General features: G+C 68.8%; 122 protein-coding genes and 1 pseudogene (1 of these 123 only partly in view). 67 read left to right on the top strand and 56 right to left on the bottom strand.

Annotated features, from left to right (window positions below):
- From ON41_RS18940 to ON41_RS18930, 3 genes are all read left to right on the top strand, one after another.
- Positions 1 to 1,049, top strand: partial view of a glycosyltransferase family 4 protein gene (locus ON41_RS18940; protein ID WP_040748988.1) — the 3' portion only. Its footprint begins 76 nt before the window's first position; only the last 1,049 of its 1,125 coding nucleotides appear in the window; its start codon lies beyond the left edge, outside the window; the stop codon is at positions 1,047 to 1,049.
- A gap of 10 nt (positions 1,050 to 1,059) precedes the next feature.
- Positions 1,060 to 2,100: an NUDIX hydrolase gene (locus ON41_RS18935; protein ID WP_040749051.1), complete on the top strand. Its 1,041-nt coding sequence runs from the start codon at positions 1,060 to 1,062 to the stop codon at positions 2,098 to 2,100.
- A gap of 63 nt (positions 2,101 to 2,163) precedes the next feature.
- Positions 2,164 to 2,547: a DoxX family protein gene (locus ON41_RS18930; protein WP_040748987.1), complete on the top strand. Its 384-nt coding sequence runs from the start codon at positions 2,164 to 2,166 to the stop codon at positions 2,545 to 2,547.
- 29 nt (positions 2,548 to 2,576) lie between these two features.
- On the opposite strand, the gene ON41_RS18925 is transcribed toward ON41_RS18930, so the two are convergent.
- Entirely contained in the window at positions 2,577 to 2,954 is a 378-nt protein-coding gene (locus ON41_RS18925; protein WP_157185532.1) for a hypothetical protein, read from the bottom strand.
- A gap of 294 nt (positions 2,955 to 3,248) precedes the next feature.
- Here ON41_RS18925 and ON41_RS18920 point away from each other — a divergent pair, with 294 nt between their 5' ends.
- Together ON41_RS18920 and ON41_RS18915 are read left to right on the top strand one after the other, a co-directional pair.
- Positions 3,249 to 3,680 (top strand): pyridoxamine 5'-phosphate oxidase family protein, encoded by a 432-nt coding sequence (locus ON41_RS18920; protein ID WP_051161864.1) that lies wholly within the window; start codon positions 3,249 to 3,251, stop codon positions 3,678 to 3,680.
- A 55-nt stretch (positions 3,681 to 3,735) separates the two neighbouring features.
- Positions 3,736 to 4,386: a nitroreductase family protein gene (locus ON41_RS18915; protein ID WP_040749050.1), complete on the top strand. Its 651-nt coding sequence runs from the start codon at positions 3,736 to 3,738 to the stop codon at positions 4,384 to 4,386.
- Between the two features lie 188 nt (positions 4,387 to 4,574).
- On the opposite strand, the gene ON41_RS18910 is transcribed toward ON41_RS18915, so the two are convergent.
- Genes ON41_RS18910 through ON41_RS18895 form a run of 4 tightly spaced genes read right to left on the bottom strand, consistent with a single transcriptional unit; the run spans position 4,575 to position 7,378 of the window.
- Positions 4,575 to 5,795 (bottom strand): NAD(P)/FAD-dependent oxidoreductase, encoded by a 1,221-nt coding sequence (locus ON41_RS18910; protein ID WP_040748984.1) that lies wholly within the window; start codon positions 5,793 to 5,795, stop codon positions 4,575 to 4,577.
- Positions 5,792 to 5,977, bottom strand: a complete 186-nt coding sequence (locus ON41_RS18905; RefSeq protein WP_040748983.1) for a rubredoxin — start codon at positions 5,975 to 5,977, stop codon at positions 5,792 to 5,794. Before ON41_RS18905 ends, ON41_RS18910 begins: the two co-directional genes overlap by 4 nt.
- A gap of 1 nt (position 5,978) precedes the next feature.
- Positions 5,979 to 6,155 carry a rubredoxin gene (locus ON41_RS18900; RefSeq protein WP_040748982.1) on the bottom strand — a complete coding sequence of 59 codons (177 nt, stop codon included), beginning with the start codon at positions 6,153 to 6,155 and terminating at the stop codon, positions 5,979 to 5,981.
- The gene (locus tag ON41_RS18895) at positions 6,155 to 7,378 is read right to left on the bottom strand and encodes an alkane 1-monooxygenase (RefSeq protein WP_040748981.1); all 1,224 of its coding nucleotides are present in this window, start codon (positions 7,376 to 7,378) and stop codon (positions 6,155 to 6,157) included. The genes ON41_RS18900 and ON41_RS18895 overlap by 1 nt, the downstream gene beginning before the upstream one ends.
- Before the next feature lie 144 nt (positions 7,379 to 7,522).
- On the opposite strand from ON41_RS18895, the gene ON41_RS18890 reads away from it, so the two are divergent.
- From ON41_RS18890 to ON41_RS18880, 3 genes are all read left to right on the top strand, one after another.
- The gene (locus tag ON41_RS18890; protein ID WP_040748980.1) at positions 7,523 to 8,125 is read left to right on the top strand and encodes a TetR/AcrR family transcriptional regulator; all 603 of its coding nucleotides are present in this window, start codon (positions 7,523 to 7,525) and stop codon (positions 8,123 to 8,125) included.
- Between the two features lie 350 nt (positions 8,126 to 8,475).
- A complete protein-coding gene (gene pdxS / locus ON41_RS18885; protein WP_040748979.1) occupies positions 8,476 to 9,378 on the top strand; it encodes a pyridoxal 5'-phosphate synthase lyase subunit PdxS in 903 nt (300 codons plus the stop codon).
- Between the two features lie 136 nt (positions 9,379 to 9,514).
- Positions 9,515 to 10,402, top strand: a complete 888-nt coding sequence (locus ON41_RS18880; protein WP_040748978.1) for an IclR family transcriptional regulator — start codon at positions 9,515 to 9,517, stop codon at positions 10,400 to 10,402.
- 807 nt (positions 10,403 to 11,209) lie between these two features.
- Here the strand turns inward: ON41_RS18880 and ON41_RS18875 are convergent.
- Positions 11,210 to 11,407, bottom strand: a complete 198-nt coding sequence (locus ON41_RS18875; protein WP_040748977.1) for a hypothetical protein — start codon at positions 11,405 to 11,407, stop codon at positions 11,210 to 11,212.
- 11 nt (positions 11,408 to 11,418) lie between these two features.
- Here ON41_RS18875 and ON41_RS18870 point away from each other — a divergent pair, with 11 nt between their 5' ends.
- Positions 11,419 to 12,348, top strand: coding sequence for a hypothetical protein (locus tag ON41_RS18870; RefSeq protein ID WP_040748976.1), 930 nt, complete (start codon positions 11,419 to 11,421; stop codon positions 12,346 to 12,348).
- Between the two features lie 7 nt (positions 12,349 to 12,355).
- Here ON41_RS18870 and dnaE read toward each other — a convergent pair whose 3' ends face one another.
- Positions 12,356 to 15,847 carry a DNA polymerase III subunit alpha gene (dnaE, locus tag ON41_RS18865; RefSeq protein ID WP_051161886.1) on the bottom strand — a complete coding sequence of 1,164 codons (3,492 nt, stop codon included), beginning with the start codon at positions 15,845 to 15,847 and terminating at the stop codon, positions 12,356 to 12,358.
- A 142-nt stretch (positions 15,848 to 15,989) separates the two neighbouring features.
- Here dnaE and ON41_RS18860 point away from each other — a divergent pair, with 142 nt between their 5' ends.
- On the top strand, positions 15,990 to 16,973 hold the full coding sequence (locus ON41_RS18860) for a LysR family transcriptional regulator (protein ID WP_040748974.1): 984 nt from the start codon (positions 15,990 to 15,992) through the stop codon (positions 16,971 to 16,973).
- A 28-nt stretch (positions 16,974 to 17,001) separates the two neighbouring features.
- On the opposite strand, the gene ON41_RS18855 is transcribed toward ON41_RS18860, so the two are convergent.
- From ON41_RS18855 to ON41_RS18840, 4 genes are all read right to left on the bottom strand, one after another.
- A complete protein-coding gene (locus tag ON41_RS18855) occupies positions 17,002 to 17,184 on the bottom strand; it encodes a hypothetical protein (protein WP_040748973.1) in 183 nt (60 codons plus the stop codon).
- 109 nt (positions 17,185 to 17,293) lie between these two features.
- Complete coding sequence (locus tag ON41_RS18850; protein ID WP_276325740.1) at positions 17,294 to 18,937, bottom strand: flavin-containing monooxygenase; 1,644 nt, start codon at positions 18,935 to 18,937, stop codon at positions 17,294 to 17,296.
- Positions 18,938 to 18,985: 48 nt separating this feature from the next.
- Positions 18,986 to 20,230 (bottom strand): cytochrome P450 family protein, encoded by a 1,245-nt coding sequence (locus ON41_RS18845; RefSeq protein WP_040748972.1) that lies wholly within the window; start codon positions 20,228 to 20,230, stop codon positions 18,986 to 18,988.
- Between the two features lie 181 nt (positions 20,231 to 20,411).
- On the bottom strand, positions 20,412 to 20,978 hold the full coding sequence (locus ON41_RS18840) for a TetR/AcrR family transcriptional regulator (protein ID WP_040748971.1): 567 nt from the start codon (positions 20,976 to 20,978) through the stop codon (positions 20,412 to 20,414).
- 86 nt (positions 20,979 to 21,064) lie between these two features.
- Between ON41_RS18840 and ON41_RS18835 the strand changes: the two genes are divergently transcribed.
- On the top strand, positions 21,065 to 22,507 hold the full coding sequence (locus tag ON41_RS18835) for an MFS transporter (RefSeq protein WP_040748970.1): 1,443 nt from the start codon (positions 21,065 to 21,067) through the stop codon (positions 22,505 to 22,507).
- Between the two features lie 11 nt (positions 22,508 to 22,518).
- Complete coding sequence (locus ON41_RS18830; protein WP_051161860.1) at positions 22,519 to 23,745, top strand: FAD-dependent monooxygenase; 1,227 nt, start codon at positions 22,519 to 22,521, stop codon at positions 23,743 to 23,745.
- Here the strand turns inward: ON41_RS18830 and ON41_RS18825 are convergent.
- On the bottom strand, positions 23,708 to 24,298 hold the full coding sequence (locus tag ON41_RS18825) for a TetR/AcrR family transcriptional regulator (RefSeq protein ID WP_040748969.1): 591 nt from the start codon (positions 24,296 to 24,298) through the stop codon (positions 23,708 to 23,710). The genes ON41_RS18830 and ON41_RS18825 overlap by 38 nt on opposite strands.
- 131 nt (positions 24,299 to 24,429) lie before the next feature.
- Here ON41_RS18825 and ON41_RS18820 point away from each other — a divergent pair, with 131 nt between their 5' ends.
- The gene (locus ON41_RS18820; RefSeq protein WP_246461595.1) at positions 24,430 to 25,371 is read left to right on the top strand and encodes an alpha/beta hydrolase family protein; all 942 of its coding nucleotides are present in this window, start codon (positions 24,430 to 24,432) and stop codon (positions 25,369 to 25,371) included.
- Positions 25,372 to 25,397: 26 nt separating this feature from the next.
- Here the strand turns inward: ON41_RS18820 and infA are convergent, their stop codons facing one another.
- The 5 genes from infA to ON41_RS18795 form a co-directional block, all read right to left on the bottom strand.
- Positions 25,398 to 25,631 carry a translation initiation factor IF-1 gene (gene infA / locus ON41_RS18815; protein ID WP_040748967.1) on the bottom strand — a complete coding sequence of 78 codons (234 nt, stop codon included), beginning with the start codon at positions 25,629 to 25,631 and terminating at the stop codon, positions 25,398 to 25,400.
- A complete protein-coding gene (locus ON41_RS18810) occupies positions 25,628 to 26,425 on the bottom strand; it encodes a GNAT family N-acetyltransferase (RefSeq protein ID WP_051161857.1) in 798 nt (265 codons plus the stop codon). The genes infA and ON41_RS18810 overlap by 4 nt, the downstream gene beginning before the upstream one ends.
- Before the next feature lie 195 nt (positions 26,426 to 26,620).
- Positions 26,621 to 28,426, bottom strand: a complete 1,806-nt coding sequence (locus ON41_RS18805; RefSeq protein ID WP_040748966.1) for an alkyl/aryl-sulfatase — start codon at positions 28,424 to 28,426, stop codon at positions 26,621 to 26,623.
- 107 nt (positions 28,427 to 28,533) lie between these two features.
- Positions 28,534 to 29,085 (bottom strand): dihydrofolate reductase family protein, encoded by a 552-nt coding sequence (locus ON41_RS18800; RefSeq protein WP_040748965.1) that lies wholly within the window; start codon positions 29,083 to 29,085, stop codon positions 28,534 to 28,536.
- A gap of 29 nt (positions 29,086 to 29,114) precedes the next feature.
- Positions 29,115 to 29,597, bottom strand: coding sequence for a GbsR/MarR family transcriptional regulator (locus tag ON41_RS18795; protein ID WP_040748964.1), 483 nt, complete (start codon positions 29,595 to 29,597; stop codon positions 29,115 to 29,117).
- An 87-nt stretch (positions 29,598 to 29,684) separates the two neighbouring features.
- On the opposite strand from ON41_RS18795, the gene ON41_RS18790 reads away from it, so the two are divergent.
- Positions 29,685 to 30,500, top strand: a complete 816-nt coding sequence (locus tag ON41_RS18790) for a class I SAM-dependent methyltransferase (protein WP_051161856.1) — start codon at positions 29,685 to 29,687, stop codon at positions 30,498 to 30,500.
- Positions 30,501 to 30,615: 115 nt separating this feature from the next.
- Complete coding sequence (locus ON41_RS18785; protein ID WP_040749047.1) at positions 30,616 to 31,932, top strand: cytochrome P450; 1,317 nt, start codon at positions 30,616 to 30,618, stop codon at positions 31,930 to 31,932.
- Here the strand turns inward: ON41_RS18785 and ON41_RS18780 are convergent, their stop codons facing one another.
- Positions 31,933 to 32,115, bottom strand: a complete 183-nt coding sequence (locus ON41_RS18780; protein ID WP_040749046.1) for a tautomerase family protein — start codon at positions 32,113 to 32,115, stop codon at positions 31,933 to 31,935.
- Between the two features lie 117 nt (positions 32,116 to 32,232).
- Complete coding sequence (locus ON41_RS18775) at positions 32,233 to 32,610, bottom strand: MerR family transcriptional regulator (RefSeq protein ID WP_040748962.1); 378 nt, start codon at positions 32,608 to 32,610, stop codon at positions 32,233 to 32,235.
- A 48-nt stretch (positions 32,611 to 32,658) separates the two neighbouring features.
- On the opposite strand from ON41_RS18775, the gene ON41_RS18770 reads away from it, so the two are divergent.
- On the top strand, positions 32,659 to 33,540 hold the full coding sequence (locus ON41_RS18770; RefSeq protein WP_040748961.1) for an LLM class F420-dependent oxidoreductase: 882 nt from the start codon (positions 32,659 to 32,661) through the stop codon (positions 33,538 to 33,540).
- Between the two features lie 55 nt (positions 33,541 to 33,595).
- On the top strand, positions 33,596 to 33,991 hold the full coding sequence (locus ON41_RS18765) for an HIT family protein (protein ID WP_218003502.1): 396 nt from the start codon (positions 33,596 to 33,598) through the stop codon (positions 33,989 to 33,991).
- Between the two features lie 3 nt (positions 33,992 to 33,994).
- Here the strand turns inward: ON41_RS18765 and ON41_RS39160 are convergent, their stop codons facing one another.
- Genes ON41_RS39160 through ON41_RS18750 form a run of 3 tightly spaced genes read right to left on the bottom strand, consistent with a single transcriptional unit; the run spans position 33,995 to position 35,502 of the window.
- Positions 33,995 to 34,303: an HIT family protein gene (locus ON41_RS39160; protein ID WP_083905449.1), complete on the bottom strand. Its 309-nt coding sequence runs from the start codon at positions 34,301 to 34,303 to the stop codon at positions 33,995 to 33,997.
- Between the two features lie 50 nt (positions 34,304 to 34,353).
- Positions 34,354 to 34,965 carry a histidine phosphatase family protein gene (locus ON41_RS18755; RefSeq protein WP_246829556.1) on the bottom strand — a complete coding sequence of 204 codons (612 nt, stop codon included), beginning with the start codon at positions 34,963 to 34,965 and terminating at the stop codon, positions 34,354 to 34,356.
- Positions 34,966 to 35,004: 39 nt separating this feature from the next.
- Positions 35,005 to 35,502: a GNAT family N-acetyltransferase gene (locus tag ON41_RS18750; protein WP_083905457.1), complete on the bottom strand. Its 498-nt coding sequence runs from the start codon at positions 35,500 to 35,502 to the stop codon at positions 35,005 to 35,007.
- A 199-nt stretch (positions 35,503 to 35,701) separates the two neighbouring features.
- Between ON41_RS18750 and ON41_RS18745 the strand changes: the two genes are divergently transcribed.
- Complete coding sequence (locus ON41_RS18745; RefSeq protein WP_040748959.1) at positions 35,702 to 36,100, top strand: PPOX class F420-dependent oxidoreductase; 399 nt, start codon at positions 35,702 to 35,704, stop codon at positions 36,098 to 36,100.
- 14 nt (positions 36,101 to 36,114) lie between these two features.
- On the opposite strand, the gene ON41_RS18740 is transcribed toward ON41_RS18745, so the two are convergent.
- Positions 36,115 to 37,167 carry an LLM class flavin-dependent oxidoreductase gene (locus tag ON41_RS18740; RefSeq protein WP_040748958.1) on the bottom strand — a complete coding sequence of 351 codons (1,053 nt, stop codon included), beginning with the start codon at positions 37,165 to 37,167 and terminating at the stop codon, positions 36,115 to 36,117.
- A gap of 31 nt (positions 37,168 to 37,198) precedes the next feature.
- Positions 37,199 to 38,470, bottom strand: coding sequence for an MFS transporter (locus ON41_RS18735; protein WP_051161850.1), 1,272 nt, complete (start codon positions 38,468 to 38,470; stop codon positions 37,199 to 37,201).
- A gap of 177 nt (positions 38,471 to 38,647) precedes the next feature.
- Between ON41_RS18735 and ON41_RS39155 the strand changes: the two genes are divergently transcribed.
- Positions 38,648 to 39,412, top strand: a complete 765-nt coding sequence (locus ON41_RS39155) for a FadR/GntR family transcriptional regulator (RefSeq protein WP_051161849.1) — start codon at positions 38,648 to 38,650, stop codon at positions 39,410 to 39,412.
- A 3-nt stretch (positions 39,413 to 39,415) separates the two neighbouring features.
- On the opposite strand, the gene ON41_RS18725 is transcribed toward ON41_RS39155, so the two are convergent.
- Together ON41_RS18725 and ON41_RS18720 are read right to left on the bottom strand one after the other, a co-directional pair.
- Positions 39,416 to 40,210, bottom strand: a complete 795-nt coding sequence (locus tag ON41_RS18725) for an alpha/beta hydrolase (protein WP_040748957.1) — start codon at positions 40,208 to 40,210, stop codon at positions 39,416 to 39,418.
- Between the two features lie 149 nt (positions 40,211 to 40,359).
- A complete protein-coding gene (locus tag ON41_RS18720; protein ID WP_051161847.1) occupies positions 40,360 to 40,980 on the bottom strand; it encodes an NADPH-dependent FMN reductase in 621 nt (206 codons plus the stop codon).
- 130 nt (positions 40,981 to 41,110) lie between these two features.
- Here ON41_RS18720 and ON41_RS18715 point away from each other — a divergent pair, with 130 nt between their 5' ends.
- The 3 genes from ON41_RS18715 to ON41_RS18710 all read left to right on the top strand — a co-directional run bounded on the left by ON41_RS18715 (position 41,111) and on the right by ON41_RS18710 (position 43,169).
- Positions 41,111 to 42,013 carry a helix-turn-helix transcriptional regulator gene (locus ON41_RS18715; protein WP_063709904.1) on the top strand — a complete coding sequence of 301 codons (903 nt, stop codon included), beginning with the start codon at positions 41,111 to 41,113 and terminating at the stop codon, positions 42,011 to 42,013.
- A 73-nt stretch (positions 42,014 to 42,086) separates the two neighbouring features.
- A complete protein-coding gene (locus ON41_RS43955; RefSeq protein WP_444543677.1) occupies positions 42,087 to 42,194 on the top strand; it encodes a GFA family protein in 108 nt (35 codons plus the stop codon).
- Positions 42,195 to 42,284: 90 nt separating this feature from the next.
- Complete coding sequence (locus tag ON41_RS18710) at positions 42,285 to 43,169, top strand: class I SAM-dependent methyltransferase (RefSeq protein ID WP_040748956.1); 885 nt, start codon at positions 42,285 to 42,287, stop codon at positions 43,167 to 43,169.
- 50 nt (positions 43,170 to 43,219) lie between these two features.
- Here the strand turns inward: ON41_RS18710 and ON41_RS18705 are convergent, their stop codons facing one another.
- Genes ON41_RS18705 through ON41_RS18695 form a run of 3 tightly spaced genes read right to left on the bottom strand, consistent with a single transcriptional unit; the run spans position 43,220 to position 44,894 of the window.
- Positions 43,220 to 43,552 carry a winged helix-turn-helix transcriptional regulator gene (locus tag ON41_RS18705; RefSeq protein ID WP_040748955.1) on the bottom strand — a complete coding sequence of 111 codons (333 nt, stop codon included), beginning with the start codon at positions 43,550 to 43,552 and terminating at the stop codon, positions 43,220 to 43,222.
- Positions 43,549 to 43,932, bottom strand: coding sequence for a hypothetical protein (locus ON41_RS18700; protein WP_157185531.1), 384 nt, complete (start codon positions 43,930 to 43,932; stop codon positions 43,549 to 43,551). The genes ON41_RS18705 and ON41_RS18700 overlap by 4 nt, the downstream gene beginning before the upstream one ends.
- Positions 43,933 to 43,991: 59 nt before the next feature.
- The gene (locus ON41_RS18695) at positions 43,992 to 44,894 is read right to left on the bottom strand and encodes a LysR family transcriptional regulator (protein WP_040748953.1); all 903 of its coding nucleotides are present in this window, start codon (positions 44,892 to 44,894) and stop codon (positions 43,992 to 43,994) included.
- A 128-nt stretch (positions 44,895 to 45,022) separates the two neighbouring features.
- Here ON41_RS18695 and ON41_RS18690 point away from each other — a divergent pair, with 128 nt between their 5' ends.
- Entirely contained in the window at positions 45,023 to 45,334 is a 312-nt protein-coding gene (locus ON41_RS18690; protein WP_040748952.1) for an EthD family reductase, read from the top strand.
- Positions 45,335 to 45,361: 27 nt separating this feature from the next.
- Here ON41_RS18690 and ON41_RS43805 read toward each other — a convergent pair.
- From ON41_RS43805 to ON41_RS18685, 3 genes and pseudogenes are all read right to left on the bottom strand, one after another.
- Positions 45,362 to 45,589: pseudogene (locus ON41_RS43805) on the bottom strand (hypothetical protein); the annotation flags it as partial.
- A 168-nt stretch (positions 45,590 to 45,757) separates the two neighbouring features.
- A complete protein-coding gene (locus ON41_RS41650) occupies positions 45,758 to 46,153 on the bottom strand; it encodes a cell division protein CrgA (protein WP_157185530.1) in 396 nt (131 codons plus the stop codon).
- Entirely contained in the window at positions 46,150 to 46,587 is a 438-nt protein-coding gene (locus ON41_RS18685) for a hypothetical protein (protein ID WP_040748951.1), read from the bottom strand. The genes ON41_RS41650 and ON41_RS18685 overlap by 4 nt, the downstream gene beginning before the upstream one ends.
- A gap of 278 nt (positions 46,588 to 46,865) precedes the next feature.
- Between ON41_RS18685 and ON41_RS18680 the strand changes: the two genes are divergently transcribed.
- On the top strand, positions 46,866 to 47,210 hold the full coding sequence (locus ON41_RS18680) for a VOC family protein (RefSeq protein WP_040748950.1): 345 nt from the start codon (positions 46,866 to 46,868) through the stop codon (positions 47,208 to 47,210).
- Between the two features lie 143 nt (positions 47,211 to 47,353).
- The gene (locus ON41_RS18675) at positions 47,354 to 47,911 is read left to right on the top strand and encodes a TetR/AcrR family transcriptional regulator (protein ID WP_040748949.1); all 558 of its coding nucleotides are present in this window, start codon (positions 47,354 to 47,356) and stop codon (positions 47,909 to 47,911) included.
- Positions 47,912 to 47,948: 37 nt separating this feature from the next.
- On the opposite strand, the gene ON41_RS18670 is transcribed toward ON41_RS18675, so the two are convergent.
- On the bottom strand, positions 47,949 to 49,070 hold the full coding sequence (locus tag ON41_RS18670; RefSeq protein WP_051161846.1) for an alpha/beta hydrolase: 1,122 nt from the start codon (positions 49,068 to 49,070) through the stop codon (positions 47,949 to 47,951).
- 353 nt (positions 49,071 to 49,423) lie between these two features.
- On the opposite strand from ON41_RS18670, the gene ON41_RS18665 reads away from it, so the two are divergent.
- From ON41_RS18665 to ON41_RS18650, 4 genes are all read left to right on the top strand, one after another.
- The gene (locus ON41_RS18665; protein WP_040748948.1) at positions 49,424 to 50,659 is read left to right on the top strand and encodes a PucR family transcriptional regulator; all 1,236 of its coding nucleotides are present in this window, start codon (positions 49,424 to 49,426) and stop codon (positions 50,657 to 50,659) included.
- A gap of 180 nt (positions 50,660 to 50,839) precedes the next feature.
- Positions 50,840 to 52,567 carry a DUF3556 domain-containing protein gene (locus ON41_RS18660; RefSeq protein ID WP_040749037.1) on the top strand — a complete coding sequence of 576 codons (1,728 nt, stop codon included), beginning with the start codon at positions 50,840 to 50,842 and terminating at the stop codon, positions 52,565 to 52,567.
- Positions 52,564 to 54,021: a phytoene desaturase family protein gene (locus ON41_RS18655; protein WP_051161844.1), complete on the top strand. Its 1,458-nt coding sequence runs from the start codon at positions 52,564 to 52,566 to the stop codon at positions 54,019 to 54,021. The genes ON41_RS18660 and ON41_RS18655 overlap by 4 nt, the downstream gene beginning before the upstream one ends.
- Positions 54,014 to 55,807, top strand: a complete 1,794-nt coding sequence (locus tag ON41_RS18650; protein WP_040748947.1) for an AMP-dependent synthetase/ligase — start codon at positions 54,014 to 54,016, stop codon at positions 55,805 to 55,807. Before ON41_RS18655 ends, ON41_RS18650 begins: the two co-directional genes overlap by 8 nt.
- Positions 55,808 to 56,243: 436 nt before the next feature.
- On the opposite strand, the gene ON41_RS39150 is transcribed toward ON41_RS18650, so the two are convergent.
- The gene (locus ON41_RS39150) at positions 56,244 to 56,540 is read right to left on the bottom strand and encodes a putative quinol monooxygenase (RefSeq protein WP_157185529.1); all 297 of its coding nucleotides are present in this window, start codon (positions 56,538 to 56,540) and stop codon (positions 56,244 to 56,246) included.
- 278 nt (positions 56,541 to 56,818) lie between these two features.
- On the bottom strand, positions 56,819 to 57,370 hold the full coding sequence (locus tag ON41_RS18640; RefSeq protein WP_040748946.1) for a TetR/AcrR family transcriptional regulator: 552 nt from the start codon (positions 57,368 to 57,370) through the stop codon (positions 56,819 to 56,821).
- A 106-nt stretch (positions 57,371 to 57,476) separates the two neighbouring features.
- Between ON41_RS18640 and ON41_RS18635 the strand changes: the two genes are divergently transcribed.
- Together ON41_RS18635 and ON41_RS18630 are read left to right on the top strand one after the other, a co-directional pair.
- Positions 57,477 to 58,133 carry a lysophospholipid acyltransferase family protein gene (locus ON41_RS18635; RefSeq protein ID WP_040748945.1) on the top strand — a complete coding sequence of 219 codons (657 nt, stop codon included), beginning with the start codon at positions 57,477 to 57,479 and terminating at the stop codon, positions 58,131 to 58,133.
- Positions 58,134 to 58,168: 35 nt separating this feature from the next.
- Entirely contained in the window at positions 58,169 to 58,675 is a 507-nt protein-coding gene (locus ON41_RS18630; protein ID WP_051161842.1) for a pyridoxamine 5'-phosphate oxidase family protein, read from the top strand.
- Here ON41_RS18630 and ON41_RS18625 read toward each other — a convergent pair.
- Complete coding sequence (locus tag ON41_RS18625) at positions 58,635 to 59,240, bottom strand: nucleoside/nucleotide kinase family protein (protein WP_040748944.1); 606 nt, start codon at positions 59,238 to 59,240, stop codon at positions 58,635 to 58,637. The genes ON41_RS18630 and ON41_RS18625 overlap by 41 nt on opposite strands.
- A gap of 94 nt (positions 59,241 to 59,334) precedes the next feature.
- On the opposite strand from ON41_RS18625, the gene ON41_RS18620 reads away from it, so the two are divergent.
- Positions 59,335 to 60,156 (top strand): acyl-CoA thioesterase, encoded by an 822-nt coding sequence (locus tag ON41_RS18620; RefSeq protein WP_040748943.1) that lies wholly within the window; start codon positions 59,335 to 59,337, stop codon positions 60,154 to 60,156.
- Positions 60,157 to 60,228: 72 nt separating this feature from the next.
- The gene (locus tag ON41_RS18615) at positions 60,229 to 60,876 is read left to right on the top strand and encodes a response regulator (protein WP_040748942.1); all 648 of its coding nucleotides are present in this window, start codon (positions 60,229 to 60,231) and stop codon (positions 60,874 to 60,876) included.
- Here the strand turns inward: ON41_RS18615 and ON41_RS18610 are convergent, their stop codons facing one another.
- Both ON41_RS18610 and ON41_RS18605 read right to left on the bottom strand, forming a co-directional pair.
- On the bottom strand, positions 60,877 to 61,845 hold the full coding sequence (locus tag ON41_RS18610) for an Acg family FMN-binding oxidoreductase (RefSeq protein WP_040748941.1): 969 nt from the start codon (positions 61,843 to 61,845) through the stop codon (positions 60,877 to 60,879).
- Between the two features lie 108 nt (positions 61,846 to 61,953).
- Positions 61,954 to 62,649: a GAP family protein gene (locus ON41_RS18605; protein WP_040748940.1), complete on the bottom strand. Its 696-nt coding sequence runs from the start codon at positions 62,647 to 62,649 to the stop codon at positions 61,954 to 61,956.
- Between the two features lie 109 nt (positions 62,650 to 62,758).
- Here ON41_RS18605 and ON41_RS18600 point away from each other — a divergent pair, with 109 nt between their 5' ends.
- Together ON41_RS18600 and ON41_RS18595 are read left to right on the top strand one after the other, a co-directional pair.
- Positions 62,759 to 63,958, top strand: coding sequence for a sensor histidine kinase (locus ON41_RS18600; protein WP_051161839.1), 1,200 nt, complete (start codon positions 62,759 to 62,761; stop codon positions 63,956 to 63,958).
- On the top strand, positions 63,955 to 64,599 hold the full coding sequence (locus ON41_RS18595; protein WP_040748939.1) for a response regulator: 645 nt from the start codon (positions 63,955 to 63,957) through the stop codon (positions 64,597 to 64,599). The genes ON41_RS18600 and ON41_RS18595 overlap by 4 nt, the downstream gene beginning before the upstream one ends.
- A 13-nt stretch (positions 64,600 to 64,612) precedes the next feature.
- Here ON41_RS18595 and ON41_RS18590 read toward each other — a convergent pair whose 3' ends face one another.
- A complete protein-coding gene (locus ON41_RS18590) occupies positions 64,613 to 66,409 on the bottom strand; it encodes an APC family permease (protein WP_051161837.1) in 1,797 nt (598 codons plus the stop codon).
- A gap of 128 nt (positions 66,410 to 66,537) precedes the next feature.
- Between ON41_RS18590 and pdxT the strand changes: the two genes are divergently transcribed.
- Both pdxT and ON41_RS18580 read left to right on the top strand, forming a co-directional pair.
- Positions 66,538 to 67,155 carry a pyridoxal 5'-phosphate synthase glutaminase subunit PdxT gene (pdxT, locus tag ON41_RS18585; protein WP_051161835.1) on the top strand — a complete coding sequence of 206 codons (618 nt, stop codon included), beginning with the start codon at positions 66,538 to 66,540 and terminating at the stop codon, positions 67,153 to 67,155.
- Positions 67,156 to 67,270: 115 nt separating this feature from the next.
- Positions 67,271 to 68,023, top strand: coding sequence for a YebC/PmpR family DNA-binding transcriptional regulator (locus ON41_RS18580; protein ID WP_040748938.1), 753 nt, complete (start codon positions 67,271 to 67,273; stop codon positions 68,021 to 68,023).
- Between the two features lie 289 nt (positions 68,024 to 68,312).
- Here the strand turns inward: ON41_RS18580 and ON41_RS18575 are convergent, their stop codons facing one another.
- The 5 genes from ON41_RS18575 to ON41_RS18555 form a co-directional block, all read right to left on the bottom strand.
- Entirely contained in the window at positions 68,313 to 68,813 is a 501-nt protein-coding gene (locus ON41_RS18575) for an SRPBCC family protein (RefSeq protein ID WP_040748937.1), read from the bottom strand.
- Positions 68,810 to 69,184 carry a metalloregulator ArsR/SmtB family transcription factor gene (locus tag ON41_RS18570; RefSeq protein ID WP_040748936.1) on the bottom strand — a complete coding sequence of 125 codons (375 nt, stop codon included), beginning with the start codon at positions 69,182 to 69,184 and terminating at the stop codon, positions 68,810 to 68,812. Before ON41_RS18570 ends, ON41_RS18575 begins: the two co-directional genes overlap by 4 nt.
- A gap of 59 nt (positions 69,185 to 69,243) precedes the next feature.
- Complete coding sequence (locus ON41_RS18565; RefSeq protein WP_040748935.1) at positions 69,244 to 69,519, bottom strand: YggT family protein; 276 nt, start codon at positions 69,517 to 69,519, stop codon at positions 69,244 to 69,246.
- 369 nt (positions 69,520 to 69,888) lie between these two features.
- Positions 69,889 to 71,337, bottom strand: a complete 1,449-nt coding sequence (locus ON41_RS18560; protein ID WP_083905447.1) for an alpha/beta hydrolase — start codon at positions 71,335 to 71,337, stop codon at positions 69,889 to 69,891.
- A gap of 71 nt (positions 71,338 to 71,408) precedes the next feature.
- Positions 71,409 to 71,723 carry a DMT family transporter gene (locus tag ON41_RS18555; RefSeq protein WP_040748934.1) on the bottom strand — a complete coding sequence of 105 codons (315 nt, stop codon included), beginning with the start codon at positions 71,721 to 71,723 and terminating at the stop codon, positions 71,409 to 71,411.
- 86 nt (positions 71,724 to 71,809) lie between these two features.
- Here ON41_RS18555 and ON41_RS18550 point away from each other — a divergent pair, with 86 nt between their 5' ends.
- The 5 genes from ON41_RS18550 (at position 71,810) to ruvB (ending at position 75,175) form a co-directional block, all read left to right on the top strand.
- A complete protein-coding gene (locus ON41_RS18550; RefSeq protein WP_040748933.1) occupies positions 71,810 to 72,319 on the top strand; it encodes an O-acetyl-ADP-ribose deacetylase in 510 nt (169 codons plus the stop codon).
- Between the two features lie 30 nt (positions 72,320 to 72,349).
- On the top strand, positions 72,350 to 72,799 hold the full coding sequence (locus ON41_RS18545) for an acyl-CoA thioesterase (protein ID WP_040748932.1): 450 nt from the start codon (positions 72,350 to 72,352) through the stop codon (positions 72,797 to 72,799).
- Positions 72,800 to 72,903: 104 nt separating this feature from the next.
- Positions 72,904 to 73,473, top strand: a complete 570-nt coding sequence (ruvC, locus tag ON41_RS18540) for a crossover junction endodeoxyribonuclease RuvC (RefSeq protein WP_040748931.1) — start codon at positions 72,904 to 72,906, stop codon at positions 73,471 to 73,473.
- On the top strand, positions 73,470 to 74,075 hold the full coding sequence (ruvA, locus tag ON41_RS18535; protein ID WP_040748930.1) for a Holliday junction branch migration protein RuvA: 606 nt from the start codon (positions 73,470 to 73,472) through the stop codon (positions 74,073 to 74,075). Before ruvC ends, ruvA begins: the two co-directional genes overlap by 4 nt.
- A gap of 8 nt (positions 74,076 to 74,083) precedes the next feature.
- Positions 74,084 to 75,175: a Holliday junction branch migration DNA helicase RuvB gene (ruvB, locus tag ON41_RS18530; protein WP_040748929.1), complete on the top strand. Its 1,092-nt coding sequence runs from the start codon at positions 74,084 to 74,086 to the stop codon at positions 75,173 to 75,175.
- A gap of 216 nt (positions 75,176 to 75,391) precedes the next feature.
- Here ruvB and ON41_RS18525 read toward each other — a convergent pair whose 3' ends face one another.
- The 3 genes from ON41_RS18525 to ON41_RS18515 all read right to left on the bottom strand — a co-directional run bounded on the left by ON41_RS18525 (position 75,392) and on the right by ON41_RS18515 (position 77,817).
- Positions 75,392 to 76,429: a DUF8017 domain-containing protein gene (locus tag ON41_RS18525; RefSeq protein WP_040748928.1), complete on the bottom strand. Its 1,038-nt coding sequence runs from the start codon at positions 76,427 to 76,429 to the stop codon at positions 75,392 to 75,394.
- Positions 76,430 to 76,515: 86 nt separating this feature from the next.
- Entirely contained in the window at positions 76,516 to 77,076 is a 561-nt protein-coding gene (locus ON41_RS18520; protein ID WP_040749029.1) for a DivIVA domain-containing protein, read from the bottom strand.
- A 75-nt stretch (positions 77,077 to 77,151) separates the two neighbouring features.
- Complete coding sequence (locus ON41_RS18515) at positions 77,152 to 77,817, bottom strand: TetR/AcrR family transcriptional regulator (protein ID WP_083905446.1); 666 nt, start codon at positions 77,815 to 77,817, stop codon at positions 77,152 to 77,154.
- A 37-nt stretch (positions 77,818 to 77,854) separates the two neighbouring features.
- Here ON41_RS18515 and ON41_RS18510 point away from each other — a divergent pair, with 37 nt between their 5' ends.
- The 7 genes from ON41_RS18510 to ON41_RS18480 all read left to right on the top strand — a co-directional run bounded on the left by ON41_RS18510 (position 77,855) and on the right by ON41_RS18480 (position 85,915).
- The gene (locus tag ON41_RS18510) at positions 77,855 to 79,348 is read left to right on the top strand and encodes a flavin-containing monooxygenase (protein WP_040748927.1); all 1,494 of its coding nucleotides are present in this window, start codon (positions 77,855 to 77,857) and stop codon (positions 79,346 to 79,348) included.
- A gap of 94 nt (positions 79,349 to 79,442) precedes the next feature.
- Positions 79,443 to 79,853 carry a preprotein translocase subunit YajC gene (gene yajC / locus ON41_RS18505; RefSeq protein ID WP_040748926.1) on the top strand — a complete coding sequence of 137 codons (411 nt, stop codon included), beginning with the start codon at positions 79,443 to 79,445 and terminating at the stop codon, positions 79,851 to 79,853.
- A gap of 102 nt (positions 79,854 to 79,955) precedes the next feature.
- Positions 79,956 to 81,761, top strand: coding sequence for a protein translocase subunit SecD (secD, locus tag ON41_RS18500; protein WP_063709903.1), 1,806 nt, complete (start codon positions 79,956 to 79,958; stop codon positions 81,759 to 81,761).
- A 2-nt stretch (positions 81,762 to 81,763) separates the two neighbouring features.
- Positions 81,764 to 82,954, top strand: coding sequence for a protein translocase subunit SecF (gene secF / locus ON41_RS18495; protein ID WP_040748925.1), 1,191 nt, complete (start codon positions 81,764 to 81,766; stop codon positions 82,952 to 82,954).
- 137 nt (positions 82,955 to 83,091) lie between these two features.
- Positions 83,092 to 84,849: an ABC transporter substrate-binding protein gene (locus tag ON41_RS18490; protein ID WP_040748924.1), complete on the top strand. Its 1,758-nt coding sequence runs from the start codon at positions 83,092 to 83,094 to the stop codon at positions 84,847 to 84,849.
- A gap of 35 nt (positions 84,850 to 84,884) precedes the next feature.
- A complete protein-coding gene (locus tag ON41_RS18485; protein WP_051161877.1) occupies positions 84,885 to 85,457 on the top strand; it encodes an adenine phosphoribosyltransferase in 573 nt (190 codons plus the stop codon).
- A 50-nt stretch (positions 85,458 to 85,507) separates the two neighbouring features.
- Positions 85,508 to 85,915: a hypothetical protein gene (locus ON41_RS18480; RefSeq protein ID WP_157185528.1), complete on the top strand. Its 408-nt coding sequence runs from the start codon at positions 85,508 to 85,510 to the stop codon at positions 85,913 to 85,915.
- Here ON41_RS18480 and ON41_RS18475 read toward each other — a convergent pair.
- Positions 85,912 to 86,214, bottom strand: a complete 303-nt coding sequence (locus ON41_RS18475; RefSeq protein WP_051161830.1) for a hypothetical protein — start codon at positions 86,212 to 86,214, stop codon at positions 85,912 to 85,914. The two genes, ON41_RS18480 and ON41_RS18475, sit on opposite strands and share 4 nt — an antisense overlap.
- A gap of 228 nt (positions 86,215 to 86,442) precedes the next feature.
- Here ON41_RS18475 and ON41_RS18470 point away from each other — a divergent pair, with 228 nt between their 5' ends.
- The 5 genes from ON41_RS18470 to ON41_RS18450 all read left to right on the top strand — a co-directional run bounded on the left by ON41_RS18470 (position 86,443) and on the right by ON41_RS18450 (position 90,666).
- On the top strand, positions 86,443 to 86,886 hold the full coding sequence (locus ON41_RS18470) for a nitroreductase family deazaflavin-dependent oxidoreductase (protein WP_040748922.1): 444 nt from the start codon (positions 86,443 to 86,445) through the stop codon (positions 86,884 to 86,886).
- 198 nt (positions 86,887 to 87,084) lie between these two features.
- The gene (locus ON41_RS18465; RefSeq protein WP_040749024.1) at positions 87,085 to 88,695 is read left to right on the top strand and encodes an ABC-F family ATP-binding cassette domain-containing protein; all 1,611 of its coding nucleotides are present in this window, start codon (positions 87,085 to 87,087) and stop codon (positions 88,693 to 88,695) included.
- Between the two features lie 70 nt (positions 88,696 to 88,765).
- Positions 88,766 to 89,221, top strand: coding sequence for a peptide-methionine (R)-S-oxide reductase MsrB (msrB, locus tag ON41_RS18460; protein WP_040748921.1), 456 nt, complete (start codon positions 88,766 to 88,768; stop codon positions 89,219 to 89,221).
- Positions 89,218 to 89,733 (top strand): peptide-methionine (S)-S-oxide reductase MsrA, encoded by a 516-nt coding sequence (msrA, locus tag ON41_RS18455; RefSeq protein WP_040748920.1) that lies wholly within the window; start codon positions 89,218 to 89,220, stop codon positions 89,731 to 89,733. Before msrB ends, msrA begins: the two co-directional genes overlap by 4 nt.
- Positions 89,734 to 89,853: 120 nt before the next feature.
- The gene (locus tag ON41_RS18450; RefSeq protein WP_040748919.1) at positions 89,854 to 90,666 is read left to right on the top strand and encodes a DUF1460 domain-containing protein; all 813 of its coding nucleotides are present in this window, start codon (positions 89,854 to 89,856) and stop codon (positions 90,664 to 90,666) included.
- 25 nt (positions 90,667 to 90,691) lie between these two features.
- Here ON41_RS18450 and ON41_RS18445 read toward each other — a convergent pair whose 3' ends face one another.
- The 3 genes from ON41_RS18445 to ON41_RS18435 are packed head-to-tail and all read right to left on the bottom strand — an operon-like array spanning position 90,692 to position 91,435.
- The gene (locus tag ON41_RS18445) at positions 90,692 to 90,922 is read right to left on the bottom strand and encodes a hypothetical protein (protein WP_157185527.1); all 231 of its coding nucleotides are present in this window, start codon (positions 90,920 to 90,922) and stop codon (positions 90,692 to 90,694) included.
- Positions 90,903 to 91,148 carry a hypothetical protein gene (locus ON41_RS18440; protein ID WP_157185526.1) on the bottom strand — a complete coding sequence of 82 codons (246 nt, stop codon included), beginning with the start codon at positions 91,146 to 91,148 and terminating at the stop codon, positions 90,903 to 90,905. Before ON41_RS18440 ends, ON41_RS18445 begins: the two co-directional genes overlap by 20 nt.
- Before the next feature lie 56 nt (positions 91,149 to 91,204).
- Positions 91,205 to 91,435, bottom strand: a complete 231-nt coding sequence (locus ON41_RS18435) for a hypothetical protein (protein WP_040748916.1) — start codon at positions 91,433 to 91,435, stop codon at positions 91,205 to 91,207.
- Between the two features lie 711 nt (positions 91,436 to 92,146).
- On the opposite strand from ON41_RS18435, the gene ON41_RS18430 reads away from it, so the two are divergent.
- The gene (locus ON41_RS18430) at positions 92,147 to 92,476 is read left to right on the top strand and encodes a hypothetical protein (RefSeq protein WP_157185525.1); all 330 of its coding nucleotides are present in this window, start codon (positions 92,147 to 92,149) and stop codon (positions 92,474 to 92,476) included.
- A gap of 15 nt (positions 92,477 to 92,491) precedes the next feature.
- On the opposite strand, the gene ON41_RS18425 is transcribed toward ON41_RS18430, so the two are convergent.
- The 4 genes from ON41_RS18425 to ON41_RS18415 all read right to left on the bottom strand — a co-directional run bounded on the left by ON41_RS18425 (position 92,492) and on the right by ON41_RS18415 (position 95,929).
- Positions 92,492 to 93,382 carry a phosphotransferase enzyme family protein gene (locus tag ON41_RS18425; RefSeq protein ID WP_040748915.1) on the bottom strand — a complete coding sequence of 297 codons (891 nt, stop codon included), beginning with the start codon at positions 93,380 to 93,382 and terminating at the stop codon, positions 92,492 to 92,494.
- Positions 93,379 to 94,668 carry an NsdA family TPR-like regulatory protein gene (locus ON41_RS18420; RefSeq protein ID WP_506339398.1) on the bottom strand — a complete coding sequence of 430 codons (1,290 nt, stop codon included), beginning with the start codon at positions 94,666 to 94,668 and terminating at the stop codon, positions 93,379 to 93,381. Before ON41_RS18420 ends, ON41_RS18425 begins: the two co-directional genes overlap by 4 nt.
- 328 nt (positions 94,669 to 94,996) lie before the next feature.
- Positions 94,997 to 95,179 carry a hypothetical protein gene (locus ON41_RS41645; protein ID WP_157185523.1) on the bottom strand — a complete coding sequence of 61 codons (183 nt, stop codon included), beginning with the start codon at positions 95,177 to 95,179 and terminating at the stop codon, positions 94,997 to 94,999.
- 162 nt (positions 95,180 to 95,341) lie between these two features.
- Positions 95,342 to 95,929, bottom strand: coding sequence for a TetR/AcrR family transcriptional regulator (locus tag ON41_RS18415; RefSeq protein WP_040748914.1), 588 nt, complete (start codon positions 95,927 to 95,929; stop codon positions 95,342 to 95,344).
- 553 nt (positions 95,930 to 96,482) lie between these two features.
- On the opposite strand from ON41_RS18415, the gene ON41_RS18410 reads away from it, so the two are divergent.
- Both ON41_RS18410 and ON41_RS18405 read left to right on the top strand, forming a co-directional pair.
- Positions 96,483 to 98,774, top strand: a complete 2,292-nt coding sequence (locus tag ON41_RS18410; protein WP_276325741.1) for a RelA/SpoT family protein — start codon at positions 96,483 to 96,485, stop codon at positions 98,772 to 98,774.
- Positions 98,775 to 98,829: 55 nt separating this feature from the next.
- A complete protein-coding gene (locus ON41_RS18405; RefSeq protein ID WP_040748912.1) occupies positions 98,830 to 99,573 on the top strand; it encodes an SDR family NAD(P)-dependent oxidoreductase in 744 nt (247 codons plus the stop codon).
- Between the two features lie 51 nt (positions 99,574 to 99,624).
- Here the strand turns inward: ON41_RS18405 and ON41_RS18400 are convergent, their stop codons facing one another.
- Entirely contained in the window at positions 99,625 to 100,527 is a 903-nt protein-coding gene (locus ON41_RS18400; protein WP_051161873.1) for a DMT family transporter, read from the bottom strand.
- Between the two features lie 606 nt (positions 100,528 to 101,133).
- Here ON41_RS18400 and ON41_RS18395 point away from each other — a divergent pair.
- From ON41_RS18395 to ON41_RS18350, 10 genes are all read left to right on the top strand, one after another.
- A complete protein-coding gene (locus ON41_RS18395; protein WP_040749020.1) occupies positions 101,134 to 102,717 on the top strand; it encodes a cutinase family protein in 1,584 nt (527 codons plus the stop codon).
- Positions 102,718 to 102,770: 53 nt separating this feature from the next.
- On the top strand, positions 102,771 to 103,736 hold the full coding sequence (locus tag ON41_RS18390; RefSeq protein WP_040748911.1) for a DUF8176 domain-containing protein: 966 nt from the start codon (positions 102,771 to 102,773) through the stop codon (positions 103,734 to 103,736).
- A gap of 15 nt (positions 103,737 to 103,751) precedes the next feature.
- Positions 103,752 to 104,627, top strand: a complete 876-nt coding sequence (locus tag ON41_RS18385) for a MinD/ParA family ATP-binding protein (RefSeq protein ID WP_040748910.1) — start codon at positions 103,752 to 103,754, stop codon at positions 104,625 to 104,627.
- Complete coding sequence (locus ON41_RS18380) at positions 104,624 to 105,304, top strand: hypothetical protein (protein ID WP_246461598.1); 681 nt, start codon at positions 104,624 to 104,626, stop codon at positions 105,302 to 105,304. Before ON41_RS18385 ends, ON41_RS18380 begins: the two co-directional genes overlap by 4 nt.
- On the top strand, positions 105,301 to 105,597 hold the full coding sequence (locus ON41_RS18375) for a hypothetical protein (protein WP_040748909.1): 297 nt from the start codon (positions 105,301 to 105,303) through the stop codon (positions 105,595 to 105,597). The genes ON41_RS18380 and ON41_RS18375 overlap by 4 nt, the downstream gene beginning before the upstream one ends.
- A complete protein-coding gene (locus tag ON41_RS18370) occupies positions 105,597 to 105,857 on the top strand; it encodes a hypothetical protein (RefSeq protein WP_040748908.1) in 261 nt (86 codons plus the stop codon). The genes ON41_RS18375 and ON41_RS18370 overlap by 1 nt, the downstream gene beginning before the upstream one ends.
- A 13-nt stretch (positions 105,858 to 105,870) precedes the next feature.
- Entirely contained in the window at positions 105,871 to 106,518 is a 648-nt protein-coding gene (locus ON41_RS18365; RefSeq protein ID WP_051161824.1) for a DUF8175 domain-containg protein, read from the top strand.
- The gene (locus tag ON41_RS18360; RefSeq protein WP_040748907.1) at positions 106,515 to 107,357 is read left to right on the top strand and encodes a DUF8175 domain-containg protein; all 843 of its coding nucleotides are present in this window, start codon (positions 106,515 to 106,517) and stop codon (positions 107,355 to 107,357) included. The genes ON41_RS18365 and ON41_RS18360 overlap by 4 nt, the downstream gene beginning before the upstream one ends.
- Complete coding sequence (locus ON41_RS18355) at positions 107,351 to 108,199, top strand: DUF8175 domain-containg protein (RefSeq protein WP_157185522.1); 849 nt, start codon at positions 107,351 to 107,353, stop codon at positions 108,197 to 108,199. The genes ON41_RS18360 and ON41_RS18355 overlap by 7 nt, the downstream gene beginning before the upstream one ends.
- The coding region (locus tag ON41_RS18350) for a hypothetical protein (RefSeq protein WP_040749016.1) at positions 108,193 to 109,356 on the top strand (1,164 nt) is incomplete at its 3' end. The genes ON41_RS18355 and ON41_RS18350, both read left to right, overlap by 7 nt.

Below are 109,356 nucleotides of genomic sequence, written 5' to 3'. Positions count from 1 at the left end.
AGGTGCTGATCGAGCGCGGGCACCGGGTGAGCGTGCTGGCGCCCGCCGCGGAGGGAACCCCGCTGCCGGACTACGTCGTGTCCGCCGGGAAGGCCGTCGCCATCCCGTACAACGGCTCGGTGGCGCGGCTGTCGTTCGGCCCCACCGCCTACAACCGGCTCCGGCGCTGGATCGCCGAGAACGACTTCGACGTGCTGCACATCCACGAGCCGAACGCGCCCAGCCTGTCCATGCTGGCGTTGAAGGTCGCCGAGGGCCCGATCGTGGCGACCTTCCACACCTCGACCACGAAATCCTTGGTGCTCAGCACCTTTCAGGGCGTCCTGCGGCCCTATCACGAGAAGATCAGCGGCCGGATCGCCGTCTCCGAGCTGGCCCGCCGCTGGCAGGTCGAGGCGCTGGGCAGCGACGCGGTGGAGATCCCGAACGGCGTCGACGTCCCCGGGTTCGCGCGCGCGCCGCGTCTGGAGGGCTATCCGCGCCCGGGCGGGACGGTGCTGTTCCTGGGCCGCTACGACGAACCGCGCAAGGGTATGGCGGTACTGCTCGGCGCGTTGCCGGAACTGGTCCGCCGGCATCCCGACGTCGAGATCCTGATCGTCGGCCGCGGCGACGAGGCGCGCCTGCGCCGCGAGGCGGGCGATCTCGCCGGGCACCTGCGCTTCCTCGGCCAGGTGTCGGATGCGGAGAAGGCCTCGGCGATGCGCAGCGCGGACGTGTACTGCGCCCCCAATCTCGGCGGCGAGAGTTTCGGCATCGTGCTGGTGGAGGCGATGGCGGCCGGAACCCCCGTGGTGGCCGGCGAATTGGACGCCTTCCGCCGGGTGTTGCGCGACGGCGCGGCGGGAGTGCTCGTCCCCGTGGGCGATTCGGCGCGACTGGCGGTGGCGATCAACGAGCTGCTCGGTGACCCGGACCGCCGCGAGGCTCTCGTCCGGGCCGCGAATCAGGTGGTCGGCGAATACGATTGGCCCGTGGTGGCCGAGCAGATCCTGCGCGTGTACGAGACGGTGACCGTCGGCGACACCCGGGTGAGGACCGTGGGATGAGCGCCGCATGATCACCTTCTCCGCGACCACGATCCTCGTCCTCGCGCTGATCGCGGCCCTGATCGTCGCCGCGGGCGGCTGGGCCTACGCCACGGCGAACCGGCTGGACCGGCTGCACGTGCGCGGCGACCAGGCCCGGCACGCGCTGGAGGCGGCCCTGGCCCGGCGCGCCGTGGTGGCGCGCTCGGTCTCGCTGGCGCTGACCAATGCCGCCCCCGATGTGGCCGGGGAGCAGGCCCGCCGCCTGCACGGCCTCGCGGACCGGGCCGAACGAGCCGACTGGTCCGATCGCGAGACCGCCGAGAACCAGCTCGCCGCGGCGCTGTCCTCGATCGATATCTCCCTGCTGCCACCGCAACTCGTGGCCGAACTGGCCGATGCCGAGGCGCGGGTGCTGATCGCCCGCCGCTTCCACAACGACGCGGTGCGCGACACCCTGGCCCTGCGCACCCGCCGCCCGGTGCGGCTGCTGCACCTGGGCGGTACCGCGCCGCTGCCCACCTACTTCGAGATCTCCGAGCGCGTGACGCCCGCCGCCTCGACGGGTCTGGAGGTGGATACCGTCCGGACCTCGGCGCGCGTGGTGCTGCTCGACGACCGGGACCGGGTGCTGCTCATGCGCGGCCACGACCCCAGGACTCCCGACGTCCCGTTCTGGTTCACCGTCGGCGGCGGCATCGAACCCGGCGAAACCCTGCGCACCGCGGCGGTGCGCGAAGTGTGGGAGGAGACCGGGCGCGCGGTGGATTCCACGGCGCTGCGCGGCCCGATCTGGCGCCGGGTGGCGGTGTTCCCGTTCGACGGCGAACTGGTCCGCTCGGAGGAGCTGTTCTTCGTCGCCCGCATCGCGGCCTTCGAGCCGAAGGCCGCCAACCCGACCGTCTGGGAACGCCGCTGCGTCACCGCCAACAAGTGGTGCACGGCCGAGGACATCGCCGAACTGGACGGGCTGGGCGAGACTGTCTACCCCTATCACCTCGACCAGCTCCTCGCGGAGGCGGCGGCCGTCGCCGCCAGCGATACCGAGCCCGAGGTCCGCTCGATCCGCTGAACCGGCCCGGGTGATCCGGCTCACGACGCGTCACGGCGAGCGTGGGTGCGGCGTCTTGATGTCATGAATCTCGTACTGTGGATCGCCACCGGGCTGCTGGCCGCCGTCGCGCTGATCGGCGGTGTCAACAAGGCGTTCATTCCGAAGCAGAAGCTGGCCGCGGCCCCCGGCGGTGAGTGGACCGCTCGCGCGAGCGCCGGTTTCGTCAAATCCCTGGGGGCCGTGGAACTCCTGGCCGCGGCGGGCCTGATCCTGCCCGCCGTGCTCGATATCGCCCCGGTCCTGGTCCCGATCACCGCCGTCTGCTGGATCGCGCTCATGGTCGGCGCCATGATCACGCACGGCCGCCTCGGCGAGTACGCGTTCGTCGCGCTGAACGCGGTCTACCTGGCCCTCGCCGCGTACATCGCCGTCGGGCGCTTCGTTCTCGAGCCCTTCATGTCCTGAGGGACGCGGGGTCTCCGGCGATCACGGTCTCAGCGGTGCCCGTAGGGGCGGCGCCTGCGGCGACGGTGGTCGCCGTTGCTCGTGGCCGTCGTGCGGTTCTTGCTCATGGCGAGCATGGCCAGGCCCGCGTCGCGGATGAGCATGTCCAGATCGTCCAGGAGCGATCCGACGGTCTCGCCGGCCGCGCGGATGTCCGCGTTCGTCGCGTCCGGGCTGTCGAAAACCGCTCGGAGCGTGTGTAATTGCAGTCCGACGTCGAAGAGATGACGGACCAGGCGGTCGCTGGAATCGGCGAACGCGGCCGTATCGCCCGAGGGCCCCGGTAGGGGGTCAGAGAAGTGGTGAGACGGCAGCATCGCATCGACGCTCGAGCCGGTCGGCCGGACGGGCAGCAGAACATCGTCCATGTCCATCTCCTGAGTCGGGATCGAGCCGATTCCCCAGCCACTGGGTGAGTTCCGGGGCGCCGATGTGCAGAAGGATGTTCGACATAGCTTACGTTCCTGTTCGTCGACCGGTAGAGTCGTTGGTCCCTAACGACGGCATGTGGCGGCATACCCTCAGGTGAGACCATCAATCGCACCGCTGAGTACCCGTACTTCCCACCGAGACCCGGATTCTTCTCGCCACCGCCCGCCGGACGTGGAATTATCAGTGACACAACAGAGGTGGAAGATCGCCGGGGTCGTACCGTGGAGGAAATGGTCGGGTCGCGAGAACTGTCGGTGACGCAGTCGCTGGAGCTGCTGGGCAGCGTGCGGTTCGGCCGTGTCGTGTTCTCGCGCTATGCGTTGCCGACCATCCGGCCGGTCAATCACGCGGTGGTCGACGAGACCATCGTCATCTACGCCAACCCGGGCACCACCCTGAGCGCCGACCGCCAGGTCGTCGCCTACGAGGCCGACACCATCGACCACGCGACGCTGCGCGGCTGGTGCGTCATCGTCACCGGCGCCGCCGAGGAACTCACCGACCCGGACGATATCGCGCAGTGCCGGGAGCTGCTGCCCGCCGCCCTGCCCGGCCCGCGCGACCGGATGATCCGCATCTACCCCGATATCGTCACCGGCGTCGAATACCTCGTGTCCAGCGCGGTCGACGATTCCGACACCGTGCGGCAGCCGCCGGGCTGACCGATGTACGGTCGGGCGGAATCATCCGACACGGCGACGGGAGCGGAATATGCCGATCGAACTGGACCTCTCCACGGACGAACTGCTGTCGACGACGCGAGCCGTCCGGAAGCGGCTCGATCTGGAGCGTGAGGTTCCGCTCGGCGTCGTCCGCGAGTGCCTCGAACTGGCGGTGCAGGCGCCGACCGGCTCGAACCGGCAGGGGTGGCACTGGGTCGTGGTCACCGATCCCGAGAAACGGCGGGCGCTGGGGGAGTTGTACCGGCGGGGTTTCGAGGCGTACCGGTCCACGCCGGACTATCTCGGCAATCAGACCACGGGCGACGCCGAGACCGACGCGCTGCGCAAGCGCGTCTCGAGTTCGGCCGAATACCTCGCCGAGCGGATGGGTGACGTCCCCGTCCTGCTGGTCCCGTGCCTCGAGGGCCGCGCCGACAACGTGCCCGGCGTCCGCAGCGCCTCGCACTGGGGGTCGCTGTTCCCCGCGGTCTGGAGCTTCTGCCTCGCGGCCCGCTCGCGCGGCCTCGGAACCACCTGGACCACACTGCATCTCATGTACGAGCGCGAGGCCGCCGACCTCCTCGGCATCCCCTACGACAAGTACTCCCAGGGCGCCCTCCTCCCCGTCGCCTACACCAAGGGCACCGACTTCAAGCCCGGCCCCCGCCAGGCCCTGGACCCCATCGTCCACGTCGACAGCTGGTAGTTCCCGGCCAAAAGCATGCCGGGAAAGAGCGTTACGGCGTGCCGGGAAGGAGCATTACGGCGTGCCGGGAAGGAGCATTACGGCATGCCGGGAAAGAGCATTACGGCGTGCCGGGAAGGAGCGTCACCGCGTGGCTATCGGCCGCCTCTCTATTTTCCGGCACGCTTTTGGCCGGAAACTCCCCGCGCCTACTGCGTTGCCGGGGTGAAATTCTGGGCAGTCAGCTCTAGCGCCGCGTCCGCGCAGGCCGGGTCGAGCACTGCGCCTTGGGCTATCAGGGCGCGGGCGGCGCGGATGTCGGCGGGGCGGCCTACGGCGACCGCGCCTACCAGGCGGCCCTCGCTGCGGGCCAAAGCGGTGAATTGTGGTGTGCCGGAGGCGCGGCGGAGGAGGATGTCGTCGGCGGGGCTGAGGCGGCCGGCGAACTGGATGGTGTGGCCGTACTGGGTGGTCCAGCCCCACGGGACTTCCGGCGGCGGGGGTGTGGCGCCGAGGATCGACTTGGCGGCGGCGGCACCCTGGGATTGCGCGCCGTTCCAGTGTTCGCCGCGTTCGCGGATGCCGAGGCGGGGGTCGTAGCGGCTGGCGACGTCGCCGGCGGCGTAGATGCTCTCGGCCGAGGTGCGGTAGCGCTCGTCGACCAGGATGCCGTCGCCGGTCTCCAGCCCGGCCGCCGCGGCGAGTTCGATATCGGGGACGGAGCCGATGGCCACCAGCGCCACGGCCGCGGTGAACCGGCGGCCGTCCTCGGTCTCGGCTACCACACCGCCGCTGCCTCCCGCGAGACTCCGCAGCAGCGTGTCGTCGTGGACCGTAACGCCGTTGTCCGCGTGCAGGTTTCGGACGTGCGCGCCGACCACGGGCGGCGCGATCCGGTCCAGGGGGTGCGGCCCGGCGTGCACGACGGTCACCTCCGCGCCCAGGCCCCGGGCGGTCGCCGCGACCTCGCACCCGATCAGCCCGCCCCCGACGACCAGTAGCGAGCCGCCCTCCGTGAGCGCGGTCCGCAACCCCTCGGCGTCGGCCCGGCCGCGCAGGGTGTGGATCCCGCGCTGCGGTCCGGGCAGTTGCCGGGCGCGGGCGCCGGTCGCGAGCAGCAGGCTGTCGTAGCCGAGGACGGTCCCGTCGTGCAGCCGCACCCGTCCGCGCGCCGCATCGATCTCCTCGACGGTGGCGCCGACACGGACGTCGATCTCGTTGTCGCGCCAGCTTTCCGCCGATTCCAGCAGCGCCCGGCGCTCGACGGCCGTCCCCGCCAGGAACTCCTTGGACACCATCGGCCGCCGGTAGGGCAGCCGGTCCTCGCCGCCGACGAGCACGATGCGGCCGGTGTAGCCGTCGGCGCGCAGGGTGCGGGCGGCGGTGGCGCCGGCGATCCCGGCGCCCACGATGACGATCTGCCCGCTCACGCCCGGCTGACCTCGACCATCTCGAAATCCGCCTTGGCCGCACCGCAATCCGGGCACGACCAGTCCTCCGGGATGTCGTCCCACCGGGTGCCGGGTTCGATGCCGTCCTCCGGCCAGCCCAGCGCCTCGTCGTATTCGAAGCCGCACTGCACACAGCGGAACAGCCTGTAGTCCGTGGTCATCTCAAAGACCTTTCGTCGCAACGGTTTCGAAGTCGAGCTTCTCGCGCACCCCGCAGTCGGGACAGCACCAGTCGTCCGGCACCGCCGACCACGGGGTCCCCGCCGGGAAGCCCTCGCGCGGCGCGCCCGCGGCCTCGTCGTAGACGTAGTCGCAGACCGGGCAGCGATAGCGGGCCATCACCGCGCCCCGTACTTGGCCAGCACCCGATCCCGCTTGCCGGGCTGGATGTTCACGCGGGTGATGTCGCCGCCGTAGTGGGCGAGCACGCGGTGATCCATCACCCGCCGCCACACCGGCGGCAGATAGGCCAGGGTGATCATGCTGGCGTAGCCGCTGGGGAGATTCGGCGCGCCCGCCATACTGCGCAGCGTCTGGTAGCGCCGCGTCGGGTTGGCGTGGTGATCGCTGTGGCGTTGCAGGTGGTAGAGGAAGATGTTGGTGACGATGTGGTCGGAGTTCCAGCTGTGCTCCGGCGTGCAGCGCTCGTACCGGCCCGAGGCCGTGCGCTGCCGCAGCAGCCCGTAGTGCTCGAGATAGTTCACCGTCTCCAGCAGCGAGAATCCGTACACGGCCTGAATCACCAGGAACGGCAGCACCTGCCAGCCGAAGACCGCCGCCAGCGCGCCCCACAGCACCACCGACATCAGCCAGGCGTTCAGCACGTCGTTGTGAATCGACCACGGCCGCTTACCCATTCGCCCGAGCCGGGCCTGCTCCAGCCGCCAGGCCGACCGCAGACTGCCCCAGACGCTGCGCGGCAGGAAGGCCCAGAACGATTCCGCGAAACGGGCGCTGGCCGGATCCTCCGGAGTCGCGACCCGGACGTGGTGGCCGCGGTTGTGCTCGATGTAGAAGTGGCCGTAGAACGTCTGCGCCAGCGTGACTTTCGACAGCCACCGCTCCAGTTCGTCCTTCTTGTGGCCGAGTTCGTGCGCGGCGTTGATGCCGATGCCGCCCATCGCGCCGATGCTGACGGCGAGGCCGATCTTCGACACCAGCCCCAGACCACCCTCGACGCCGAGCCACGACAGATCGCCCGCGGTCCAGAAGTAGCAGGCCAGCACGAGGCTCACGAGCTGGAACGGGATGTAGGCGTAGACGCAGTAGCGGTAGTACGGGTCGTTCTCGAGCTGCTCCATCACCTCGTCCGGCGGATTCTGCCCGTCGGGGCCGAAGAAGCGGTCCAGGATCGGCAGCACCACGTAGACCAGCAGCGGCCCGATCCACCACCACACGGGGGATACGGCCTGCCAGCCGAGCAGATTGAACGCCCATACGAGGCCGACCGCCAGCACGATCGCCGTGGGCGGCACCAGGCCGAACAGCCACATGCGGCGCTTGCGGTCGTGCCACTGCGGCGGCGCGGCCTGCGCCGGATCACCGGTTCGGGATGTCGTCATCATCGATCTCCTTGCCGAACATGCGCGAGCTGGGCGGTCCGATCACGCCCGTTTACACTTTCGCTCGAAGTGTTCTCATTGAATACAACACACTATGAGTTGTCAATGATGGAACGTTTCTGGTGATCATGTACGATCGGGGGCGTGGCTGACGCGCCGAACTTCCAGACCGAGATGCGCCAAATCCTGCGCGAGCGGGTCATCGACACCGCCCGGCGGCTCGTGTGCACCGAGGGCTGGGGTGCGGTGAACATGTCGCGCGTGGCCAAGGAGGTGGGCGTCAGCCGCCCCGTCCTCTACAAGGAGATCGGCACCAAGCAGGAACTCGCCGAGGTCGTCATCCGCAACGAACTGGACGGATTCCTCGTGGGCATCGCCGGCAGCCTCGCGGCGCACCCCGGCGACGTCGTCGCGGGCACCACCGCCGCGGTCGAGTACGCGCTACGCGCCGCCGCGGACAACGCACTGCTGAAGGCGGTCCTCGCGGGCCGCTCGGCGACCGACACCACGCTGCTGCCCGTGCTGATGACCGAACCCGAACCGCTGCTCGGCCGGGCGATCGGCGCGGTCACGGTCGCGGCCCGCGCGCAGTACGGCCTCGCCGAACTCTCCGACGACGAGCTGGGCTCGCGGCTGGAAACCGTTGTGTGCCTTGCCCTGAGTCATATATTCCAGCCGATCGGCCCGATCGAGCGCGCCGTCGCCCAGGTCGGCGTCGTCGTGAGCGGATTGTTCGACGGGCTGTGAGGGACATCATGTTCGGTTATGGTCGAAGGCGGTTTGCCGCGGGCACGCAGCGGCGAACCGGTATGTGGAGGTGAAGTACCGAATGCCGATGTCCTATCTGCTCTACGACTTCCTGCTGCCCTACCTGGGCCACGAGGGTGCGACCTACTGGGCCCAATTGCTGGTGATCGATCCGATCTGAGGCGCCGCGCGTAGCGGCGAGGTAGCGGAACTCCCGGTCACGGCGGGTTCGGGCCGGTTCAGCAGTCCAGTGCTCTCCGACTGGCTATGAAGTGGCCTGATCGACCCGCCTAGAATCGTGTCGTTCGATTCCGAATGGTGCGATTTTCCCCGATGATCAGGAGTTTGCCGTGACTACGCCCGAAACCACCTCGACGACCGGCACCGCTCGCGTCAAGCGCGGCATGGCCGAGATGCTCAAGGGCGGTGTGATCATGGACGTCGTCACCGCGGACCAGGCGAAGATCGCCGAGGACGCGGGCGCGGTGGCGGTCATGGCGCTGGAGCGGGTGCCCGCGGACATCCGCGCCCAGGGCGGCGTCGCGCGCATGAGCGATCCGGATCTGATCGACGGCATCGTGAACGCCGTCTCGATTCCGGTGATGGCCAAGGCGCGCATCGGCCACTTCGTGGAGGCGCAGGTGCTGCAGAGCCTCGGCGTCGACTACATCGACGAGTCCGAGGTGCTGACCCCCGCCGACTACGAGCACCACATCGACAAGTGGCAGTTCACCGTGCCGTTCGTCTGTGGCGCCACCAACCTGGGCGAGGCCCTGCGCCGGCTCACCGAGGGCGCGGCCATGATTCGCTCGAAGGGTGAGGCCGGCACCGGTGACGTGTCCAACGCGACCACCCACATGCGCAAGATCCGCCAGGAGATCCGCCGCCTGCAGTCGCTGCCCGAGGACGAGCTGTACGTGGCCGCCAAGGAACTGCAGTCGCCGTACGAACTCGTGCGCGAGGTCGCCGCGACCGGCAAGCTCCCGGTCGTGCTGTTCACCGCCGGCGGTATCGCCACCCCGGCCGACGCCGCGATGATGATGCAGCTCGGCGCCGAGGGCGTCTTCGTCGGCTCCGGCATCTTCAAGTCCGGCAACCCCGCCCAGCGCGCCGCCGCCATCGTCAAGGCCACCACCTTCTACGACGACCCCGACGTGCTTGCCAAGGTGTCGCGCGGCCTGGGCGAGGCCATGGTCGGCATCAACGTCGAGGAGATCCCCGAGCCCCACCGCCTCGCCGAGCGCGGCTGGTAGTCCCGGCCAGAAACGCGCCGGGAAATGACGGCGCGCGCGGCATATGATTCCGGCGTGCTTGTGGCCGGAATCCCGTTACCGAACCGAGTATTCGGTTACTCGGGCGTCAGGTCGACAACAGGCCGACACTGTAATCATGGTTGACGACCACACGGTGATCGGCCGCGCGGTGGCGATTCTGGACGCGGTCACGGAGGCGCCCGGTCCGCTGGTGTTGGCGGAGCTGACGCGGCGGACCGGGATCCCGAAACCGACCGTGCGCCGGATCGCGAACGATCTCGTGGAACGGGACATGCTGGCGCGCACGCCGGACGGGTACCTCGCCGGAAGGCGGCTGCTCCACCAGGGCCTGCAGTCGGTCTATCAGAACACGCACGTGCTGACGGTGCAGCCGTATCTGCAAGACCTGCACCGGCATTCGCGCGGCGAGATGGCCTGGTTCGCCATCATGAACAGGGGTGAGCTGACGGTCGCCGGGGCCGCCTTCGGCCGCGCGCACGCGCCCGCCGTCCGGGCGGCGCGCTGGCCCGGCTCCGCTCTGCTCGGACCGAGCATCGTGCTGCTCGCCTCCGGCCGATTGCAGCTCGCGCATCAGCCGGAACGGGCCGACGCGGTGCTGGCGGGCGGCTGGCCCCCGCTGACCCGCTACTCGGTGACCGACCGCCGGCGGATGCGGGACCTGCTGGTCAAGGCCCGCGACACCGGATTCGCGCGCGAGGACGAGCAGTCGACGCTGGGCTGGAGCTGCCTCGGCGCGGTCCTGCGGGACGGGTCCGGCGCGATGATCGGGGCGATCGGCCTCACCGGCCGGTGCGGCCCGATCGATACCCGCGGCCTGGAGTCCGCGTTGCGTAGGTCGGCACAGGGCCTGGAGCGGGAATTGCGTTCGGTGCCCGACCACGCCGACGACCGGCCGTGGGATACGCCGACCTTCCACCGCCGCGCGGAGATCGGATATTCCTGGCCGGCGGTGCGTACGCCCGTGCCGGACGAGCCCACCGAGTTCGTCCAACCCGGCGCGTGACTGCCAGGTTGCTATCGGTTCGGCCACCGTGTCACTGAGCGACACGATGGGGGTGCGTTTCCCACTCGCGGGCGCGATTGTCTAGTCGACAACACAGTCGCGCACACGGGGTGGAGACGTCATGCGCACAATCGAATTGCATTGGCGCACGGGGCATATACGGCTCGTGCTATTCGCAGCGGCTACGGTCTGCCTGGTCGTGAGCGCCGGATGCCGGGACAGTGGGTCGCCGGGCGGCAATCCCGCGCTCGACGGCCCGCAGGCCTGGCCGACCTCGAGCGCACAAGTGGGCGGGCCCGGGTCCGGGGAGCCAGGGCCGGGAGGTAGTGACCCCGGGCGGGGGAGCAGTGACCCGGGGCGAGGGAATGGCGGCCCGGGTCTTGGGAGTGGTGGTGGCGCTCCTGGGAATCCCGGTGGTGTGGGGAATGTCGGTAGGGCGCCGGGGAATCCGGGCGGTAGTTCGCCGGATGTCGAGGCTCGTGGCATTCCGATCGATCTGGGTACCTACGACTTCAATCCGGGGACCACGCTGGCAGCTTATGTGCAGGACCATATCGTGAAGGCGGCCGTCTCGGGCTGCCGGTCGCACGGACTGCCGGACAACTGTGTGCGAGTGGAATTGAGCGAGCACGACGACAGTCCGCTTCCGCCCTGTCCGGAAAAACCGCCGACAGGTTCCGGCGATTTTCCGAACAACGGAGAGCTGCTCGCGAATTACGGGGAGAGCGGCATCGATCGACGCCTGCCGTCGAATACGACGGACGCACGTGCCTTCGCCCGAGCAGGTAGTCGACCGCCCGATATCGTCTATGTGTACTGGACTCGCTGCGCGGCGGCAGGGACCTCGGGCGAGACGACAACGACCACCACACTTCCACCGACGACCACGGCTGTGCCCCTCACGACCACCACCACGACTCGGGCTCCACAACCGTCCACGGTCTCGACGACCGTGCCCGAAGTCGCGCCGCCGTCGGCGACGACCACGCGGTCCACGACGACCACGGAGAGCGCCGGTGGCTGAGAACGACCCCGGCGCCGACGACAGCCCCGAGACCAAGCCCACGCCGTTCGCCGGGCTGGCCGTCGTCGCGCCCATCATCGGCCAATTCGTTGCTCCCGCAACGTTGTTGGCGGGGCTGCTGTTCTACTGGGGATTCTTTCACGCGCGTGGTTTCTGCCGGTATTTCGGCGTGGAATCCTCCGTGCTGGGGCTGAGCACGACCGACTACGTCATGCGCAGTGCCGACGGGTTGTTCGTGCCGCTGGCGGTGTGCGGCGCGGCGACGCTCTCGCTGCTGTGGTTGTGGGCCGTGCTGCCCGGCCGGATTCGCCGTGCCACATGGCCGCGGTGGGTGCTCGCGGTGCTGACCGCCGCCGGATTCCTGCTGATGCTCAACGGGCTGTCCCGGCCGGGGTTCGAGACACCGCTGAATCGCCCGCTGGGGATCGCGCCGCTCTGCCTCGTCGTCGGCGTCCTGCTGCTGTGGGCGGTGGTGCTGGCCCGCCGCAAGCAGAACGACGACGAGACGGAATCTGCCGCCGCCCGCACCAGCACGCCCCTCGAATGGGGGCTGATCCTGCTGCTGGTCGGCGGCGCGTTCTTCTGGGGCGCGACCGACTACTCCATGGCCGTGGGACGCGGGCGGGCGGACGACATCGCGCGCCGGACCCTGCGCACCGATCCCGGAATCACCGTCTACAGCGAGAAGAACCTCGCCCTCGGCGTCCGGGGCGTCACCACCGTCCGCTGCACCGACCCCGACTCCGCCTACCGCTACCGCTACGACGGCCTGGTACTCATCATGACCACCGCCGACAACCTGGTCCTGCTCCCACGCACCTGGACACCCCGCGACGGCGCGGCAATAGTGCTGCCCCGCAACGGCCCCGGCGCCACACGCTTCGAATACGCCTGGCAGCGAGGGGCCGCGCCTCCTTGCTAGATTCTTGTCACCCCACACACGCAGACCCGAACAGCGCCTTCAGTTCCCCCATCAGCGCAGTGGACGGCTGCACCCGAAACCGCGGATCGATCGCCAGAAGCTGCGGACCGTTCCTGCCCACCAGCCGAATTCGAACCTCGGCCGGCCCCGGGTGCTGTTGCAGGGCTTCACGGAGGGTCCGGACGGAAGCGGGGGTGCAGGCTTGGACGGAAATAGTCACAGTGATGGGCCGGGACGCCGACAGCCCGGCGAGGTCGGGCACCGCCACGTGGTCCCCGAGCAGCGAGGTGCGGCCGTCGCGGATACTCACGTGCGCGGTCACGAGCAGGACCGCGTCCTCGGCGAGCGCGGTGGCCGCACCCGCGTACGCGCTGGGAAAGAACAATATCTCGGTGGCGGCGTCGAGATCCTCGAGCCGCACGATCGCCCACGGTTCACCCTTCTTGGTCACCCGGCGGTCGACCGCGGCCACCAGCCCGCCCACCACCACCTGCTTGCCGTGCCCGATCCGGCCCTCGGCGAGTACCGCGATCGGCGTATCGGAGCGTGCGGTCAGCGCCGGGGCGATCTCGTCGAGCGGATGCCCGGAGACGTAGAGCCCCAGCATCTCCCGCTCGAATCCGAGCAGCTGCGCGCTGTCCCATTCCTGATCCGGCACCGGCACCTCGAAGACCGCCGCGGCGTCGCCGGAGTCGTCGACGTCCCCGGAGAACAGATCGAACTGCCCGCGCGCCGCGGCCTTCTTGGTACCCATCGCGGCGTCCACCGCCTCGCCGTGCACCAGGTACAGGCCGCGGCGCGGATGGTTCAGCGAATCGAATCCGCCTGCCTTGATGAGGGATTCGACCACTTTCTTGGTGCAGGCGGTGGCATCGGCCTTGGCGAGGTAGTCGGAGAAACTCGTGAAGGCACCGGCGGATTCCCGTGCACGGACGATGGATTCGACGACGGGCTCGCCGACATTGCGGACCGCGCCCAGCCCGAACCGGATATCCGCGCCGACGCAGGTGAACGTCGCGGCGGAGTCGTTGACGTCCGGCGGCAACACTCGGATACCGCGTTTGCGGCAGTCGGACAGATAGATCGCGGACTTGTCCTTGTCGTCGCCGACCGAGGTGAGCAGCGCGGCCATGAATTCGGCGGGATAGTTCGCCTTCAGATAGGCGGTCCAGTACATGACCAGGCTGTATCCGGCGGCATGGGATTTGTTGTACGCGTACCCGGCGAACGGCAGCACCGCCTCCCACAGCGAGGTCACCGCCTCGTCGCGGTAGCCGTTGTCGCGCATGCCTTTACGGAAGGTCTCGAATTCCTGCGCCAGCACCTCGGGCTTCTTCTTGCCCATCGCGCGGCGCAGCAGATCGGCCTGCCCCAGTGAGTACCCGGCGACCCGCTGCGCGATCTGCATGATCTGCTCCTGGTAGACGATGAGCGCGTAGGTCTCGGACAGGATCTCCCGCAGCGGCTGGTCGAGATCGGGATGGATCGGCGTGACCGATTCCCGGCCGTTCTTACGATCGGCATAGGCCCAGTGCGCGCCGACGCCCATCGGGCCGGGCCGGTAGAGCGCGTTGGAGGCGACGAGATCGTTGAATTCGGTGGGCGCCATGCGCAGCAGCAGTTCCCGCATGCCCGCCGAATCCATCTGGAACACACCGAGATTGTCGCCGCGCGCGAGCATGCGGTAGGTGTTCGCGTCGTCCAGGCCCAGGGTGTCGAGGTCGATCTCGATGCCGCGGTTGTCGCGAATATTGGCCAGGCAGTCGCCGATCACGGTAAGCGTCCGCAGACCCAGGAAGTCCATCTTGAGCAGCCCGATCGCCTCGCACGACGGGTAGTCCCAGCCGGTGATGATCGCCCCGTCCTGCGGGCGTTTCCACAGCGGCACGACATCCATCAGTGGTTCGCTGGACAGGATGACCGCGCACGCGTGCACACCCGCCCCGCGCACCATGCCCTCGAGACCGACGGCGGTGTCGTAGATGCGGCGCACGTCGGGGTCGGCGTCCAGCAGCGCGCGCACCTCGGCGGCCTCGCCGTAGCGCTCGTGCGCGGGATCGGTGATGCCCGCGACCGGAATATCCTTTGCGGCCACCGGCGGCGGCAGCGCCTTGGTGATGCGGTCGGCGATCGCGAAGCCCGGCTGCCCGAAATGCACCCTGGCCGAATCCTTCAACGCCGCTTTGGTTTTGATGGTGCCGAAGGTGATCACCTGCGCGACCTTGTCCGCGCCCCAGCGGTCGGTGGCGTAGCGGATCATCTCGCCGCGCCGGCGGTCGTCGAAGTCGATATCGATATCGGGCGCCGACGGCCGCTCGGGATTGAGGAATCGCTCGAACAGCAGCCCGTGCTCGATCGGATCGATATTGGTGATGGCGAGCGCGTAGGCGACCAGCGATCCGGCGGCCGACCCACGCCCCGGACCGACTCGGATGCCCACCTCGCGCGCGTGCGCGATCAGGTCGCCGACCACGAGGAAGTAGGCCGGAAATCCCTTGTCGCGGATGATGTTCAGCTCGAACTCGGCCCGCGTCAGGTAGTTCTCCGGCACCCCGGCGGGGAAACGCCAGCGCAGTCCCGCGGCCACCTCGTGACGCAGCCAGCTGTCCTCCGTGTGACCGCCGGGCACCGGGAACACCGGCATCCGGTCGCGGAATTCCCAGACGTCGTCGTACGGTTCGATGCGCTCGGCGATGGCGAGCGTGGCATCGCAGGCGCCGGGAACCTCGTCGTCCCACAGCGCCCGCATCTCGGCTGCCGATTTCAGGTAGTAGCCGTCGCCGCCGAAGCGGAAGCGGTTCGGATCCGACAGCGTCTTGCCGGTCTGTATGCACAGCATCGCCTCGTGCGCCTGCGACTGCCCCTTGACCACGTAGTGACAGTCGTTGGTGGCCACCGGCGTCAGCCCCGCCTTCGCGCCGACGGCGAGCAGATCCGCGCGCACCCGGCGCTCGATCGACAGGCCGTGATCCATCACCTCGAGGAAGAAGTTGCCGGGCCCGAATATTTCCCGCCATCGTCCCGCGGCGTGGTACGCCTCATCGAATTGGCCCAGGCGCAAACGGGTTTGGACCTCGCCCGACGGACATCCGGTGGTCGCGATGATGCCCTCGGCGTGTTCGGCGATCAGATCGGCGTCCATCCGCGGCCATTTGCCGAGCTGTCCCTCGAACGAGGCCAGCGACGACAGCGTGAACAGATTCCGCAGTCCCGCGGCGTTTCTCGCGAACATGGTCATGTGCAGGTAGGCGCCGGACCCGGAGACGTCGTCGGACTTCTGCGACGGATCGCCCCAGAACACGCGCGTGCCGGAGAACCGGGACCCGGGCGCGACATACGCCTCGATCCCGATGATCGGCCGCACCCCGGACCGCTGGGACTGGCGGAAGAACTCGGCCGCGCCGTACATATTGCCGTGATCGGTCATCCCCACGGCCGGCATGCCCAGGCGTTCGGCCTCCGCGAACAGCGGCGCCACCTTCGCCATGCCGTCGAGCATCGAGTACTCGGTGTGGTTGTGCAGATGAACGAAGGACGGCTCGTTATCTCGACTCACCGGGTAAATATCGCCAGGTGAGGCCGTGTGAGTCGAACAATCGACACGCTAGGATGAACAACCATCGGTTGTCTTCGGAGGTGTGATGCCAGATCTCGATCTCGCCGCTGTCCGCGCATTCGTCACGGCGGTGGACGAGGGGCAGTTCAGCCATGCCGCGGCGATGCTGGGCATCAGCCAGCAGGCGGTGTCCAAGCGCGTCGCGAAGCTGGAGGCGCAACTCGGCGCCGCGCTGTTCGACCGCGTACCGGCCGGAATCGCGGCGACCGCGGCGGGTCGCCGCCTCCTTCCGCACGCGCGGTCACTGCTCACCATGGCCGATGTGGCGGTGGCGGCGGTACGGGACGATCCGCGTCCGCTGCGCGTGGCCGTGCAAGGGGAGCGGCAGGGTGCGTTCGAGCAGATGCGGTTCTATGCCGATCGCAATCCCGAATCCGATACCGAGATCGTGATTTCGACGACGTCGGTCACCTCACGGGACATGCTGGTCGGCGGCCGGGCCGACGCCGCATTCGCCCGGCCCCAGGGCGGCCCGCGCCCGCTTCCCCCGGAAATCGCCGCCGTGCCCGCGTATCTGGATGTGGCGCATCTGCTCGTCGGTAGGAATCACCCGCTCGCCCGGCGGTCGTCCGTGACGCTCCGCGAACTCGGCGATATGACGGTGTGGATTCCCGGTGCGGCGATCCCGTCGGAATGGGCCGACTTCTACCGTGCGTTGAGCGAATTCTGCGGCGTGACAATCGATACCACGTCCCGGGCGGACCTCGGCGGGTCGTCGCGGACCGGTGCGCATTCCGACGGTATTACGGCGATGCTCGATATCATCGGCGGCTCCGCCACGGTGGCCACGATCAGCGGCGACAATTTCCGTGATCCGTGGCATCCGCACATCCGGCGCCTGCCGATCGTGGACCCCGCCCCCGCCTATCCGCACGCCCTGCTCTGGTCCACCGCCAACTCCCACCCCGGGCTCCCGGCCCTCGTCTCCTATTTCCGCGACAACTACAACCGCGATATCGCCGTCGGCTGCTGGATTCCCGAACCCGATCGAGACCTGTTCCTGCCGTAAACACTGTTCGAGGGCATAATCGCTGTTTCTACTCGAGGGCATCAGCGTACATGCGCAGGATGGCGGCCTCGTCGTAGACGATCACCGGCCGCAGCCAGTTGTCGGCGTCGACGACCATCCGGATGCTGCGGGCAGGGCCCGACTCGGACATCCGCTCCGGTTCGGTCGACGCCCGCTGCGCCTCCAGCGCCGGTAGCTGCCACCCACTCATCGATCGAAACCCCTCGTCGTCCAGTCCCTCTGTGCTACCACCCGAGCATCGATGATGTTCCTTGCCTACGGCCCAACAAACGCTTAAATCCCCATGACTGCGATATCGGTCACCGCGTCAGGGTGAAACCGTCATAGTCGGCGGCGGCGACCTGGTCGCATTTCTCGCGATAGGCGCCGACGCCGCCGATGTACGCGTACATCACCCTCGGCTTGCCGGGCACATTCGAGCCCACGTACCAGGAGTCCACCTGCGGATAGAGCGTCATATTGCCGACTTCGTCGACGTGTCGCGTCCATTCCCGCTCCGCGTCGGGCTCGGCCTCGATGGTCGTGACGCCCTTGGACCGCATGGCGTCGATCGCGTCCGTCACCCAGTCGACGTGCTGCTCGATGGACACCATCATGTTCGACAGGACCGAGGGGCTACCCGGGCCCGTGAGCGTGAAGAGGTTCGGGAAGCCCGCCACTGCGAGACCGAGATAGGTGACGGGCCCGGCGGTCCACTTCTCTCGCAGCGAAGCGCCACCGCGGCCGCGAATGTCGATCGCGTCCAGCGCACCGGTCATCGCGTCGTATCCGGTGGCGTAGATGATGTCGTCGAATTCGAAACTCTCCTCGGTCGTCGCGAGCCCGGACGCGGTGACCTCGGTGAGCGGGGTCGCGCGAACGTCCACCAGCCGGACATTGGGACGATTGAAGGTCTCGTAGTAGTCCGTCCCCAGGACCGGGCGCTTGACGCCGAAGAGGCCGGTGGGCTGAAGCAGCCGGGCGACAGCCGGATCCGTCACGATCTCGGCGATTCGCTCGCGAATGAACTGGGCCGCGGTCTCGTTGGCGGCTTCGTCGGCCAGGAGGTCCGTGAATCCGACCAGCATGCTGACCAGCTCGCTGTTCTTGTCCTCCCATACCTTGCGGTAGAAGGCATTTCGCTCTTCTTCGCTCACCTCGAGCGCCCCCTTGGTGGCCTCGGGTTGCGCGATGCCGAAGCCCGATTCCCGGTTGGCCTTGCGCACTTCACGGTAGCGCGCCTTGATCCCGCGCTGGAATTCGGGATCGATCGGGTGATTGCCGGCGGGAAGGACATAGTTCGGGGTCCGCTGGAATACGGTGAGCGTCTCGGCCGCCTCGGCGACGAGCGGAATGACCTGCACCCCGGACGAACCGGTCCCGATCACCGCGACCCGCCGACCGGTGAAGTCCACCTCCTGCTCGGGCCAGTCGCCGGTGTGGAAGCTGCGGCCCCGGAACGTCTCGATGCCCGGAACCTCCACCATCTTCGGCACCGACAGACAGCCGGTCGCCATGATCGCGAACCGGGCCGAGACGACCTCGCCCCCATCGGTCGTGATCCGCCACCGCGCGGTGGACTCGTCGTACACCGCGGCGGTGACCCGGGTCCGCAACCGCACGTCCTTACGCAGATCGAAACGATCCGCGACGTGATTGACGTAGCGGAGCAACTCCGGCTGCGGCGGCAACTTCTCCGTCCACTCCCACTCCTGCTCGAGCTCCGGGTCGAAGGAGTAGTTGTAGTACATGCTCTTCACGTCGACGCGCGCGCCCGGATAGCGGTTCCGGTACCACGTGCCGCCGAGTCCGTCGCCCGATTCGTACACCTGCACCGAGAGTCCGAGTTCGCGCAACCGGTACAGCATGTGGAGACCGGCGAATCCGGCTCCGACGACGACTGCGTCGATCTCGCGAGCCTGCTGCCCGGTCGAGGATGCGGAGTGCTCCGAGGTCGTTGTCAACGTGGGATCTGCCTTTCGATGAGTCGCCGGATGCCTTCGTCTCGCCCGTCAGACGAGACGCATGGGCGGGCATGCCGGGAATCGAACCGGTAGTGCCGCCAAAGCGCGGTGGAACTGCCCCGGCCGCCAATCCAGGTGCTGCGCAGACGCTTGCGGGCGAATGTCCGGCAGGGCGTCGAGCAGCAGATCGATGCCCTGCGAGGCGATGGTCAGGCCGAGCGGCTGGGCCGGGCAGGCGTGCGGACCGGCGCCCCACGCCAGGTGTGACCGGTTGCCTCTGCGGTCACCGGCCACGACGGGATCGTTGTTGCACGCGGCCAGGCTGATGACCACCGGCTGATCGGCGGGCAGCCACGTATCGCCGACGAGTTGCGGCTGTCTGGGGTAGCTCACGCACCAGTTCGCCAGCGGCGGATCCTCGAACAGCACCGCGTCGATGGCGTCCCGGGTGGCCATGGCGCCGCTGAGGACCTCGCCGCCGTATTCCTCGTCGGTCATCAGGAGCAGCAGCGCGTTGAGGATGAGGTTGCAGGTCGGCTCCGTGCCCATCGAGAACAGCAGCGCCGCCTGATTCACCATCTCCATGAGATCGAGCCCGTCCGGATGCCGCAGCAGCTCCGAGGTCAGATCGTCGCCCGGCTCGGCCTGCTTCCGCTGGACGACCCCGATCAGCGCCTCGACGAAACGCTGCTGCCCCTCCTCGGCGCCGACGCCCTCGAGCATCGCGGCCATCCCCTCGTAGGCGGCGGCCGCGGCGTCGGCGGGAAAGCCCATCAGTTCGCTGAGGACGCGGAAGGTCAGCGGATACGCGTAGTCCATGCGCAGGTCGGCGGTACCGCTCTCGCAGAAGCCGTTGATCAGCGACTCGGCGGCCCGCGCGACCGAGTCGTGCACCCGGTGCAGGTCGACGGTGTCCAGCGCCGCGATGATGGTGCGCCGGTACCGCTTGTGTTCCGCACCCGCGGTGCGCAAGGCGTTCTGGCGATAGCCCAGCATCGGCGCCAGCGGGCAGCCCGGCGCGGCGTTCTGCTCCCATCGGCGGGAATCGGCGGGGAAATGATGTTCGTCGTTGAGGATCTGCACGGCCGCCTGGTGGCCGATCACGAGTGTCGCCGGTACACCCGGGGCCAGCTCGACCGGCACCAGCGGGCCGTGACGTCGCATGTCTTCGTAGACGCGGTGCGGATCGGCCGCGAACGAAGGGTCGTCGAGCCGAACCTGTGAGTCGGCGGGCGCGGGGGACCCGTACGCGATCGGGAATTCGCCCCGCGAATCCGGCTTTGTAGTGCTCAACGCGTGACCCTCGCGTGGTGTCCCTTTCTGCTTCTGCCTGCTGCGGGACGGCCTGGCATTCGTTGTGTGGGCACGTCAAGGCACCTTACCGGAAGACGTTGCAGTCCAACGTCTTTAGTAAAACCAGCGCCCGAACTTGTTGCCCGGGTATAGCTACCGGCGAGTTCATACGCGTCGCCGCTCAGCGGATCAGGGGGAGGAAGATCGTGTCGACTATTTCCTCGATCGTCTCCGGGGGGACCGGGCGGAGGGTCATCATCGCTTCGGCGCGGAGGAGGTCGAAGGGGAGGGCGGCTATGCGGGGGGTGAGTCTGGCGGGGTCGAGTTCGCCGCGGTCGATGGCGCGGCGCATGATCTCGTCGCGGCCGGACCGGCGGCCGGCGAGGAACGTCTCGCGCAGTTCGGTGAAGCCGGTGTCGGTTTCGGCGAAGTAGTCGCCCAGGAGCAGGCTGAGCTGGGTGAGGAAGGCGCCTCGTTTCTCGCTCAATTCGGTGAGGGTGGCGATCAGGTCGCCGCGCAGGGATCCGGTGTCCGCCACGGCGATCGGATCGACGGCATTGCGGCGCGCGACGGCGGCCTCGACCAGTTGCCGCTTATCCGCCCAGCGCCGATACAGCACCGGTTTGCTGGTGCCGGCGCGCTGGGCGACGGAGTCGACGGTCAGGGTCGCATACCCCTTCTCGCTCAACTCGTTCCAGGCCGCGTCGAGGATCGCCGCCTCGAGCGTCTCGCCGCGTCGCCGTCCCACATCACTCCTAAGAACCTTTGACGTTTCTTATCGACCTACCTTACTCTGATGAATAAGAAACTGGAACGTATCTTAAGGGAGTGTGTGTGAGCACCACAGACGCCGGACCGCGGAGCGGATGGACCGGGCAGCTCATCGGCCTGGTGGCCGTCCTGGCCCTGGTGAACTTCGTGACCGACTCGGCGGTCACCGCGCCGCTGCTCGTGCTGCCGGAGATGCTCGACCACTTCGGCACCGACCAGGCGGCGTGGCTCAATGCCACCGCGATGCTGGCGGGCGTGATGTGGGCGCCGCTGCTCGGCAAGAGCGCCGACATCTACGGCAGGCGCAGGGTGCTCGTGATGACCTTGCTCCTCAGTTGCGCGGGCGCCCTCATATGCGCCGTGGCGCCCAGCATCTGGATATTCGTGCCGGGACGCATGGTGCAGGGAGCGGCTCTGGCCGCCGTATTCCTTTCCGTCGCAATCGTTCGCGGTGTCTGCGCACCGCGCCTCGCGATGATCGTCGTGGGCATCGTGACCTCCGGCTCGGCCGTGCTCAATATCGCGTCTCGCTTCCTGATCGAGCGGCTGGCCGTGGAGTTCGGCTTCCGGATCCTGTTCCTCATCTCCGCTGTCGTCGCGGTCACGATGGCGATCTGCGTGCGCGGCGTCGTGCCCGAATCGCCGATCAGAGCCTCGGGCACGGTCGACATCGGCGGCGCGCTGCTTCTCGGCGGAGGTCTCGGCGGGGTGCTCGGTTATGTGAGTCTGGGACCCGATCTCGGCTGGCTGGCGGCCGGTCCGCTGGCGCTCCTGGCCGGTGGCGTCGCGGCCGGTGCCAGGTGGTTCCTGGTCTCGCGCCGGAAGTCCGACCCCTTGATCGACGTCCGGGATCTCGGCGGGCCGCTGGCGCTCACACTTCTCGTCGTCTTCCTCGCGGCCGGGTCGTACCAGAGCATGTTGCAGCTCATCCCGCTCATCGGTGACGTTTCCGCGGATCAGCGTCTCGGCTACGGGCTGGCCGATCAGGGATCGGTGGCACTGTTGCTCGCGGCGCCGGGGCTCGGGGTCACGGTCGGCGGTCCGGGGGCCGGATGGCTCGCCGCGCGCATCGGACCGGCCTCGACATTGGCCGCCGCGGTCCTGCTCGGGACGGGAGCGACCCTCGGGATGTTCCTCGGGGCGTCCCAGCTCTCCGCCGCACTCTGCTTCGCGTTCCTGCTGGGTGTCACGGTGGGAGCGCTCGGGACTTCCGGATTCACCATGGCGGGCAGCGTGGCGCCCGCCGCGCGGCAGGGCATCGCGTCGAGTCTCGTCATGGTCATGGTGTCGATCGGGTCGGTGGTGCTGAACTTCGTGGGCGCGGCCGTGCTCGCGTCGACCGCCGTGGTCGTCGACGGCGACACGGTGAATTCCGCCGCGGGCGTATTCGGTTGTATCGCAGTCGCTTCGGGCGCCTTCGCGCTGGCCGCGGTGCTGGTTGTCGTGCTCGTGCGAAGTACGCGACTCGACCGCGACGCGCCGGCGTCCGGTTTCGCGCGGACCTAGGAGGCGTGGATATGGGAACAGTCTCGAGAGGTACGGTCCTGATCTCCGGCGCGAGTATCGCGGGACCCGCCCTGGCGTTCTGGTTGCGCCGGTACGGATTCGCGGTGACGGTGGTGGAGAAGTCCACGGGCGTGCGAGGCGGCGGGTATCCGGTCGACGTGCGCGGGACCGGGGTGGAGGTGGCCCGCCGGATGGGAATCCTCCCGCGGCTGCGGGACGCGCACATCGACTCGCGCCGGATCACATTCCTCGATGCCGACGGCGGTACCGCGGCGGTGGTGGATCCGCGGGTGGTGGGCGGTGGGGGTGAGGGTGACATCGAGGTGCCTCGCGGAGATCTGACCGGAGTCCTGTACGAGGCCGTCCGTGATGATGTGGAGTTCGTATTCGACGATTCGGTCGACGCGCTCAGCGACCATCGTCACGGCGTCGACGTCGATTTCCGCAGCGGTAGTCGGCGCCGCTTCGATCTGGTCGTCGGTGCGGACGGGATGCACTCGCGCACAAGGGAACTCGTCTTCGGTCCGGAGCGGAGTTTCCACCGCTACCTGGGGTACTGCTTCGTCCTGTTCGCCATGCCCGACACCTTCGGGCTCTCCCGTGAAGTGCTGATCTGGAACACCCCCGGAAGGGCCGCCGCGCTCTACGCGACCGGAGACGGCGACGAACTGCACGCCTTCCTCACCTTCGCTCACCCCGGACCGCCGCACGAGGTTCTCCGTGATCCCGAGGCGCGGCATGACCTCGTCGCCGCCACCTTCGCCGGGGACGGGTGGGAAATCCCGGCCATGGTCGCGGCCCTGCGCCACGCGAAGGATCCGTTCTTCGACACCGCGAGCCAGATCCGCATGCCGTCCTGGTCCCGCGGCCGGGTCGCCCTCGTCGGGGACGCCGCGTACGCCCCGTCGTTTCTCACCGGGCAAGGGTCCAGCCTCGCGCTCGTCGGCGCCTACCTGCTCGCGCATTCACTGGCCTCTCGGCGGGATCACGCCGCGGCCTTCGCCGCCTACGAACGCGACCTCCGCGGATTCGTCGAACTGAATCAGGCGCAGGTAGGTACGGGCGACGCGGCGCTCTTCCCGACCACCGCCGAAGCCCTCGAGAAGCGCAACCGCACACTGCGTGGCCTCACGGTGCCGCCACGGGACACCGGGCGTCCGGCCCATACGGCCCTCACGCTGCCCGATTTCGCGTCGGCCGCTACCGCCGGCATCCGTCGAGTAGAAGGCGGATGGTAAGGCGCACTTCGTAATTCGGGTCGGCCATCTCCGCGCCCGCGCAGATGTCACCGATCGCGCGCATCAGCTGGTAGGCGGGGATGTCGGCGGTGACCTCGCCCGCATCGCGGGCGGCGGTGAGGAGATCATCGAGTACCGGAACGAGGCGGTCGAGGAACAGCGCGTGCAGGGCGGTGAAGCCCTCGGGATCGTTGCGCGTCGCGGCGGCGAGCCCGTGTTTGGTGATCAGGAAGTCCGCGAAGAGGTCCACCCAGCGGCGCAGTGCGGCGAACGGCGAGTCCTCGGCCGCGAGCAGGGTGGGCCCGGCCTCGGCGCAGGCGTCGATCTGATGCCGGTACACGGCCGCGACGAGATCCGCCCGGGTGGGGAAGTGCCGGTAGATCGTGCCCATGCCGACACCCGCCGCGGCGGCGATCCGGCGGACCGGCGCGTCCACCCCGTCGGCGACGAACACCGAGGCCGCGGCATCGAGCAGGGCCCGCTCGTTGCGCCGCGCGTCGGCGCGTTTGGCCGGGCTCGGGGCGGCCGGTCTCTTCTCGTCGCCCGGGTCCACGTGACACCTCTTCCATGGTCGTCCTTGCCAAGCGGAACAGCGCTCCGTATATTCGGAACAGTGCTCCGCTTGAAGTATAGGCGGTACCCGTGGCCTCCGGCCGCGCCCACTTCCCTCGAAGGACCACCCCCATGCCCGGACCAGATATGGCGGCCCGCAGCGCCGTTCCCGCCCTGACCACCCCGATCATCAGCGTCAAGCCCGTCGTCCTGCCCGCGCCCGAACGCGGCGACGACCTACAGGTGCGGGTGTCCGCGCCCGTCGCCGGCGCCCGCCTGCCGGTCGTCGTCCTTGCGCACGGCTTCGGCCAGTCGATGGCCTCCTACGACCCGCTGGTCGACTATTGGGCGAGTAACGGATTCGTCGTCGTGCAGCCCACATTCCTCGATTCGCGGACCCTCGGACTCACTCCCGCCGATCCCCGGTACCCGGACATCTGGCGCATCCGGGTCCGGGACGTCACGCGTGTGCTCGACGACCTCGACCGGATCGTCGCCGCGATTCCGGGTCTCGACGACCGTGTCGACCGCGAGCGGATCGCCGTCGCGGGACATTCCTGGGGCGGCCAGACCGTCGGCATGCTGCTCGGCGCGCGCGTCGTCGGCCCGGACGGCCCCGGACCCGATCTGACCGATGAGCGCGTGAAAGCCGGTGTGCTGCTGGCGAATACCGGTTTCGGCGGCGACACCCTGACGCCGTTCGCGGCGCAGAACTTCCCCTTCATGAGCCCGGACTTCGACCACCTGACCACACCGACCCTCGTGGTGGCGGGCGATCGCGACCAATCCCACCTCTCGACCCGCGGCCCCGACTGGTTCACCGACGTCTACTTCCACAGCCCCGGCGCGCGGAGCCTCCTCACCGTCTTCGGCGGCGAACACTCGCTCGGCGGAATCCACGGCTACGACGCCGCGGACACCACCGACGAGAGCCCCGAACGCGTGGCACTGATCCGCCGCGCTTCCTGGGCCTACCTCCGCGACGCCCTCGGCATCGAGGAGACGGCCTGGAAACAGGTGCGGACCGACCTCGCCCAGGCCCCCGACCCGATCGGGCGCATCGACGACAAGTAGGCGAGGGGTCCGCCCCGGTTCTCCCGTTATGTCCTGTACCGGAACAGGATTCGGCCGCGGGTGAGGTCGTAGGGGCTCAGTTCCACGAGGACGCGGTCCTGCGGCAGGATCTTGATGTAGTTCTTGCGAATCTTGCCGCTGATGTGCGCGAGTACCTTGTGCCCGTTCGGAAGTTCGACCGTGAACGTGGCGTTGCGCAGGCACTCGACGACGGTGCCCTCGATCTCGATGCCCTTGCCGTTCTTCGCCGTATTCGTCATAGCAGCACCAGTTCCAGGTTGCTGCCCGCGCGCCGGCCGATGCCGTCGAACAGGGCGGCGGCCGCGGTGTCGGCGTCGTGCACGTACGCCGATACCGTGTCGATCCCGGACCCGTGCAGCGTGCCGAGCGCGCTTGCCAGCAGTGCTCGGGCGATGCCGCGGCGTCGATGGCCGGCGCGCACGGCGACGAGTTCGATACGCGCGTGCCGTCGCCGCGTGGCTGCCCGGAGTATTCCGGCGTATTCGCCGGACCGGGTCGCGACCGCATACCGTCCGGGATCGATCGGGGCGGGCCCGCCCTGGCAGGCGATGATCTCGACGGGCATGAGGCCCCGGCCGCCGGTGGCGTCGATTTCGGCGCGGATCATGGTGTAGGCCTTCAGAAGTGGTTCTTCCTGGGCCGTACCGACAGGCAGGATCGTCACGTCCGCGGGGATCGGTGGCGAGTCGAGACCGGTGTGCCGCGCGTCGGTGGAGGCTAGGTATTCCCACTCGCGACGGTGGGTCGTGAAGCCGGTCCGTTCCCACGCGGACCTCAGGTCGGTGTCGGTCTCGTCGACGAGCGTGTATAGCGGTGCCGGTAGCTCCGGCAGCATCGCGGCCGCGAGGTGGTCGAAAACCGTGTCGTGCCAGGAGTCGATGCTGAGGAAGATCCGGCCGTCGGGTCTGCGCGAAGCCTCACCGCGGCCGACGATCCGATCGTCGGCCACCGCGTGCCACTGCGTCCGCGTGATACGGGTGATGTCGGCGGTGGGCTCATCCGCGCCCCGAGTAAAAGTGGAATTCGAATGCATTGTCTGTCGCCTTTCGGGATGCCTTGTTGCTCAGGCGCTCCCGGCGACAGCTACATCGTTCGCCCGACCGTGACGACGACAGGGAGCACCCATATCGATACAGTGTTCATGGGTCTCACCTCCTCGCGTGCTGTCACGGCGTCCCGGAGGTTATCAGCTCCGCCGACGACCGGGCCAACCCTTTTCTCCGATCGTTCAGGGGGTGACGATCGGGAAGGCCGGATCCTGCTCGTCGAGGAGCGCGAACAGTCGCTGTAGAGCGGCGGGGTCGCCTTCGGTCGTGATGCCGTCCAGGCCCTTTCCGGCGAGCAGGCCCAGGAGCTGGGTCTTGGTGAGGGTGAGTGTGAGGTCCACGGGTGCGGCCGAGCGCGGATCGGGGGTGCGGATGAGGGCGCCGTTGGACAGCGTGGTGCGCAGAGTGGTGGCCGGATCGGTGAATTTCCAGTCGATGCACAGGGTTTCGGCGGCGGCGCGGGGTCCGTTGACACGGATGGCGAGGGTGTCGAAGAGCTGCTCGATGCTGAGCGCCGCGGCCATGCCGGCGCCGAGATCGAGTTCGGGCGGGGTGATGCCGTCGCGGAGTTCCTTGGCGCCGCTGAGGTAGAAGCCGCGCCAGGTGGCGTTCTCCGCGCCGTAGCCGAGGCGGGTGTACACCTCCGCCAACGCGTCTCGCGCGTCGCCGTGGTCGGGTGCGGCGAAGACGGCGTGTTTGAGCAGTTCGGCGGCGAAGCGCAGGTCGCCGTCGGCGGCGTACTTGCGGCCCTGCTCCACGACCGTGTCCACGCCCCCGATGACGTCGACGTAGCGTTCGGCGAGGGCTCGCGGCGGATGCTGCCACAGCGAGCTGGGGTGGCCGTCGAACCACCCGAGATAGCGCTGATAGACGGCCTTCACATTGTGGCTGACCGAACCGTAGTAACCCCGTGCGTGCCAGGCGTTCTCGAGCCCGGGCGGCAGGGTGATCTCCTCGGCGATCTCGACGCCGGTGAGGCCCTGGTTCATCATGCGCAGGGTCTGGTCGTGCAGGTAGATGTAGAGATCGCGCTGCTCGGCGAGGAATCGGGTCAGGTTCTCCGTGCCCCAGGTCGGCCAGTGGTGGGAGGCGAACGCGACGTCGGAGTCGGCGGCGAACAGTTCGATCGCCTCGTCGAGGTACCGCGACCACATGCGCGGGTCACGGACCAGGGCGCCGCGGAGGGTGAGCAGATTGTGCAGGTTGTGGGTGGCGTTCTCGGCCACGCACAGGGCGCGGCGGTGGGGGAAGTAGAAGTTCATCTCCGCGGGCGCCTCGGTGCCCGGAGTGATCTGGAAGACGATCGGCACACCGTCGAGGGTTTCCTGCTGGCCGGTGTGGGTGATGTCGAGCGTGGGCGGGATGAGTCCCAGGCTCCCGTGCGAGGTCTGGATGCCCAGACCGGTGCTGACCTGTCCCTCGGGTCCGATGGGCAGTGTCGCGCCGTACATGTAGTTGCCGCGGCGGTTCATCGCGGTGCCGGCGTACACGTTCTCCGCCACGGCCTCGGCCATGAAGCCGGCCGGAGCGAGGATCGGAACGTCACCGGGGCCGTCGGGCAGCACACCGTCGACGCCGCCGAAGTGGTCGCCGTGCGAGTGGGTGTAGATGACGCCGGTGACCGGGCGGTCGCCGCGATGTTCCCGGTACAGCGCGATCCCCGCGGCGGCGCACTCGGCGGAGATCAGCGGGTCGATCACGACGACTCCGGTGTCGCCCTCGACGAGGGTCATATTGGAGATGTCGAATCCCCGGATCTGGTAGATCCCCTCGGTGACCTCGAACAGGCCGTTGCGGCGGCACAGGCGGCTCTGCCGGAACAGGCTGGGGTTCACGGTGTCCGGGCAGTCCCCGTCGAGGAAGCCGTAATCGGACAGATCGAAGACGACACGGCCGTCGGCCGTGGTGAACCGCACCTGGTCCAGGGTCGCGATGAATCCGCGCTCGGCATTGTCGAAGTCGGTGTGGTCGGTGAAATCCGGCGCCATGGCAGCTCCTCCAGGAATGACCGTTCCAAGCCAGGGCGATTCTGTCCCGATTCCGCCGTCCCGGCCTCACCCGATGCGGGTGAACCCGGCGGCTATCGAGCGGGGCCTCAGTCGGTGAGGTAGCGCATCAGCACCACGTTGCTGAAATGCTTCGTCTCGACCAGGCGGAGTGGGATGCGGGTGTCCAGCGGGGGGAACATCGGTGTGCCGCCGCCGAGGACCATGGGGGAGACGAACACCTGGTACTCGTCGATGAGGCCGTGGGGCATCAGCGAGGCCGCGAGGCTCGCGCCGCCGACCTCCATGACGCCGTCGCCTTCGGACTTGAGCCGGCGGACCTCCTCGACCGCGTTCTCCGCGACCAGGGTGCTGTTCCACCGGACCTCGGTGAGGGTCCGGGAGAAGACGACCTTGGGCTTCGCCGTCCAGAGTTCGCCGAACTCGCGCTGGATGGGCGGCGCGTCCTCGGGCACGTGCGGCCAGTACTCGGCCATCAGCTCGTACAGCCGGCGGCCGTGCAGCGAGACCTCCAGCGCGCGATACCTGTCGTTGTGGAACTGGTGCAATTCGTCGTCCGGCTCGGTCCAGTCGATCGCGCCGTCGCGATCGTTGACGTATCCGTCCAGGGAGACGGTGAATCCGTAGATCAGTTTCCTCATGACTCGTAGACCTCCTCCGCGCTCGAAACTCATCGGTGGTCGCGTTCGGCCGCTTGGAGCCGCCGCCACTTGGCCATCGACTGATCGATCTCCTCGCGCAGGAACGCGAAGAACCGGCGCGTCTCGTCCAGCCGCCGCCCGGCGGGGGAGTCGGGGCCCAACAGCGCCGTGCCTTCGTCGGCGCTGGTCTGGACCTGGACCAGGACCGGATCGGACTGGGTGACGTAGTGGCTCCAGGTGTGCTCGTGGATCCGGCAGAAGTCGCGCCGACTGCCGGGTTCCCGGCCGCGTTCGACCAGCCGCACCTGCGCCAGGTATTTGACCGCCCCCGAGATCGCCGACGGGCCGACGCCCAGTTGTTCGGTGAGTTCGGCGGCCGACAGCGTGCCGGAGTCGGTGACCATCAGCGCCGCGTACACGCGCGCGGCCATCCGTGGCATGCCGGATTCCACCATGACCTGTGCGAACCGTTCCCGGAAGTCGGCGATCGCACTCTCGTCGGCTCGCGTCACCGATGCAGCCTCCTCGATGGTGCCCTCTGTGGTCAAATTCCATCACATATTTCACGAATTTCGTGAAATATGAGTAGCGTAGGTGGTGTGCAAGACACCGAACTCGCCGGAGTGCAGCAGACCGCAAGCCCCGTCCTCAAGGCCAAAGCGCTGGACAACCGGCTGCCCGATCCGATTCTCGGCGACGCGTACGCCGAGCGGGTGATGCGCCGCCTCGATCCCGACTACGACAAAGGCAGATTCGGCGCCAATCAGATGGGCCTCGCCGCCGTCGTGCGCGCCAAGGTCAACGACGACTGGGCCCGAAGCTATCTCGCCGAGCACCCGGATGCGGTGGTGCTGCACCTGGGCTGCGGCCTCGACGCCAGGGTGTATCGGATCGATCCGCCCGCGACCGCCGACTGGTACGACCTGGACTACCCCTCCACCATCGACCTGCGGCGACAACTCCTCCCGCCGCGCGAGCACTACACCCTCATCGGTTCCAGCGTCACCGACCCGACCTGGCTGGACCGTATCCCGCGCGGCCGTCCGGTGCTGATGATCGCCGAGGGACTGGTGCCCTACCTGACCGAGGAGGAGGTCCGGCGGCTGCTGACCGGCGTCGTGGACGCGTTCCCCGAGGGCCGGATACAGTTCGACACGGTGGCGGTCTGGGCGTGGCGCACCTCGAAATGGGACCCCACCCTGCGTAAGTACGGCACCCAATTCCGTTGTGGCTTCGACGATCCGGCCGCCCTGGCCGAGTGGCATCCGCGCCTCGAATTCCTCGACGAGGCCCCGATGAACGACTCACCGCTGCTGATGGCCAAGGCCCCCGCGAACGCCCGCCGCATGTTCCGCCTCCTGAACCTGCTACCGGGCATGAGGCATTCCAGCCGCATCCTGCGGTTCCGGTTCTGAACCGCGTTGCCCGCTTGGGTATTTCACCAAAAATACCTACTGGCTGGTTGTGATCGTGTACACCTACATGATCGGCGGGGCCGGTAGCTGGTCGGAAACCAGGCGGGTGAGTGCTATGAGCGGACGCGACAGAGCGCCGGGACCGAAGCTGCCGATCGACATCCGGCGCTATCGCCGGGATGCCGCCGATATCGCCCTCGACCTGCATCGCCGGTACGGCGACATCGTCCGGTATCGGGTGGGGCCGCAGCTGGTCCATTCGGTCGCCGCGCCGGAACTGATCGGCGAGATCCTGCACGATCGGGACTCGTACCGGCGCGGCAAGGTGTACCGCGGTTTCGATCTGTTCCTCGGTGACGGCATGCTCACCGCGGACGGCGAGAACTGGCGGGTTCGCCGCCGGGCCGGGCAGCCGCATTTCCATGCCGGGCGGTTGCACGCGGCGATCCCGGCGCTCACCGCCGCCGTGCACGCGCTGCTGGACCGCTGGCAGGCGCGCGCGACCGCGGGCGAACCGATCGATCTCGTGCCGGAGGTGATGCGGCTGACCTTCGACGCGGTGGGCCGCGCGCTGTTCGGCGTCGAGTTCGGCGACCGGGCCGGGCAGGTGGTCTCCGTCGGGCCCGCCGTGCTGTCGGCGATATTCCCGGGCAGCCCGGAGCAACTGCTGCCGGGCTGGCTGCCGACGCCGGTACGCCGCCGGCTGCGCACCGCGCAGAGGGTATTCGACTCGGCCGCAGCGGATCTCCTCGAGCACGCCCCGCCCGCCGGTGGGCTGCTGGCCGAGCTGCTCGCCGCCCGCCGCCGCGACACCGGGACCGCGCTGACCAGGGCGCAGATCGCCGAGGAACTGCGGACCTACCTGTGGACCGGTTACGAGACGACGGGCTGCGGGCTGGCCTGGACGCTGTTCGAGATCGCCCGGCATCCCGGCGTGCAGGAACGGCTCCGCGCGGAACTGGGCACGGTGCTCGCCGGCCGGGCGCCGGGCGCGGATGATCTGCCCGATCTGCGCTATCTGCGGCAGGTGATCGCGGAGGCGTTGCGGTTGCATCCGCCGATTCCTTGCTTTCCGCGAGAACCGGTGCGGGCCATCAGGATCGGTGGATATCTGATTCCAGCGAGATCGACCGTCTTCGTTGTTTCCCATGTGGTGCACCGTGATCCGCGCTATTGGCCGGACCCCGATGTCTTCGACCCCGATCGCTTCGCGCCGGAAGGCCCGAAAGCGCTGCCCTACACCTACTTTCCCTTCGGCGGCGGGCGTCGTCGCTGCATCGGGGCGCCGCTGGCCGAGCTGGAGCTGATGGTGGCGGTCGCGTTGATCGCGCAGCGCTTCCGGCTCGTCGCCGAGCCGGAACAGACTGTGCGCGAGCATTTTCTGGTCTCGCTGCGGCCGCAGCCGGGGGTGCTGCTGGGCCTCCGGGCGTGACTACTTGTCCGCCTGAAGCGTGCCGCCCACCGCGTATCGGTCGGCCGCATACTCCTCGACCCAGATGTGCACGGCCTCGGCGGGCGTCTTGTAGGCGTCGACGAACGCGTCGGTGATGCGGCGCACCAGCTCGCGGGTCGCCTCGGGTGACTTGGGCAGCTGCTGAACGATCACGTTGGGCATGGTGAACTCCTCGACTCTCCTTGATCCACCGGCGTTTCCGGCGCTGAGGACCAGTTCAGCCGACTTCGCCGCGCCGACCAAGATCCACCCTGCGAAGACACTGATCACGATCGGTGATCAATGGGCCCGGCGCTCGTCCGGTACGGGCACACCGGAGTCGACGAGAATCGAGGCGAGCAGGTCGCGAGAACGGGCGAGGTCCGTGGCCAGGGCGTCCATCCGGCCGATCTGTGATTGCAGGATCGCCACGACTTCGGCGCACGGCTCGATGCGCGGGCTGCTGTCTCGCGTGCACGGCAGTACTCGGGCGATGGCGTCGGTGGTCAGCCCCGCCGCCAGCAGGGCGCGGATGCGCTGCACCGTGTCGACGGCGGAGACGTCGAAGGTCCGGTAGCCGTTGCCGTGTCGCGCCGCGGCCAGCAGACCCTGCTGCTCGTAGTAGCGCAATGCGCGGGTGCTGGCGCCGGTGCGCTGTGCGAGTTCACCGATCCGCATATCGTTCACCTTGACCTTGACGCTGATGTCAATGTTTACCGTACCGGCATGCGGATCGGAATCTTCACGGGCGTTACCGACGAAAGTATCGGTCCGGGCGAACTTGCCCGGGCGGTGGAGGATCGTGGCTTCGAGTCACTGTTCGTGGCCGAGCACACCCATATCCCGGTGACCGTCACCACGCCGAATCCCGGCGGGGGAGAGATACCGCGGGACTATTACCGCAATTTCGACCCGTTCGTCTCGCTGGCGTTCGCCGCCGCGGCGACGGAGCGATTGCGGATCGGCACCGCGGTCGCCCTGGTGGTCCAGCGCGACCCGATCATCCTCGCCAAGGAAGTGGCCAGTCTCGATGCCGCTTCCGGAGGGCGGTTCGAGTTGGGCGTCGGTGTCGGCTGGCTGCGCGAGGAGATGCGCAATCACGGCACCGATCCCCGCACGCGAGTCGCGTTGCAGCGCGAAAGACTGCTGGCGATGACGGAGATCTGGACGAATCAGCAGGCCGAATTCCACGGTAGCTTCGTCGATTTCGACCCGCTGTATTCCTGGCCGAAACCGGTTCAGCGACCGCGCCCGCCGATCTGGCTGGGCGGCTGGGGACCCTCCACCCACGACCGCATTCTCGACCATGCCGACGGCTGGCTCGCCCCGGTCGGGATCCCGCTCGACGAACTGGAGAAGGGAATCACCGACCTGCGGCAATCAGCCGCCCGCCGCGGCCGCCCACCGATACCGGTCATCGCAACCCTGTTCCAGCCCCGGCCCGGCGACCTGGACCGCCTGGCAGAACTCGGCGTCCATCGCACCCTGCTCGGCATCGTCCCCGTCCTGCCACGCGACGAGGCGCTGCGCACACTGGACCACTTCGCCGCCGTGCGCCGCGGCATCGGCTACCGTGGCGAGGATGGGGGCAGCGTGCCTGATCTGTGACAAACACCGTGGCCGGGGAACGCTGGTCGGTCCGACGATTTTCGAGGACGATTTGGTGGTGGTCAGCCATCGCCCCCTGAACAAGGGCATGCCGGTGCCGGGTTATCTGTTCGTCGAAACAAGGCGGCACGTACCGACAGTGGCCGATCTGTCCGACGCCGAAGCGGCGGTCGTGGGGTGGGCGGTCAGTCGCGCGGCACAGGCCCTCAGGAGCGAACTCGTCCCGGAATACGTGTTCTCCGCGGTCACGGGGCGCACTGTGGCCCACTTCCACCAGCATGTATTCGCTCGTCCGCGCGGGACGCCGGCGGAGACACCGTGGTTCGATGTCGACTCCTGGGCAGGTGGCCCCAGGGTCGATGAACCGGAATTGGCGGCCCTGTCGGTGCGATTGAGTCGCTACTTCGAGCGCCCGGCCGTCAGCGATCACCGATCGATCGTGTGCTCGTAGCGTTCACGAACTCTGCTTCGCCAACGCGGCACGCAACTGCCGGCCCAGCGCGCCCGCCTGCTCCGGCGTCCACGGCAGCACCCCGTTCTCCGCCATCAGCGCGTGGAACTGCTCGTGGTGGACTTTCAGGGCGACCAGCACGTGCCCCAGCAGAGTCGGGTACTTGCTCAGGAACGCAATATCGTCCTCGGTCTCGGCGACCACCTCGTGCCACCCGTCGCCGCCGGGGTCGGCGACAACTTCGCAGATGAAACAGGGACTCGACCGAACTCGTTGAGCGTAGGCTTCCATATCGAACGGAATACGTTGCATACCAGACGATTCTGCAGACTCGATGAGCGGACTGTAAGTGGTCGTCGAGTTCAGCCGGTGCTGAGGTGGGCGGTATCGGCGAGGCTGAGCAGGGTTCGATTGCGCCAGTATTCGTCCAGCCTCAGGTGGGTGATCGCACCGGGAGATGTCGCGAAGGAGGCGAACCCTACTGCGTCGCTGGGTATTTGCATCCAGGCGGTGATGACGAAGGTGAGTGCGTATCCGTGCGTGATGACGATGTGGTCGTGATCGGGGTCGCCCATCAGCTCGCGGATGCAGGCTCCGACGCGATCGGCTACCTCGCGTCGGGTTTCGGCGCCGGGGATCGGGCCGCGGTGGTCGAGCCGGTTGTGGTCGGGCGAGGGGGCCTGTCGCTGGGTCAGCCATTCGTTCGGCCTGCCTTCCGCCTCGCCGAAACTGATCTCACGTAACCGGGAGTCCGCAGTGACCGGTGCGCCCAGCGTCACGGCGAGGATTTCGGCGGTCTCGGAACACCGAGCTAGGTCCGAGGTGGTGATGCGGCTCGGTCGCGAGGTGCTGCGGCGTCGCAGGAGTTCTTCGGCGACCAGGTGAGCGTCGCGCCTGCCGCGAGAGGTCAGGTGCGAGTCGTGCCATCCACCGACAAGATCGTGCTCGGTGTGCTCTGCGTGCGGATGGGTCACCGCATAAAGGTCTTGCACATCGTCCCCTGATTCACGTCTTCAGTTGGAGTGCAGCGGCTTGTCCATGTGCATCGAGGACACGTGGTAGCCGGTGCGGCGGTAGAGGGCGATTGCTGCGGTGTTGTCGCCTACTACGTTCAGGCCCAGGCGGGTGCGGCCCTCGGTGGCGAGCAGGGTTTCGAGGGCGGTCAGGATTGCGGTGCCGTAGCCCTGGCGACGGGAATGTTCGCGGACGTTGATGTCGTAGAGCCAGGCCGAATCCGCTGTGCCGGTGACATCTTGGGGGTCGGGGCCGACCCATGCGTGGCCGACGACTTCGCCGGACTCGTTCTCGGCGACGAGGAGGTGGTGGCCCGCGGTGTCGCGGCCTTGGGGGAGGAAGTGAGCGGTTCCCCGTCGGGATCGCTCCCACGCCTCCGCCTCGGGCATGAACTTGGACAGCTCACGGGCGCCTTCGGCCTCGCGATGCCGCGTCGCTTGGTCGTACTCCGTCTCGGTCATCTTTCGCAAGGTCACCCTCGCCGTCGCACCCGCCATGTCGACCATCCTCGGTCAGAAGGCGCAGACGTCAAACGATTATCGGGACGGACAGTGTGCGCGATCCGCACGCGGTCGACGGTTGCGATCCGAAATCTAGCAACGCTAGACAAGCTGACAGGCGGCTGGTACCGTCGCTCTTGTTCCTAGCAACGCTAGAAATGAAGAGCGGCATCGAATTCACCGAGGAGTAACCGGCATGACCTTCACCACCAATGAGCAGCAGTTCCTCGCGGAGGCCGGGATCGGCCGGCTGGCCACGGTGTCGCCCGGCGGCGTGGTGCAGAACAACCCGACCAGCTACCGGGTGAACGCCGACGGCACGATCGACATCGGGGGCATGCGAATGGTCACCAGCCGAAAGTACCGCAATGTCGAGTCGGGCAGCCGGGTGTCGTTCGTCGTCGATCAGCAGGTTTCGTTGGAGCCGTACGTGATTCGCGGCATCGAGGTCCGCGGCACCGCCGAGGCGCTCGCCGACGAGGAGCCGCCCTTCCCGCCCCAGGAACGCGCGATCATCCGAATTCACCCCGAACGCATCATCTCCTGGGGCATCGACGGCGGCTCCTTCGACTTCACCAGCCGCGCCGCCGACTGACGCCGCGGAGGGGCCTAGTGCTGCGTGGCGACCGCGGTGAATGCCTCCCGGAAGCGCTCGGTACCGCCGGTCTCGGCGAATCGCCCTACGTCGTAGAGGATCACGTGCTCGCAACCGGCCCGGTGGTACTCGTCGAGCCGCCGCCGGACATCGTCCGGAGATCCGTGGAGCACCGCCTGCTCGACGATCTCGTCCGGTATCCCGCGCAGTAGTGTGTCGGCGTCGCCGGCTGGGACCTCGTGCGGGATGTAGCCGTGCGCGAGCGGGTAGCGCGCGCCCGCCGCGTCGAACGCCGCCTTGCCCCGATAGAGCGCCACCGCCCGGACGGTGGGATGGTCGAGCAGCGCCCGGCTCTCCTTCCGGGTTCCGGCGAGAGCGGTCCACAGGAACAGCAGCGGTTTGACAGCATGCGGGTCGCGTCCAGCCTGCTCCGCCTGCTGCCGGAGCAGGGAGAGTTTCCGCGCGTAATCGGCGGGGCCGATCGAGGACGGTATCCAACCGTCGCCGTATCGCGCGGTGAGGGCGAGCATCCGGGGCCCGTGCGCGGCGATGTAGAGGTCGTAGCCGTCGCGGTGCGCCGCCGGGAGATCGGCGTCCGGCCATGGTGATTCGGCGGTGCGGAGGGCGTGCAGCTGTTCCAGCGCCGGACGGATGTAGTGCAGGCGGCCGGTTCGCTCCGTCCCCTGATGCAGCCCGAACGGGCGGAGCTGCCCGGGATCGCCCGCCCCGATGCCGAGCGCGAGGCGTCGCCCGGCGAGCCGGCTGATGGTGCCGGCGGTGTGTGCGAGGTTCACGCTCGTCCGGCGCAGCGGGTCGGTGACGGCGACGCCCAGACTCACCCGGCGGGTGGTGGCGGCTCCGGCGGCCAGGACGGTCAGCGGCTCGGCGGTGTGGTGGGGGTCCTCGAGAACGGGGCTCGAGGTCCCGCGCGGGTACCAGCCCTGGAGGTGGTCGATCATCCAGGCCGTGTCCACCTCCGCGTGCGCGTCGGCCCAGCGGAGGTCGTCGAGGGGGTCGGCATCGGGGTGGATCGTGATGGGCGCGCCGAAGGTCAGCGGTGCGGTCATAGCGGAATCCTCAGTGGTCCAGGGGAATTGGTCAGGCGGTGGACGCCCGGAGCGCCGGTGCGGCGCTGTCGGGAGTCGCCGTGCGGTCCCGTATCGCGAGCGTGGCGAGGAAGGAGACGACTCCGAAGGCCGTCATGAAACCGGCTATGGCATACCAGCTTCCGGTCACGTCGAGCAGTGACGTCGCGATCAGGGGCGAGAGCCCGCTGCCCACGACCGTGCCGAGGCTGTACCCCACCGCCATTCCCGAATACCGGACGCGCACGGGAAAGATCTGCGCGAAGAACACGGGCATGGTTCCGTAAGCGGCGCAATACGGTACGAAGATCAGGACGAATCCAGCGAACATGACGAGCGAGTCCGCGGTGCCGAGCATCGGGAACCACAACCACGGGAGGGCCGCCATACCCGCGATTCCCGCGAGATAGATGATCTTGCGCTCGAATCGGTCCGAGAGCCAGCCGAACAGCGGGACCCCGACGATGGCGACCACCGTGACGCCGGTGACGAGTTCCAGTGTGGTGGAACGGTCTACGCCGAGATGGTGCGTGCCGTAGGACAGCGAGAAGACGGTCACGACGTAGAAGGTGGCGCCGGCCGACAGATACGACAGCGCGAGCAACGCCACCGAACGCCAGTGCTCGGTGAAAACCGTTCGCAGCGGCAGTTTCTGGACCTGCTTCGCCGCGACGACGGCCCGGAATTCGGGGCTCTCGTCGACCGAGACCCGGATGGCCGTCCCGATCAGGATCAGTATCGCGCTGGACCAGAACGGAACTCGCCAGCCCCAGCTGTGGAAGGCGTCGTCGGGCAGATGGGACAGCGCCAGGAATACCAGCGACGCCAGTAACAGTCCCCAGCTCGCGCCCGTATTGATCAGGCTGGCGAAGAACCCGCGCCGCGCCGGTGGGGTGTGCTCGACGCTCATCAGCACCGCGCCGCTGTACTCGCCGCCCAGGGAGATCCCCTGGATCACCCGCAACGTCACCAGCAGCACCGGCGCCAGCACTCCGACCGTCTCGTACGTGGGCAGGAAACCGATGAGGACGGTGGCGCCGCCCATCATGCCGAGCGAGAGGACGAGCAGTTTCTTCCGGCCGACGCGATCGCCGAAATGCCCGAATACGGCGGCGCCGACGGGCCGGGCGAGGAAGGCCAGCGCGAAACTCGACAGCGCGAGCATGGTCCCCACCAGCGGATCGGCGGCGGGGAAGAACAGCTCGCCGAAGATCAGGGCCGAGGCGGTGCCGTAGATGTAGAACTCGTACCACTCGATCACCGTGCCGGCGAGGCTGGACGCCACGACCCGTTTCGATTGTTCCCGGGTGGGTGCGGAAGGTGTTGTGGCCATGGGAATCTGCCGTTCTCGAGCGGTGACATCCGGTCAACTTGTCTCTTGTTCGAACAAGTGACAACTGGGATGCTAAGCTCGATCCGACAAGTTGGCAACCGCTAGGTGTGGGGAGCAGAGGCGCAGGACATGGAGCTATCGGGGGCCTTCGCGACGTCGTTGTCGCGGCGCCCGCTTCCGGAACTCATCGCGGAGCGGATCGTGGCCGCGATCGCGGCGGGCGTGCTCACGCCCGGCGATCGGCTGCCGTCGGAACCTCAACTGGCCAAACAGATGAGTGTCGGCCGGGGCTCGCTGCGCGAGGCGCTGGCCAAACTGCAGGACGCCGGGGTCGTGGAGATCGTCCGCGGGCGCGGCGCCTTCGTCCGGGAACCCGCCGGCGACGATTCGCGGCTGCGGTTCGCGGTCTGGAGCCGGTCGGAGAGTTCCGAGGTCACGCAACTCCTCGAGGCGCGGATCGGACTGGAGTCCACGGCCGCCGGGCTGGCCTGTGACCGCGCCGATCCGGGCGACCTGGAGGCCCTGGGGGTGGCCTGTGACGAACACGAGAAAGCCCACCGGTCAGGGGATCTCACGGCCATGGTCGACACGGACGAGCGCTTCCACACCGCACTCGTCGACTGCGCGCACAACGCCGTCATCACCGATCTCTACCGCACGCTGGTGCCCGGACTGAAGGAATTCCGGCAGCAGCTCCTGTCCCGCGAAGGGGCCGAACGGCGTTCGACCCACGACCACGCGCGCATCGTCGCCGCCGTGGCGGACAAGGACCACAGCGCCGCGCGCCGGGGAGTGGTCGCTCATCTCTGGCCGATGTACGCCGAGGTGGTCGCCGCGGCGACGGGTGGTGACGGCGTCGCCGACTACGACGGCGCGGAGATTTTCGTGGATTAGGTGTCAGAAACCCTTGTCCGCCAGCCACGTCAGGATGGCGTCCGCCACATCCTTCCAGCCGCTGTCGATGGTGAGGGAATGGCCGCGGCCCTCGAACTGGCGCAGTTCGGTGACCGCGGTGGAATCGCGATACTGCTTCAGCGTCGACCGGGTCACCACATCGGGGACGGTGTGGTCCTCGAGGCCCGAGATGAGCAGCAAGGGGCCGCGATTCGAATTGGCGGTGTCGACCTCGGCCTCGGAGTGCAGGACGAAATTCGCCGCGGCCGCCTGGAACAGCGGGCGCGCGGGCGAGGGGACGGTCCACTTCTCGAACAACTCCGCGGACTCCTGCTCGCTGAGGGCGTTTCCGAAGCCGTAGCGGAATTCCTTCTCGGTCAACGACACCGCTTTGTGCAGGTTGGTGGGGTTGCCGAGGGCCGGCAGCGCGGCCCTCAGCTGCGCGAGCGGCAGCACACCTTTGATCTGGGCCGGATCGATGGCGACACCGGCGATTCCGAGGTTTCGGCCCATCAGCTTCTCGGTGAGCAGTCCGCCGAAGGAATGACCGATGATGATCGGCGGTGCGGGCAGCTCCTCGATGATGGACGCGAAATGCGCTGCGGCGACATCGATTCCGATGTCGGCGACCGCTTCCGGCTGAGTGCGCGCCGCGGCGACCGTATCGGACTCGCCGGGCCAGCCGGGGGCGACGGGCGCGTAGCCGGCCGCGCGGAAATGCTCGAGCCACGGTCCCCAGCTGGTGGCGTGCAGCCACAGTCCGTGAATGAATACCACCGGTGTCGGCGTGTTCGACATGACGTTCCTCTTTCGAACCAGGTCCACGGACCTTTATGACCTGCCGCGTCGCAGTGGTCGGGTGATGAATATCTTCGCTGCTGCCCGGCCGGATGTCATCCGTTTCTCGTGGTGGGGATGTACCGGGGGGACAATCGACGGCTCGGGCGTTACTGCCGCCGCAGGACGGCCGGGGGCCGGGTCGGGCCCTCCGGGTACGGCTGGGTCGCGCGGGCCTCGTGCAGCGCGCTCGCCCACCAGGTCAGCTGGTCCAGCAGCACCCTCGCGGCTGTGTGCGGGCGCTCGGGGTCGGACAGGACACCGTCCTCGTCGAATCGCTCCGAGTGCCGGTCGATGCTGACCGAATCCCGCACCGTCACCGCGTGCAACTCGGCGAAGATCGGCCGTAGCTGCTCGATCGCGCGCAGTCCACCGCCGCGGCTGCCGTAGGAGACGAAGCCGACCGGTTTGGCCTGCCACTCGGTGAAGTGCCAGTCGATCAGGTGCTTGAGTGCCGCCGGGAAGCTGTGGTTGTACTCCGGAGTGACCACCACGAAGGCATCCGCCGCGGCGAGCCGCCCGGCCAGCGCGCGCTGCGGCGCCGAGCGCGCCGCGACATCTCGCAGTGCCGTCCCGTTGGGCGGCAACGCCGGTGGCAACTCCACGTCGGCGAGGTCGAGCACATCGATGTCGAACCGGTCGTATTCGGCGGCCCTGCCGGTGAACCACCGCGCGATCCGCGGCCCGTACCGGCCCTCCCGGACGCTGCCGATGATGATCGTGAGCTTCATGCGCTACTCCAGGTCGATGGGATCTACGCCGACCACTCTGAGGACCGGGTTTCCGGGCAGGAAGACCGTGCCGAGACAGGTACTCGCAGGGCGACGCTGAGCCGCGGTCCCCACCACTAGGCTCGGTATCATGAGCGAGAACGAGCTCGGTGCCTTCCTACGCTCCCGCCGAGAAGCCTTGCGGCCGTGCGACGTCGGGTTGCCGTCGGGAACCCGGCGGCGCACCCCCGGACTGCGGCGGGCCGAGCTTGCCACCCTGGCGGGGGTCAGTGCCGAGTATCTGGCTCGCCTCGAGCAGGGCCGCGACCGCCATCCCTCCCGCCAGGTTCTCGCCGCGCTGGTGGACGCGTTGCGGCTCACGGACAACGACCAGCATCAGCTTCGCAGACTCGTGAAAGCCGCCCGCGGCATACAGTTCCCGTCCATCGAGCCGCCGGGCTCCGAGGTCCGTCCGACCGTCCGGATGCTGCTGGACCGCCTCGAACCCGCCCCGGCCGCGGTGATCAACCGGCTGACCGACGTACTCGCCTATACCGACGGGTTCACCCGGCTGATGGCGCCGATCGGCCTGCTCGACCGAACCCCGGCCAATCTCGTCCGCTTCGTGCTGATGGATCCGCGCGCCCACACCGCATACCTGAACTGGGCCGAGGTCGCGGACGCCAGGACCGCCGCTCTCAGGGTGTCCCCGCACCTCACCGACCCGCACGTGAACGCTCTGGCGGAGGAATTGACCGCACTCGCCGGCACGGCATTCACCAGCCGGGCACACACTGATTCGCCCGCGCGGACCGGGATCGAGGAATTGCGCCATCCCGACGCCGGGGACCTGCGCCTCGCGTTCGAGATGCTGACCCTGCCCGACGGCGACGACCAGCAACTCATCGTCTACCTGCCCGCCGACGAAAGCACCTCCGCCCGTCTCGACCGCCTACTCAGGACGGGGCCCAGCGCCCTGCCGCCGACAACGGAGGACGTCGACAGCGCCTCGAACCCCGGCCGCTCCGCCGACAGGCACACCAACAGCGGATAGTGAGCCGCCACGATACCGCTTGTGGCGCTTCTGATTACGCTCTGTCTGCTGGTGTCTACCAGGAAGGCGCGATATGAACGGCGGCTGTCTCTGCGGCAATATCCGGTTCTCCGCGACCGGCGACCCGGACTTCCCACACCTGTGCTCGTGCGAGCACTGTCAGAAGCGCGGAGTCGGATGAATGCTCCGGAACCAGCCGATATCGCCCTTCGACCCGCTGGTGTGGCCGGGTTCACGGTGCTCGCGGGGTGTTGGTGAGTAGCGTCTCGGTATGGACAATGAGGGACCCAGCCGGACAGCGCTCGTGACCGCCTACGCCCGTGCCTATCATCAAATTGCCGATCGGCCGGTGATTCTCAGTGATCCACTGGCGGCGCCCCTGCTGGGTGTCACGGTGGAGGAGCTGACCGACGTGGGTCGGCCGGCGGAGGGTGATCCCGGTAGCGACGCCGGTATGGGGATGCTGCGGCTGGGTGTCGCTGATCGGCCGCGCCGGTTGTTCTTCGCCGCTCGTGCGCGTTTCGCCGAGGATCGGGTGGCCGAGGCCGTCGCCGCCGGTGTGCGGCAGGTCGTGATCCTCGGCGCGGGCCTGGATACCTTCGCCTACCGCAACCCGAATCCTGGCCTGCGTGTATTCGAGGTCGACCATCCCGCTACGCAAGCGTGGAAACGGCAACGCCTCGCCGCGTCCGGGATCGACCAACCCGAGCAGTTGACTTTCGTGCCGGTCGACTTCGAAACCGACACCCTGGCAACACGATTGGAGGCCGCCGGATTCAGCCGGACCGATCCGGCCGCATTCGTGTGGCTCGGTGTCGTCTTCTATCTGACCCCGGACGCCGCACGCGCGACCCTCGAATACATCGCTGGTCAATCCGAGCCGGTCGAGGTGATCTTCGATTACCTGGCAGACACCGACGAGGACCGCGCGCAGCTGCGAGCGCGCGCGAATCGAGCAGCGGCTGTCGGGGAACCTTGGTTCAGCTACTTCACTCCCGACGGTATCGCCGCACAGTTGCGCGCCCTCGGCTTCACCGACGTCGAAGACCACGCCGCTACGGACGTCATAGCCGGGTACCTCGGTGAATCCGCGGAATTCGAGGGTGAACCACCCGAATCGCTCCGCCCGGTCCGCATACTACGAGCGAGCCGCTGAGGCCGTCGAGCGGGTGCTGCCGATCGGGTGGCGTGTGCTGGAGCGATGACTCATCCATCATCGTTGTGCCACTGCGCCGCCCACTGGGTCAGCGGGGTGAGCCGTTCGACGAGGGTGCGCCCGGTGGGGGTCAGCCGGTAGCCCTCCTCGTGTTGGACGAGGCGCGCTTCGGTGAGTTCGGAGAGGCGGCGGGTCAGCACGCTCGAGGAGAGGTCGCCGCATGCGGAGCGTAGTTCGCGGAAGGTGAGCGGGCCTGGGGCTCGATCGAGTTCCCAGATCACCCGGAGTGTCCAGCGCCGGCCCATCAGGTCGAAGAGGGCCATGATCGGGCGCCCGGTGGTCGATCCGCGCACCGGGCGTGGCGTTTCGGCCGCCACGATCATGCCTCTTGCGGCGGGGGTGAATCTTCCAGTCGCCGTGCCATTTCCGCGATGGCCGCGCGTAGTGCCCGATACGGTCGCAGGAACAGTGTCACGTGGGTCAGGCTGCCGGAGTCGGAGAGTTCCTCCCACAGCATCCCCTGGAGTTCTCGGTCGTCGAATCGCGCGGTGAAGGCGAAGATTCCCTCCCGCCCGTCGGTCCACTGCCGGGTCTGGTGCACCGAGTCGAGGACCGTCGCGATCGTGGCGAGCAGGTGTGCCGCGCGGGTCCGGCCGTGGTAATCGGCGACCGGGCTCGAGAAGATCGCCTCCTCGTCGAGCAAGGCCGGAAGTTGTGTGGAGTCTTTCGATTGCCACGCTCGCAGTATGAGACTGTCGGTCATGCCTCTATTTTAGAGGCACGCTAGGGTCTGTTGCTCGGGTCGTACCCGGTGCCGCCGGGCTAGTCCGGCAGCCAGTGCAGTTCGTGTGCCAGGGTTTTGGCGACGGTGCGGATGCGGCGGTGTAGTGGTGACTGCACGCGCGGGAGGACCAGGTGGATGGTCAAGGCGGGTGCGCCTCGCAGCGGTCGCCACGTGAGACCGGCCGGTTGTGTCGTGGCCGCGGCTTCACCGGCCGGGGCGAGGGTGAGCCCGTCACGCAGGTCGCGCTGAGATATGTCGAAAGAGACTGCGGGCGTGTGGAATCGGGGATTCGGCCGGATGTCGCGGAACAGTGCGGACAGCTGATCGTGGATCACGGGGTTGGCCGTACGGTCGGGGAGTCGCAGCGGATATGCGGCGGCATCGGCGATCTCGATCTCCGGGTGTTCGGCCAGCGGATGATGCTGTGCCAATTGGACTCCGACGCGCATGCGCCGCAGCAGGAATCGGCGTACGCCACGACCCGGCTGTTCGCCGCGGGTGATCCCCGCATCGATGCGGCCGTCGGCGACCGCGGGGGAGATCTCCGGTGTCGCCATCGGGACCGCGCCGACCTCGAGTCCCGGGCTGCTGCGAATGAGCTTGTCCACCAAGGCCGGTACCGTCTCGGCCCCGGTGCTGAGGCTGTATCCGATGCGCAGCGTACCCAGTTCACCGGCCCCCGCATTCCGGGCGGTGTCCCATGCGCGGTCCAGCGCCGCCAGCGCGGGCGGCGCGGACTCCGCCAAAGCCGCACCGGCCGTGGTCAATTCGACGCTACGTGTGTTGCGGACCAGCAGGCTCGTACCGAGTTCCGCCTCCAGTCGGCGCATCCGGGCACTGAGTGCCGGCTGCGCGATACCGATCCGTGCGGCCGCGCGGGTGAAGTTCAACTCCTGCGCCAGCACCAGGAAGTACCGCAGGCTCACCGTATCCGGCGCCATGTGTCCTCCCTGCCGATTGATAACGATCCGTTCTGAGTCTATCTCGTCCCGGTCTTTCCCTCGACCACACATCAAGCCCTAACCTGCGCATATGACGATTCAACCGACCGCTGACGCAGGAGGCGGGCATGCATAAAATGGTGGTCCTCTATCCCAAGCCCGCCGACCCCGACCACTTCCGCGACTACTACGTGAACAACCATCTTCCGCTGGTCGTGAATTGGCCCGGCCTGCTTGCGTGGCGCTACAGCTTCGACGTGACGGCGACCAACGGAGAACCGCCGTATTTCGCGGTCTTCGAAGCAGACTTCGCCGACGCCGCCGCCCTGGCCGCGGCGCGGGCGTCGTCGTACGGTCGCCGGGCGGCCGCCGACGTCGTCAACTACGCCACCGGCGGTGTGGTCGTCATCGACTATCCGGTGCAGGACGGCGCCGACTGAAGGAATGCTGACTGATTCGACCGGCATCGGCAGATTCGGCCCGGCATGTCCGACCTCGACGTTGCCCAGGACCGGGAGATCCCGGTCGCCGAGTGCGTCGAGGACTATCTCGGGCAGGGTCGGGGACGACTGGGGCGAGCCGAGTCCCCCGATCTCGCGGGGAACGCCCACGACCATGCCGGAGATCCGATCGAGAATGCCGCTGTGCCGCAGCACCTGCAGATAGCTCCACACATGCGATGCGTGGCCGCCCATCTCAGCAGATCTCGGCTCCACCGTCCGACTCCCGAAGGTCGCCGATAACCGTCACCAGGATCACCAGCGTAGCCAGAGCCTCGTCGGTCGGCAGGCCGACGCCGGGAGAGCCTGTCGACCCCGGTGCGCGTGGGCTGGCAGTGCTCCCTCGCCCCTGTGACCTGGCAGCTAGCCACGACGGGGTATTGAGAACAGGGCCAGGCCCATTAGGACCACCGCACCAGCGAGCAGGAGGTTCAGATCCCCCAGGCTTTCGAGCGGCCACATGCCGCCGGAGACGTAGAAGGAACTCGCCCACACGATTCCCATCACGACAAGGCAGACCGGAACGAGCCGAGGAATCGACGGTCGTCGATGTGGATCCTGAGCGGGTGCCACCGATCGACCTCTGTGTGTCGGCCTGCTCGGTGGCTGGCCGCCCCGCTCCGGCGAGTGGTGGTGCACGGTGAAGTGGGCGTCGCGTCCGGCCTGCACAACGATGTTCTCGCTGCCAGCGGCCGCGGCGTGCTGTTCGATCGTGGGCTCAGGATCCTCGTCGCCGGTGTTGCCGAGTTGGTCGGTCATGACGAGCCTGCCGCTGGCGGCTGCTCGACATGGGCGTCGCGTCCGGCTTGCACGATGGTGTTGCGCCGCCCCCTCGCGTTGGCGGTCTGGCTGATCGCGGCGACGGTGCTCTGGTCGCTGACGCTGAGCCGGGGGGTGAGCTCGTCGTGCAGGAGGCGTTCGAGTTCCGCACGCAGAGCGGGGTTTCCGGCTATTGCGTGCTGCAGGCGTAGCCGCCACATTCCCGCCAGCGCGTCCTCGGTCGCGGTGTCCTGCGCCGCCCGCGCGGCCATCACCTCGGCGCGCAATTGGTCGAGGTCCGCGCTCACCCGCTCGGCTTGTTCTGGATGGGATTTCCGCCACCACCTCACCACCGCAGCCTTCGCCGCGCTCCAGACCTCGGTGGCCATCGCCTTCACCACAGCGGTCCCCGCCGCGATCACAATCGGATCCATCGCCTCACCAGCTTCACTTGTCGGCCCACTGGCCCCGGTCACCAGAACATCGCGGATTCCGAACCGTGTGTGACATACCGGCCCCACGGTCACCGAATACGGTCCGTCGCACCGGAATCTGGTGCGACGGTGATTCAGCTTTTCCGGGTACTCTGCGCGACAGTCGATCTCCCGGCCAGGGCGCGGGCTCAGCGGCGAGTGCGGGTGGTCTGGCTCAGTCCGATGAATATCGGCGGCGGCGGTGGTCCAACCCTTCGTAGCTACGGACAGGAGCAGGGATGGACTTGTACCACGTCATGTGCGTGAGTGACCGGGGCAGGGCGCTGCGCTGGTATGAGGTGTTCTTCGGGCGCGCGGCGGACGAGGTCATCGGCGACGAACACCTGTGGCAGATCGGTGAGAACGCGTGGGTCGTGGTCGACGATCGGGCCGTGCGAGCCGAGCGGGTGGGCGGATCGATGATCACACTCGGCGTGAGCGATCTCGACGACTTCCTGGCTCGCTTCGCCGCGCACGGTATCGATCACGGACCGGTCGATACTTACGGCAACGGGGTGCGTCATGTGGAAGTGCTCGATCCCGACGGGAACAGCCTGTCGCTCGCCCAGGCACCGGCTCCCTGAGTCACCGGAAGCACGCGGACCAAGGCGCGCTCAGCGGCGTTCGAGGATGTTCGTCGGACAACCTGCCCGACGGCCCCCGGCCGGGGCCGTTCTTGGGGGCTGGTCAAGATAGCATCGGGGCTGGTACTAGGTCAGGACTGGTGATGCCTCGTAACAGACGTCCGCTGGATCGGGAAGAGAAGCGTGCGGAGATCGTGGTGGCTGCTCGGCGGTTGTTCGTCGAGGAGGGATACGACGCGGCGTCGATGACGCGGATCGCCCGCGACGCCGGGGTGGTGTCGAACACGCTGTACTGGTACTTCCAGGACAAGGACGCGGTCTTGATCGCGGTGCTGGACGCGGTGCTGGCAGACTCGATGGCCGCCTACGGCGAAGTGCTGGGCTCGGGGCTGGCTGATCGGCTGTTGTGGCTGGTCGAGGAGTTGGAGCAGCTGGGGCGGTTGGTGAGCACGGTGCATACGCGCGCCGAGGAGTCCGCGGCCATCCGGGAATGGCACGAGCAGTTCCACGCGCTGGCCGAGGGATTGTTCCGGGCGGAGCTGATCGAGCTCGGCGTGCCCGCTGGCGATGTGGATTCGCTGGTCGCGATCGGCGTTTTCGTTGTCGAGGGCTTGCTGACGCATCCGGCGGGGCAGGCCCAGCGGCGCGCGGTGATCGAGACGCTACTGAACAGCGCTCGCGGTCTCGCCGCCGCGGGCTGAGAGCTCTGCCTGCCCGCGTCGACGAGCCGGGGGTGACCTACTGCGTGGTGGCTGCGGTGTAATCGAATTGCGTTGCCAGGAAACCGAGTTGGTCACCCACCGCGCGTTCGAAGTGCTCGCCCACGTAGATGCCGAAGTGGTCGCACGGGTAGTTCTGGACATGCACGTGCGCCAATCCCTGCGCGCGACGCTTGGTGGTCTTGGCGGGTGCGGCGGCGTCGTTGTCGCAGACACACAGCAGCGTCGGCGTGCTGAAGCGAGCCAGGGCGCGACCGGGCCGATAGAGCGGAAGGCGCAGCGCCAGCCGTGCGGCCAGGGCGTTGGCGGCATCGAAGTCGCCGTCCGGGCCGCGCAATACGCCCCATATGCTGTCACGTCCGACACCGGTCACGGGTTCGTGCCCACCGTCGGTCTCGGTCAGCTCGATGTTCTTCGACACCCGAGCCCGCACCGACGGCAGCCGTTTCAGCACTGCGCTGGTGCGCCGCGAGAGCCGGGTCCCCGCAGGCAGGAGCGCGGAAGCGCCGGCGAGGGCGTCGGGTGAGGCCACGAACGCGGGCATCCAGGACGTCCCTGTCATCGGCAACAGGATCGGCTTCGCGCCGAACCAGGAACCGACCGTGTCGAGGATGCCGACCACGGTCAGCGCTACCGCGCTCAGCGGGTTGACCCGTATACGCGACCACAACGAAGCCGGTCCGTCGGTGAAGGCGCACTGGGCCACGACCGCCGCGATACGGGCGTCTTCGGAGGCGACCTGAAGAACGTGCCCGCCGCCGAACGAGCTGCCCCACAACGCGATCCGGTCGACATCGACCTCCGGTAGCGTGCGCGCGAAGGCTAGGGCGGCATGCCAATCGGCGCGTTGCCGGCCGATATCGAGGAGCTGGCGCGGCGCTCCGCCGCTGGCCCCGAGGTGACGGTAGTCGAACACCAGCACCGACCACCCCGCCTCGGCGAACCGTTCCGCGTAGGCATCCAGGCGCATCTCTCGCACCGCCCCGAGCCCGTGCCCCATGATCACCATCGGGCGCGATCCGGTCACCTCGGGTGCGGTGTACAACCAGGCCGCACACTCGTCCTGACCGGAGCGGAACGAGACCTCACGCCGCCGCACCGCTGCCGCCTCACGCCGCTCGGCAGGCTCACTGATTTCCATGACTCACGCCCTCCGCTTCACCGATCTTCTTGGATACCACCCAAGAAGTACTCGGGGTCACAGTAAACATCTTCTTGAATGCCAGTCAAGAAAGCAATAGCATCGGGGTTGGAGCCAGGCCAGGACTGGAAATTTGCGGGCGCGGCGACTTCACAGTTCGGGAACCGATCAACCACACCCGAACCCGGGGGCGCGCCCAGCGAGTGCCCACGATCAGAGCAAGAGGCTGCTTTTCAGCACGCCTTCCGACGGTGGACCGGTATCGCGCCCGGCGAGTACGCGCGCCGGCGCCCGTAGGCGTTGTACCCGCAGCACGAATTCGGCGAGGTCGGACAGCGGAAAGGCGGTGCGCCGTGGCATTCGAATCCCTGACATGGCTGGGGCGGGCGCTGCAGCCGCATCGTGAGGTCGTCGCCGCCGAACTGATCCGTCAGACCAAGCTCACCGTCGACGGTCTCGCCACCGACCCGGAACTCGGCGATCTGCTGGCCGCGAGCATCACCGAGAACGTTGTCACGGTCGTGCACGTCCTGGCCAACGCCATCGATCCCGCGACCGTCAATCCGCCCTCCACGGCGATCGTGTACGCGCGGCGGCTGGCTCGCGGCGGGGTGCCACTCACGGACCTGCTGCGCGCCTACGGGTTCGGTCAGTCCAGGCTGCTGGAGGTCAGCATCGGTCGCATCCTCGACGGGGGCGGACCCGATCGGATGGCGCAGATCGCCGACATCATGAGCTTCGGGGCCGCCTACCTCGACCATGTGACCGAAGAGGTGGGCGCGGTCTATGAGGCTGAACGCGACCGCTGGCTCAACAGCCGCCACGCGGCCCGGCGGGAATGGGTGCGGCGGCTGCTCGAGGAGGCCGACCCGGATGTCGCGGCCGCCGAAGCGGCACTGGGATATCGGCTCGACCAACGCCACCTGGCCGTCGAGTTGTGGACCACACCGCCGTGCACTGTCGCCGAGACGACGCGGGCCTTGGAGCAGGCGGCCCAATTGCTCACACGGGCGGTCGAGGCGATCGACCCGGTGCTCGCCCTGCCCGCCGGTGATCGTGAACTGCGCCTGTGGCTCCCGATCCGGCGCGAGTTCCCCGACCTGTCCGACCTGCGACAGGACCTGGCGCAGGCGCGGCTACCGGTACGAATGGCCTTGGGCGCGGCCGATTCCGGTCTGCGCGGCTTCCGCCGTAGCGCGCGCACCGCCGCACGCGGCAAGACCCTCGCACAGTCGGCCGGTTCGAACACCCCCGCCGCGGTGGCCTTCGAGGAAACCGCCCCGTTCGCCCTGCTCGTCGACGAACCCCGGGAGCTGGCGGCGTTCGCCGCCCGCGTACTCGGTCCACTGGCTCGCGACGACGCGAAGACCGCGGTGCTGCGCGAGACCCTGGAGGTGTTCCTCGCCGAGAACGGCAGCTACGCCCGCACCGCGAAAAGACTGCTGATGCACCGCAATACGGTGCAGTACCGAATCCAGCAGATCACCCGCAAATACGGGCTGGATCTCACCGGCGACACCTTCGACCTGCGGTACGCGCTAGGCATCTGCCGGTGGCACGGGACCGTGGCTCTGCTGCCGCCCGGCTGACGCACCCGGCTGACCATCACCCCTCCGGCCGGCGCCCGGGGTTGGGCGCGGCAGATGAATCGCGCGCCATCGTTCGTGCGCGGCGCACAGATCTCCGGCCGGCCGCTGGTCGGCCCGGATATCGCGTGGTGTCATGTGGCCACCGCCACTGTTGCCCAGGAAGGTTGGATTTACACTCTCATGGGTTTCCTGTCCCCGCGTCTGCCCGATCTCGACTACGAAAACTGGCGGCGCGGCACCCGAATGCAGCGGCTGCGGCCGATCGTGCTGGACTGGGCCTCCGCCGGGGTGGGCACCCCGGATGTGGTCCTGCTCGGGTACGTAGTCAAGATCGTCCTCTATGTCGCGGTGGCGATCGGAATCGGCTGGGCCACGCCAGGTCTCGGCACACCAGCGCGGTTCTTCGACTGGTGGGACGAACCGCTGTTCTTCCAGAAGCTGGTGGTGTGGACGCTGCTGTTCGAGGTACTCGGCCTCGGCTGCGGGTTCGGGCCGTTGACACTGCGTTTCCTGCCGCCGATCGGCGGGCCGCTGTACTGGCTTCGACCCGGCACCATCCGGTTGCCCCCATGGCCGGAGCGGGTACCCGGCACACGCGGCAGCACCCGCACACCGCTGGATGTTGCGCTGTATGTCGGCGTGCTGGCGACCGCGGTCTTCGCACTGACGTCCCCCGCCACCGAACCCACCGCCCACGGCGACGCGAGTGCGTTGGCCCCGGCACGGCTGCTGCCCATCCTGGTGCTGCTGGCGTTGACCGGGTTGCGCGACAAGGCGATCTTCCTGGCCGCGCGCACCGAGGTGTACGGCAGCTTCCTCGTGATGCTGATGCTGCCGGGCGCGGACGGGCTGGTGGGCGCGAAACTTGTGATGCTGGCCATTTGGTGGGGTGCGGCGGTGTCGAAGTTCAATCACCACTTCCCGTACGTGGTGGCGGTGATGATGAGCAACAACCCGATCGTCCGCAGCACCACATTCAAGCGGAAGCTGTTCCGCGACTACCCGAATGACCTACGGCCGTCGAAGGTTTCGGCGTTTCTCGCGCACGGAACCGGCACCGCCTTCGAGATCGTCATGCCCGCGGTGATCTACCTCGCGCACGGCAGCAAGCTCGCGATCGCGGCGGCGATCCTGTTCACGGTATTCCATCTGAACATCCTGACCAGCCTGCCCATCGGGGTGCCGCTGGAGTGGAACGTCTTCATGATCATGGGTACGTGGATCCTGTTCGTGGACCACGGTTCCCTGAGTCTCGGTGACCTGACGGGGCCGTGGGCGCTGCTGTTCATCGCCGCGCTGGTGGCCTTGGTCGCATACGGCAACTTCGTGCCGAAGCACACCTCGTTCCTGATGTCCATGCGCTATTACGCGGGCAACTGGCCGACCGGCCTGTGGCTGTTCACGCCGAGCGCGTTGGAGAAGTGGGACAGCGGCCTGGTCAAGTCCTCACCGTTCCCCGCCCAGCAGCTCACGCGTCTCTATGACGAGCCCGCGGCGGAATACTTCGACCACCGGCAGTACGCCTTCCGCTCGATGCACACGCACGGCCGCGCTCTCTACGGCCTCATCCCCCGCGCCGGGGGAACCGACCACGAGCGTTACCGGGTGGTCGAGGGCGAGATAGTGGCGGGATCGGCGATCGGATGGAACTTCGGCGACGGGCACCTGCACAACGAACAGCTCATCACCGCCGTGCAGCAACGCTGCCGGTTCGAGCCGGGTGAACTGCGGGTGATCGTGCTGGAATCGCAGCCCATGCACCGGCAGCGGCAGGAATACCGCCTGATCGACGCCGCCACCGGCACCTTCGAGGTCGGCCATGTGGAAGTGTCGGACATGCTCACCGGACAACCTTGGGACGGAACGATTCCGGTGCATGTGCACGCCGCTGTGGAAGGCGCGGCATGACCACCGCCGTTGTCGTAGGGTCGGGCCCCAACGGGCTCGCGGCGGGCGTCACGCTGGCGCGCCACGGTGTCGAGGTGACCGTGCTCGAGGCCACCGACACCCTCGGCGGCGGCACCGCCAGCGGCGAGTACACGCTGCCGGGGCTGCTGCACGACCATTGCTCGGCGGTACATCCCTTCGCGGCGGCCGCACCGTTGCTGCGATCGCTCGAGCTCGAAAAGTTCGGGCTCCGTTGGCGTTACGCGCCCGTGGATCTGGCGCACCCGCTCGACGAGGGCCGGGCGGGCGTGCTCGTGCGGTCTGTGCAAGACACCGCCCTCGGGCTGGGCGTCGACGCTCGCCGCTGGCATCGGCTCTACCGGCCGCTGTCGGAGCGCATCGACGATCTCATCGACGAGACGTTCCAGCCGCCCGCGCACCTACCACGGCATCCGATAAGTTTGGCGCGCTTCGGTATTCCCGCACTGGCGTCGGCGTCGCTACTGGCCGGGCTGTGGCGCACCGAGGAGGCGAAAGCGCTGTTCGGCGGCGCGTGCGCGCATTCGTTCAGGCCCTTGACAGCGCCCACCTCGGCGGCACTGGGCCTCATGTTCGTCGCGGTGAACCAGCGCTATGGCTGGCCGGTGGCCTCGGGAGGATCACGGTCCATCGCCGAAGCCCTTGCGGCACTGCTGAAATCGCTCGGCGGGAAGATCGAGACGGGGGTGCGCGTCACCGCCGTGTCGCAGCTGCCGCCCGCCGATATGGTGCTGTTCAATCTGGGCCCGCACGCTGTCGCCGACCTGCTCGAAGACCGGATGCCGCACCGTGTTCAGCGCGCCTACCGGCGCTACCGCTACGGACCCGGCGCGTTCAAACTGGATCTGGCGGTACAGGGCGGCATCCCGTGGACCGACGAGCGCTGCGGTCAGGCCGGAACCGTCCATGTCGCGGGATCTTTCGCGGAGATGGTCGTCTCCGAGCGCGAGACCAATGCCGGGCGCATGCCCGAGCGGCCGTTCATCATCGTGGGCCAGCAGTACCTGGCGGACCCGGGCCGGTCCCGAGGTGATCTGCACCCGATCTACGCCTACGCCCACGTGCCACACGGATTCACCGGTGATGCCACCGAAGCCATCCTGCGCCACATCGAACGGTTCGCGCCCGGCTTCCGGGATCGCATCGTCGCACACTCGGTGACTACGACCGCGGATCTGATCGCCACCAACCCGAATTTTGTCGGCGGCGATGTTATCGGTGGCGCGGCAACGCCTTTCCAGCTGCTCACCCGGCCGCGCGTCGCCCTCGACCCCTATTACACCGGTGTGCCGGGCATGTTCATCGCCTCGGCCGCCGCGCCGCCCGGTGCGGGCGCACACGGCACGGCAGGCCACAACGCCGCCCTGTCGGCCCTGCGTCGAGCCGGAATACCATTGCTGCACAACGACTTCGAGAAGGCTCACCGCCATGCGTGAATACAGTGTCCCCGCCACCTACTCCATCGCCGACGACCATTTCATGGGCGATCCTGTGCTGCGCAACGAACGCGACCACCCCGGCGCCGTGCTGTTCCTGATCCCGACCGCCGACGGCGGCTGGTCGGAGCTGACCGCCGCCGAATTCGCCCGCGAGGTGCGGGCCGTCGCGAAGGGCCTGATCGCGGCCGGACTCGAAGTGGGCGACCGGGTTTCGCTGATGAGCGACACCCGCTACGAGTGGATTCTGCTCGACTACGCCATCTGGTTCGCCGGCGGCGTGACCGTGGCCATCTACGCCTCCTCGGCGGCCGATCAGGTGCGCTGGGTGGTCGAGGACTCCGGATCGGAGCTGCTGGTCGTGGAAACCGGCGCACACCTCGCGATCGCCGAGCAGGCCATCGCGGGCCTGCCCGTGCGGGAGACCCTGCACATCGACGGCGGCGCGATCACCGAGCTGATCACTCGCGGCGCGGAGGTGCCCGACAACGAATTGGCCGCCCGCCGTGCCCGACTCGGCGCGAACTCGGACGCACTGGTCATCTACACCTCCGGCACCACCGGCAAGCCCAAGGGTGTGCCGCTGACCCACGGCAATCTGGCCGCCATGGCCGAGTGCGCGCCTGCCCGCGTGCCCGAACTGCTGCGTCCGAACGGTCGCACGCTGCTGTTCCTGCCGCTGGCCCACATCCTCGCGCACGCCACCTCGCTGGCGGCCGTGGAACACCGTTTCGCCGTGGCCCACACCAGTGATTGGACCGACCTGCCCGCCAAGTTCGCCGCCCTGCGGCCCACCGGACTCGTCGCGGTGCCGCGGGTTTTCGAGAAGATCTACAACGGGGCCGAACAGAAGGCGCACGACAACGGTAAGGGCGCGATCTTCGACCGGGCCTCCGACGTCGCCATCGCCTGGAGCCGGTCCCTCGACGCCGGCGGTCCGGGCCTGCTGCTGCGGTGGCAACATCTGCTGTTCGACAAGCTCGTCTACGGGAAGCTGCGGGCGGCGCTCGGCGGCCGATGCACGCACGCCATTTCCGGCGGCGCACCGTTGGGTGCGCGGCTCGCGCACTTCTACCGTGGCGTGGGCGTCAATATTGCCGAGGGATACGGACTTACCGAAACCACCGCGGCCATCACGCTCAACGGCAACCAAGCGCGCGGCCAGCGGCTGGGCAGCGTCGGTCGCCCGTTCGACGGCCACACCGTGCGGCTGGCCGATGACGGTGAACTCCTCGTGCGCGGACCCGTTGTGTTCCAGGGGTATTGGCGTAACCCGCAGGCGACGGCGGAGTCCTTCACCGACGGCTGGTTCCACACCGGCGACCTGGCCGCTCTCGACGCCGACGGCTACGTCACCATCACCGGCCGCAAGAAGGAAATCCTCGTCACCGCCGCCGGCAAGAACGTCTCGCCTGCCCCGCTCGAAGACGGACTGCGTGCGCATCCGCTGATCGGCCAGTGCATGGTGATCGGCGACGCCCAGCCGTTCATCGCGGCCCTGATCACCCTGGACCGCGACGCGCTGCCCGGCTGGCGCGAGCGGCACGGACTCGACGGGGGAACGGGCGTGGCGGATCTGATCTCGCATCCCGACCTGATAGCCGAGATCAACGCCGCGGTCGCCCAGGTCAATGCCACGGTCTCCAAGGCCGAGCAGATCAAGAAGATTCGCATCCTCGACGCCGAATGGTCGCAGGAGACAGGCGAACTCACCCCGAAGCTCTCCCTCAAACGCCCCGCCGTGCTGAAACGACACGAGGTCGAGATCGACGCGCTCTACGCGTGAACCTGCTACCACTCTCGCCCGAAGGAAACCCCCGGCCGCCCCTGCGCGGAATTCGCCGACGGGCACGACATCATCGGTGTCGCCAGCACCACCACCAACCCGGTCGTCGACCGGCTCATGCGCGCCATCCAAAGAACGTTCCGGCCCGGACAACCCTCGGGCAGCCAACATCCGCGGACTGATCCCGAGCCGCAACCAGACCAAAGCCCACCTACACGGCAAGTAACCGGCCGAGGAGGACTCGACCGATCCTGAAGCGGCATGAGCGTTCGTGAGATGAACAGACGGACAACCGAACTACACGCACATCGGCATGAGGGTGCGTCTCGCCGTGGCGTCGGGTGGAGAGGGGTCGCGTTCACGGTTCGTCGCATCCACCTGACCCGGCGCGGTTGCGCCCGCGCCCCTGACTCGCGACGGGCGGCGTCCTGGATGGTCAGCTGTCGAAACGCAGAACCGAGGGGGTCGTGCCGGGCGCCCACAGTGCGATGAGCGCGTTGATCAGCGCTTCGTTATCGGTACCTTCGGCCCGCCTGTGCTTGTCGAGTAGGTCCTGGTCGGTCCAGCGCTCCAGCAATACCACGATGTCCGGGTTACTCATGCTCTGGAACAGGTCGTACTGCTCGCAGCCGTCCTCCCGCTCCACGGCAGCCTTCAAAGCCTCGAATGCTTCGGCGAAGTCGGCCGCCCGCCCCGGCGCTACCTGAATCGTGACGATGTGCTGGATCGGCATGAACCACCACTCCTCCCAACGGATTTCACCACGGTAGGACATTCGCGCTCAGGATTTCGCGTATTCGATGTCGAGGGCAGCAGATCGGCCGATCCGCCTTCGGTGTCAGGCCCAGCGGGAGAATTCGGGGCGGGGGAGTTCGCACCAGAGGGTGGTGCGGTGGTGGTGGGTGTGTTGGCCTGAGCGGGGGTTGATCGGGCGAGGGTGGTGGGGATCAGGGGGCCGGAGGTGCGGATGGTAAGGACTGTGTCGAGGTGGCTCATCTCCCTACCGATTCCCTAACCGAGGTAGCGGTCCACCACGTCGGCGGCTATGCCTACCGGGTCCGCGTCCGGGGCGACCAGGGCCAGGCTGCGGTTGGCTACCAGGACAGCGATGCCGTGGAGGCCCGACCACAGTTGTAGCGCCTGCCGATCCGCGTGCTCGGGGGTGCATTCCGCGACGAGTGCGGCGAAGTGCCGGTACATGGGGAGGGTCTGCCGGCGTAGGTGCTCGCCTGAACCCTCCAGCAGGTCGTGGCGGAACATGAGGGTGAACATCTCCGGGCGGTCCGCGGCGAAGCGGATGTAGGCCGTCGCCATGTGGTCGATGCGCGCGCGTGGCGGCTGATCCGCGTGTGCCTCGAAACGTGTTCGCAGATCGGCGAATCCGCGTGCGGCGATCGCGGACAGCAACGCCGTGTGGGTGGGGAAGTAGCGCCGGGGAGCGCCGTGCGAGACACCGGCCTGCCGGGCGATCGTCCGCAACCCGAGTTGCGCGGCGCCGACCTCCTCCAGCAACTCGACACCGACCGTGATCAGCCGGTCGCGTAGCGACTCCTCGACACCCATGGGCGCCATTGTGTCGCATGGTCGCGGATATTCCGCGCGACTCGCGTAGACAGTGTCTACGCACTCTGGTAGACAGTGTCTACGCGAACCGCCGGGAGGATGATCGATGTCGTATTGGCTGCTGAAGCACGTGCTGATCGGACCGCTGCTGCGTCTGCTGGGCAGGCCGAAAGTGACCGGATTGCAGTATGTTCCGCGCACGGGACCGGTGATCGTCGCGGCCAATCACCTGGCGGCCATCGATTCGCTGTACCTGGCGCTGGTGCTGCCGCGGCGCATCACCTTCATCGCCAAACAGGAGTACTTCACCGAGGGCGGGCTGCGCGGGCGGGTCAACCGATGGGTGATGCGGGCGACCGGACAGGTGGCGGTGGACCGCTCCGGCGGGACGGCCTCGACCGCGGCGCTCGATGCCGCCGAGCGCATCCTGGAATCCGGCGGCGTGTGGGGCATCCATCCCGAGGGCACCCGCTCGCCCGACGGGCGGGTCTACCGCGGTCGCACCGGCGCTATCCGCGTGGCCATGCAGACGGGTGCCCCGCTCGTGCCGGTCGCGCTCTCGGGAACCGACCGCGTCAACCGCCGCGGTCGCCGCTTCCTGCGGCCCGCCCGGGTTCACATCGCGTTCGGGCGTCCGCGCTACTTCCCGTCCCTCGATCGCAGCACCGTCCGCACCGAGACCGACGCCCTGATGACCGAACTCGCCCACCGCTCCGGCCGCGTCTACGTCGACCACTACGCCGCGACGTTCCGTTCGGCCTGACGAACCGGGGGATTTCGCGGGTAAGATGCACAACCATGGCTGCGGAATCCACGACCACGGATTCCGAGATCTGCCGCGAGTTCGTCCGCATCGCCCACACGATCGTGTGGTGCACTCTCACCACGGTGGATTCCCATGGAAGCCCGAGATCCCGTGTGGTCCACCCGTATTGGGAGTCGAGCGGCGACGGCGTCGTCGGCTGGGTGTTCACCCGCCCCGGCTCGCTCACCGTCAAGCATGTGGCCCGGAACCCGCACATCTCCTGCTCGTACTGGAGCCCCAGTCACGAGACGGCGGTGGCCGACTGCCGCGCACAGGTCGTGGACGACGAGTACACCCGCGCGAAGGTGTGGTCCGTATTCGCCACGGCCCCAGAACCTCTCGGCTACGACCCGCGGATCCTCGGTGCCGACGACCACCACAGCCCCGCCATCACCGTGCTGAGAATGGTTCCGCACCGCCTCCGAGTCCCGAGCGGACTGTGGCGGCGTTCACCGCACGTCACTCGCGGACGGCCGGGCGGTCACGGTGGTCCCAGTTGACCAGGATGTCGGGGTCGGTGGTCGATTCCCGGCGGTGGCGGAGGATCGCGTCGATCGTGAATTCCTGTGCCGGGGTGGTGGTTCGGCGGAGTGCGCCCTCGGACATGCGTAGTTCGACGGTCAGGTCGAAATCGAGGGCGCGGCCGAGCAGCATGGGGCCGGCGATGAGCAGGAGGGTGTCGCCGGACGCGGGAATCGTTGTGGCTCTGGCCGATCGGTCGGTGGCCTCGTTCCAGAGGGCGGGGAGCCAGCGGTGGTGGTCGCGGAGGGCTTGCAGTACTTCGCGGTTCAGGCCCGCGTAGTCGAACCAGGCGTCGCGGTAGGACATTTCGTCGCGGCCGAATTCCAGGCGCAGGGAGGCGGGACGTACGTAGTCGTGTAAGGAGATCACGTCGGCGGGGCGGCCACGGGCGCGCAGCCGGTCGGCCACCGACCGCGCGAACTCCTCCGGCTCGGCGGCATCGGCTCCGTCGACCGCGACGACGCCCGGACCGGACAGGGCGGCGGCGCGGGTGGTGACCAGCTCGGCCAGGGCGTCGGCGGTGATGGGGGCGAACGGAGACACCGGACCATGATGCCCGCGGCGCGCCGTGAGCCGCTCGCCGGTAATCGTTCGCCATTGTTTAACCTGAGCTGGATCAATTCCGGAAGGACGGTTGATGGCGACGATCGAAGAGGCCCTCGAGATAGAGCGGCTCGAGCGGGACATCTTCCGTGGCGCGTCCACGAAGACCCAGCTGCCGCGGACGTTCGGCGGGCAGGTTGCGGGGCAGGCGCTGGTGTCGGCGGTGCGGACCGTCGACCCGGGGTATCAGGTGCACTCGCTGCACGGCTACTTCCTGCGGCCGGGCAACCCGCAGGAGCGGACCGTGTTCCTGGTCGAGCGCATCCGCGACGGGCGGTCGTTCTGCACCCGGCGGGTGACCGGCGTGCAGAACGGCGAGGCGATCTTCACCATGTCGGCCTCGTTCCACATCGGCGACGAGGGCCCGGAGCATCAGGACGAGATGCCGAATGTGCCGCTGCCGCACGACCTTCCGGACGCCCGCACGTCGATGAGCCCGGAGCGGCTGTGGGCGATGCGGGAGTGGGAGCACTGGGACATCCGCACCATCCCGCAGGAGCAGGTCGCGCGGCGCGGCGGGCTGGTCGCCCAGCAGCAGGTCTGGTTCCGCTACCGGCATTCGCTGCCCGACGACCCGCTGTTCCACGTCTGCACGCTGGCCTATATGAGTGATATGACGCTGCTCGGCTCGTCGAAGGTCATCCATCCGGACGACCCCACGCAGAACGCGTCGCTCGACCACGCCATGTGGTTCCTGCGCCCGTTCCGCGCCGACGATTGGCTGCTCTACGACCAGGCGTCCCCGTCGGCCGGATTCGGTCGCGCGCTCACCGGCGGGCGGATCTTCAACCAGGGGGGCCAGCTGGTCGCGGCGGTGGTCCAGGAGGGCCTGATCCGCACGCTGCGCGAGGACTGACCGGGGCACGGTTTGGGCGTCGCCACGCCGGGTAGCTGCTGAACAGCTGCTTCCGGGCGGAAGGACGCCGCTGTGACCGATGTTTTCGTCGTCGACGATCACGAGATCGTGCGGCGCGGGCTGCGCGATCTGTTCCGCGAGACGCGCGATCTGGTTCTCGTGGGCGAGGCGGGCACGTGCGCCGAGGCGCGGGCGCGGGTTCCGGCCGTGCGCCCCGACGTCCTGATGCTGGACGTCCGCCTGCCCGACTGCGACGGGGACGAACTGTGCCGTGACCTGCTCGCCGCCGTGCCCGCGGCGCGGGTCCTGATGTTCACCGCCCTCGCGGACGAACCCTCCATGATCGGCGCGGTACTCGCGGGCGCCTCCGGTTACCTGGTCAAGGACGTGCGCGGGCCGGAACTCGTCGATGCCGTCCGGGAGATCGCGTCCGGTCGATCGCTGTTGGACACCCGGGCGACAGCCGCGCTGATGGCGGCACTGCGCACGCAGGCCGAATGGCAGGACGGACCGCTCGGCGAGCTGACCGACCGCGAGCGGACCGTGCTGGGGCTGGTCGGTCGCGGGCTCACCAACAGGCAGATCGCGGAGCGCATGTTCCTGTCGGAGAAGACGGTCAAGAACTACGTCTCACGAGTCCTGCACAAGCTCGATGTCCGGGGGCGGACGGAGGCCGCGGTGCTTGCCGCGCGGATGGGGTTGATCCATACCCGGCCCTGATCAGCGGCCCAGGACTTCGCCGAGCGCTCTGCGCGGGGTGGTGGGCAGGGGTGCGGCGTTCGCCGGGATCCAGCCGATCCGCACCATGGCCTGGGGGAAGGCGCAGTCGTGCAGCACCTCGCGGCGGATGTCGTGGCGCAGGTCGGGCATGCCGAGCGGTTCGGTCTGGACGCAGGTGGACAGGCCCAGGTCCGTGGCCGTCAGCAGGAGTGCGCTGGTCGCCTCGCCTGCGGCGAGCTGGAAGCGGCGGTCGTCGCCCGCCGTGCAGACCACGAGCCATTCCGCGCCGTCGGAATCGGCGTCGGCGTCGGTGAGGGCGGGGCGGGCGAAGATCCGGCTCGGGATCTCGTCGGTGGGGCGCGGCGGGGGAGTGTTGCGGGACGGGACCCCGTCCGGGGCGTCGCGCCTGCCGCTCCACACGGCGAGTTCGCGCAGGTAGGCCGGATCGTCGGCATGGCGTTCCGCGGCGGCGCGGATAGATCCGGCCAGCCGCGGTCGCAGCACCGGGGGCACCTGCCGGACGGCGGCGCCGAAGCGGTTGGCGTGGCGGGAGACCGTGCGGAGGTAGCCGGGCGGGACCTGCCAGTCGGCGTAGCGGCGGCGGTCGCTCTGCCGCAGCAGGATCGCGGCGGTCATCTCGATATCGGTGTCCGCCGGGACCTGCGGCGTCGTGGTGATCGTGGCCAGCAGATCGGGACGGTCGGGGTCGGGGACGCGCGTCACCGTCGCGGCCCAGCCCAATCCGGCCAGGGCGACCCGCAGATGATGCAGGGCCGCACCGCAACTGATCACCAGCGCTCGCCGCCGGGGGTCGGTGCAGGGCAGGTGCCGGCCGGTATCGGCGTACAGCTCGAGGTGGTCGGTCGCGATCCGCCACCGCCACGGCTGCGTGTTGTGCACCGAGGGCGCGCGGACCGCCATTCCGAGGGCGACCTCGAGGGTCTCCTCGTCCGGAAGAGCCGAGGACATGTACCGTCCTTCCAGGTCGAATCGTCGACGTCCCCGACCAGCGTGCCGAGATCCGCGCGCTCCGGCAGTGGGACGAAGGTCCCGAAAATCCGGGCCGGGCGGTCCTCCTCAGCTGGTGGCCAGACCGCTGATCGCGCCGCGGGCGAGCACGATCCCGGCGAGGGCCAGGGCCCAGCCGGTCGCGCTGTCGGCGTGCCGGGACAGGAATCCGTCCAGTTTCGTCAGCATCGGTTCGATGGCCGAATGCAGCAGCGACCGCCCGGCCATCAGCGCCAGCGCGGGCACGATCATGACCACGCAGTACCCGGCGAGAATCGCGATCGCGGGAAGGACCGGGATGTCGTTCGAAACCAGCAGGCCGATCGCGGCGAGATACGGCACCATCGAAAACGCTTCCAGCGCACCGGCACTCACCGCCAGCACGGCCAGACCTCCGCTGGTGGACTGCCGTTCCAGCGCCCGGGTGCGCCAGGCCGCGGTGCGGTCGGGTTCGCCGCGGGCGCGGCGCTTCTTCGAGTCGAACCGCCAGGACACCGCGAACAGGGCGATGCCGAGCAGCAGCTGCGGTACCAGCAGTACGGGACTGTGGGCCAGGTCGCCGAGACGGTCGACACCGGCGCGCGCCGCCGTCATGAGCAGCACGCCGAGGACGAAATAGAAGACCGCGATCGCGGCGAGATAGCACAGCAGCCGCCGCGCGGGCGGGCGATCGGGCGCGAGCAGCAGCCAGACCGGGACGATGAGGGTGCCGATACTGGTGCTGTCCACCAGCGCCAGTCCGATGAGGGCCGGAATCAGAATCACACCGTGAGCGTCGCGCGGCGCGGGGGCGAGCGGCGTCGGCTGTCGGACCGATCGGCCGTCATCACTTCGACGGATCCGGTCCGGGAAACGCCTGTGCTGTGATGGTGCGGTGAAGCAGTGGAACGCGCTGTCGGCCAACGCGCAGGACGCGCTGGTCGCGCTGTTCGCGTTCGCCATCGGCGCGATCCTGTACCTGTCGGGGCTGTACCCGCTGGGCGGTATGACGTCGGCGCCGCTGGCCGCGCGGTTCGGGGTGCTGGCGCTGCTGTGCGGGGCGACGCTGCTGCGGCGGCGCGCGCCGCTGGTGGCGCTCGGGATCGGGCTGGCGCCGCTGGGTATCGACCTGGTGCTCGGCTCCTCGCTGCCGGTGTGGATCGTCTATTCGGATCTGATCTACGCGGCCTGCCTGTACGGGAGCCGGTGGGCGTCACGGTTCGTGACGGTCGCGTGTGTGGTGCTGTCGGTGGCCGTCGCCGTGCTCGCCTATGTGGTCACGGGCGATTGGCGGGCGACGGCCGTCGCCGTGGCGGGGGCGTCCATCTTCGCGGGCACCTCGATCTGGTGGGCGCTGTCGGTGCGCCACCACAAGGAGCTGGCCGCCGCCGAACGGACCCGCGCGCAGGCGATGACCCTGGTCGCCGATCTGGACCGGCAGGCCGCGGTCGCCGACGAGCGCCGGACGATGGCGCGCGATCTGCACGATGTGATCGCCGGGCACCTGTCGGCGATCGCTCTCCAGTCCGAGGCCGCGCTCGGGGTGCTCGCGCGGCAGGATCCGGATTCCGCGGTCACCGGGATCCTCGGCTCGATCCGCGCCAACAGTGTGAGCGCGCTGCAGGAGATGCGGACCATGATCGGGCTGCTGCGCCGCGACGGCGGCGACGGGGACGGGGCGGTCGCGCCGCGCGGGCTCGCTCAGCTGCCGATCCTCGTCGATGCCGCCCGGGACGCGGGAACGACTGTGCGCGTACGGGATTCGGGCGGCGATATCGACCTGCCCAGTGCGGTGGACCAGGCCGCGTACCGGATCGTGCAGGAGGCGCTGACGAATGCCATGAAGCACGCGCCGGGCCGGGATGTGGACATCGCGGTGGCCGCCGAGCCGGATACGCTGGCGGTTTCCGTGCGCAATCGGCTGCCCGCCGTCCCGGCGCCGGACGCCGCCGAGGCCGCGGACGCCCGGCGCGGCCTGATCAATATGCACGAGCGCGCCGCCGCGCTCGGCGGAAGTTTCTCCGCCGGAAGGGATGCCGCCGACTGGGTGGTGTCGGCCCGGCTGCCGATACGCGAAAGACCGGAGGTGGCATGACGATTCGGGTGCTGATCGCCGACGATCACGGCGCGATCCGGGCCGGTCTGCGGATGATCCTGGACGCCACCGACGATATCGAGGTGGTCGGCGAGGCCGCCGACGGCGATATCGCGGTGACGCAGACGAAGGCGCTGCGGCCGGACGTCGTGCTGATGGACGTGCGCATGCCCGGCGTGGACGGGATCACCGCCACCGAGCAGATCACCGGTGACGGCCTGGCCGGGGTGCTCATCCTCACCACCTTCGATCTGGACGAATACGTGTTCCGCGCGCTGCGGGCCGGGGCGTCCGGGTTCATCCTGAAATCGGTGTCGAGTCAGGCGCTGGTCGAGGCGGTGCGGTCGGTGGCCGCCGGGGACGGGGTTCTCGCGCCGGAGGTGACGCGAGCGGTGATCACGGCCTTCGCCACCACCGACCTGCCGCCCGAGCCGAAACCCGATGTGCTCGTGGGGCTTACGGAACGCGAACGGGAGGTGCTGGCGTGCCTGGGCGAGGGGTTGTCCAACGCCCAGATCGCCACCCGCCTCTATATCGGTGAGACCACGGTGAAGACCCACGTGTCCCGGGTGCTCACCAAGCTCGGTGTGCGGTCCCGGGTTCAGGCCGCCATCCTGGCCCGGGAGGCCCTAAATCTCTGAAGTATGTTGTTCTTCAGGCTGTTTGGACTCTCAGGTGGCAGACGACTGTGTCGGGGAGGCGGCGGAGTTGGCGTTCGAGTTCGTCGCTGCGGTGGCTGGGGAGTAGGCGGTCCCAGCCGGTGGGCGGGTCGACCTCGGCGATCAGGACGACCTTGCGGCGGCCGTCGAAATTGTCGCGGACGAAGCGGGCGACGGGGCCGCCGACCGAGCAGTCGCCGGCGTCGATGATCTCCAGGCGGACGTCGGGATGCCAGGCCTCCCAGGTCTTGGTGAAGACCGTCATATTCTCCTCGGGCAGGCAGACGTGCACCGCGACCACGTTGTGGCCGAGCGACAGCGCGGCGGACAGCGCCTCGCGGCTGAGTTCGGACACCTCCGAGACCGGCACCACGATGACGGTGCCGGTCGCCTGCGGCCGCGCGGGGACGCAGCCCGCGCCGCGGCTGGTATCGATCTTGCGGTAGGTGCGGCGCACCCGCTCCATCCCGAGGACCAGCAGCGGCAGCACCAGCACGATCAGCCACGCGCCTGCCGTGAACTTCATCGCCGTGGTCACGATCGCGGCGACGAAGGTCAGCAGCGCGCCGAAACCGTTGAGCGCCAACCGCCATCCGCCTACACGGTGCACCCGCCAGTGCACGACCATGCCGACCTGGGCGATGGTGAATCCGACGAAGACGCCGATCGCGAACAGCGGCACCAACGCGTTCATATTGCCGCGCGAGGCGATCAGCAATACCGCCGCCGAAATGCCCAGCGCCAGAACACCGTAGCGGTACACCTGCCGCGGCGTGCGCACCGCGAACCGGTGCGGCAGGCAGTTGTCGTCGGCGAGAATCTTCGTCAGCGTCGGCAGGCCGCCGTACGAGGTGTTGGCGGCCAGCGCCAGCAGCACCACGGTCGCGAATTGCACGATGTAGTAACCGATTCCGTGGCCGAGCGCGGCCTCGGTCAGCTGCGACAGCACCGTCGTGCCCTCGATCGGGTGGACGGAGAACTTGCCGATGAGCGTCGCCAGGCCGATCAGCATGATGCCCAGCAGCGCGCCGAGGGCGACCTCGGCGCGCTGGGCCCGGCGCACCCGGGGCTCCTCGAAACTCGGGACCGCGTTCGCGATCGCCTCGACACCGGTCAGGGCCGCGCAGCCGCTCGAGAACGCCTTGAGCAGCAACAGCACCCCGATGGTGCGCGCGTCGGTCGCCACGGCGGGCCCGGTCTCGGTGACCTGCGGCGTCGACCGGATCAGCCCGGCCACGATCACCGCCAGGATCCCGGCCACGAATACCGCGGTCGGCGCCATGAAGACGCGCGCGCTCTCCCGGATTCCGGCGAGATTCAATGCGGTGATCCCGGCCGGCACGGCCAGGCAGATCCACACCGTGTACGGCAGCAGCGCGGGGAACGCTGAGGTCAGCGCGGCGATACCGGCGGCGATCGAGACCGCCACGTTGAGGACGTAGTCGACGATCAGCGACGCGGCGGCCACCAGGCTCGTGCGGCGGCCGAGATGCTTCTTCGCCACCGCGTAGGCGCCGCCGCCGTCGGGGAAGGCGGCGATGACCTGGCGGTAGGACGCGATCAGCACCGCGAGCAGGACGACGATCGCCAGGGTCACCGGCAGCGTCATGCCCAGCCCCGCGCTGCCGGCCGCGGCGAGGACCAGCACGATGGCCTCGGGCCCGTAGGACACCGACGCCATCGCGTCGAGGGACAACCCGGCCAGGCCGGTGGAAACGGTGAGCCCGCGCCGCCGGGACGCGGCCGGGAGGGCCGCGGGCGCGGGCTCGGGTTTCGGCAGAACTTCGGTCACAGCGCGAGTGTTCCCGCGGACTGGTCGGGCGAACAGATCCCTGACGAAACGTTGACGGCCCGGGTGAGCAGGGCCACACGGGCTCGGCCGCGAACGGCGGCGCGACGGGCGGCTCGTATGCTCGACTCGTGAGACCGACCATTGGTGTACTGGCATTGCAGGGCGATGTGCGCGAGCACTTCCACGCGCTGGCGGCCTGTGACGCCGAGCCGGTGAACGTGCGGCGGGAATCGGAACTCGACGCCGTCGACGCGCTGGTGCTGCCGGGCGGGGAGTCCACGGCGATCAGCACACTGCTGGAGGTGTTCGGGCTGCTGGAGCCGCTGCGGCAGCGGCTGCGGGAGGGGATGCCCGCCTTCGGTTCCTGCGCCGGGATGATCCTGCTCGCGAGCGAGGTCCTCGATACCCGGCCCGACGCGCAGTCGCTGTCCGGAATCGATATGACGGTGCGGCGCAACGCCTTCGGACGCCAGGTCGACTCCTTCGAAACCGATCTGGACTTCGCCGGTCTCGACGACGGTCCGGTGCGGGCGGTCTTCATCCGCGCGCCGTGGGTCGAGCGTGTCGGCGCCGGTGCGGAGGTGCTGGCGCGGGTACCGTCGGGGCCTGCGGAAGGCCGGATCGTCGCCGTGCGCCAGGGCGGAGTGCTGGCGACCTCGTTCCATCCGGAGGTGACCGGCGACCTCCGGGTGCACCGGATGTTCGTCGACTCCGTGCGGGAGCGGGAGGCCGTGCGGCCCGCGTGACGGCGCGGGCGGCAACGTCCGGGACATCCGCCCAGCAGAGACCGCGGGGTGGGGCAGTAGACTGGTCAAGTTGTCTGTCCGGACCCCGAGCACATCGACCTGAAGGAAGTAGGGAATGAGCGGCCACTCCAAATGGGCCACCACCAAGCACAAGAAAGCCCACCTCGACGCCAAGCGAGGCAAGCTGTTCGCGAAGCTGATCAAGAACATCGAGGTGGCGGCCCGCACCGGTGGCGGTGATCCGGACGGCAATCCGACGCTGTACGACGCCATTCAGAAGGCGAAGAAGAATTCGGTCCCCAACGAGAACATCGAGCGGGCCCGCAAGCGCGGCGGCGGCGAAGAGAGTGGCGGCGCCGACTGGCAGACCATCATGTACGAGGGCTACGGCCCGAACGGTGTCGCCGTTCTGATCGAATGCCTCACCGACAACCGCAACCGCGCCGCGGGCGAGGTGCGTGTCGCGATGACGCGCAACGGCGGCAACATGGCCGACCCGGGTTCGGTGTCGTACCTGTTCAGCCGCAAGGGCATCGTCACGCTCGACAAGAACGGCCTGTCCGAGGACGACGTGCTGGCCGCGGTCCTCGACGCCGGCGCCGAGGAGGTCAACGACCTCGGTGAGTCGTTCGAGGTCATCAGCGAGCCCGGCGATCTCGTCGCGGTGCGCACCGCGCTGCAGAAGTCGGATATCGACTACGATTCCGCGGAGTCCGGCTTCCAGCCGGCGACCACCGTCGCGGTCGACGCCGACGGCGCGCGTAAGGTGTTCAAGCTGATCGACGCGCTCGAGGACAGTGACGACGTGCAGAACGTGTACACGAATGTCGATGTCTCGGACGATATTCTCGCGGAGTTGGACGCCTGACCCCGAAACCTCGACGGCCGCCCTCCTAATAGGAGGGCGGCCGTCTCGGTTCCGGGGAAGTGGTGGTGCCTGCGGCGGCCGTTGTAGGTCGGGAACGTGGTGGTGCCCGTGGCGGCCGTTGTAGGTCGGGGAAGTGGTGGTGTCTGTGGCGGCCGTTGTAGGTCGGGGAAGTGGTGACTCGGCGGGCAGCCGCTGAGGTCGGGAACGGTGCGGCTGCCGAGGCGGGGAAGTGGTGTGGGCCGCGGTGTTCGGGGCGGCCGCACCGCTGCCTCGTCGCCGGGCTGTGGCTCTACCTCGGAGTCAGGTCCTCGTAGTACTGGTGCATCGCCGGGTAGTAGTCGGCGAAGTCCGGGTGTTGTTCGCCTGCGCGGGCGGCGACCAGGGCGTCGAGGTAGTACTCCCAGCCGGGGCCTACCTCGTAGGTTTCGGCCTGTGGGGGGAGGTGGTGGGTGAGGCGGAGTTCGGTGGTGCCTGCGTGTTCGGTGAGGGTGAGGTCCAGGCGCCAGGCTCCCTGGTCGTCGTCGTGGGTGCTGAGGGCGAGGTGGTGGGGTGGGGTGCAGGCGTCGATTCGCATGTCCATCCAGGGTTGGCCCTCTTCGAAGACCATGCGTACCTTGATGTTTCGGCCCGGGGCGGGGTCGCCCTCCCACGGGCCGAACCACCTCGCGGTGCGGGCGGATTCGGTGACGCTTGCCCAGACGTCGTCGATCGGGGCGCGGAAAGTCCTGGTGAGGACCAGGTCTCGGCCGTCGGCGGTGCGGGTGAGATAGCCGTTGGGCGGGGTAGTCATGCGGTGTTCTCCCTGGTGTCGTGCGAGCCGGGCGTCGCGGACGGGTCGTCGCGGCGTTCGCGGCGGGTGCGGTAGACCTCGGTCTCCAGCGCGTCGAGGTGGTGCTCCCACCGGATCGGGCTGTCGAATTCGGCTATCCACGAGGCGATTTCGCGCAGCGGCTCCGCCCGCAGGTGGTAATGGCGCTGCCGCCCGTCGAGTTCGTCGCGGACCAGGCCGCTGTCGCGCAGCACCCGCAGATGCCGGCTGACGGCGGGGCGGCTGATGTCGAACCGCGCGGCGATCTCGCCCGCGGTCAGCGACGACTCGCGCAACATCTCGAGAATCGCCCTCCGCACCGGATCGGCGATAGCACTCGCGGCCTCGTCCACGAGAGAAGCGTAACGAGGTGGTTACACGTTTGTCCAGTGTCCGATGGCGCTTCGACCTGTCACAGGCTGAACGCGACCGAGCGGAGGATCAGGACGGCGAGGAAGACGACGGTGAATGCCAGGTCGAAGGCGACAGTGCCGAGCCGGACCGGCTTCAGGACGCGGCGGACCGGGGCGATCACGGGCTCGGTGGCGGAGTGGGTGAAGCGGCGCACCTTCCACAGCCACCGCGGGCTGTTTCCGAGCATCTCGGCCCAGTCCACGATCAGCCGGGCGATGAGCAGCAACAGGAATACGGTCAGGATGTATCCGAGCACGGCCCCGATGAGACTCATTGCGGCTCCTTCTGCCGACGGCTGTTCTACCAGTATCAACGCCGGGCCGCCGGGGAAAGTGCCGCACGCGCCGGGCGATCGGCCGCGGGAACGGATTCGCCGCCACGCCGCCGGGGTGATTGCAAATCAGGCGGTCGTTACGCAGGGTTGGCCGGTATGTCCGACGCCTGCCCGTCCTGCTCGTGGCCCTCACCGATGCATGTGTCGTCGCACGGGTCGGTGCGATATCTGCGGTGCGTGTGCGGGAGGTGGCTGGTGGCACACAGCGGCGGGGTCAGCCTCGTATCCGGTCGCGGCTCCTGTCGGTCGTCGGCGCCGCCGCCCGAACATCTCGAACTGATTCCGCTGCCCGAGGACTGATCCGGCGCCTCAGCCGTTCGCCTGCGCCGGGAGTCCGACCCGCGCGGAGACCCACGGGAACGACGAGGTGAACGAGGCCGCGGCGAACTGCCAGGTATGGCCGCCCCGAGTGGTGTGGATGGTGCAGTCGATGCCCACGCTCCTGCCCTGCGCGCACAACTTCTCGGCGGCCCCGACCTCGCCGGTGTCGGCCACGCCGTCGCGGCCGTGCATCCCGGCCGCGTCGTCGTCGGTCTGCGGTCGATGGTCGCCGCGCGCGCCGGACCGCTGCGGCGGCGTGAGGTCGTCGAACAGGCCCGCGACCCCCGGATAGGGCCCGTGCCCGGCCATCACGGTCAGCGGATCGAACCGGTCCCAGCGCGCGGGATCGCCGCCGTAGAGGCGCTGGACGGTCTGCTCCTTCGTGCCCGCGGTGGGACCGAGATCCCCGGCGATGTCGACGAAGGTGTGGAACAGCTCCGGATGCATGACCGTCAGATCGACCGCGCAGGTCCCGCCCATCGACCAGCCCACGACCGCCCAGTTCGCGGGGTCCCGCTGCGCGCCGAATGTCGATTCCACATACGGCACAACATCTTTCGTGAGATGGTCGGCCGCTGCGCCGCGCGGGCCGTTCACGCATTCGGTGTCGTTGTTGAAGCTGCCGCTGGAATCGACGAACACCAGGATCGGGGCCCGGCCGCCGTTCGCCGCGGAGAATCTGTCGATCTCGGGCATGATCTGGCCGCTGCGCAGCCAGTCGCCGGGCGTGTTGAACTCGCCGCCGACCATCATCACCGCCGGGAGCGCGGGCGGGGTGTCCCCGGCGAACCAGGCGGGCGGGAGGTACACGTATTCGGTGCGGTGCTTGAAGCCGCTGGCGTCGTCCGGGATCGACACCGGGACCACCACGCCGGTGGTGACGTTCGTATTCCGCATCCCGGGCAGGGCGTCGAGATCGGTCTGGTGCGGGAGCGGCCCGGCGGTCAGGGCGTTCCAGGCGGCCTGGGCGGTCGGGTAGTAGCCGACCCACTGATCGAGGACGACCGCCGTACTCATCGCCGCCAGCGGCACGGCCACGATCGCGGCCGCGCGCCGCCACCACCGCGCGCCGGGCCAGCCGGCCACCGCGACGGCGAGGGCCACGGCGGTCGCGCCGATACACACCCACAGCAGCAGCGGCGCGGGATCGCTGGCCAGCCCCTCGTTGTTCATGTACGCCCAGCTCGCCACCGCCGCGGCCACGCCGAGCGCCAGGCAGATCGGCACCCGGATCAGCCACCAGCGCGGGGTGAACCGGACGATCGCGACGGCCAGCAGCGCCAGCGCGACCAGTTCGATCGTCAGCGGCAGCCAGCCGTGCAGCAGGGAGATCCCGTGGTGAGAACCGTTGTACGGGTGGAGATTCGCCGAGGGGAGCGGTGGCGGGGGCGGCGGGGCCACCGTGGTGACCGGGCCGGGCGTCGTCGGTACGTCCATCGGCGCAGGAAACACGGCGCTATTGTCGGCCGGATTCCTCGAGATCCGCTGTGAACGGGCTGCGAATCAGGTCAGTGGAAGACCTTCAGGCCCACCACGCCCGCGATGATCAGCACGAGGCACAGGATGCGGGACAGGCCGGTGGACTCGCCCAGCCAGATCATGCCGACCAGGGCGGTGCCGACGGCGTCGATGCCGACCCACACCGCGTAGCCGGTGCCGACCGGAATGTCGTGCAGCGCCAGGCCCAGCCCGGCCATGCTCAGAGTGAGTGCGACCGCGAACACCACGGTGGGCAGCGGTTTGCTGAAGCCCTCCGAGCGCTCGAGAGCCACAGCCCATGCCGTTTCCATGAATCCCGACAGGATGAGCAGAATCCAGGCCATGGCAGGAACGGTAGGCGACCGGCCGCTCGTTGCCGGGGATCCGTGCCGTGTCGGCGGGTGAGCGCGCGGGCGGGCACAATCGGGGTATGGCCGAACTCGTGCTGGTGCGGGGTGACATCACCGAACAGGACGTGGACGCCGTGGTGAACGCGGCGAACTCGGGGCTGCTCGGGGGAGGCGGCGTGGACGGGGCGATTCACCGCCGGGGCGGTCCGGCGATCCTCGACGAATGCCGGGATCTGCGCGCGACACGCTTTCGCGATGGGCTCCCCGCCGGGCAGGCCGTCGCGACCACGGCGGGGGAGTTGCCCGCGCAATGGGTGATCCACACTGTCGGGCCGCGGTGGTCGGCGCGCGAGGACCGGTCGCGGGTGCTGGCGTCCTGCTACCGCGAATCCCTGCGCGTGGCCGACGAACTGGGCGCGCGCACGGTCGCGTTCCCGGCGATCTCCACCGGTATCTACGGCTGGCCGATGGACGACGGGGCGCGGATCGCGGTGCAGACCGTGCGTACGGCCGGTTCCGAGGTGGACGAGGTGCGATTCGTGGTGTTCTCCGCCGACGCCCACGACGCCTTCGCGGAATGGATGCCGTAGTTTGTCGGTGCCCTCTGCGAAGCTGGGCCGGTGGCGAATTCGTACGAACCGTTCTCTCTCCGGATCGATGTCCGCATCGCCGATGTGGACCCGCAACTGCACGTCACCGGCGCTGCCTATCAGCAGTACGCCGACCATGCCCGTTTCGAATGCGTTCAGGCCGCGGGGATCTCGGTCGCCGACCTGCTGCGCGAGGGGCTGGGCCCGGTGAATCTGGAAACCACCATCCGCTACCACCGCGAACTGCGCGCGGGCGACAGCGCCGACATCACCTGCTCGTGGACCTGGTCCGACGGCAAGATCTACCGCGTCGAACACGCCCTCACCCGCAGCGACGGGGAGCTGTCGGCCACCGTCTCCCACGTCAGCGGCCTGCTGGACCTGAACACCCGCAAGCTGGTCGCGAATCCGGCGGCGGAGTGGGCGCGCCGCGCCACCGACCCGACGCTGCTCGGCCTCCCCGCCTGGATGCAGGTCTGATCCCGCCGGGGCGATTCCGTCCGGGCCCGTGTCGGTCGCCGCCCCGGATACGGTCCTCGACTACACTTCGAACAACTGTTCGCGGATGTGGAGGGGTGCTTGTCGTGCGGGTGATGGGCGTCGATCCCGGGCTCACCCGGTGCGGCCTGAGCGTGGTCGACGGCGGTCTCGGCCGGCAGGTCACCGCGGTCGACGTCGACGTGGTGCGCACGCCTCCCGATATGGATCTCGCGCAGCGGCTTTTGCAGGTCTCCGACGCGGCCGAACACTGGATGGATACGCACAAGCCGGGCGCGGTCGCCATCGAGCGGGTGTTCTCCCAGCACAATGTGCGCACCGCGATGGGCACCGCGCAGGCCGGCGGGGTGATCGCGCTGGCGGCCGCGCGCCGCGGCATCCCCGTCGCCTTCCACACCCCGAGCCAGGTCAAGGCCGCGGTCACCGGCAGCGGCTCGGCGGACAAGGCTCAGGTGACGGCGATGGTGACGCGGATCCTAGGCTTGCGGACGGCGCCGAAACCGGCCGATGCGGCGGACGCGCTGGCCCTGGCGATCTGCCACTGCTGGCGCGCGCCCATGCTGGACCGGATGGCGAAGGCGGAGGCCATGGCGGCCCAGGCACAGCGGAAATATGCCGAAAGGCTTGCCCAGCAACGGAAGGCGGTATCCGGGTGATCGCGTCGGTGCGCGGTGAGGTGCTCGAGATCGGGCTCGACCACGCGGTCCTGGAGGCCGCGGGCGTCGGGTACCGGCTCAATGCCACGCCCTCGACCCTGGCCACCCTCACCAGCGGCGACGAGGCGCGGCTCTACACCGCGATGATCGTGCGCGAGGATTCGATGACCCTGTACGGCTTCGCCGATACGGAGGCGCGCGAGCTGTTCGGCCTGTTGCAGACCGTCACCGGCGTCGGCCCCCGGTTGGCCATGGCGGTGCTGGCGGTACTGGAGCCCGAGGCGCTGCGCAAGGCGCTCGCGGAGAGCAACGTCGCGGCGCTCACCCGCGTCCCCGGCATCGGCAAGCGCGGCGCCGAGCGCATGGTGGTGGAACTGCGCGACAAGGTGAATCTCGTTCCGGTGCAATCGGGTCCACCCGGCGCCGGTCCCGCGCCCGTCGTCACGCCCGTGCGCGAGCAGGTGGTGGAGGCGCTCACCGGACTCGGCTTCCCCGCGAAGCAGGCCGAACCCGCCGTCGACGCCGTCCTCGCCGACCAGCCCGGCCTCGACACGTCCAAGGCGTTGCGCGCCGCGCTCGGCCTGCTCGGTAAGAACAAGTAGGGCGGCCGATGACCGAACCCGGCCACGAGGACGACCCCGACTCCCAGGTCACCGCGAGCTATCTGCGGTCCGACGGCGAGATCGAGGCCAGCCTGCGCCCGAAATCGCTGGACGACTTCATCGGCCAGCCGCGCGTGCGCGAGCAGTTGCAGCTCGTGCTGCGCGGTGCGAAGAAGCGCGGCGGGACCCCGGACCACGTGCTGCTGTCCGGACCGCCCGGTCTGGGCAAGACCAGTATGGCCATGATCATCGCCGCCGAACTCGGGACGGCGCTGCGCATCACCTCCGGTCCGGCGCTGGAGCGCGCGGGTGATCTGGCGGCCATGCTGAGCAATCTGGTCGAGGGCGATGTGCTGTTCATCGACGAGATCCACCGCATGGCCCGGCCCGCCGAGGAGATGCTGTATCTGGCGATGGAGGACTTCCGCGTCGATGTGGTGGTCGGCAAAGGGCCCGGGGCGACGTCGATTCCGCTGGATATCGCGCCGTTCACGCTGGTCGGGGCGACCACCCGGTCCGGTGCGCTGACCGGGCCGCTGCGCGACCGGTTCGGTTTCACCGGTCACATGGACTTCTACGAACCCGATGAGCTGCACCATATTCTGCTGCGCTCGGCCCGAATCCTGGACGTGCGCATAGACTCCGACGCCGCCACCGAGATCGCGGGCCGTTCCCGGGGTACGCCGCGTATCGCCAACCGGCTGCTGCGCCGCGTTCGCGACTACGCCGAGGTACGCGAGGACGGCATCATCACCCGCCAGATCGCGCACGCCGCGCTGGCCGTCTACGACGTCGACGATATGGGCCTGGACCGCCTGGACCGGGCGGTGCTGGGCGCGCTGGTGCGCAGCTTCGGCGGTGGGCCCGTGGGTGTTTCGACGCTGGCCGTCGCGGTGGGGGAGGAGGCCGCCACCGTCGAGGAGGTGTGCGAGCCCTTCCTGGTCCGTGCCGGGATGGTCGCGCGCACCCCGCGCGGGCGGGTGGCCACCGCCGCCGCCTGGGAGCACCTGGGTTTGGTGCCCCCGCCGGACCTGGTCTTCGGTTCCATCGAGGTACGGGGGCGCGAGCCCCACCCGACCCTGGATCTGTTCGACTCCTGAGGCCCGCCCTCCCGTTTTCCGGCACGCTTTTGGCCGGAATCTGTCGTGAGGCCCCGGCCAAAAGCGCGCCGGGGCAATAGGGGTGGCTAGGCCGGAGCAATGGGGGTGGCTAGGCCGGAGCAATGGGGGTGGTTACGCCGGGGCAATGGGGGTGGCTGCGCCGGGGCAATGGGGGTGGCTGTGCCGGGGCGATGTTGGTGGCTGTGCCGCAGCGGGTCAGAGTTTGCGGATGCTGGTGAAGATTTGGGCGGCTAGGTCGGGGGTTACCTCGCCGGGGACGCCTCGGTCGGAGGCGATGGTCAGGACGAGCATGGGGTTCTGGGGGCCGGGGAAGGCGAAGGTGTAGACGGAGAAGCGGGTGGTGGTGCAGGCCGGGTCGTCGGGGTGCCAGCTGCCGGAGGTCTCGACCATCTGGCCCGCGATGCCGCCGGTCGTGGTGATGGGGGCCGGTGGGGTGGCCGTGGCGTCCGGCGGCTTGTTGAAGCCGTACTGGGCGGACATGCTGCCGACATCGGTGGCGGCCGTGGCGGGATCGGGCTTGTCCGAGCGGCTGACGAAGGTGGTCGTCCGGTTGGAGGACGGGCAGTAGTTCTGGCCGTCGACCGTGGTCCCGGTGCCGGAGATGCGGTTACCCCCGTCCTCGAAACCGCGAATCATGCTCTCCGAGTCGACCTTCCACCCCGCGGGCACGTCGTAGGCGACCCCGCGCGACGGCACCGCGACGCCCTGGAACCCGGGGATGACCGCGGTCGTCGTGGATCCGGCCTTCGTCGACGGGGACGGCGCGGTCGTCTCGGTGGTGGGCGGTGCGCTGGTCGCCTGGGCGGCCGCGGTGGACGTCCGGGTGGAGGTGGCGGCCGCCGAGGTGTCGTCGCTCGAGGAACCGCGCAGGAAGACCGCGGCCCCGGCCACCGCGGCCACGACGACGACCACGGCCACCACGAGCGCCACGATCATCCCGGTGTTGGTGTTACGCGGTGGCGGCGCACCATAGGGCTGAGACGGCGCGCCGTAGGGCGGCGCACCGTAGGGCGGCGGCGGGTACTGACCCTGCGGCTGCTGCGAATCCAGCGGCGGATACTCGTACGGCTGCTGCGGGACTCCCTGCGGCGGCATGCCCTGCGGCGGGACCCCGTGCGGCGGCATACCCTGCGGCGGAAAGTCCTGCCGGTGCACGGTGGGTTGCTGCTGCTCCGGGGAATACTGCCCCGGGCCGTATTCCGGTTGATTCCACCACTGCCGGTCGTCTGTCACGATCTCTGTCCCTCGTATCCCCTCCGCACGGCCGCCAGGAGCGGCGCGTGGCACGCACGAGTGGACATCGTAAGCCACCGCGCGAATCAGGAGCGCCCGCTCGCCTCCTCAGCGGTGAGCATGCGCACCACGACGTCGAGGAAGGCGTCGACCTCGTCGCGATGGCAGGCCGGCGCGCCCGCGAGTGCCGGGGCGAAATCGACGGCGCGGACATCCGCGCTGGTGAGCCCGTTCGATCCGGCGTGCGCGAGGGTGGCGGCGATACGGTCGAGGAAGACGTGCACCTCGTCGGCGTCGTATCCGGTGGACCCGGTCGGCGGAGCCGAGAACCGCAGGCGCTGAATGTCTTCCGGCGTGAGGGGCAGCGTGTCACCGGCGGCCGACGGCTCGGCCCCGCGCCGCACGGACTCGAGTTCCACGCAGATCCGGTCCAGGTAGTCGTCCACCTCGTCGCGGTCGTAGCCGCGGCGGCCCCGTGCGGCGGTGGAGAATTCGTGTTCGCGGATATCGGCGGCGGTGAGCGTCGCCCGCCCGCGGAACGCCGCGGCGACGCGATCGCAGAAGGCGTCGACCTCGGCGGTGTCGTAGCCCCGGTTTCCGAACGGGGCCTTGCCGAACAGGACCCGCTGCCCGTGCTCGTCGGTCACCGATTCATTCTCGCAGCAGGTCACGGCGGTGGATGCTACTCGGTGCCGTCCTCTCCGGCGGACGTTCCGCGGGCATCATTCCTTGCGCACGCCGTCGATGAGCAGGCGGCGGATCGCCTCGGTGAGATCGGCCGCTGCCGCTTCGTCCGGATTGCGCAGACCGTGGATGATGGCGCCGAGCATCATGCCCGTGACGGCCTTGGCCGTATTGGCGGTGTCCAGATCGGCGCGCAGGTAACCCAGCTCGACGCCGTGCTCCAGGTAGCCGGCGGTGAGGGAGTCGGCGGTGTCCAGCAGGCCGTACAGGCGCAGCGTCAGCTCGCTGTCGATGCCGGTCGCCTGGAACAGCAGCAGCTGCGAGACCCGGCGATCCTCCAGGAAGATCCTGTTCAGCGCCGCGCCGATGCGCTCGACCTGTGCGCGATAGTCGTCCAGGGTGGTCGCGGCGTCGGGGGCGTTGTCGGTGCCCAGCGAGTCGATGATGCGGGCGGCCAGATCGTCGATGACGTGGTCGATGATGTCGCGCTTGTTGGCGAAGTAGCGGTAGAACGTGCCGTGCCCGATCCCCAGCTCCGTCGCGATATCCGCGATTCCCGTTGCGTGATAACCCTTTTCGGCGAAGCAGGCGAAGGCGGTGTCGATGATCTCCTGCCGGAGCTCGGCCTTGCGACGCTCGAGATGTGTAGATGGCTTCGGCACGAAGCCGATGATACGGTGTTCCGGAACGGAATGATGTGTCATTCTGTAATAGATACTTCTGGTAACAGGGAGGTTCGTCGTGGCACCTCGATACGACGCCGTGGTCGTCGGGGCCGGATTCGGCGGGATGGGCGCGGGCATCGAGCTCGATCGGCTCGGCCTGGGCAATTTCGTGATCCTGGAGCGCGAGGACGATCTGGGCGGCACCTGGCATGTGAACCGGTACCCGGGGCTGGCCGTCGATATCGCCTCGGTCACCTACTCGTATTCCTTCGAGCCCAATCCGTACTGGTCGCGGCTGTTCGCGCCCGGTACGGAGCTGAAGAAGTACGCCGAGCACATCGCCGACAAGTACGACCTGCGCCGCCGGATGCGGTTCGGCCAGGTCGTCGGCGGGGCGCGCTGGGACGAGGAGAACCGGCACTGGGTGGTATCGGTGGAGGGCGGCGAGACCCTGACCGCCCGCTACCTGCTGGCCGCGACCGGTTTCCTGTCGCAGCCCTACACCCCGCCGTTCCCGGGCATCGAGTCGTTCGCGGGCAAGATCATCCACACCACCGCGTGGGACGACGAGTTCGACCTGACCGGACGCAAGGCCGCGATCATCGGCACCGGCGCCACCGCCGTGCAGCTGGTGCCGAAGGCGGCCGAGAAGGTGTCGGCGCTGACGGTGTTCCAGCGCACGCCGATCTGGGTGGTGCCCAAGGTCGATACCGCGATCCCGAAGCCGGTGCAGGAGCTGTTCGCGCGGGTGCCGCTCACCCAGAAGGCCGCGCGCCTGGTCAACACCAGCGCGCTGGAGCTGCTGATGGTGTCCGGGGTGCTGCACTACAAGCAGGCCAAACTGGGGAACAGGGGCGCGGCGCTGCTGGCCAAGGCGCATCTGCGGTCCCAGGTGCGCGATCCGGAGACGCGGCGCAAGCTGACGCCGGACTACGACTTCGGCTGCAAGCGGCCCACCTTCTCCAATACCTACTTCAAGACCTTCAACGAACCGCACGTGCGGCTGGAGACCAACTCCATCGATCATGTCGAGCCGGACGGCATCGTCACCGCCGACGGTCACAAGACCGAGATCGACACCCTGATCCTGGCCACCGGCTTCAACCTGTGGGACGTGAACTTCCCGGCCATCGAGATCATCGGCCGTGACGGGCTGAATCTCGGAAAGTTCTGGCGCGACAACCGGTTCCAGGCGTACGAGGGCATCACGGTGCCCAAGTTCCCGAACTTCCTGAGCCTCAACAGCCCGTACTCCTACAGCGGCCTGTCGTACTTCACCACCATCGAGGCGCAGATGAAGCATATGGGCCGGCTGTTCGGCGAGATGTTCCGCCGCGGTGAGCAGGTGTTCGAGGTGACCGAGCGGGCCAACGCGCGCTTCCTCGACTACGTCACCGACAAGCTGGGCTCGTCGGTGTTCTACGGCGGCAACTGCGCCACCGCCCGCAGCTACTACTTCAACCAGCACGGGGAGGCGGCCCTCCTCCGCCCCAACAGCACCCTCACCACCCACCGCGAGGCGGTGAGTTTCCCGCTGGAGGATTACACGTACGGAGGGCAGGCGGCCTGATCCGGCGTGCGGGTGTGGCGCACTTGCGGAGGACTGGCAGACTGTGTGGGTAAACATCCATCCCAACCCACAAGACTAGGGACCGACTACGACGATGGAACTGCTGTTTCCGCTGCTACTGGTAGCTCTGCTCGTGCCGATGTTCCTCGGTGTCCGCCGCCAGAAGCGGGAGGCGCAGAAGGTCACCGAGATGCAGGAAGCCCTGAAGATCGGCGACCGCGTCACCACCACGTCGGGCCTGTACGGCACCGTGGTCGACGTGGACGACACCTCGGTCGATCTGGAGATCGCCGAGGACGTCGTCACCACCTGGCTGCGCGCCGCGATCCGCGACGTCCGCACCGACGACACGGACTCCACCGACACCACCGACTCGGACGACGCCCCCGCCCCGGCGGAGAGCGCCGCGACGCCGGAGACCCCGGCCGCGTCGAGTTCGGCCGAGGCCAAGCCCACGGTGGAGGAATCGGTCGAGGATACGGCCACCCGGCTCGGCAAGGACTGACCGCACGCGCCATCGCACCGCCGCACGACCGCGGTGCGGTGGCGTTGGCGCATGTCCGCACGTTCCACCTCGACCCTCGACACCGCCTAGGAGACAAGTACTGTGCCACCTTCCAAGGGAACGGGGCATCCGCTGCGATTGCTCGGCGTCTACGCCTTGCTCTTGGCCGTGATCTACGCGCTGGTGTTCTTCACCGGTGACAAGTCCGCGGAGCCGAAGCTCGGCATCGACCTGCAGGGCGGTACCCGCGTGACGCTGACCGCGCGTACGCCCGACGGCAGCAAGCCGAGCCAGGACAGCCTCAAGCAGGCCCAGGAGATCATCGAATCCCGGGTGAACGGGCTCGGCGTGGCCGGGTCCGAGGTGGTCATCGACGGCAGCAACCTGGTGATCACGGTTCCCGGCGAGGACGGCCAGCAGGCCAAGTCCCTGGCCACCACCGCCAAGCTCTACATCCGCCCGGTGCTGCAGAACAGTCAGTCCGGCGGTGCGGCCGGTGGCCTGGGTGGCGCCGGCGGTGGTGCGGGCGGTCTCGATGGTGCGGGCGGCCTGGGTGGTCTCGGCGGTCTCGGTGGTACGCAGCAGCTTCCCCCGGGTGCACAGCTGCCTCCGGGCGCGCAGCCCGACGCGGGTACGCCGCCGGCGGAGACGCCGGATCAGTCCGGTGGGCAGAGCGAGCCGGCCCCGCAGGGCGCGACGCCGCAGAACCGCGTGTTCCCGGCGCAGGCCCCGAACCCCTCGGACAACCCGGCCCCGCCCACCACGCCCGCCCCGGCGCAACCGGATCCGAATCTGACGCCGCAGCAGCGGACGCAGAAGGAGATCGCGTCCGCCAAGGCGCTGCGGCAGAGCACCGATCCGCAGATCCTCCAGCTCGCCATGCAGACCCTGGACTGCAGTAAGCCCGACCCGCTGGCCGGTAACGACGATCCGAATCTGCCGCTGGTCGCCTGCGGTTCCGACGGCGCGGTGTACCTGCTCGACAAGAGCCGCATCGACGGTCAGGACATCAAGGACGCCAGCGCCTCGCTGCAACAGCAGCAGTCGCGCTGGGCGATCGATATGACGTTCAAGAACGGCGATGCCTGGGCGCAGCTCACCGGCGAGTACGTGCAGAAGCAGGTGGCGTTCACCCTCGACTCGAAGGTGATCAGCGCGCCGGTCGTGCAGCAGGGCCCGCAGCAGGGCGGCAACACCCAGATCACCGGCAACTTCAACGCCCAGACGGCCAAGGAACTGGCCAACCAGCTGAAGTACGGTTCGCTGCCGCTGTCGTTCGCGACCTCCGAGGCGCAGACGGTCTCGGCCACGCTGGGCCTGTCGTCGCTGAAGGCGGGCCTGATCGCCGGTGCGATCGGCCTGATCGCGGTGCTGCTGTACTGCCTGGCCTACTACCGGATGCTCGGCTTCCTGGCCGGATTCTCGCTGGTCGCTTCGGGTTTCGCGGTGTACGGCATCATCGTGCTGCTGGGCCGGTGGATCAATTTCACGCTGGACCTCGCCGGTATCGCCGGTTTGATCATCGGTATCGGTATGACCGCGGACTCGTTCGTGGTGTTCTTCGAACGAATAAAGGACGAGATGCGCGAGGGCCGCAGCTTCCGCTCGGCCGTCCCGCGCGGCTGGGCCCGCGCCCAGCGCACCAACCTGTCGGGTAAGACGGTCAGCCTGATCGCCTCGGCGGTGCTGTACATCCTGGCCGCCGGCCAGGTGAAGGGCTTCGCGTTCACGCTCGGCCTGACCACCGTCCTCGACGTCATCGTGCTGTACCTGGTCACCGCGCCGCTGATGATGATGGCCTCGCGCTCGCCGTTCTGGGCCAAACCGTCGGTGAACGGCCTCGGCGCCGTGCAGCAGCTAGCCCGAGAACGCAAGGCCGCCGCCGGCGCGCTGGTTAAGGAGGCGTGAGGATGAGCAACCACTCCGTCCTCGACGCGGGGCCCGTCGACGAGCCCGTCGAACCCGCGCCCAAGCACGGTTTCTTCGAACGGCTCTACACCGGTACCGGCGGATTCCAGATCGTCGGCCGCCGCCGGCTGTACTACGCCCTGAGCCTCGGGCTGGTGGTGATCGCGCTGCTCAGCATCGGGATCCGCGGGTTCACCCTCGGTATCGACTTCGCCGGCGGCACCCGCATCCAGATGCCGGCCGCCGCGGACGTCAGCACCTCGCAGGTCGAGAGCGCCTACAACCAGGCCCTCGGCCACGACCCGGTGACCGTGCAGAAGGTCGGCTCCGGTGCGGCGGCGTCGTTCGAGATCCGTTCGGACACGCTGGAACCGGAACAGCAGGACAAGGTGCAGGGCGCGTTGTTCGACGCGTTCCATCCGAAGGATTCCACCGGCACCGTCAGCCGCAACGCGATCAGTATCGCGGAGATCAGCGAGACCTGGGGCGGGGAGATCACCAAGAAGGCGCTGATCGCGCTGGTGGTGTTCGTGCTGCTGACGATGATCTACATCGCCATCCGGTTCGAACGCGATATGTCGTTCGCGGCGATCGCCTCGCTGTTCTTCAACCTGATCGTGACGGCTGGCATCTACTCCATCGTCGGCTTCGAGGTCACGCCCGCGGCCGTGATCGGCCTGCTGACCATCCTCGGCTACGTGCTCTACGACAACGTCGTGGTGTTCGACAAGGTCGAGGAGAATACGCGCGGGGTGCTGCACCTGACCCGGCGCACCTACGGCGAACAGGCGAACCTCGCCGCCAACCAGACGTTGATGCGCTCGATCAACACCACCGTGATCGGCATCCTGCCGATCATCGGCATGCTGGTCATCGCGGTGTGGCTGCTGGGCGTGGGCACGCTGAAGGATCTGGCGCTGGTGCAGCTGGTCGGCATGGTCGTCGGCGCGTACTCGTCGATCTTCTTCGCCGTGCCGCTGCTGGTGTCGATCAAGGAGCGGTTCGGCCCGGTGGCCGCGCACACCCGCAAGGTGCTGGCCAAGCGCGCCAACGCGGGCAGCGCGCGGGCCGGTGAGGCCGCGTCGCAGCGGGCGAGTGCCGCCAGCGGTGTTTCGCGTCCGCGCCAGACCGGTTCCGCCACACCGAGACCCGGTGCGCGGCCGAGCGGGAAGCGGCACAAGAGAAGGCACTGAGCGTGCGGCGGCGTCTCCGACGGCCCGCCACGGCGGCACCGCGCGTGGGTGCCGCCGTCCCGGAGTAGTCAGCTTGCGTAACCACGAAGGGACCGGCGCGGCGCGCAATCGGCGGCCACCGGCCCGGAGGAGGCAGTGTGCGTAACCAGAAGGGGCCGGGGGAGCGCGGCCGGTCGCGGCAGACGCGGCGGATCGCGCTACGCGCCGCGGGGGTGCTGACGGTCGGCGCGCTGGCCGGGGGACTGCTGTCCGGCTGCGGCAGCAAGAACCAGGTGCCGTCGATCGGCTACGCGGTCGACGCCGTCCTCGCCAGCTACAACGGCGGTAGCACGCTGGGCGCGAACAGCGGTGCGGCGGGCGTGTTCGCACGCGTGCTGACCGGGTTCTACTACACCGGGCCGGACGGGCAGCCGATCGCGGACACCGATTACGGCACCGCCAAGGAGGTCCCGGGCGAGACCCAGACCATCCAGTACCGGCTCAACCCGGACGGCAAGTACTCCGACGGCGTCGCCACCTCGTGCGACGATCTGGTGCTGGAGTGGGCCGCGCGCAGCGGCCGGTTCACCAAACCCGCTCCGGGCGGCCCGATTCCGGTATTCGACGCCGCCTCCACCGCGGGCTACTCCGATATCGAGCGGGTCGAATGCCAGCCGGGGTCCAAGGACGCGACCGTGGTGTTCCGTCCCAACCGGCGCGTGCTGGCCTGGCGGACGCTGTTCAACGCGGGCGATCTGATGCCGGCGCACATCGCCGCCAAGGCGGCCGGGGTGCCGAACGTCGTCGCGGCGGTGCAGGCGGGCGATCCGAACGCGCTGGACCGGCTGGCGCAGTTCTGGAATACCGGCTGGACGCTGAGCGCGGGCAAGATCGATACCGACGTCCTCCCCGCGTCGGGCCCCTATCGCATCGAGTCCTACAGCGACAGTGACGGTCTGGTGCTGGTGAAGAACGAGAAGTGGTGGGGCAATCCGGCCCGCACGCCGCGCGTGGTGGTGTGGCCGAAGAACACCGACCTGAAGCAGAAGGTGTCCGACAAGGCGGTCGGCGTGGTCGATATCGGCGCCGGCTCGGTGAAAGACCTGACGCTGGACGGCTTCTCGGTCGAGCAGGTGCCCGGCCGCGGCGCCGAGGGGCTGACGCTGTCGACCGCCGGCGTCTTCGCCTCCGCCGACGCCCGGCGCGCGTTCGCGCTGTGCGTGCCGCGGCAGGCGCTGTTCGACAAGTTCGGTCATCCGGGCTTCGACAACAAATCGGGCCTCGGTTCGGGAACGCTGAATTCCCGGACGGTGCAGGCCGATTCGGTGTACTACCCGGCGATCACGGGTCCTGCCGACAAGTACCGCACCGGCGATCCGGCCGCCGCCCAGAAGGCGCTGTCCTCCGCCGGGGTACAGAATCCGACGATTCGCATCGGCTACCGCGCACCGGACGACCGCCGGGCGCAGACGGTCGCCGCGATCGCGGACTCGTGCCGGGCGGCGGGCGTCACCGTCATCGACGCGGGCGCACCGGATTTCGTCGCGACCCAGCTCGGCGAGGGGAAGGTGGACGCGGTCCTGGGCAGTACGGCCGCCGCGCCGGGGCCCGCGGGCTCGCTGCCGGGTGTCGAGGCCACGGCGGCGCTGCGCACCGGAGAGGGCCTGAATTTCGGGCATTTCGGTAACGGGCGTTACGATGCGATCGCCGATCAGCTTGCGGCCGATGACAATTCGGGCACGGTGCTCGGACTCTCGACCGAGGCGGAGAATCTGCTGTGGAGTGAGATGCCGTCGATCCCGCTGTTCAACACGCCGCGCACGATCGCTTTCGGCGACGGCATGGAGGACGGGATCGTCAACCCGGCCAAGGCGGGTGCGGGCTGGAATATGGATCGCTGGGTGTTGTCGCGCTGAGCGTCTGCGGGCGCGGGATGAGGGAGTGGGTGCGGATGAGCAAGCATGGAATGGTGGAGACGGAACAGACGGCGGGCGAGCGGCTGGCGGTGGCGGCCGAGGCGGTGCAGCGGCTGACCCGGTGGCACGACGACTTCCCGACTCCGGGCGTGCGTTTCGCCGATCTGACACCGGTCTTCGCCGATGCCGCGGGCTTCCACGCGGTCGTCGACTGCCTGGGTTCCTGCGCCGCCGATGTCGACCTGGTGGCGGGCGTGGACGCGCGCGGCTTCCTGCTGGGCGCGGGTGTGGCCGCGGCCCTGGGGACCGGCGTGGTGGCCGTCCGCAAGGCCGGCAAACTGCCGCCGCCGGTGCTGTCGCGCGAGTACACCCTCGAATACGGCTCGGCCGCACTGGAGATTCCGGCCGACGGCATCGATCTGTCGGGCCGCCGGGTGCTGCTGCTCGACGACGTTCTCGCCACCGGCGGCACGCTCGCCGCGAGTGCGGAACTGTTCGCCTCCGCGGGCGCCGAGGTGGCGGCCGCGGCGGTCGTGCTGGAACTGAGCTCCCTGGGCGGGCGGGAACGGCAGGGCGACTACCCGCTGACATCGATCGTCCGCCTGTAGCGCGTCACGGTTGTGGCGCGGGCGCCGCGATGGCTATGCTCGGCCCGGCTATGAGTCGATCGAAGCGCACCAGGATCTCCGCCGCCGTGGCAGGGGCGGTCGGTCTGCTGTTCGTCGTGGGAGCCGCCACCGCCTCCGCGACACCGGAGGCGGCACTGCGTGGCGGACCGACGATCAGCGCGCACGTGACCGGGGCGAAGCCCGGCCAGGCATGCCGGATCGAGGCGGCCGGGGTCGACATGCCGTGGCGCACTGTCGGCGCCGACGGATCGGTCGTCCTGGATTCGGGGCCCGTGAGCCGCGGGCGGCACGACGCCCGGGTGATGTGCGGCGGCCCCGGAGGCGCGGCGGCGCATGCGGTGGGTAAGCAGGAGGACGTGTTCACCGGGCGCTGGGCGCCGGCCTACGAATTCCTCCACCACCACAGGCTGGAGTTCCTCACGCCGCGCGAGGGTTAGACGCGCGCGACCAGCCGGGCGATGAAGCCGGTGACGACGAGCCAGAACACTGCTGCCAGACCGTAATTGATGATCACATCGAGGTCGAAGTTCCCGGTGTTGAACAGGCCCGGGAAGAACAGCGCGAGCGGTTCGGCCAAGCCCTTGATGAACGTGAAGAACTTGTTCGCCGGGTTGGCGTCGAAGACCAGCATCAGGATGTAGACGGCCTCGATGACTGCGAAGATGCCGCCGACGGTGGTGAGGATGGCCGCGGCCGTCCCGGTCCCGTGAGCGGTGCGAGAGCGATATCTGTACATGGGTGGGCGATGCCCGGTCCCGGCCCGGCCGAAACGACAGCCCCCTTGACCGCGCCCCGATGAGATGCCCCGGTCGGGACGCTGATTCGGTGTCCTATCAGCGGTGAGTGCGGCTCGCACCTGCCTCGCGAAAATATTTCGAGAGCACTGCTCTTGACAGGGTTTCGAGGGTGGTGCATGAATGATCTCATTAGAGAGCAGTGCTCACAAAAGCGAGGAGTAGTTCCCATGAACGCCACCCGGTACATCGCCCCGACCGGTCTCGATCCCGTCATGAACAAGATCTTCAACGCCCTCCCGAAATTCGGCATCAGCGTCGCCGGCTCCCGGTTGCTGGCGGTGCGCGGGCGCAAGTCGGGGGAGTGGCGCACCACGATGGTCAACCTCCTGGTCGACGAGTCCGGCGCGCGCTACCTGGTGGCGCCGCGCGGCCACACGCAGTGGGTGCGCAACCTGCGCGCGGCCGGCGGCGGCGAGCTGCGGCTGGGCCGCCGGACCGAGACGTTCACCGCGACCGAGGTGGCCGACGCGGACAAGGTTCCGGTGCTGCGGCTGTACCTGAAGAAGTGGGGCTGGGAGGTCGGCAAATTCTTCGAGGGCGTCACCAAGGACGCCTCCGACGAGGAACTCGCCGGCATCGCGCCAGGCTTCCCGGTATTCCGGATCGGCTGAGCCGCAAGCACTTTCGTGCGGGCAGGGGTGTGGTGTGATCCGGATCCCGGGAATTTTCCTTGCGCACCCCTCGTTGAGTCGGTTAGCTTGAAGACGTCTTGTTCCCGTTGATCGGAGTCGTGCATTGCTCTTCTGAGGTAGCCCCGAACGGCTCGCAGTCGCGTGCCGTATCCCACGCCACCTCCCAGGAGCATGCACATGTCTATTACTTTCGCTCTTTCCGATCTCACCTTCGCCTGGCCCGACGGCACGCCCGTCTTCGACGGTCTCGACGCGGTGCTCGGCCCCGGACATGTCGGCCTGGTGGGCGCCAACGGGGCCGGGAAATCCACGCTGCTGCGGCTGATCGCCGGGGAGTTGCGTCCGGCGCGCGGGTCGATCACCGTGCCCGGCCGGCTCGGGTATCTCCGCCAGGACCTGGGTCTGGCTCCCGGCCAGCGCGTGGACGCGGTGCTCGGCATCGCCGAGGTGCGAAAGGCGTTGCACCGCATCGAATCCGGCGCGGGTGCGGAGGCGGACTTCGAGACCGTCGGCGCCCGCTGGGATGTCGAGGAACACGCCGTCGCGCTGCTGGGCCGCCTCGGCCTGCACTACCTGGCCGACGATGTGGCACAACTGGATCGGCGGCTGGAGACCCTCTCCGGCGGTGAGACTGTGCTGCTCGGCCTGGTGGCCGAACTGCTGCGCGACCCCGACCTGCTGGTCCTGGACGAGCCCACCAACAATCTCGATGCCGTTGCGCGCCGGCGCCTCTACGAGGTGGTAGGCCAGTTCCCGGGCACCGTGCTGACGGTCAGCCACGACCGGGGACTGCTCGATCGCGTCACCGCCGTGGCCGAGCTGCGGCAGGGCGAGATCCGGGTGTTCGGCGGTAATTTCGACGCCTACGAGGCGATGATCGAGGCCGAGCAGCGGGCCGCCCGCGCCGCCGTCCGGGACGCGCGCAGCGATGTGCGCAAGCAGTCGCGGGAACTGGTGGAGGCGCGCGTCAAACTGGACCGCCGTAAGCGGTACGGCCAGAAGATGTGGGATTCCAAGCGCGAGCCGAAGATCATCATGGCCGAACGCAAACGGCAGGCCCAGGTGTCCGCCGGCAAGCTGCGCAACAACCACATCGCGAAGGTGGAGGAGGCGAAGGAACATCTGGCACAGGCACAGGATCTGCTGCGCGACGACCGCGAGATCCGGGTGGATCTGCCCGGCACCCGGCTGTACCCGGGCCAGGACGTCCTGACGCTGGACGAGGTCACCCTGGTCAACGGCCCGGTGGTCTCGCTGACGGTGACCGGGCCGGAACGGATCGCGCTCACCGGGCGCAACGGGGCGGGCAAGACCACCCTGCTGCGCGCGATCGCCGCCGGGGCGGCGACGGTGCCGTGGCGCCTGCTGCCGCAGCGCCTCGACCTCTTCGACGAGACGCGGTCGGTCTTCGAGAACGTCTCGGCGGCAACGCCGCACGCCTCGGCCGAGCAGGTCCGCGCCCAGCTGGCCCGGTTCCTGTTCCGCGGCGCCGACGCGGACGTGGCGGCGGGCGCGCTGTCGGGCGGCGAGCGGTTGCGCGCGGCGCTGGCCATGATGCTGCTGGCCGACCCCGCGCCGAAACTGCTGCTGCTCGACGAGCCCACCAACAACCTCGACCTGCCCAGCCTGCGCCACCTCACCGAGGCGCTGGCGGGTTTCGAGGGCGCGCTGATCGTGGTCAGCCACGATCCGCGCTTCCTCGACGACATCGGGGTGACGCGGCGGGTGGAACTCACGGCGGACGGGCTGGTCGAGGACACCGCGGACAGGGGTATGACGGAAGTGTGACGCGAGCGCCGGGCGGGGACTATCCCGCCCGGTCCCGCCGTTGTACGGGTAGCCGATATGAGGAGGTCATGTGGCACAGGAGTACAACCGGAACCCCGCGGCCGTCGCCGCCCTCTCGCCCGAGCAGTACCACGTCACCCAGGAGGACGGCACCGAACGGCCGTTCACCGGGGAATACTGGGACAATCACGAGCCGGGCATCTACGTGGACGTGGTGTCCGGTGAGCCGTTGTTCGCCTCGGTGGACAAATTCGACAGCGGGTCGGGATGGCCGAGCTTCACCAAGCCGATCGATACCGCGACGGTCGCCGAGAAGCGGGACACCAGCCATCTGATGGTTCGCACCGAGGTCCGTTCCGTCTTCGGCGACAGCCATCTCGGGCACGTCTTCCCCGACGGGCCCCGCGACGCGGGCGGGCTGCGGTACTGCATCAATTCGGCGGCGCTGCGGTTCGTTCCCCTCGACGATCTCGAGGCGCAAGGATATGGGCAGTACAAGGCTCTCTTCACGAAGGAGGACGCATGACCGACACGCGGCGGGCGATTCTGGCCGGTGGCTGTTTCTGGGGCATGGAGGAGCTGATCCGCAAGCAGCCGGGCGTGCTCTCGACGCGGGTCGGCTACTCGGGCGGCCGCAACGACCACCCCACCTACCGCAACCACCCGGGCCATGCCGAGGCCGTGGAGATCGTCTACGACCCCGCGCAGACCGACTACCGGGCGCTGCTGGAGTTCTTCTTCCAGATCCACGATCCGACCACGAAGGACCGCCAGGGCAACGACATCGGTAGCAGCTACCGGTCCGCGATCTTCTACCTCGACGAGGACCAGAAGCGCGTCGCGCTGGAGACCATCGCCGACGTCGAGGACTCCGGGCTGTGGCCGGGCAAGGTCGTCACCGAGGTGACCCCGGCGAGCGAGTTCTGGGAGGCCGAGCCCGAGCACCAGGACTACCTGCAGAAGTATCCGAACGGCTACACCTGCCATTTCCCGCGGCCGGGCTGGAAGCTCCCGCGGCGGCAGGCCGCCGCGCAGTAGTACGGGGATCAGGCGGCCGGACCGGGTGGCGGCGTACCGTGTGCGAGCACGGTAGCGTCGTCGCTGCCGGACCGGCCGCTTCGTCGCGCGCCGGTCGCCGAACTCGTCCGGGAGGCCGTTGTGCGCGTCGTCGCTCGTATCGTGCTGGTCGTGACGGTGCTGCTGGGCGGCGTCGCGTCGCTGCTGCCCGCTGCCGTGGCCGCTCCGGCCGGGACGGTGACCCTCGACGACGTCACCGCGCGCAAGATCGACGAACTGCTGGCGGCCAAGGTCGCGAGCGGCGCGCGGAGCCGCGGCGAGCTGATCGAACTGCTGTCGCGGCAGTTCCTGGGCACGCCGTACGGCGCGGACATGTTGATCGGCTCGGCCACCGAGCCGGAGCAGCTGGTGGTCGACTTCCGTCGGGTGGACTGCTTCACCCTGCTCGACTACGTCGAGGCGCTGAGCCGGTCGTCGGATCGCGACCAGTTCCTCGCCGAGCTGGTGAACACCCGATATGCCGGTGGCACAGTCGATTTCACCCATCGCAAGCACTTCTTCACCGATTGGGCGGCGACCCCGCGCGTCGCCGCCACCGACATCACCTCGGCGGTGAGCCCGGCCGCGGTCACCGTGACCCAGCACCTCAACGCGAAAGCCGGTGGCGGGAACTATCTTCCGGGCATTCCGGTGGTCGATCGGGATATCACCTACATACCCGCGTCCGCCGTGGACGACGCCGTCGTGGGGCAGCTCCGCACGGGTGACTACGTCGGCGCCTATGCCGATCAGGCCGGGCTGGACGTCACCCACGTCGGCATCGTCGTCCAGACTCCGAACGGGCCGGTCTTCCGTAACGCGTCGTCGCTCGACCGGAACGAGCAGGTGGTCGATTCCCCGTTCGACGAATACGTGCGGTCGACCCCCGGCATCGTCGTCATGCGCCCGGCCTGATCGACGCCCGGCGGCAGCGGAACGGCTAGGGGTGCAGGAAGAGTCGTTCGCACGGCATCCGTTCGAAGGTGGGTGACAGGTCGGTGTCGATGTCGATGGTGATCGACTCGGAACCGTGCCGGCGCTTCCATTCGGACAGGAAATTCGCCGCGGCGGTGGCGCAGATCCGGTAATCGGCGCGCAGATTGCGGTGGATGAAGGAGACGTGCAGGTCCATATCGTCCGGATGCGGTGATTCATTCCGTTTCCTGGTCATCGGGGACACCTCGTCTCGACGAGTCGGGTTTGACACGGCCGGCACTCACCAGGACGGCGAAGGCATTCGCTTTCCGTGGGCAGTCTTCGAGCAGGCATTCGCGATGGCGTTGCATCTCGCGGTGGGCCTCGACGACCGTCAGCGGCGTGCCCGGCGCGTCGTGACTCCAGTTCCGGGTCCAGGCGACGGGCCGGTCGTCGGGATTCGCTTTCAGCAATGCCAGCACGACACCGGCCAGACAGCCGGCCAGAGGCGCCGTGAGTACTGCGGTGTACCACACGGTCATAGTCGTTTCCGGGATTTCGCGGCGAAGTACTGCGAGGCCAGCTTCAGCCGTCGATTCGCCTGCCGCAGGGCGTCGTTCTCGAGACGTAGCGAGTACAGTTCGGCGCGCTCGGCCGCCGAGAGAGCCGTCGCCCGCTCGGGGAGTATCGGTGGCGTGGGCGCCGGAACGGGCGATGGCGCGTCGGCGAGGTCGGACCGGGGAGCGATGGACGCGATGTCGGTGGTCACGCCGCGTAACGCCCTCTCCCCGACGTCGATCGACGACAACAAATCCGCCAAATTCCGTGACTCGGGCGAGCCTTCGGATATCTGCTCATCTCTATTCATCGGTTGTCCATCTTCTGAGAATGTGTCCGCTGCGACGGTCTGCGGTGTATTCGATGCCGCGCCATTCTCGGGTCGGAGCCCGAGCGGGGGCGTCGATGAATCGGAACCGGCTGTGCTTCGAAACCGATTTCAGAGAACCACGATCACTGGACGAGCCTGTCGTGGATCGGCCGCGCTACCGCGGAACGCAACAGTTCTATCACGATCGATAAATTTGTACACCCCCCTTTGTGGGCGATCACCGGACCCCCCTTTCGGCCGAATCATGATCGGAAAGTGATCGCCTGGTTCGTGCCCGATCGTAAATCATCGTCATCGGGCTTTTAGGGGGGATGCCCTAGGGGGGTTGGCAAGCTGTCGCGCGAATATCACCATGGTCTGCGGCCCTGGGATGTTCGTGTCCGGGAGCCTACTCGCAAGTCAATTCGATCACGGCGGCCGGACAACGGAAAGTTCGATACGCCGGAACCTCGGAAGTATCGGAGGAGAGGAATGCTGGAATCCTGCCGCTCGGATCACGATGTCGTCCACATGTACCGGCGCCGCTATGCGCTTCCGGCTCGAATCATTTCGGAGCGTCCCGCGCTGTTGACGAGTGATCTACTCGGTGCGGTGACAATGCCGGCGCCGGTCGGGGCGAAGGTTCTCGCCGCCGTGCCCATGCCGATACCGGTGCTCGGCGACCCGCGCGAGAGCCGCTGGACGTTTCTGGTCCGGCCGAACTGCCCGGTGCCGTCGTGCCTGGCGGAAGTATTGGCGGATCGGGAAGTGACGGTCGCCGACCGCGGCCGGGTGGTGATGCTGCCGCGGTCGGATCGGGGCTGGGGAGCGCGCTGGGTGTCGCAGCCCGACGGTGTGGTGAACGCCCTGCCGGGGCTGGCCCGGATCCTCCGGGAGGCGTACACGAACAGCCTGCCGGTGCCGGAACCCACCGGCGGGTAGCCCGCGCGGCCGGTCTCAGTACACCGGCGTCCAGCCCGGCCAAGGCCGTTCACCGCACTCGCCGCGCAGGCACGCGAGCCGGTGGGCGGCCTGCTCGCGCAGGTGCGGCCGCTCGGCCCCCTGCTGCATCAGCCACGCCGTCATCCTGAATTCGCGGATGTCGCGCAGGAGTTCGAAGCCGCCCCACGCCATGACATCGACGCCGTATTCGGCGCTGAACGCCGCGTACTCGTCGGCGGTGATCCATCCGCACGTCGCCAGGTTGACCGCGGTCTGCACCAGATCCCATTCGGGCGGGCCGATGCAGAACCGCTCCAGGTCCAGCACGATCGCCTCGCCGGAGTCGGCGGTGACGATATTGCCCTCGTGCGCGTCGCCGTGAATGGCGCGCCAGGGCAGGCCCTCCGGACGCTCGCGCCACCGCTGCTCGAGCCCGTCGAGGTGGGCGCGCATCCAGCGGCGATGCGCGCGGGACAGCTCGGGCGCGGCGTCGATTCGCTGGCTCAACCGGGCGAAGGGCTGGAACACCTGGAGCCCGACGCCGACCGGTACCGGCAGGCTGTGCAGGTGCCGCAGCGCCCGCGCGACCACCTCCGGCCGGCTGACGCGGTGCGGCGGCAACTCCCGCCAGAACACCACCGGCCGGTCGCCGACCGCCGGCAGGTGCGGGGGATGGGGTGCCACCCGCACGGCCGGCACCCCGGATTCCGCCAGCCACCGCGACACCGCCACCTCACGCCCGGCCGCCGCCGTGCGGCCCGGGCGCGAGACGCGCGCGACGATACTTCCGTGCAACCGGTAGACGGCGTTCTCGCCGAGACTGATCACCTCGGCGCCTTCGGCGCACAAACCGGCTGCGGCGCAAGCGGATTCGAGTACGGCCCGGGTCCGGGACTCCTCGCTCATCGCACGGTGAGGCCACCCAGGCGCCGCCGCAGATCCGCCACCTCGCGCGGGGTGGCCCGTGCCGCGGCGAGCGAATCCAGTTCGCGCAGATACCAATCGGCTCGCTGGGACCGCACATGGGCCGCGTCGTCGAGCGCCGAGTGCCCGATCGCCGCACCCTCGTCGGGGGCGCCCGTCGCCATCACCAGCGAGGCCAGTTTCAAGCGCGCGAAGGCGCGGGAACGGACATAGGCGTCCCTGTGACCGTCGACGGCGGTCTCCAGGCGCCGGCGCGCCTCCGACCGGAATCGCCCCTGGACAGCGAGGCCGAACAGGGCGTGCCCGGTGTCGCCGCCGTGCTGCGCGTCGTCGTAGTACGCCATCCACGGCGGATCGTTGTCGGGGCTGCGATGGGCGAATTCGTCGTCGGCCTGTCCGACCGCGCGGACGGTTTCGTCCACGCGGTGCATATCGGCCAGGGCCCGGGCCCGGACCGCGTGCAGGTTGGCGCGTTCGGTCGGCGTCAGCTGCCCGACGCGTTCCAGGGCCAGCTCGGCGAGCGTCAGGCCGGTGGCCGGATCCTTGCACCAGATGGCCTGACGTGCCATCCGCGACAGCACCTCGGCGCGCAGATGCGCGTCACCGGCCCATTCGGCGCAGGTCAGCGCCAGGCGGAGCATGCGCCGGGCGTCGTCGTGGGCGAAGGCGTCGAAGGCCATCCAGGCCGAGGTCTGTCCCAGGAAACCCACCGCGGTGAGCAGGGCGGCCCGGTGCTCCGGCGCGCATCGGGCGTTGAGCAGGTCGACCGCGTAGGTGAGCTGGGCGGCCACCGCCTCACGGACCAGGCCGCCGCCGTAGGTGTTGTCCCAGCTGTTGAAGACACGCGCGGTATTCATGACCTGCTGTATCTCGGTTCTGCCGACCAGTGAGGGCACCGGGGTCGGCTGGGTGAGCGCCGTCAGCTCCTTCAGCGGTACCGAGACGGCGACCGCGGCCGCGGTCCCCAGGGCCACGCGAAAAAAGTCCGAGCGGCGCACCCGTTCCTCCTCTGTTTCGTCGGCCACCAGCGGTGTCGACCGCTGGTCGAAGAATCCCAAGTCGTGGTCTGATTCCACGTCGAAGATGTGGCGAAAGGCCTCTCGATAGCGAGGGTTCGGCCATGTACGTTCGCCACGCAAGTAACGTCTGATAGTTTCGTCGGTGTAGCGTCCCGGCTTTCCACCACGTCGTTCGACGTGCGAATTCAGCAGGTCAGCGAGGTGTCTCTGCGTCATGCCGGACATTTGCAAGAGACGCTGCAATTTCATATTGGGCACCAGAACCCTGTTCATTCCAGCCTCCCTATCCGGTGCCATACGGTCTCGGGTCTCAGGAAGATTACGTCATGGAACGTTATCTGCGCGCCCCGAGATTCGAGAACCCCTCTTTCTGGGCCGCACCCCCCGTCTACCATTGTTAACGACGACTGTTCTTGCATTTCGATACTGCATTTTGTCGTACGCGATAAACCGACCGTGCCGGTCGTCGGGTGCGCGGCCAAAACAGGCGGCGTACGAGCGCGCGAACGAACTGTCGCGGTAGGGAAGTGTGGCGGTCGTCACGCGGGGTTCCCGGCCGGGAACCCCGCGTGGGTATTCAGCGGCCGGTGTCGGAGGACGCGCCGGGTTCGGAACCGTTGTGCGCGGTGGGAATCGAGACCGTGACGTGGTAACGGCGGCCGGAGATCCGGTCCGGTCGGTATCGAACGACCGGGTCGGTCACCACGAGCCACTCGTGCGGGCTGCCCGCGAGGATTCGAATCGCACTTGAAACCAACATTTCGAAATCTCCTGTGTTGCCGATTGTTCCGAGATCACCCGCGAGCGGTGGAGAGAGTGTAGGAATTATGTACTCCGGGCGACGTGCGAAAACAATGAATACGAAATATCGACGCAACAAATTGGGGAGTTTCGTCCAGCGGGCTCGACTCGATGCGACGGGCTACGCCCCGCCGCGCCCCGCCGCGAGGATGGTGGACACCGCCGCGTCGACCCGTTCGGTCACGGCCCGGGGCGAGGAGGCGTCCAGCTTGCCGTCCAGGTGCAGGAAGGCCAGGCCGTGGACCAGGGCCCACACCGCGTTCGCCATCGGCTCCGGGTCGGCGTCCGGGAAGGCTTGGCGCACAAGCGATTCGACGTACTCTGTGATCGCCTCGGTGGCCGCGACCCGCTCCGGGCCGGTCGGGTCGCACGGTTCGGCGAACATCACGCGGAACATTCCCGGTCGCGTCAGCGCGAACCGGACGTACGCGTTCGCGACGGCGGCCAGGCCCTCGGGCGTGGCCTGTGCGGGATGTGCCGCGGCCAACTGTTCGGCGAGTTCCTGATAGCCCACCGCCGCGACCGCGGACAGCAGCGCGTCGCGGTCGGCGAAGTGGCGGTAGGGCGCGGCGGTGGACACCCCCGCGCGCCTGGCCGCCGCGCGCAGCGACAGTTCGGTCGCCCCGCCCTCTTCCAGCAGTTCCACCGCTGCCCGCACCAGGGCATTGGGCAGATCGCCGTGGTGATACGAGGTGGTCGACGTTGCCATGGCTCACTACTGTAGCAAGAGTTGACACCGCTTACATCCTGCCCTGGTGTTAGCGTCGCATGCATAAGTATGCGGTGCTTAGGGCCAGCTCGCCCTGCACATGCCGGTCCCGACCTCCGTGTCGAGCCGGAAGTAGCGTCACCGCGGCCGGACGGGGGCGACCGCGTGAGCGCGGCCCGGTAGTGTGTCGGTCGTCACGCAGGAGACTCCCGGTCCGGTGACACCGGACGGGAGTACGCGGGTATCAGCCATATTCCAGCGAACGGGAAGGTGCGCCCGCGGTGGCCGCGGCACGCCTCACCAGCGCGCTCGGTGTCCGTTCCGGCGGCCGGGTGTCCTCGGAGCCCGGCGCGTGTCCTGCGACCGGATTAAAGTTGGTGGTCTGAGCGGTTGGACCGGTCGGATAAGGTGTGCCGATCGAGCCAGGAGAGGTGGTGGCATGACTCAGCATCTGGAAAAGGCGAATGCCGAGCAATCGAGTCCCGGCAACGGCGCTACCCCGTCTCCTGCCGCCCCGGCTCCCGAATCGCAGTCGTCGCCCACCCCGCGCAATATGCCGATGCGGCAGCCCGGCGCCCCGGCCGCGGTCCCCACCTCCGCCTCGCGCCGCGTGCGCGCCCGGCTGGCGCGGCGAATGACCGGTCAGCGCGGCATCTCCGCGGTCAAACCGGTGCTCGAGCCGCTCGCCACCGTCCATCGCGAGCTGTACCCGAAGGCCAATCTGCAATTGTTGCAGCGCGCCTTCGACGTCGCCGACGAGAAGCACGCCCACCAGTTCCGCAAATCCGGCGACCCGTACATCACCCACCCGCTCGCGGTCGCCAACATTCTCGCCGAACTCGGCATGGACACCACCACCCTCGTCGCCGCGCTGCTGCACGACACCGTCGAGGACACCGGCTACTCGCTCGAGGAACTCACCCGCGACTTCGGTCCCGAGGTGGCGCATCTGGTCGACGGCGTCACCAAACTCGACAAGGTCAACCTGGGCGCGGCCGCCGAGGCCGAGACCATCCGCAAGATGATCATCGCGATGGCCCGCGACCCGCGCGTGCTGGTGATCAAGGTCGCCGACCGGCTGCACAACATGCGCACCATGCGTTTCCTGCCGCCGGAGAAGCAGGCCAAGAAGGCCCGCGAGACGCTGGAAGTCATTGCACCGCTTGCCCATCGGCTCGGTATGGCGACGGTCAAGTGGGAGCTGGAGGATCTGGCCTTCGCGATCCTGCACCCGAAGAAGTACGACGAGATCGTGCGCCTGGTCGCCGACCGCGCGCCCTCGCGCGACACCTACCTGGCCAAGGTGCGCGCCGAGATCGTCAACACCCTGGCCGCCAGCCGCATCAACGCCATCGTCGAGGGCCGCCCCAAGCACTACTGGTCGATCTACCAGAAGATGATCGTCAAGGGTAAGGACTTCGACGACATCCACGACCTGGTCGGCATCCGCATCCTGTGCGACGAGGTGCGCGACTGCTACGCCGCCGTCGGTGTCGTGCACTCGCTGTGGCAGCCGATGGCGGGCCGGTTCAAGGACTACATCGCCCAGCCGCGCTACGGCGTCTACCAGTCGCTGCACACCACCGTCGTGGGCCCGGACGGCAAACCGCTCGAGGTGCAGATCCGCACCCAGGACATGCACCGCACCGCCGAATTCGGCATCGCCGCGCACTGGCGCTACAAGGAGACCAGGGGCAAACACTCCAACGACTCGACCGAGGTCGACGATATGGCGTGGATGCGGCAGCTGCTCGACTGGCAGCGGGAGGCGGCCGACCCGGCCGAGTTCCTGGAGTCGCTGCGTTTCGACCTGAAGTCGCCGGAGATCTTCGTCTTCACGCCGAAGGGCGATGTCATCACCCTGCCGCAGAAGTCGACGCCGGTCGATTTCGCCTACGCCGTGCACACCGAGGTCGGCCATCGCTGCATCGGCGCCCGCGTCAACGGCCGGCTGGTCGCGCTGGAACGGCAGCTGGAGAACGGTGAGGTCGTCGAGATCTTCACCTCGAAGGCGCAGAACGCCGGGCCGAGCCGCGACTGGCAGAACTTCGTGGTGTCCCCGCGCGCCAAGGCCAAGATCCGGCAGTGGTTCGCCAAGGAACGCCGCGAGGAGGCCCTCGAGGCCGGTAAGGAGCAGATCTCCAAGGAGGTCCGCCGCTCCGGACTGCCGCTGCAGCGCCTGATGAGCGCCGACGCCATGAGCGCCCTCGCGCACGAACTGCACTACACCGACATCTCCGCGCTGTACGCGGCCGTCGGTGAGAACCAGGTCTCGGCGCACACCGTCGTGCAGCGCCTGATGGCGCAGCTCGGCGGCGTCGGCGACGTGGAGAACGAACTCGCCGAACGCTCGACCCCGTCCACCCTGCCCGCGCGCCAGCGCGTGAGTGGCGATGCGGGCGTGGAGATTCCGGGCGCGCCGGGCACGGTCGCCAAACTCGCCAAGTGCTGCACGCCGGTCCCGGGCGACGAGATCATGGGCTTCGTGACCCGCGGGGGAGCGGTGAGCGTGCACCGCACCGACTGCACCAACGCCGACTCCTTGCAAGCCCAGGCCGAACGCATCATCGACGTGAAGTGGGCGCCCTCGCCGTCGTCGGTGTTCCTGGTCGCCATCCAGATCGAGGCCCTGGACCGCACGCGGCTGCTCTCGGATGTCACCAAGGTGCTCGCCGACGAGAAGGTCAACATTCTGTCCGCCTCGGTGATGACCTCCGGTGACCGCGTCGCCATCAGCAAGTTCACCTTCGAGATGGGCGATCCGAAACACCTGGGCCACCTGCTGAACGTGGTGCGCAATGTGGAGGGCGTGTACGACGTCTACCGCGTGACCTCCGCGGCCTGAGCCGTCCCGCCCGGCGCTTGACCTGGAGCGCTCTCGAAGATCTACCGTGCGGGGCATGGATGCAGCTATCACGCTCGACGGCCGGGTCGCCCTGGTCACCGGTGGTTCCCGAGGGATCGGACGAGGGATCGCGCAGACGCTGGCCCGCGCCGGCGCGGCGGTCGCCGTCAACTATCGCGGGCGCGAGGACGAGGCCGCCGCGACCGTCGCCGCGATCGAGCGGGCCGGTGGCACGGCCGTCGCCGTCCGCGCGAATGTCGCCGACCGGGCCGAGGTGGAGGCGATGGCCGCGCGGGTGGGCGCGGCGCTCGGGCCGATCGATGTGCTGATCAACAACGCCGGAATCGCCACCATCCGCGGCCTCGACGACCTCACCGAGGCGGACTTCGACGAGACCCTGGCCGTGAACCTGAAATCGGCGTTCCTGTGCACCCAGACGGTCGTTCCCGGCATGCGGTCGCGCGGGTGGGGCCGGATCGTGAACATCTCCTCGGTGGCGGCCCGCGGCGCGGGAGGCGTCGGCGTGCACTACAACGCGTCCAAGGCCGGGCTGGAGGGCCTGACCCGCGGCTACTCCGCCCGTCTGGCCGCCGACGGCATCACCGTGAACGCCGTCGCGCCGGGCCTCGTCGACACCGAGATGGCCGCGCCCCTCAAGGAAGCCGGCGTCGCCGACCGCCTGCCGGTCGGCCGCATCGGCGCCCCGGAGGAAATCGGCCGGGCCGTCCTCATGGTGCTCACCAACGGCTACCTCACCGGCCAGACCATCGCGGTGAACGGCGGCGGCAGCTTCATTTGATTCCCTTTGTCCCGGCGTGCTTTCGGCGTCCCGGCGTGCTTTCGGCCGGGATCACTCCACCGACACCACAGCCTCCACCGCCTGCGCCCGTGACAACCGCACCGCCTCGACGCCCATCACCACGACGGCCAGCAGAACGAAGACGGTGCCGACCGGACCGCTGCGCAGGCGCTCCTCGAGGACGGTGATGCCGATGAAGGCCGCGCCGAGCGGTTCGGCGACCGTGAAGGCGGGCAACGATGCGGAGAGCGGGCCGACCTGATACCCGCGCTGCTGCAGGTACAAGCCGACTATGCCGGAGGCGACCAGGGTGTAGGGCTGCCAGGACGTGAGGACCGCGCCCGCGCTCTGCCCGAACAACTCGGTGACATGTCCGGTGAGCGCCGCCGCGAGTCCGAACAACAATCCGGCGGCGGTTCCGAGCAGCAGAGCGCGCACCGCCGGATTCCGCGCGGTGAATCCGGCGACAACCCCTACGGCGGTGACCCCCAGAAGCAGGCCCATCGGCCAGATCCAGTCCCGCCACGGCGCATTCGTCACGCCCTCCGTCGGATCGCCGACGACGAGGAATACCGCCAGCGCCACCGACAGCGCGACCGCCTGCGCCCACATCCGCGCGCTGACCCGACGGCCGCTGTAGTGCGCGGCCAGCGGCAGCGCGAAGACCAGCGCGGTGACCAGGATCGGCTGCACCACCAGCACCGACCCCAGGGCCAGCGCCGCCACCTGGAACGCGAATCCGCCCGCGTCCCCGACGATCCCGGCCCACCAGCGCGGGCTGCGCACGAGTCGCGCCAGGAACGCCTCGCCCTCGGGCACCTCCGCGGCCGCCCGCTGCTGCGCCACCGCCGACACCGCGAACAACACCGCACCGACGAACGCGCACGACACCGCCGCCACCGGAAGATCCGCCACCGTGCCAGTCTGCCCGCCTATCCGGCCGCTGTCGGGCATCGGGCGGCGTGTCTCGCGGACTTCCGCCACATCCTCGCCACCCTGTTTCCGCCACCGGGCGGGGCCGGACGGCCCGGCGACCCCGATTACGCGGCGCGCCGGGAGACGGGACGTTGTCGATTCAGCGCAATTGTGGCGAATGTGAAAAATGGCCTGTCAAAGGATAAATCGATGCTTCGTTCGAAAGCCATCCGCGCACTAGCTAATTCATAGCACCACTCGAATCCGGCGGATTTGCTGCTTTGTGGCGCGTACCGCGCGCCGAGATGGCTTCGGGGCGTTAGTATTCCGGCAGTCGCAGAACGGTTGCCACAACCGACGGGCCATAGTAAGGATGGCCACAATAATTCCGGTCGGTTTGCCGTTTCGACGTCAATTCTTCCGACGCTGCGTTCGCAATGTGCAGGATGCACTGCGGTGTTCGCTGGATTCTGTTACGGTCTATTGCGTTTCGGGGCCACGCGGCAACGGCGTAACTCGAACGCGCGACGGTCGCGGGGCAGCGATCATCGCAACGACGGGTCGCCGGGACACCGACCCTCCGAACTGATGCATACAGCTGGTGAAGGGGGTCAGATCTTGCTGGCCACGCGCAGAACCTGGAGCATGCCGGCGGCGGTCGCGCTCACCCTCGCTGCCGCGACGTCGATCGGGGCCGTGCCCGCGCACGCGCAGCCCGGTCCCACCACCAAGATCGCCATCGACACCTGTCCCGCCCTGTACGCCTTGGGAATCCAGGGCACCGGGGAATCCTCGCCCGACGCCGCCCCGACCACCGATACGGGCATGTTGTCGCAGGTCTTCCTGCCGCTGCTGGCGGCGGCTCCCGACACCGGCCTGGTCCAGCGCGCCTACGTGCCCTACGAATCCGGCTTCGGCGGCGCGGTTCCCGGTGGCGCGGCGCCGTATTCGGAATCGCTGGCCGGCGGGCTGAGCCGGCTGCGGGGGATGGCGCGGCAGATCGCCGATCGCTGCGAGCAGACCCGGTTCGCCATCACGGGCTATTCCCAAGGCGCGCACGTCGCCTCGCTGTTCGCGCAGGAGGTGGGCGCACACCAGGGCGTCCTGCCCCCGGAGAAGATCGCCGCGGTCGCCCTGTTCGCCGACCCGACCCGCAACACCGGCGCGCCGCTGTTCCCCGGCGCTCCCGGCAAGTCCACCCCCGACGCCGCTCCGGGCACCCGGGGCGAGCGGGTCGCGGCCTTGCAGACGCTGCCCCAGGAGCCCGCGACCGGCGGCGGCATCGGGCCCGACCGCGACCGCGCCGCCGACTTCGGCGCGCTGACCGGCAGGGTCGCGAGCTTCTGCGCCGCGGGCGATCTCGCCTGTGACGCGCCCGCCGGCGCCCCGATCCTGCGCGCGGTCGCGAATGTGGCGGGCCAGTCCACACTGTCGGGCGGCGACCCGATCAACGCCCTGGTGTCGATCTCGCAGGCCCTGGCGTTCACGTCGATCAAAACCGCGTCCACGGTGGTGAACTCCGATATCGGCGGCACCACGCCGGCCTCGCTGTCCTACCAGCCGCGGCAGTCCATCTCGCAGCGCATCGCCGAGGCCTCCGATCCGCGCAGCCGCATCGCCCTCGCCGATCCGATGCGTGCGATGTTCAAGGTCGGGGTGATCGGTCTCAACGCGGTGGGCACGACGCTGCGCACGGTGCTGAACCCCGCCGCCATCGGCGAATTGGCGCGCGCCGCGCTGACCAACCCGCCCGTCGCGCTGGTCATGCTCGCCACGAGGCTGACCGGTGCGGTCACCCAGCTGGTCCCGCCGACGACGGTCTCGCGCCTGGTGTCCGAGTCGTTCGACGCGGTCGTCCAGAACATCACCGACAACAAGGACCTGCTCGACACCGCCACCTGGGTGCGCTACTGGGACACCGTCCAACGCCACGGCGCCTATGCGACCGCCGCCGTGGACGCCAACGGCGACGCTCCCGTCCGGTTCGCGGCCGACTGGTTCGCCGCCGCGGCCCGCGATCTGTCCGGCGCACAGGGCGCCTCCCAACCACAGAAAGGTACGTCGAACAGCACGATTACCGGAATCTTGATGCCGCCCCCCGGCGCGTCGAGTTCGCCGAATTCGTCGGGTACGGGACAATTTCCGTTTGGGACAGGCCCCGGCGGCGTGCCGCCGACCTCGCCCACGGCTGCTACCCCTGACAACGCCTACCCGTTCTCCACGAACTGATCGCCGAGAGGTCCGACGATGCCGCACGTGCCTGGCTCCGCGGGGATGGGGGAATGTTGAAGTCGTACAAAGATCTGGAGCGCTGGTACCCGGCGCTCGAGCCGCCGGGCGACGCGGTCCGGCCACCCGCCGGTGAGCAGCCGACGTTCGCCGACGACGAGGCGGGCTCCGGTGCGGGTCGCTACCCGCACTACATCCGCGAGACCGAACCCGAACCGTTCGACATCCCGTTCGCCGCCGACCCGTCCGGCCGCGACGAATTCACCGGCGGCTGGACCGACTGGGTGGGCGACCACGCTCCCGGCCCGGACGACGACTACCCGGCCCGCGACGACACCGTGGTCCGCTTGCCCTGGGACGACGAGGATCCCGAGCCGCGCACGCTGGGGCGCTCGCACGCCGGGACGGACCGGTCCGGCCGCATCGGGCGCGACGGGCCGGGCGCCGCCTCCCCGCACACGCTGCGCGAGCGCGCCCGCCCGAACCGGCTGCGCGCCGCGGTCGTGCTGGTGATCGCCGTGCTGTTGCTCGGGCTCGCGGGCGCCCTCGCGCTCTACCTGCTGCACTCGCGCGGCGCCGCAACGCATTCCGGTTCCCTCAACGCGCCCGCGGTGCGCCTCACGGCGGCCACCGGCGACGGGAGCGCGGCCGGGTTCTGCCCGACCGAGCGCGCCGACCGCGTGGTGCGCGGCGCCGAACCGGGCGGCACCGCCTCCGGTCCGGACGCGATCATGTGGTTCCAGTACTCGTACTACGTCGAACGGTCCGCCGAGCGGGCGCTCGAGGTCGTCGCCCCCGGGACGGTCCTGTCGCCCGCGTCGGTGATCCAGCGCGGTATCGACTCGGTCCCGCTCGGCACCGCACACTGTGTTCGCGTGTCGACCGTGACCGAGGACAAGTATTCGGTGGAGGTCACCGAGCGCCGCCCCGGCGGCGCGCCGAAGACCTATGGCAAGCAGACGGTCACCACCGCGGTGATCGGCGGCCGCACCCTGATCACGGGCATCGCGGCGGGGTAAGAGGAGAGCTGAGCGATGGGACAGGACTGGAGCCGGTGGCTCGACGAGGCGCCCGAGGCGGGCGACCCGGCGAGCCGTCAGACGCGCGCCAAGGCTCCGGTGGTGCGGTTACGGAAGGGGCGGCGCGAGGACGGCGGCGACGCCGGCTCGCCGCGCCCGATCCTGGTGGTCGGCGGCTGCGGTGGCGCCGGCACGACCACGACCGCGCTCGGCATCGCCGGGGAGATCGTCACCTCGGGGGCGCCGACCGTCGCCGTCGACGCCACGGCCTCCGGTAGCGATCTGGCCCTGCGCGGCGCCGACGAGCACCTGAGCCCGATCAGCCTGCAGCAGTGGCTCTACGGCCGCGGCGACGACGAACCCGCGCCGCTGAAGGAATGCCTGTCGCACGCCGCGTCCGGAATCGGCCTGCTGTGGCGCGATTCGGCCCCGCTGCGCCGCCGCGCGACCTACCTGACCGTCTCGCGCGCCGTCGCCGACGCGGGGTACACCCCCGTCTACGACGGCGGCAACCCGATCGCCGGGCGGCACCTGCGCCCGCTGCTGGAGGACGCCGATATCGCTCTCGTCCTGGCCATTCCGGCCCGCGTGGACGCCGCCAACCGGCTGCGCGTCACCCTCGAATGGCTCGACGACGAATTCGGCGGCCCGGCCGAGGGGCAGGGCGGCGGCATCGTCGGCGACACCACGATCGTGATCTCCCACCAGCAGCCCGGCAACGAGCCCCTGATCGCGGATCATCTGCGGGAACATCTGAACGGCTGGGTGCGCGATATCCGCGAGATTCCCTACGACCCGCAGCTGGCGCGCGGAGAACTGGTGCGGCACAACGCCCTTGCCGCCGACACCCGCAGGGCCTATCGCACGCTCGTGTCGGGGGTGGCATCATGACCGCGGCCATGAAGGAACATCGGAACTCTCGAGACTCCGCCGGTCCCGCCGCCGACGCTCCGGCCGGCGCCGCGGGCGTCGTCGCACCACCCGAATCGCGCCGGGCGCCGGTCTGGGACCGGCCCGTTCCCGGCGCCGGGCGCGCCCCGCTGGTGTGGTTGCTCGGCGTGCACGGCGGCGCCGGCGCCAGCACCCTGGCGCACGTGCTCGCGCCCGCCGCGGATTCCCACCGCCGCTGGCCCGGGGTGCTCGATCGGGAGTCCCCCTTCGTCGTGCTGGTCGCCCGCGAGACCATCGCCGGGCTGGCCCGCGCCCACGATCTCCTGCGCCAGCATCGCGCGGGGCTCGCCGGTCCGAGCGAGGTGCTCGGACTGATCACCGTGGCCGCTCGTCCGGGCCGGATGCCCGCCGAGATCCGCCGCTATCGCGATGTGGTCGGCTCGCTGGCCGGCCGGGTGTGGCAGGTGTCGTGGTACGAGGAGTGGACGCTCGTCGAACCCGATCAGCTGCCGGTGTGGTCGCCGTCGGACCCGCCGCCGCAGCAGAAGAAACGCAAGCTCGATCCCCTGCAAGAGGTTCCGCACGGCGTCGACGAGCTCGGTGCGAGCATCGTCGACGTGATCCGTGAGAAAGTAACTAGCAGTTCGCAATTGGAAGAAGAAGAGGACGCTCGATGAGTACCATCCTGGCGGCCGTGCACGAGACGTACGGTGCTGTTCTCGCTCAAGTCGGAAATCCGACGCCCGAGGCGCCCCCGGCCTCGGAGAAATTGCTGAAGTTGGTCCGGTATTTCACCTGGTTCGTGCTGCTGTCCGGAATCATGGGCATCACCTACGCGGGAGGCAAGTTCGCATGGGAGAAGTGGACGGGAGGCGGCCTCGAGTCGCCGAAGATGGTGGCCGGCGCCATGATCGGCGGCATCATCGCGACGAGTGCCGGAACCATCATGAACGCGGTCATCGGTAGCTGATGGCCACGGCGACCGTGCTTGCCTACAAGCAGATACCGGCCGATGTGATCGAGCCCGTCATGCAGCTCATCAACTGGCTGCTGTGGGTGGTGCTGTTGTTCTGCCTGGCCTGGATGATCATCTCGGCCGGGCGGCTGTGGTCGGCGATGCGCGACGACATGGCCGTGAACGACGCCTCCCACGGCATCGTGATGAGCCTGATCGGCGCGATCGTGGCCAGTTCGGCGAGCGCGATCGCACTGACCGTGCTGCCGACGTGAACGGTTGAGCCCCATGACTTCGGCCGAGATCGACACCCCGGTGAATACCCTGCGTATCCGCCGCGCCGCCGCGGGCGTGCTCGGCGCCGCCGTGCTGGCGGCCGCCGGCTGCGGGGGAGACGACGGCGGTGCGTCGCGACCGGATCCGGCGCGGCCGCCCAGCGGTGTGCGCTGGCAGCCGTATCAGGGCGTCGCCCTGCCGGTCACCGATCAGGGCCCCAGGAACGACAGCGACGGCGCCGCAACCGGATTCGACCACACCCCCTCGGGTGCGGCGGTCGCGGCCATCACGCATTCGGTGCGGTTGTCGGTGGCCACCGACAACCAGTGGTCGGCGGTGGTCGCGCGTGAGGTCGTGCCCGGCCCGGCCCGCGACGACTGGTCGGTCAACCGCGTGCAGCTGTCGATCACCGGCCCGGCGGCACAGCAGTACGCGCCGCGCGTGCTCGGCTACCGCGTCACCGACTACACCCAGGACAGATCGACCGTGGACGTCTACACCGAATACTCCGACGGCTCGCGTGCGGTGAACCACACGACCGTCGAATGGTTCGCAGAGGACTGGAGGTTACGCCTGCCCGATCCGGACGCCGCCGCGCGGCCGGTCGAGTCCATCGACCAAACGCCCACCGACATCGTGACACTGGAGGCTCCGACATGACAGAGAAGGATGCGGCCGGTTCCTATACCGGGTCCGACCGCAGCGTCTCCTTCGGCGTCATCGCCTCCGCCGCGGTGCTCGCGCTGATCGTCGTGGTCGGGGTGTTCATGTACGTCGGGCGCGACGACTCCGGTGAGCACCGGTCGCCCGAATCCGGGCCGTCGCCGGTCGCGGGGAGTGGCGCCACGGGCTTCGCCGCACCCGAGGTCGACCTGTTCGGCCGCCGGGTGGACATCCCGAACAACCCCGCCGGACAGGTGCTGTCGCAGGATCCGTCGAAGGAGAAGAGCCCGACCGAGGACGACTGGCTGACCGCCGCCCCCGCGGGCACCACCGATCCGCGCGGCTGGCAGCGGGTCTACGGCGCGTCGGTCCCGTTCTCCACCAGCGACGGGCCCACCCGTATCGACGAGAACGGCCTGGCCGTCGGGTATTCGCACACCCCGCAGGGCGCGGCGCTGGCGGCGGCGCAGATCACCTACCGCCTCAACGCCCGTCCCGCCGACCGGAATCTGTACACCGGACAGGTCCGGGTGTCCGCGCAGCAGCAGGCGGCCTACGACAAGGCGCTGAAGGCCGGAAAACTCCCCGAGCAGCAGCCGGAGCGGATCACCCGCTATCTGGTCGCGCCGGACGCTTTCCGGGTCGAGAACTACGCCGACGATATGGCCATCGTGCGGCTGGCCGCGCGCGGCCCGGTCTCCGACGGCAAGCAGCTGTGGGCGGCGATCCGGCTGGTGATGGTGTGGGATGCGGGCGACTGGCGGCTCAAGCCGACCGAGTCCAAGGGCTCGCCGACCGAGTACATCGACTCGATCGCGGGGTGGACGTCATGGTGAGCGGGCCGGGCCCCGGGGGAGCGGGCGGCGGAATCTCGGTGCGGCTGCTGGGTTTCGCGGCGGTGCTGACCGTTGCGCTGGCGGTCACGGTGACCGTGGTGACCATGCGCCGCGACGGGCACGCCACGGTGTCGGCCGCGGACCCGACGCCGGTGGTGAGCACGAGCGCGGTGGCCGCCGCGCCGGGCTTCGGCCCCGCCGACGCCGATATGTTCGGCCGCCGCGTCGACATCCCGAACGACCCCGCGGGACAGCCGCTCGCCCAGGATCCGGCGGCGCAGCGCCGCCCCGACGATCCGCAGTGGCTCACGGCGGCGCCGAGTCCCGTTCAGGGAGAAGGGGTCTGGCAGCGGATCTTCGGCGGGCCGGTGGTGCGATTCTCCGCCTCCGACGGCCCGAGCCGGATCGAGGGCAAGGCGGCGGTGGGGTACGCCCACACGCCGCAGGGTGCGGTGCTGGCCGCAGAACAGCACTACTGGCGTACCAACGCCAATCCGACCGACCGCGAACTGCTGCTGCGGCTCGTGGCGGCGTCGCCGGAGTATCTGGCCGAATACGATCGGCTGGTGGCCGCGGGCAAGGTGTCGCAACGCCTGCCCGAGAAGCTGACGCCGCTCTTGTTCGCCTCGGACGCGTTTCGCGTCGAGAGTTATACCGACGATCACGCGATGGTCGATATCGCGAGAAAGGCACGAGAAGTCATCGATGGCCAACCGACATGGGTGGGCACGCGTCTTGCGGTCGTCTGGCGCGACGGCGATTGGAAGTTGACGGCTGTGAACGGGCAACAACTGGTCCGGATCGATTCACTGCGAAGCATCGAGGGGTGGACGACATGGTGAGACGTCTCGTCACGATCCTTGCGGTCGTGTTCACCGTCATGGTCGCGACACCGACGGTGGCGTACGGACAGACCTACGGGTTCGATCAGACCTGCAACGACATCCACGACGATCTGGACGGCCTCGGCCTGCCGGGCGTGTCGCTCGGCGACGCCGCCTCGGCCGCCTGCAAGGCGGGCAACGCCGCCACACACCCGGGTGACGCCGCGGGCGCCGTGCGCGACAAGGCGTGGGACTCCACCTTCGGCAAGGTGGTCGACTCGTTGATGAACGGGCTCGGCCAGGCGCTGATCCTGGCGCTGACCTTCTGGATGAAGGTGCCCAACGAGCGAATAAGCGACGGCGGAGCGCTGTTCCAGAAGATCAACGACTACACGTATCAGGCTCAGATCCTCTTACTCATAGTGTCGGTGATCCTCTCCGGCGCCAGACTGGCGGAGGCCAGACGCGGCGCCGCGATGAACGAGGCCGGCGAATCGTTCCGGATGTTCGCCCGCGTCATATTCAGTTCGTGGATGCTCGGCGCCGTGATCGTGGCGGGCACCCAGGCCTCGGACCGCTTCTCCGCGTGGGTGATTCAGGACGCCACCGACGGCAACGCCAAGAACATCGCCGAGTTCATGGTGAAAACGGCGAAGCTGCAGGCGTTCTCGCCCGGTCTGGTGCTCATCATCGCGGTGGTCGGATTGCTGGGCGCGCTCGCGCAGATCGTGCTGGCGATCGTCCGGCAGGGGTTGCTGGTGGTGGCCGCGGGCATGCTGCCGCTGGCCGCTGCGGCCTCCGGCACGAGTATGGGTAAGCAGTCCTATCCGAAGCTGCTGAGCTGGATCATCGCGTTCATGCTGTGGAAACCGGTGGCCGCGATCGTGTACATGATCGCCTTCATCGCGGTCGGCAACACCGACGAGCTGTCGTCCACCGCCGGACTGCCCGACGCCGAGCAGGCGCAGCGCATGCTGGTCGCGATCGTACTGCTGTGCAGCGTGGCCTTCGTCCTGCCCGCCCTCATGCGCCTGGTCGCCCCGACCGTGGCCATGATCGGCACCGGCGGTTCGGGTCTGGGCGCGACCGGCGGCGTGCTGCTGGGCGCGGCGGCCCTGGGCGCCGTGGGCACCAAGGCGGTGGGTGTGCGCACCCAGGCCGCCGCGGGCGCGCCG

Origin of the sequence: Nocardia transvalensis NBRC 15921 (assembly GCF_000308875.1) — a bacterium.
Taxonomy (GTDB): Bacteria; Actinomycetota; Actinomycetes; order Mycobacteriales; family Mycobacteriaceae; genus Nocardia; species Nocardia transvalensis.
Note: the sequence above shows the minus strand (reverse complement) of the source record. Positions and strands in the feature narration are given on the sequence as shown.

Excerpts from the sequence above, each read along its gene's own strand:
- ON41_RS18390 (WP_040748911.1), top strand. The coding sequence starts at position 102,771 with ATGTTGAAGTCGTACAAAGATCTGGAGCGCTGGTACCCGGCGCTCGAG.
- msrA (WP_040748920.1), top strand. The coding sequence starts at position 89,218 with ATGACCGACACGCGGCGGGCGATTCTGGCCGGTGGCTGTTTCTGGGGC.
- ON41_RS18580 (WP_040748938.1), top strand. The coding sequence starts at position 67,271 with ATGAGCGGCCACTCCAAATGGGCCACCACCAAGCACAAGAAAGCCCAC.
- ON41_RS18415 (WP_040748914.1), bottom strand. The coding sequence starts at position 95,929 with ATGGCAACGTCGACCACCTCGTATCACCACGGCGATCTGCCCAATGCC.
- ON41_RS43955 (WP_444543677.1), top strand. The coding sequence starts at position 42,087 with ATGAACGGCGGCTGTCTCTGCGGCAATATCCGGTTCTCCGCGACCGGC.
- ON41_RS18695 (WP_040748953.1), bottom strand. The coding sequence starts at position 44,894 with ATGGCGCCGGATACGGTGAGCCTGCGGTACTTCCTGGTGCTGGCGCAG.
- ON41_RS39155 (WP_051161849.1), top strand. The coding sequence starts at position 38,648 with ATGGAGCTATCGGGGGCCTTCGCGACGTCGTTGTCGCGGCGCCCGCTT.
- ON41_RS18370 (WP_040748908.1), top strand. The coding sequence starts at position 105,597 with ATGGCCACGGCGACCGTGCTTGCCTACAAGCAGATACCGGCCGATGTG.
- ON41_RS18820 (WP_246461595.1), top strand. The coding sequence starts at position 24,430 with ATGCCCGGACCAGATATGGCGGCCCGCAGCGCCGTTCCCGCCCTGACC.
- ON41_RS18670 (WP_051161846.1), bottom strand. The coding sequence starts at position 49,070 with ATGGAAATCAGTGAGCCTGCCGAGCGGCGTGAGGCGGCAGCGGTGCGG.
- ON41_RS18420 (WP_506339398.1), bottom strand. The coding sequence starts at position 94,668 with ATGAAATTGCAGCGTCTCTTGCAAATGTCCGGCATGACGCAGAGACAC.
- ON41_RS18830 (WP_051161860.1), top strand. The coding sequence starts at position 22,519 with ATGGGAACAGTCTCGAGAGGTACGGTCCTGATCTCCGGCGCGAGTATC.
- ON41_RS18715 (WP_063709904.1), top strand. The coding sequence starts at position 41,111 with ATGAGCGAGAACGAGCTCGGTGCCTTCCTACGCTCCCGCCGAGAAGCC.
- ON41_RS18480 (WP_157185528.1), top strand. The coding sequence starts at position 85,508 with ATGAGTCGATCGAAGCGCACCAGGATCTCCGCCGCCGTGGCAGGGGCG.
- ON41_RS18560 (WP_083905447.1), bottom strand. The coding sequence starts at position 71,337 with ATGGACGTACCGACGACGCCCGGCCCGGTCACCACGGTGGCCCCGCCG.
- ON41_RS18425 (WP_040748915.1), bottom strand. The coding sequence starts at position 93,382 with ATGAGCGAGGAGTCCCGGACCCGGGCCGTACTCGAATCCGCTTGCGCC.
- ON41_RS18775 (WP_040748962.1), bottom strand. The coding sequence starts at position 32,610 with ATGCGGATCGGTGAACTCGCACAGCGCACCGGCGCCAGCACCCGCGCA.
- ON41_RS18355 (WP_157185522.1), top strand. The coding sequence starts at position 107,351 with ATGGTGAGCGGGCCGGGCCCCGGGGGAGCGGGCGGCGGAATCTCGGTG.
- ON41_RS18860 (WP_040748974.1), top strand. The coding sequence starts at position 15,990 with ATGCCAGATCTCGATCTCGCCGCTGTCCGCGCATTCGTCACGGCGGTG.
- ON41_RS18640 (WP_040748946.1), bottom strand. The coding sequence starts at position 57,370 with ATGGGTGTCGAGGAGTCGCTACGCGACCGGCTGATCACGGTCGGTGTC.
- ON41_RS41645 (WP_157185523.1), bottom strand. The coding sequence starts at position 95,179 with ATGTTGGTTTCAAGTGCGATTCGAATCCTCGCGGGCAGCCCGCACGAG.
- ON41_RS18360 (WP_040748907.1), top strand. The coding sequence starts at position 106,515 with ATGACAGAGAAGGATGCGGCCGGTTCCTATACCGGGTCCGACCGCAGC.
- ON41_RS18920 (WP_051161864.1), top strand. The coding sequence starts at position 3,249 with ATGGTCGGGTCGCGAGAACTGTCGGTGACGCAGTCGCTGGAGCTGCTG.
- ON41_RS18880 (WP_040748978.1), top strand. The coding sequence starts at position 9,515 with ATGGTTGACGACCACACGGTGATCGGCCGCGCGGTGGCGATTCTGGAC.
- ON41_RS18465 (WP_040749024.1), top strand. The coding sequence starts at position 87,085 with ATGTCTATTACTTTCGCTCTTTCCGATCTCACCTTCGCCTGGCCCGAC.
- ON41_RS18925 (WP_157185532.1), bottom strand. The coding sequence starts at position 2,954 with ATGGACGATGTTCTGCTGCCCGTCCGGCCGACCGGCTCGAGCGTCGAT.
- ON41_RS18805 (WP_040748966.1), bottom strand. The coding sequence starts at position 28,426 with ATGGCGCCGGATTTCACCGACCACACCGACTTCGACAATGCCGAGCGC.
- ON41_RS18635 (WP_040748945.1), top strand. The coding sequence starts at position 57,477 with ATGTCGTATTGGCTGCTGAAGCACGTGCTGATCGGACCGCTGCTGCGT.
- ON41_RS18660 (WP_040749037.1), top strand. The coding sequence starts at position 50,840 with ATGGGTTTCCTGTCCCCGCGTCTGCCCGATCTCGACTACGAAAACTGG.
- ON41_RS18745 (WP_040748959.1), top strand. The coding sequence starts at position 35,702 with ATGACCTTCACCACCAATGAGCAGCAGTTCCTCGCGGAGGCCGGGATC.
- ON41_RS18610 (WP_040748941.1), bottom strand. The coding sequence starts at position 61,845 with ATGTCCTCGGCTCTTCCGGACGAGGAGACCCTCGAGGTCGCCCTCGGA.
- ON41_RS39160 (WP_083905449.1), bottom strand. The coding sequence starts at position 34,303 with ATGCAACGTATTCCGTTCGATATGGAAGCCTACGCTCAACGAGTTCGG.
- ON41_RS18445 (WP_157185527.1), bottom strand. The coding sequence starts at position 90,922 with ATGACCAGGAAACGGAATGAATCACCGCATCCGGACGATATGGACCTG.
- ON41_RS18740 (WP_040748958.1), bottom strand. The coding sequence starts at position 37,167 with ATGACCGCACCGCTGACCTTCGGCGCGCCCATCACGATCCACCCCGAT.
- ON41_RS18700 (WP_157185531.1), bottom strand. The coding sequence starts at position 43,932 with ATGACCGACAGTCTCATACTGCGAGCGTGGCAATCGAAAGACTCCACA.
- ON41_RS18565 (WP_040748935.1), bottom strand. The coding sequence starts at position 69,519 with ATGAGTCTCATCGGGGCCGTGCTCGGATACATCCTGACCGTATTCCTG.
- ON41_RS18405 (WP_040748912.1), top strand. The coding sequence starts at position 98,830 with ATGGATGCAGCTATCACGCTCGACGGCCGGGTCGCCCTGGTCACCGGT.
- ON41_RS18655 (WP_051161844.1), top strand. The coding sequence starts at position 52,564 with ATGACCACCGCCGTTGTCGTAGGGTCGGGCCCCAACGGGCTCGCGGCG.
- ON41_RS18690 (WP_040748952.1), top strand. The coding sequence starts at position 45,023 with ATGCATAAAATGGTGGTCCTCTATCCCAAGCCCGCCGACCCCGACCAC.
- ON41_RS18900 (WP_040748982.1), bottom strand. The coding sequence starts at position 6,155 with ATGGCCCGCTATCGCTGCCCGGTCTGCGACTACGTCTACGACGAGGCC.
- ON41_RS18385 (WP_040748910.1), top strand. The coding sequence starts at position 103,752 with ATGGGACAGGACTGGAGCCGGTGGCTCGACGAGGCGCCCGAGGCGGGC.
- secF (WP_040748925.1), top strand. The coding sequence starts at position 81,764 with ATGAGCAACCACTCCGTCCTCGACGCGGGGCCCGTCGACGAGCCCGTC.
- ON41_RS18710 (WP_040748956.1), top strand. The coding sequence starts at position 42,285 with ATGGACAATGAGGGACCCAGCCGGACAGCGCTCGTGACCGCCTACGCC.
- dnaE (WP_051161886.1), bottom strand. The coding sequence starts at position 15,847 with ATGCTCGACGGCATGGCGAAGGTGGCGCCGCTGTTCGCGGAGGCCGAA.
- ON41_RS18470 (WP_040748922.1), top strand. The coding sequence starts at position 86,443 with ATGAACGCCACCCGGTACATCGCCCCGACCGGTCTCGATCCCGTCATG.
- ON41_RS18380 (WP_246461598.1), top strand. The coding sequence starts at position 104,624 with ATGACCGCGGCCATGAAGGAACATCGGAACTCTCGAGACTCCGCCGGT.
- ON41_RS18725 (WP_040748957.1), bottom strand. The coding sequence starts at position 40,210 with ATGTCGAACACGCCGACACCGGTGGTATTCATTCACGGACTGTGGCTG.
- ON41_RS18630 (WP_051161842.1), top strand. The coding sequence starts at position 58,169 with ATGGCTGCGGAATCCACGACCACGGATTCCGAGATCTGCCGCGAGTTC.
- ON41_RS18800 (WP_040748965.1), bottom strand. The coding sequence starts at position 29,085 with ATGAGGAAACTGATCTACGGATTCACCGTCTCCCTGGACGGATACGTC.
- ON41_RS18905 (WP_040748983.1), bottom strand. The coding sequence starts at position 5,977 with ATGACCACGGACTACAGGCTGTTCCGCTGTGTGCAGTGCGGCTTCGAA.
- ON41_RS18780 (WP_040749046.1), bottom strand. The coding sequence starts at position 32,115 with ATGCCCAACGTGATCGTTCAGCAGCTGCCCAAGTCACCCGAGGCGACC.
- ON41_RS18685 (WP_040748951.1), bottom strand. The coding sequence starts at position 46,587 with ATGGATCCGATTGTGATCGCGGCGGGGACCGCTGTGGTGAAGGCGATG.
- ON41_RS18720 (WP_051161847.1), bottom strand. The coding sequence starts at position 40,980 with ATGAAGCTCACGATCATCATCGGCAGCGTCCGGGAGGGCCGGTACGGG.
- ON41_RS18750 (WP_083905457.1), bottom strand. The coding sequence starts at position 35,502 with ATGGCGGGTGCGACGGCGAGGGTGACCTTGCGAAAGATGACCGAGACG.
- ON41_RS18485 (WP_051161877.1), top strand. The coding sequence starts at position 84,885 with ATGAGCAAGCATGGAATGGTGGAGACGGAACAGACGGCGGGCGAGCGG.
- ON41_RS18575 (WP_040748937.1), bottom strand. The coding sequence starts at position 68,813 with ATGACTACCCCGCCCAACGGCTATCTCACCCGCACCGCCGACGGCCGA.
- ON41_RS39150 (WP_157185529.1), bottom strand. The coding sequence starts at position 56,540 with ATGCCGATCCAGCACATCGTCACGATTCAGGTAGCGCCGGGGCGGGCG.
- ON41_RS18770 (WP_040748961.1), top strand. The coding sequence starts at position 32,659 with ATGCGGATCGGAATCTTCACGGGCGTTACCGACGAAAGTATCGGTCCG.
- ON41_RS18365 (WP_051161824.1), top strand. The coding sequence starts at position 105,871 with ATGACTTCGGCCGAGATCGACACCCCGGTGAATACCCTGCGTATCCGC.
- ON41_RS18620 (WP_040748943.1), top strand. The coding sequence starts at position 59,335 with ATGGCGACGATCGAAGAGGCCCTCGAGATAGAGCGGCTCGAGCGGGAC.
- ON41_RS18375 (WP_040748909.1), top strand. The coding sequence starts at position 105,301 with ATGAGTACCATCCTGGCGGCCGTGCACGAGACGTACGGTGCTGTTCTC.
- ON41_RS18515 (WP_083905446.1), bottom strand. The coding sequence starts at position 77,817 with ATGACACATCATTCCGTTCCGGAACACCGTATCATCGGCTTCGTGCCG.
- ON41_RS18650 (WP_040748947.1), top strand. The coding sequence starts at position 54,014 with ATGCGTGAATACAGTGTCCCCGCCACCTACTCCATCGCCGACGACCAT.
- ON41_RS18595 (WP_040748939.1), top strand. The coding sequence starts at position 63,955 with ATGACGATTCGGGTGCTGATCGCCGACGATCACGGCGCGATCCGGGCC.
- ON41_RS18410 (WP_276325741.1), top strand. The coding sequence starts at position 96,483 with ATGCCGATGCGGCAGCCCGGCGCCCCGGCCGCGGTCCCCACCTCCGCC.
- ON41_RS18930 (WP_040748987.1), top strand. The coding sequence starts at position 2,164 with ATGAATCTCGTACTGTGGATCGCCACCGGGCTGCTGGCCGCCGTCGCG.
- ON41_RS18810 (WP_051161857.1), bottom strand. The coding sequence starts at position 26,425 with ATGCATTCGAATTCCACTTTTACTCGGGGCGCGGATGAGCCCACCGCC.
- ON41_RS18475 (WP_051161830.1), bottom strand. The coding sequence starts at position 86,214 with ATGTACAGATATCGCTCTCGCACCGCTCACGGGACCGGGACGGCCGCG.
- ON41_RS18895 (WP_040748981.1), bottom strand. The coding sequence starts at position 7,378 with ATGACGACATCCCGAACCGGTGATCCGGCGCAGGCCGCGCCGCCGCAG.
- yajC (WP_040748926.1), top strand. The coding sequence starts at position 79,443 with ATGGAACTGCTGTTTCCGCTGCTACTGGTAGCTCTGCTCGTGCCGATG.
- ON41_RS18675 (WP_040748949.1), top strand. The coding sequence starts at position 47,354 with ATGCCTCGTAACAGACGTCCGCTGGATCGGGAAGAGAAGCGTGCGGAG.
- ON41_RS18555 (WP_040748934.1), bottom strand. The coding sequence starts at position 71,723 with ATGGCCTGGATTCTGCTCATCCTGTCGGGATTCATGGAAACGGCATGG.
- ON41_RS18855 (WP_040748973.1), bottom strand. The coding sequence starts at position 17,184 with ATGAGTGGGTGGCAGCTACCGGCGCTGGAGGCGCAGCGGGCGTCGACC.
- ON41_RS18705 (WP_040748955.1), bottom strand. The coding sequence starts at position 43,552 with ATGATCGTGGCGGCCGAAACGCCACGCCCGGTGCGCGGATCGACCACC.
- ON41_RS18395 (WP_040749020.1), top strand. The coding sequence starts at position 101,134 with ATGCCGGCGGCGGTCGCGCTCACCCTCGCTGCCGCGACGTCGATCGGG.
- ON41_RS41650 (WP_157185530.1), bottom strand. The coding sequence starts at position 46,153 with ATGACCGACCAACTCGGCAACACCGGCGACGAGGATCCTGAGCCCACG.
- infA (WP_040748967.1), bottom strand. The coding sequence starts at position 25,631 with ATGACGAATACGGCGAAGAACGGCAAGGGCATCGAGATCGAGGGCACC.
- ON41_RS18680 (WP_040748950.1), top strand. The coding sequence starts at position 46,866 with ATGGACTTGTACCACGTCATGTGCGTGAGTGACCGGGGCAGGGCGCTG.
- ruvB (WP_040748929.1), top strand. The coding sequence starts at position 74,084 with ATGACCGAACCCGGCCACGAGGACGACCCCGACTCCCAGGTCACCGCG.
- ON41_RS18550 (WP_040748933.1), top strand. The coding sequence starts at position 71,810 with ATGGCCGAACTCGTGCTGGTGCGGGGTGACATCACCGAACAGGACGTG.
- ON41_RS18400 (WP_051161873.1), bottom strand. The coding sequence starts at position 100,527 with ATGCCCGACAGCGGCCGGATAGGCGGGCAGACTGGCACGGTGGCGGAT.
- ON41_RS18785 (WP_040749047.1), top strand. The coding sequence starts at position 30,616 with ATGAGCGGACGCGACAGAGCGCCGGGACCGAAGCTGCCGATCGACATC.